Raw genomic sequence first — 115,343 nt, 5'->3', positions numbered from 1 at the left:
GGCCGCGGGTGGCCAGCAGGTCCACGGCGGTGGTGAGGCCGGCGGCGGAGCCGGAGACCTCGAAGGCGACGGCCGGTCCGGCGCCGGCGGTCCAGGCATCCACCTCGGCGGCCACGTCGTCGAGCGCGGGGTCGAGGGCGCGGATGCCGAGCTTCTCGGCGACAGCTCGACGGTGCGGATCCACTTCCAGGACGACAACCTCGGCACCGGCCGCGTCCGCCACCCGGGCGATCAGGATGCCGACCGGGCCGCCGCCGACCACCAGCGCCTGCTCGCCGCGACGCAGGTCGGCGCGGCGTACGTCGTGTACCGCGACCGCGGTGGGTTCGACCAACGCCGCGTGGAGCAGGGAAAGATCCTCGGGCAGGGGGATGACCAGCTCGGCCGGCACGGTCCACTGCTGCTGCATGGCGCCCGGGGAGTCGATGCCGACGAACTCGAGCCGGTGACAGATGTGCTGATGTCCGGCGAGGCAGGCGGGGCAGGAGCCGCACCACCGCAGGGGCATGACGGTGACCGGCATCCCGACCCGGAGGCCGTCGACCCCCGGGCCGAGGGCGGCGACGCGGCCGGACATCTCGTGCCCGATCGGCTGGGGGAGCTGTACCCGGTGGTCCATCGCGCCGTGCAGGATGTGCAGGTCGGTACCGCAGATGCCGGTGTACGCGACGTCGATCTGCACCTGACCGGTGCCGGGAGGGATGGCGGGCCGGTCCTCGACCACGATCGTCGAGTTGCCCGCGTACAGAGCTGAACGCATGGGAGTCCTTCCCTGTTGTCCGGTGGTCGCGGCCGCCGCGGTCACGCCCTTACCGCTCTTCGGCCAGGTGACGGCGCAGCCAGCTTTCCGTGGTGATGACGTGCATCAGGGCGGCCGCCTGTGCCTGGATCGCGTCACCGGCGGCGAGCGCCAGGTAGATCGCTTCGTGCTCGCGCAGCGTCTGGCCGGCCGCGTCGGCGTCGACCAGCCCGCGCCAGACGCGGGCCCGCACCGTCCGGCTGGAGATGCCCTCCAGCACCGTGGACAGCGTCTCGTTGCCGGTGGCGGCGACGACCGCGCGGTGGAACGCGGCGTCATGCTGGTTGAGCAGTTCCACGTCGTCGGCGGCGGCCCGCATCGCCTCCAGGTGCGCCTGGACCACGGCGAGCTGCTCGGGCGTGATGCGGGTGGCGGCCAGGCCGGTGGCGGCGGGTTCGAACAGCCGCCGCACCTCGGTCAGCTCGAGCATCGAGTCACCCTGCAACAGCTCCACCGCGCCGCCGATGCTCTCCAGCAGCAGTCGCGGCTCGAGGCTGGTGACGAAGGTGCCGTTGCCGCGGCGCACCTCCAGCACGCGGGCGGCAACCAGGACGCGTACCGCCTCCCGCATGATGTTGCGTCCCACCCCGAGCTCCGTGGCCAGTTGCTGCTCGGGTGGGAGCCGGGTGCCGGGCGGCAGTTCGCCGGACTGGATCAGCTCACGCAGGCGCGTCATCGCCTTCTCGGTCAGCGACATGTCGGGACCCCTCGGTCGGGTTCCGCTCGCCCAGCGGACAGCAGGTGGTGGCGGGGGCAAACCTAACAGGTGATCCCATGTCTGGGAACACGTGGGACGTCGCCACGCCTCGCGGTATCGGGCAGGATCGCCAGAATTCCCCATGGTTCCCCATGTTCCGGTCGGCGTATAGACGCGGCCCTTGGGACGGGCTTATAAAGACATCCCACGGCACGCGTGTTACCGGCGGATGACGAGACCACCGCCGGCAGGCTCAGCGAATGGACGAGGTGGGGTGCGGTGACCGAGGTGATCAGCGCGATCGAGGCGGTCGATGTCCGGTTTCCCACCTCCCAGGAGCTGGACGGGTCCGACGCGATGAACCCGGAGCCGGACTACTCGGCGACGTACGTGACCCTGCGCACCAGCGCCGGCGCGCAGGGGTTCGCGCTGGCCTTCACGGTGGGGCGGGGCAACGACGTCCAGCAGGCCGCCGTCCAGGCGCTGGCACCGCTGGTGCTCGGACTGCCGGTCGACGAGGTCCTCGGTGACCTCCGGGGCTTCTCGGCCAGGATGACCGGGGACAGCCAGATGCGCTGGCTCGGCCCGCACAAGGGCGTCATCCACATGGCCGCCGGGGCGATCGTGAACGCGGCCTGGGATCTGTACGCGCGCCGGGAGGGCAAACCGCTGTGGCGGTTGCTGGCCGAGATGCCGCCGGCGCAGCTGGTGAGCATGATCGACTTCAGGTACCTGCGCGACGCGCTCACCCCGGACGAGGCGCTGGACATCCTGCATCATGCCCAGGCCGGCCGAGCCGAGCGGCAGCAGCGGTTGCTCGCCGAGGGCTATCCGGCCTACACCACCACGCCGGGCTGGCTCGGCTACACCGACGAGAAGCTGGTGCGGCTGGCCACGGAAGCGGTGGCCGACGGGTTCCACCTGATCAAGCTGAAGGTCGGCGCGGACAACGCCGCCGACGTCCGGCGGATGGGACTGGCCCGCGACGCCGTGGGCCCGGCGGTGCGGATCGCCGTCGACGCCAATCAGGCCTGGGGAGTCGATCAGGCGATCGACTGGTTGAGATCCCTCGCGTCCTACGACCCGTACTGGATCGAGGAACCGACCTCACCCGACGACATCCTGGGCCACGCCACGATCCGGCGGGCGGTGGCGCCGATCAAGGTGGCCACCGGCGAGCACTGCCACAACCAGGTCATGTTCAAGCAGTTGCTGCAGGCGCAGGCGATCGATGTGCTGCAACTGGACGCGACCCGGGTGGCCGGCGTCAACGAGAACATCGCGATCCTGCTGCTGGCGGCCAAGTACGGCGTGCCCGTGTGTCCGCACGCCGGTGGGGTGGGCCTGTGCGAGATGGTCCAGCATCTGGCGATGTTCGACTACGTCGCCGTCAGTGGCAGCACCGATGACCGGTTCATCGAGTATGTCGACCACCTGCACCAGCACTTCGTCGACCCGGTGACCGTCCGCGCGGGGCGCTATCTCGCGCCGCGGGCACCCGGTATGGGTGCCCAGATGCACCCGGAGTCGGTCACCGCGTACCGCTACCCGAACGGCCCGCGCTGGAACCGCGCGGGATCCGAGCACCTCCACGTCCCTCTTCGAAGGCCGTCCGAACAGGAGCCGCGATGAAACCGAGAAGGACCGCCTCAGCCGCCGCCCTCGTCATGTCCGCGGCGCTGCTGCTGACCGCGTGTGGCGGCGACAAACCATCCACCGGGAGCGGCGGCGCCGCAGTCGTCGGCGTCGACTACCCGCGTTCGGACACCGACTTCTGGAACTCCTACATCAAGTACGTACCGCAGTCCGGCCAGGAGCTGGGCCTGGAGCTGAAGACGACCAACTCCCAGAACGACGTGGCGAAGCTGGCCTCCAACGTCCAGTCGCTGATCAGCCAGGGGGTCAAGGGCATCGCCATGGCGCCCCAGGACACGGCCGCGATCGCGCCCACCCTGCAGAGCCTGGCCAGTAAGAAGATCCCCGTCGTCACCGTCGACACCCGCCCTGACCAGGGAGACGTGTTCATGGTCGTGCGGGCGGACAACCGCGCCTACGGTGAGAAGGCGTGCCACTTCCTCGGTACCAAGCTCAAGGGCACCGGCAAGGTGGTCATGTTGCAGGGCGACCTGGCCTCCATCAACGGGCGGGACCGCACCGAGGCGTTCAACGAGTGCATGAAGCAGAACTACCCCGGCATCACCGTCTTCGGCGAGGCCACCAACTGGGACGGGGCGCTCGCCTCCCAGAAGCTGCAGATCCGGCTGACCGAGCACCCGGACATCAAGGGCGTCTACATGCAGTCCAGCTTTGCCCTGGCCGGGACCCTGCAACTGCTCAAGCAGCGCAACCGGCTCACCCCGCCGGACGACCCCAAGCACATCTTCGTGGTCTCCAACGACGGCATCCCCAAGGAGCTGCAGGACATCACCGCCGGGAACATCGACGCCACCGTCTCCCAGCCCGCGGACCTGTACGCCAAGTACGCCCTGTACTACCTCAAGGCAGCCATCGACGGCAAAACCTTCCAGGCCGGTGCCACCGACCACGACAGCAAGATCGTCCAGGTCCGCCCGGGCCTGCTGGAGGACCAGCTCTCGGCGCCGCTGGTCACGCTCGACGGCGGCACGTACGGCGGCGTGGCCAGCCTCAAGCCCGACGACAAGTCCCTCTGGGGCAACAACATCGGCTGACTTCGGCTCCGAAGGAGACATCCGCCCATGAACGGTAGCGGGCAGTCCTCCCCACGCTCGTCACCGGCCCGCAATGGCGACGGGCGGGCCCGGTCGGGCCCGCCCGTGGCGGAGGCGATCGACATCAGCAAGCGGTACGGCTCGACGGTGGCGCTCGACCAGGCCCGGATCAGCGTGCTCAGCGGCGAGACCCACGCGCTGGTGGGCCGCAACGGCGCGGGAAAGTCGACCCTGGTGTCGATCCTGACCGGTCTGCAGGCAGCGGACGCGGGTCAGATCCGGTTCGCCGGGGCGGACGCACCGCGGCTGTCCGACCGCGACGCGTGGCGGCAGCGGGTCGCCTGCGTCTACCAGAAGTCCACCATCATTCCCGAGCTGACGGTGGCGGAGAACCTCCTGCTGAACCGGTACGACCGCGGCCGCAGTGGGTTGATCAACTGGCGTGCCCTGCGTCAGCGCGCCCGAGAGCTGCTGGCCCTGTGGTCCGTTGACGTCGATGTCGACAGCCGAGCCGGCGACCTCAGCGTCGAGCAGCGACAGTTCGTGGAGATCGCCCGGGCGTTGTCGTTCGGTGCCCGGTTCATCGTGCTGGACGAGCCCACCGCCCAACTCGACGCGGCCGCGATCGCCCGCCTGTTCGACCACATCCGGGACCTGCAGCAGCAGGGCGTCACGTTCCTGTTCATCAGCCATCACCTGCAGGAGATCTACGAGATCTGCGACGTGGTGACGGTCTTCCGCGACGCCCGGCACATCATCACCGCTCCGGTCGCCGGCCTGCCCCGCAACGACCTGGTTGCCGCGATGACCGGCGAAGCCGCGGCGCTGCGAGCGGCACCCACCCGCACCGCGCCGGCCGGACCTGTCGAGGTGGTCCTCGAGGTTTCCCAGCTGGGGATGAACGGCAGCTACGCGGACGTGTCGTTCCAGGTCCGGTCGGGCGAGATCGTCGGCCTGGCCGGCGCCGGTGGCAGCGGCAGGACAGCGGTCGCCGAATCGGTCGTCGGACTTCGCGCCCCCGACACGGGCACGGTCACCGTCGGCGGTCACCGACCCCGCCCTGGTGACGTCAGCGCCGCCCTGGCGGCGGGCGTCGGATTCGTGCCGCAGGACCGGCACCACCAGGGCCTGGTGCCGGGTATGTCGATCGCGGACAACGCCACCCTGACCATCCCGGACCGGCTCGGCCGGGCCGGTTTCCTGAGCGCCCACCGCCGGGACGCGGTCGCCAACCGCCTGATCGACGATCTGGCCATCAAGACCCCTGGCCCGGACCTGCAGGTGTCCGGGCTCTCCGGCGGCAACCAGCAGAAGGTCGTGATGGCTCGTGCCCTGGCCAACGACCCTCGCGTACTGGTGCTCGTCACGCCGACGGCGGGTGTCGACGTGCGCTCCAAAGAGTTCCTCCTCAACAAGGTCGACGAGGTGGCTGATGCCGGCACCGGTGTCCTGGTCGCCTCCGACGAACTCGACGACCTACGGATCTGCGACCGCGTCCTGGTGATGTTCCAGGGCCGCATCGTCGCGGAGATGCCCACGGGCTGGCGTGACCACGACCTCGTAGCCGCCATGGAAGGACTGACCGTCGATGCCTGAGACCATGACGAGCGCGAATGCGGCCGCCGGCGGCGAGGCCGTGGCGGCCGGCCCACCGTCCGGTCGGCGGGTCGGCAAGCTCGCCATCGCGCGGCTGCGAGACCTCGCCCTGGTTCCCGCGATCGTGCTCATCGCGATTGTCGGCCAGATCATCAACTCGGTCTTCCTGCAACCGGACAACCTCATCAACATCGCGCAGACCATGTCGGAGATCGCGCTGCTGGTGCTGGCCCAGACGATCGTCCTGGTGGCCGGCAAGATGGACCTGTCGCTGGAGTCGACGTTCGGCCTGGCTCCGGGCGTCGCAGCCTGGTTGACCGTCGCGGTCGGAGCCGGCCATGGGACAGGGCTGCTCTCCGGCGCCTGGTCGATCCCGATCACCCTGCTGGTGGGCGCGCTCATCGGGATCGCCAACGCCGCGCTGATCGTCCGGTTCGGGCTGCACGGGTTCATCGTCACCCTGGGCATGCTCATCGTCCTACGCGGCCTGCTGACCGGGATCTCCGGCGGCCAGACCTTCTTCAACCTGCCCGAGTCGATGATGTATCTCGGTACCGCCGTCTGGCTCGGAGTTCCGGCGTCCATCTGGATCTGCCTCGCCCTCTTCGCCGCCGGGATCGTGCTGCTCGGCTACACCGGCTTCGGTCGTTCGCTGTACGCGATCGGCGGCAACGTCGACGCCGCGAAGGCCGCCGGTATCCGCACCGACCGCGTGCTGTGGGCCGCGCTGATCATCGCCAGTGTCCTGGCCGCGCTGGGCGGTCTCCTGCTCTCCGGCCGCCTCGCCTCCGTCGCGGCCTCCCAAGGCAACGGCGCCATCTTCACCGTCTTCGCCGCCGCGGTCATCGGCGGCGTCAGCCTCAACGGTGGCAAAGGCACCATGTTCGGCGCGTTCACCGGCATCCTGCTGCTGTTCATGATCCAGAACGTGTTGACCCTCGCCGGCGTGCCGGCGCAGTGGATCGGCGCCCTGAACGGCGCCATCATCCTGGTCGCGCTGGTCGTTTCCCGCATAACCGGTGGCAAGGCCCACGAGTAGCCGTCCCGAGCCCGCGCACCACCAGCCAGGATCCCGATGACGAGGGAGGCGACGTGGAAACTGACATCGTCGATGCCCACCACCACCTGTGGGACCGGAGCCGCCACCCGCAGCCCTGGATAGACCCGCATTCGATGAGCGCCATCGACGCCGACTTCGGCCCGGCCGACCTCGCCGCGGCCGCCCGGGCCACCGGTGTCACCCAGACGGTGGTGGTCCAGGCCATCCACTCCGCGGCCGAGACGGCCGACCTGCTGGACACGGCCGCCGCCAGCGACCTCATCGTCGGTGTCGTCGGCTGGCTCGACATCACCGCGGACGACGCGCCCCAGGCCATCCAGAAGATGACAGCCGGCGGCAGCCTCGTCGGCGTCCGACACCTGGTCCAGGGCGAATCCGACCCGGCCTTCCTCGACCGGACCGCCATCCGGCGAGCCATCGCCGCGACCGCCGACGCGGGAATCGTGTTCGACCTGGTGATCCGGCATCACCAGCTCCCGGCGGCGACCCGCCTCGCCGCCGACCTGCCACAGGTGTCCTTCGTGCTGGACCATCTCGGCAAACCGCCACTGGCCGACGGGGATCTGCACGACTGGGCCCGCGACCTGCGGACCATGGCCGGGCTGCCGAATGTGACGGCCAAGCTGTCCGGCCTGGTCACCGAGGCGGACTGGCGCACCTGGACCCGCCGGGACGTCGAGCCCGCCGTCGCGCACGCCCTGGAGGTCTTCGGCCCCGACCGGTTGATGTTCGGCTCCGACTGGCCGGTCTGCCTGCTCGCCACCACCTACCAGCGCTGGATCGACCTGGTCGCCGAGCTGCTTACCGGTTGTAGCGAGAGCGAACGACGGGCGATCTGGCACCAGACCGCGCGGCGCATCTATCGGCTGCCACCCCCACCGCCGCAATCGTGACCCGACCACTTCCGCCCCGCCCGGTGAGCCTCGGAGCGCGCCCTTGAGTACGTATCGACAGACCGACCCGGAAGGCCGTGGGGTGCAGCGCTACGGCTCCGTCATCCGGCTGCGCCCCGAACATCGGGACAGCTACCTGCGGCTGCACGCCGCGGTATGGCCAGAGGTGGAACAGGCGCTGTTGGCCGCCAACATCCGCAACTACACGATCTTCCTGCACGGCGATCTGCTGTTCGGCTACTACGAGTACGTCGGTGACGACCATGACGCCGATCAGGCCCGGATCGCGGCCGACCCGCACACCCAGCAATGGTGGGAACTGACCGATCCCTGCCAGCAGTCGCTGGCCGATCCCGAATCCGGGCAGTGGTGGGCTTCGATGCAGCAGGTGTGGCACCTCACCGAGCCCGCACCGCCCACCGGACCGAACCTGACACCCGGCACCGGGCTGAGCCAACCGCCGACCGTCGGTGCTCCTCCGGCCCACCCCTGACGCCCCCAAGGAGATGCCATGCGGCTCGCACGCCTCGGACCGGCGAGCAGAGAAGTCCCCACCGTCGTCCTCGACGGCAAACGCCTGGATCTGCGCCCGATCACCGAGGACATCGGCCCCGCCTTCTTCACCTCCGGTGGCCTCGAACGGACCGCCGAGGCCGTGGCCGCCAGCTCGCTCCAGCCTCTCGACGGCGCGGCGGACCTCCGTGTCGGCGCGCCGATCTCCCGGCCTGGCAAGATCGTCTGTATCGGGCTCAACTACCGCGACCACGCCGCCGAGACCGGCGCCGCGATCCCCACCGAGCCGGTCGTCTTCCTGAAGGATCCCGCGACGGTCGTCGGTCCGTTCGACACCGTGCTGATTCCACGCGGGTCGACCAAGACCGACTGGGAGGTGGAACTCGGCGTCGTCATCGGCCGCCGGGCGCGCTATCTCGACACGCCCGATGACGCCCTCGCGCACGTCGCGGGTTATCTGATCTCGCACGACGTGTCGGAGCGCGAGTTCCAGCTCGAACGCGGCGGCCAGTGGGACAAGGGAAAGAGCTGCGAGACCTTCAACCCGCTGGGCCCCGAGTTCGTGACCGCCGACGAGGTGGGCGATCCGCAGGATCTGCGGCTGAGCCTGTCGGTGAACGGCGTGCAACGTCAGGACGGCACGACCGCCGACATGGTCTTCCCCGTCAACCAGCTGATCTGGTACCTCAGCCAGTTCATGATCCTCGAACCCGGCGACCTGATCAACACCGGCACTCCCGCCGGCGTCGCGCTGGGTCTGCCCGACCAGCCCTATCTGCGCGCGGGCGATGTGGTCGAACTCGGGATCACCGGCCTGGGCTCGGCTCGGCAGCCGTTCGAGCAGGCGTGATGGGTGAGTTCAGCGGCCTGGTCGCCGCCGTCACCGGGGGAGCGGCCGGCATCGGCCGCGCGACGGCCGAGCTGCTCGCCGCGCGGGGCGCCCGGGTGGTGGCGCTGGACCTCGCACCTGACGACGTACCGGCGGGGATCACCGGCATCGGCTGTGACGTCGCCGACCGCGCCTCCGTACGCGCGGCGATGGCGACGATTCAGCAGACCCATGGCGGTCTTGATGTCCTGGTCAACAATGCGGGCGTCAGCGCGGTGGGCACCGTGGAGGACAACGGCGACGAAGAATGGCACCGGGTCCTCGACGTGAATGTCGTGGGAATGGCACGAGCGACCGCCGAGGCGCTGCCGATGCTCCGCGCGTCCGAGCACGCCGCCGTCGTCAACGTCTGCTCGATCGCCGCGCTCAACGGTCTGCCCCAGCGGGCGCTCTACAGCGCCAGCAAGGGCGCGGTGCTGGCGTTGACCTTCGCCATGGCCACGGACCACGTCCGCGAGGGCATCCGGGTCAACTGCGTGTGCCCCGGCACCGTCCACACCGGCTTCGTGGACCGGATGCTGCAGAAGTTCGCTGACCCGGTGGCCGAGAAGGCGGCGCTGGACAGCCGGCAGGCGACCGGACGCATGGTCGACCCGGCGGAGGTCGCGGCGGCGATCGCCTATCTCGCCGGACCGCTGGCGGTCTCGACGACCGGTACCGCGCTCGACGTGGACGGCGGCGTCACGCACCTGCGGCTGCGCCCGGCCCCGTCGTGACCGGCCGCCTAGCGACGCAGCCGAGTCGGGTCGCCCGGTCCACGGCGGCGCACCACCCATGCCTCGGTGATGTGGGTGAACATCGCCTCCGCCGCGCCGTCCGGATCGCGCGCGGCGATCCGCTCGTAGACGCGGCGGTGGCCGGCGTTGGAGGCCACGCACAGGGCGCGTTCGGTGCGACCCATGTAGCGGGCGGTGTTGACCACCTGGCTCTCCAGGGCGCGTACGACGGCCCGGGCGATGCGGTTGCCCGATGCCTGCATGACGGTGTCGTGGAAGGCGCGATCGTGCTGGTGGTAGGCGACGTGGTCGTCGACCAGCTCGTCCATCCGGTCGACCAGGATGCGTAGCTGGTCGATGGCCGCGTCGTCGGCGAGTCGGGCGGCGACGTTGGCCATGTCCGACTCCAACAGTCGGCGGGTCACGACCAGGTCGTCGAGGACACCAAGGCTCTCGTCCTCGGCGATGGTGGCGCCCAGGATGAGTTCGTCGAGCATGTTCCACATGGCCGGTGGGGTGACCGTGGTGCCGGCGCCTTGGCGGACCTGCACCAGTCCCTTCTCCTGGAGGATCTTCACCGCCTCGCGGACGACGGTGCGGCTGACCGAGAAGGTCTCGCAGAGCACCGGCTCGGGCGGTAGTGGCGAACCCGACGGGTGGACGCCGCGGACGATCCGTTCCACCAGTTCCGCCGTGACCGCCGCGGCGAGGTTGGCCGGCCGCCGAGTCCAGGCCGGGGCTGCTGTCGAGACGCCCTCGTCCGACTGCGCTGATGCCGTCATATCACCCTCCGCGACCCGTGAGCGGGCCCGGACCCGCCCACGCACTATATGTCGTTCCATTGACATCATACGTCATACGAGTTATGTTCCTGCCGATCCTCCACCACCGGCCGGCCCGCCGGCCCCTCGGGAGAGTGAGCAGCAATGAAGCAGCGGAAACTCTGGTCGGCGGTCCTGGTTGTCGGGCTGGCCCTGGCCGGCTGCGGAAGCGCCTCTGACTCGGACTCCTCGTCCGGCGGATCGGACGGCAAGCTCGTCGTGTGGGACTGGAAGTCGGGCGACGCGACTGCGGCCTCATACATCCAGAAGGCGAAGGCCGACTTCGCCAAGAAGCACCGCAACGTGACGGTCGAGTTCGTCGCACAGCCCTTCGACCAGTACTACACCCTGCTGGGCGCCGCCATCCAGGCCGGCAAGGGACCGGACGTCATGCTCTTCAACGGCGGCGGGCAGATCCGCGACCGGGTGGACGCACTCCTACCCCTGGACCAGTACGTCGGCGAAGACAAGCAACGCCTCGCGGGCTGGGACGCCTTCACCAAGGACAGCAAGACCTACGCCGCCCCGGTGACCCTGCAGGGCCACCCCATCTACTACAACAAGTCGCTCTACAAGAAGGCGGGACTCGACCCGGATCGCCCCGCCACCTCCTGGAGCGAGTTCGTCGCCAACTGCCAGACCATCGCCAAGGCGACCGGCGTCAGATGCTTCGCGGAGGGCAACAAGGAGGGCTACGGCATCCAGTTCTTCCTGTCCGGCCTCGGTTCCGGCATCCTCACCCCGCAGGAGTACGACGACTGGATCGCCGGCAAGCGCAACTGGACCTCGCCGAACGTCAAGCAGATCTTCGCGCTCTGGAAAGAGGTCAACGACAAGGGCTTGAACAACGCCGGCCCCAACTCCACCGCGATGTTCAACGACGCGTTCGCGTTGTTCCAGTCAGGCAAGGCCTCGCATGTCATCGGACTGATGTCGGACATCGGGCACTGGAAGGACTTCGCCGAGTTCCTCGACGCCGGCAACGTCGGCGTGATGAAGGCGCCGGTCGTTACCGCCGGGACCACCCCGGGCCTGCCGTACGACGGCGGCATCGGTTACGCGGTCGCGAAGTGGACCAAGGACCCGAAGATCGCCGCCGACCTGGTGCGGTCCCTGACGTCGAGCGACGCGCTGAAGGCGTTCTACGCCGACGCGGGGGCGATCGCTTCGGACACCACGATCGACGTGTCCGGCGCGGGCCCCGCGGTCGGGACGATCGTGTCCGAGATCAAGGATGGCAAACCCGCTCTGCACGTGGCCCTGTCGTCCAAGACCCTGGACCTGATGGGGCGGCTGTCCCAGCAGTTGCTCAGCGGCTCGGTCACGGTCGACAAGGCGGTGGACCAGCTGGCCAAGTCCGATCAGGCCGGCTGAGCTCGTGCCACCGCCCGGTACGTCGTCGGTCCGCCCTGTCGAATCGGGGCGGACCGGCGGGACCCCGCCCGGTCCGCCGGTGGCGGGCCCCGCGACACGCTCCCGTCGGGTCCGGGATGGGCGGCGCTCCGAACGCCTCGCCCCCTACGTCCTGGTAGCGCCCGCTGTCCTGATCATCGTGGTGCTGCGGCTGTGGCCGCTGCTGCTCGGCCTCAACTTCTCGTTCACCGGTGACGGTGACCGCAACGGCACCGCGGTCGGCCTGGACAACTATCGCGAACTGCTTGACGATCCGTTGTTCCGGACCGCCCTGCGCAACGTGGGACTGCTGGTCCTGCTGCTACCGGTCGCGGTCGCGATCCCCGGGCTGCTGGCGACGTTCATCTACCTGCGCGTACCCGGTCACCGGGTCTTCCGCAGCGTCTACTTCTTCCCGGCGGTGCTCTCGCCGGTGATCGTCGGCGCGATCTTCAACCTGCTGCTGGCCTTCGACGGCCCGCTGAACGCCGTTCTCGGCGGCCTCGGCATCGGCCCGGTCGACTGGCTCGGCGACCCCGACGTGGCCATCTTCGCGGTCGTCGGGGTGCACGTCTGGGCGACGTTCGGGATGGCGCTGGTGGTGTTCCTGGCCGGGTTCGCGACCCTGGACTCCGCGCTGTTGGATGCTGCCCGGGTCGATGGCGCCTCCCTCCCGCAGACCATCCGGCATGTCGTCATCCCCGGCCTGTCCCGCACCATCCAGTTCGTTTTCGTCACCACCATGATCGGGATGCTCACCTCCATGTTCGGCCTGCTCTACGTGATGACCAGTGGAGGCCCGGAAGGGTCGACCTACCTGCCCGAGTACTACATCTGGGTCCAGCAGGGACGGATGAACCGCCCGGCACTCGCCTCAGCCGCCTCCACGGCGCTGTTCGTGATCATGCTGGTGGTGGGCCTGCTCCAGGTCAGCCTGCTGCGCCGCGCGGGAAGGGAGGACTGATGTCCCGCATCCGGCTCGGCAGGTGGCTTGTCGCGCTGCCGATGGCGGCCCTCGCCCTGGCGGCGGTCTACCCGCTGCTGTTCACCATCAACGTCGCGATGAAGACCCGCCGCGACTACATCCTGGATCGGTTCTCCCCGACGCGCACGCTGCACTGGGACAACCTCACCGCCGCCTGGGACACCGCCGGCATGGCCCGATACTTCGTCAACTCGGTCATCGTGGTGACCTTCGCCGTAGCGCTGCTGCTGCTCATCGGGTCAATGGCCGGCTTCGCGCTGAGCCAGCTGCGGTTCCGTGGCTCACATGCGCTGTTCCTGGTCTGCCTCGCGGCGCTGTTCATCCCGTTCCAGGTGATCATGGTGCCGCTGGCCAGGATCATGGCCGACGGCCGGCTGATCGACACGTACCCGGGCCTGATCCTCGCCTACGTCGCGCAGTTCCTGCCCTTCACCGTCTTCCTGATGACCAGCTACTACCGCGCCGTGCCGACCGAGATCATGGACGCGGCACGGATCGACGGGAACAGCCTGTACGGGGTGTACCGGCGGATCATGCTGCCGATGGGCACTCCGGCGCTGCTGTCGGTCGGCATCCTCAACGCGTTGTTCTGCTGGAACGACGTGCTCATCTCCCTGCTCATGATGCCGTCCGCCGACCGTCGCACCCTCATGGTCGGCGTCACCTCGCTGCGCGGCCAGTACTCCGACAACATTCCCACCTTCGCCGCCGGGGTGCTGATCGCCGCGGTACCCGTGCTGGTGACCTACCTGTTCCTGCAACGCCAGATTGCCGACGGGGTGACCGCCGGTGCGACGAAGGGCTGACATGCGCATCACCGGATACCGGACCCTGACGACGGTTCAGCGATGGGGCCGTGCTGTCGGCGATGCCAACGGTGTCCACACCGACGGCATCGTGCCGGTTTCCGTCATCCTCGTCGACACCGACGAGGGGATCACCGGCGTCGGCCTGGGGCCGCACGTGGCCGCCGAGGCCATCTTCGCCGCGATCGACGGAGAGGATCCGCGATCGGTCGCCGCCCTCTACGACCGCATGCTGCGACAGACCTTCAAGGCCGGCCACGCCGGCGCGGTGTTCGGCACGATCGGAGCGTTCGACACCGCGCTGTGGGACATCAAGGCGCAGGCCGCCGGCGAGCCCTTGTGGCGGCTGCTCGGCGGCCGGGACCGCACGGTCCCCGCGTACGCCTCCGGCCTGGACATCGGTCTCACGGACGGCGAGCTCGTCGCCACCTACGAGAGCTACGCCGAACGAGGGCTGCGGGCGGCGAAACTCAAGGGCGGCCTGGACGTCGAGCGGGACCGGCACCGGCTGACGCTCGTGCGCGAGGTGTTGACCGAGGCGGCGCGGGGGATGCGGCCGGGCCTGATGCTGGACGCGAACGAGTGCTGGAGCCGCAAGCAGGCGGTCCGCCATGTCGCTGAACTCGAACGCACCCTGGACCTGACCTGGATCGAGGAGCCGGTCCGGCGCTGGGACGCCGATGGTCTCGCCGCCGTCAGCCGTGGCGTCCGCGCAGCGGTCGCCACCGGGGAGAACCTGACCGGGCTCGAGCAGTTCCGTCCGCTCCTCGCCGCCGGCGGCGTGGACATCGTCCAGACGGCCGCCGTGTGGGGAGTGAGCCACTTCCTGCGGGTGGCGGCGCTGGCGCACGCCCATGACCTGCCGGTCAGCCCGATCGGCAACACCCCGGTCGCACTCCTGCACGCCGCGACCTCCGTCCCCAACCACCTGGCCAGCGAACTCCAGGACCTCCAACCGCCGGTCGGCATCGCGGTGGACCTGCACGTGGCGGACGGCGCCTTCGTGCTGGGCGACGCCCCCGGTCTGGGTATCCGGGTCGACGAAGGCGCCGTCGCGTCGGCGTACCGGGGAGACGGGCCGGCGCCCAGCGGCCCGCAGGTACGGCCGGAGCTGGCCGGCCGGCGACTGCTCCCGGGCGCTGTGTACCGGTGACCGGTCCGGAACCTGCCCTCCGCGCTGGACGTGCCTAGCGGCTCATCCCCACGGACAGCAGCTGTTGAAGCCGGGCGAGCACCTCGTCGGTCTCGGTCGGGTTGCCGTCGCCGTAGCGTTCGAGTGCCTGACGCCACGCCTCCTCGGCGGCCCCGTGGTCACCCAGCGCACGGTAGGTGTCGCCCACGTGGGTCAGCGTCTCGGCCTCGGTGTAGTGGTCGCCCGCGTCCCGATAGATGCCGAGCGCTCGCTGGAAGGATGCCAGTGCCTGCTGGTGTTGGCCGAGGCGAGAGTGGGCGTACCCGAGACTGTCCCAGGCACGCGCGGCACCCGTGGCATTGCCGAGGCGGTCGTGCAGCTCGAGCGCCTGCTCGCAGTAGTGGATCGCCTGTTCGTGGTCGCCGAGTTGCGCATGGTCCCAGCCGACCGCGTTGAGCGCCTTGGCCTGGCCAACCTCGTGGCCGGCGGTCTGGAACATCGCCAGGGCCTGCTGGTCGTAGCGGAGCGCGTCCTGCTGCTGCCCGTGTCGCTCGCAGATCCAGCCGAGGGTCAGCAGGGTGTGCGCCTGCCCCGGGAGGTCGCCGAGCTCGCCGAAGAGCGCGGCTGCCCGTTTCAGGTCAGGGACCGCGTCGGTGCGGTGACCCAGTTGGTTGCGCGCGAGAGCCCGGTCGCGGTGGGCGTGGGCCTGTCCGAGGAGATCGCCGGCGCGGGTGGCGGCGTCGAGGGCGACCTGTTGCGCCGTGGCGAGCTCCGACCAGTGGGATCCCCGGCTGAGGAAGGTCGTGAGCGTCCAGGCCAACCGCCACGCGTGTCCGTCGCAGCCGGCGCGGAAGGCATGGTCGATCGCGGCCAGCAGCACCGGGCGTTCGGTGGTGAGCCAGCGGCGCGCCTGCCCCGCTGCGGCCAGTCCTTCCGGCACCACACCGGGCGCTGCCGGTGCGAGGTTGAGGGCTTCGCGATGCGGCTCGATCACCAGCGCCGCGGCGTGCGCGGTGTGCAGGTAGTGGTCGAACATCCGGGACAGTGCCGCCCTTGCCTCAGCGTCGCCGACCAGCTCGTCGGCGTACGCCCGGAGCAGGTCGTGCATGGTGAAACGATCCCGGGAGGTCATCGTGACCAGATGAGCCCGTGCCAGTTCGTCGAGCAGGCCGCGCGCCTCGGGGAGCGGGATGCCGGCCAGGCTCGCGGCCGCGGCCGTCGCGATGTCCGGGCCGGTCGGCAGGCCCAGTAGTCGGAACATGCGCGCCGCCGGCGGGCTCAGGGTGCGGTACGACCAGGAGAAGACGGCCCGCACGTCGGAGACCTGGTCGTTGCCGGCGAAGACGTTCAGCCGGTCGCGGTCGGCGGCCAGGTCGTCGGCGAGTGCCCGGAGTGTGACGGCCGGGCTCATCCCGGCCCGGGCGGCTACGACAGCCAGGGCCAGGGGCAGACCCGCGGCGGCCGTGACGATCGCGGCCAGGGCATCCCCGTTCGCTGCCGCCCGCTCCTCGCCGATCCGCACGGCGAGCAGGTGCCGCGCCTCGTCCGGGGAGAGCAGGTCGACGGCCAGGTGGCGGGCACCTTCGGTGGTGACGAGCCCGGGCATCTGCTGTCGGCTGGTGATGATCACGGTGCAGTGGGGTGAGCCGGGCAGCAGCGGACGTACCTGATCGGCATCCTGCGCGTTGTCGAGCAGGACGAGCATGCGACGGTTGGAGACCAGGCTGCGAAAGAGTGCGGCCTGGGCGTCTGTTTCGGCCGGTGCCATGCCCGGCGGCACACCGAGGGCCGCCAGCATGGCGTTGAGTGCGGCGCCGGTGGCCGTCGGCCGACCGACGGGATCGAAGCCGCGCAGGTTGAGGTACAGCTGCCCGTCCGGAAACCGGGACAGGTGGTCATGGGCCCACCGCAGAGCCAGCCAGGTCTTGCCGATGCCGCCACTGCCACCGATCACCGTGATGGCCATCCGGCCCTGGGCACCAGCCTGGTCGACCGTCGAGCTGATCTCGGCCAGTTCCCGGCTGCGGCCGACGAAGAGTGGCGGGGCGGCCGGTAGTTGGCGCGGGATCGGAAGTGCCGTAACCGGTGGAGGAGCCGCCGGCGCCGGTCCGGCCACCGGCCCGATCGCCCCGGCGGCCATCATCTGTTGATGAAGTGCCTGGAGGCCGGGACTGGGATCGGTGCCCAGCTCGTCGGCCAGGAGGCGACGGGCCCGCTCGTAACAGGCGAGCGCGTCGGCCCGGCGGCCGGACTGGTAGAGCGCGAGGATGAGCTGTCCGATGATGCGCTCGTCGAACGGATGCTCTGCGGCGCTGGTGAGAAGCTCGGGCAGGAGGCGCGCGTGCTGCCCATGCCGCAGTGCCAGGTCGTTGCGGTCCAGCTCGGCCCCGAGCCGCTCCTGGTGGAGCCGTTCGCGCAACTCGTCGAGCCAGGGGCTGGTCAGGTCCGCCAGCGCATCACCCTGCCACTGATCGAGCGCTTCGTCGAAGAGCGACAACGCGCGCTCCTCCGTCACTGCCCGGGCCCGGCGGGCCAGACTCCGGAATCGCAACAGGTCCACCCTGGCCGGATCCACGGACAGGACATACCCCGCTGATCTGCGGTCGAGCGCGACATCGGGGAGGGCGGCGAACACTCGTCGGAGTCGCGACAGGTATCCGTAGAGGGAGTCGCGGACGCGTGCGGGGGGATTCTCCGCCCAGACCCGGTCGACGAGCTGGTCGACCGACACCGCGATATTGGCATCGACGAGCAGCGCCACCAGTACGGCTCGCTGCCGGGCGTGACCCAGGTTGACCGGTTGGCCGGCCGACTCCGCCGCGACGGCGCCCAGCAGGCGAAATTCCACTGCCAATACAGGTACTCCCGTTCCGAGGACGTACCTGCATCTTCCAGCCCGTCGGCAGCGCTCTCAAGGTTCGTCCCAGGAACTCTCAGGAATCGCCGCAGCGCCGTTCCAGGTGGCTTTCACATCATCATCCAGCGGTGAAATAAGGCTGGCGGGTCTCCCGGCGCGGCCGTGATTCCGGCGACACCGAAGTCGTCGGCAATGCCAGCAGATGTCGATACTCAAATAGAAACGGGTGCTTTGACATTGGTGATGCGGATTCGATTGCTCGGGTCGTTCGAGGCCCGGCAGGATGATGTGCTGCTGCCGCCTCCGGTCGGCAAGCAGCGCACATTGTTCGCGCTGCTCCTGCTCGCCCACGAACAGACGGTCACGCGTGCCCGCATCGTCGGGGAGCTGTGGACCGGCGCACCCCCGTCATCGGCGGACGCCAACGTACGCACGTACGTCTCGGGCCTGCGGGGCTGGCTGGATCGCCACCTGACCGACAGCCCGGTGGCGCGGTTGCCGCTCACCGGGCGCGGTTGGTCCCTGGCGCTGCCCGGCACCGAGGTGGACGTGCTTGCGTTCGAGACGGAACTGGCGGCGGGGCGGCGCGCCGGCCGGGCTGGCGACTGGACGGGTGCGGCAGCACACCTGCGCAGGTGCGTCGACCTGTTCCGGGGCCCGGCCTTGGCCGACGTGCCGCAGGGCTCGGTCCTCGCCGCCCGCGCGGCCGTCCTCAACGCCCAGTGGCTCTCCGCCGTGGAGGAGTACGCGCAACTCCTTCTCCGGCTCGGTCGGCATACCCAGGCGCGCGAGGTGCTGCTGCGTTTCCTGTCCGACCAGCCCGGCCGGGAGCGCGCGTGGGGGCAGCTCATGCTCGCCTGCTACCGGGACGGCGACCTGCCCGGCGCGCTGGAGGCGTACCGCACCGCGCGGGCGTCCCTGGCCGAGCGGCTCGGTGTCGAGCCCGGGGCCGAGCTGGCCGACCTGCACCGGGCCATCCTGCGCCGGCAGTCGGACGGCCTGCTGGACGGACCGGCCACCAGCCGGCCCGGCCGCCGGGTCGTGGTGCGTCGCACGCTGCGGAAGATCCGCGGCCGATGAGCGGTCACCGCCGCTGTGCGCAGCGCTGTGCGCTCCCCTGTACGACGGCCATCGATGATCTCCGCATTGGCATCGGTCACGCCGTTGGAGGCTGCCATGGTTGGCCACCTGTCCGTCCGCCGCTCCTCATCCGGGTCGATCCTCCGCTGGTTGGTGACGGTGTCCGTCACCGCGCTGGCCGCGACGTCGATCGGCGCCGCCCCCGCCCAGGCGGCCCGTCCCGACGAGGCGCCGTCGCATGCCGCAGCCGCACGTCCCCACTCGACCGACGGGACGCCGGCCCGCGTCCGGTCCCGAGCGGCCGACACCGACGCCGCGGTCGCCGTGCGGACACCACCGGCGGTCCGGTGGCCGGCCCCCGGTACCGCCGAGGTGACGACGCCGAGCGCGGCGGACCGGACCCCCGCGCTCGTGCGGGCCGGGAAGCTACCGGTACGCGTCGGTGCGGTCGCATCGGCGGCACGGGGCGCGGCCGTGGCGAGTCCGGTCCGGGTCCAGATGTTCGGCCGAGCGGAGGCGGTCCGAGCAGGCGTCAGCGGGGTGGTGCTCCGGGTGGCCCACCCGGACGGCGTCGACCGCCCGAGCACCCTCGAGGTGGACTACTCCGGCTTCCGGCACGCGTACGGCGGAGACTACGCGGCCCGGCTGGTCCTGGTTCGGCTGCCCGAGAACGCGCTGGCCGCGGCCGGTAACGGGTCGGCCGGGCGGAGCGTGGTGCCCGCGACGAACGACGCCGCGGCGGGGCGGCTGACGGCGCGGGTGACCGACGGCCTGTACGCGGTCACCGCCGATGGTGCTGGCAGCACCGGCAGCTTCAAGCCCACCTCCCTGTCGCCGTCCGCCACCTGGCAGGTCGGCCTGCAGTCGGGCGACTTCGCCTGGTCGTACCCGATGGAGGCCCCGGCGACGCCTGGCCCGGAGCCGGAGGTCGGGCTCTCCTACTCGTCCGGCTCCGTGGACGGTCGGGTCGCCGGTACGAACAACCAGCCGTCCTGGATCGGCGAGGGGTTCGACTACCAGCCGGGATTCATCGAGCGCTCGTACCGGTCCTGCGCCGAGGACGGCCAGGCCGCGACGGTGCAGGACCTCTGCTGGGCCAGCAACAACGCCGTCCTGTCGCTGCCCGGGGCGTCCGGGCCGCTCGTCCGCGACGACGCGACCGGCGTGTGGCGCGTCGGCGACGACGAGGGCTGGCGGGTCGAGCTGCGGACCGGGGCGACCAACGGGGACAACGACGGTGAGCACTGGCGGCTCACCTCGCCGGACGGCACGCAGTACTTCTTCGGTCTCAACCGGCTGCCCGGCTGGCAGGCGGGCAACCCGGAGACCAACTCCGCGTGGACCGTGCCGGTCTTCGGCAACCAGTCGGGGGAGCCCTGCAACACCGGCACGTTCGTCACCTCCTGGTGCCAGCAGGGCTACCGGTGGGCGCTGGACCACGTGGTGGATCCGCACGGGGACGCCATGTCGCTCTACTACAACCAGGAAATCAACTACTACGCCCGCGGCGGCATCACGCCCACCCCGTACGTCCGTGGCGGCTCGCTCAAGCGCATCGAGTACGGGCAGCGGGCCGACGCCCTGTTCAGCACGCCGGCCTCCGCGCAGGTGCTGTTCACCGTGGCCGACCGGTGCATTCCCGGCACCGCCTGCGTGCAGTCGCAGCCGCAGGACTGGCCGGACACCCCGTGGGACCAGTGGTGCGGGGCGGCGTCCTGCACGGTGCCCGCGCCGTCGTTCTGGACCACCAAGCGGTTGGCGCAGGTGACCACCCAGGTGCGTTCGGGTGGGGCGGCGCAGGATGTCGAGTCCTGGACGCTGACCCATTCCTACCCGAGATCGACCGACCCGAGCGATCCGACCGACCCGACGCTGTGGCTCGACGCGGTCGTGCACACCGGATACGTCAACGGCACCCAGAGCCTGCCCGCGGTGACCTTCGACGGCACGACCCGCCCCAACCGGGTCGACGCGGGCAACGACGGGCGTCCGCAGTTCCACAAGCGGCGGCTGCAGGCCATCTACACCGAGTCGGGCGCACGGATCAATGTCAGCTACCGGTTGGCGGAATGCCTGCCCACCTCGCTGCCCCCGGTCGACAACAACGACAAGCGCTGCTTCCCGGCGAAATGGGGCACGGGCACCAGCATCAATCAGGAGTTCTTCCACAAGTACGTGGTCGACCAGGTGACCGAGTCGGATCTGGTGGGCGGCAGCCCGGACGTGGTCACCTCGTATGAGTACGTCATGGGCGGGCACGCCTGGCGGCACGACGACGCCGAACTGGTACCCGAGGCGCGCAAGTCGTGGGGCCAGTGGCGCGGCTACCAGACCGTTCGGGTGCGGACCGGCCCGGTCGGCGGGCAGCGGACGCTGACCGAGCACGTCTTCCTCCGCGGCATGGACGGGGACGTGAACCTCTCCGGGCCGCCGGACAGCGGGGTGAAGGTCGACGGCATCGACGACCGGCCGCAGTGGGCGGGCTTCGCGCGGATGACCACCGAGTACGACGGTGACGGCGGCCCGTGGCTGGAGAGGACCATCTCGACGCCGGACGACCTGCGCCGCACCGCCCGCCGGGCGCTGCCCAACGGGCAGGCGATCGAGGCGTACCTGACGGTGGAGAAGTCCGAGCGACAGCTCACCGCGCTGGCCGACGGCACCACGCGCACCACTGAGACGGTGGTCGAGTACGACGGCACGTACGGCACCGTCACGAGGATCGACGACCAGGGCGATCTGGCCACCACCGCCGACGACACCTGCACGCGCTACACCTACACCCGCAACGACGCGGCCTGGATCGTCGACACCGAGTCGCGGGAGGAGGTGGTCTCGGTCGGCTGCGCGGCCACCGCCGGGTACCCCGACGACCTGATCTCCGACGAGCGCTACTTCTACGACGGGCAGAGCGCCTGGGGCGCCCCCCCGAAGGCCGGCGACGTCACCCGGACCCAGGAGGTGGCCTCCTGGTCCGGTGGCCCGGTCTACGTCGACGCCGGACGGCTGGAACTGGACCGGCACGGCCGGGTCACCGCCGAGGTCGACGCGCTCGGCAACCGGCAGACCACCAGCTACACCCCCGCCGTGGGCGGGCCGGTGACCTCGGTGTCCATGACCAACGCGCTGGGGCACACCGCCACCACCACCGTGGACCCGCTGCTCGGCGTGCCGGTCAAGGTCACCGACGCGAACAACCGGGTCACCGAGATGAGCTACGACGCACTGGGCCGGCTGGTGAAGGGCTGGGCCCCGGGGCGCAGCAAGGCGACCCAGTCGCCCACCGTCCAGTTCAGCTATCTGGTCCGCAACGACGGCCCGTCCTCGATGACCGCGCAGACGCTGCTCGGCAACGGCTCGAGCTACCTGTCCAGCTACACCATTCTCGACGGGTTCCTGCGGGAGCGGCAGACGCAGGCGCCCTCACCGGCCGGCGGCCGGGTGCTCACCGACACCCGCTACGACGCCTACGGGCAGGTGGACCGGGTCAGCGACTCGTACTGGAACGGGCAGGCCGGGCCCGGGACCGCCCTGGTGGACGTGCCCGACGCCAGCATCCCGGCGCTGACCAGATACGTCTACGACGGCGCCGGGCGCGAGATCGCGGAGATCTTCCTCGCCGCCGGGGCGGAGAAGTGGCGCACCACCACCTCGTACGGCGGCAACTGGGTCGCCGAGGATCCACCGGCCGGCGACACCGCCACGATGACGGTCTTCGACGCCGACGGCCGGACCGTGGAGCTGCGCCAGTTCACCGGCGGCGCACCGACCGGCGGCTACGACGCCACCCGCTACACCTACACCCGGGCCGGGCAACTCGCGACGGTCACCGACCCGGCCGGCAACGTCTGGCGGCACAGCTACGACCTGCGTGGCCGGGAGACCCGCACCGAGGACCCGGACACCGGCACCCGGCTGACCACGTTCGACGACGGTGACCGGGTGCTCAGCACCACCGACTCGCGCGGCCGCACCCTCGCCTACACCTACGACGAGCTCGACCGGAAGACGGCGATGTTCGACGGTTCCACCGCCGGCACCAAGCTCGCCGAGTGGACCTACGACACCCTCGCCGGTGGCAAGGGCCTGCCGACCGGCTCGACCCGGTACGCCGCCGGGCGGGCGTACCAGAACGAGGTGTACGGCTACGACGCGGCGGGCCGGCCGACCGGCAGCACGATCACCATTCCCAGCGAGGAGACCGGCCTGGGCGGCACGTACCGGACCCGGGTCACCTACAACGCCGCCGACCAGGTCACCGCGATGCTGCTGCCGAAGGTCGGCGACATCCCCAGCGAAACCCTCCAGTACGGCTACGACACCGGCCTCGGGCTGGCCACCACGCTACGCACCGCGACGGCCTGGTACGTCGCCGCGTCCGCCTACACCGAGCTGTCGGAGACCCGGTCGTACTCGCTGGGCGCGTCCGGTAGCCAGGTGGTGCGCGACTTCACCTACGAACTGGGCACCCGGCGGCTGGCCAGCGCGGTCACCCGGACCAGGACCACCAGCGAGACCGTGCAGAGCGACGTCCGCTACACCTACGACCCGGCCGGCAACGTCACCAGGATCGCCGACCAGGCCACCGGGGACCGGCAGTGCTTCACCAGCGACTACCTGCGCCGCCTCACCGAGGCGTGGACCCCTTCCGGCGACGACTGCGCCACCGCGCCGGCCACGACCGGGCTCGGCGGCCCCGCCCCCTACTGGCACTCGTACCGCTACGACAAGGTCGGCAACCGGCTCTCGGAGGTGCAGCACGCCGCCGGCGGCGACATCACCCGCGGCTACGCCTACCCGGCCGCCGGCTCCGACCAACCGCACACGCTGCGGTCGGTGACCACCACGGGGCCGGGCGGGTCGCGGACCGACAGCTACGGCTACGACAGCGACGGCAACACCACCACCCGGACGGTGGCGGGCGCCGGCCAAACCCTGACCTGGGACGCCGAAGGGCGCCTGGCGTCGGTCACCGAGGGCGGCCGGACCACCTCGTACCTCTACGACGCCGACGGAAACCGGCTGATCCGCCGGGACCCGACCGGCACCACCGTCTACCTGGGCACCGACGAGTTGCGCCAGCCGGCCGGCGGCGGCGCGGCGGTGGGCACCCGCTACTACACCCACGCCGGCGACACGATGGCCGTGCGGACCGGTGGCCAGCTCACCTGGCTGGTACCCGATCACCACGGCACCGGCCAACTCGCCGTCAACGCGGTCAGCCTCGCAATCACCCGCCGCTACCAGCTGCCGTTCGGCGCCGAGCGTGGCGCCGCACCGGCCGGCTGGCCGGGGGAGAAGGGCTTCGTCGGCGGCACGATCGACGCGAGCAGCGGCCTCACCCACCTCGGTGCCCGCGAGTACGATCCGGGCACCGGCCGGTTCATCTCCGTCGACCCGATCATCGACGTCAACGATCCGCAGCAGATGCACGGGTACGCCTACGGCAACAACAACCCGGCGACGCTCAGCGATCCCGACGGTCTCAAGGCGAAGTGCTCGAACCCCCGGCAGTGCGACGGCAGCAACGCAAAGATCGTCGCGGACGCGAAGAAGGCCAAGGCCAAGGTGGCCAAGGCGAAGCCGAAGGCGCTGACCGGGCACCCGACGACCCGCGTGAAGCCGAAACCGAAGCCGAAGCCGAAGCTGACCGGGCACCCGACGACGCGGGTCAAGCCGAAGGCCAAGGCGAAGGCCACCTGTGACTCGCGGTGCCAAAAGAACCGCTCGACGGCGAAGGAGCACCTCAAGCACGTGGAGGCAGCGGGCAAGGCATCTGCCAAGAAGGCGGCGACGACGAAGAACCCCTGCCTGCAGACGATCCTGCTGTGTACCGGCACGAACACGAACAAGCGGACGAATCCGGCCAGCGAGTCGACCGGAAAGAAGTCAAGCACGTCGCTTGGCGGTATCTGCTCCGCGGGTGGCATCTTCATCGTCTGCGCCGGAGGCGGTAGCAGCTCAGGGGGCTCGAACAAGAGCTACGGCGGGGGCGACGACCTCCGGGAGATCCTGAAAGCGGCGAATGCCGGTAGCAGCGGAGCCCGGAGTGAGCTGGAACGGCGGCTCGGCTCGAGGTACTACAGCTCCGCTGACACGAACAGCTTCGCGAGCATGCCCAGGGATCCGTCCGAGCTTTTCGAAGGCGGTTCTCCCTACCAGCCGCCCAGATCCGTGACGCCGCCCCGTGGGAAGAAGGCCGGAGCACTGGAGGCATTCCTGCGGGCCCTGGGAAACATCGTCGGATCCGGCGGCTCGTAGCCGCAACCGGAGGCAAGCCTGCCGTTGGGCCCGTTGCCCACTGACGTTGCTGGTTCTTCGATCCGTCCTGACCGCCGGGACGGTCGGCTACTAGGGAAATGGCCGGGAGGTCGTGATGGTTGGTCGTCGCGTTCGGACGTACGCGTCGATGATGGTCGCCGCCGGCCTCGTCGCGGCGCAGCTGTGGGCGCCGCCGGCGCTGGCCCGCCCGGCGGGGCCCGCCGCGGCGCCCCGGGCTCCGCAGGCCGCGGTCCCGGCCGCCCGGCCCCGCGCGGCCGACGCGGAGGCGGCGCGCTCGCTGCGCGGCTCCCCGGCGGTGAGCTGGCCGGCCCCCGGTACCGCCGAGGTGACGGTGCCGGGGAGATCGCAGGGCCTGACCGTTGAGGACCCGGCGTTGACCCGGGCCGGCACGTTGCCGGTGTGGCTCGGGCACAGCGGCTCGGCCGCCGCCCGGACCAGGGTTGAGGTGCTCGGCCGCGCCGAGACCGCCAAGGCCGGGGTGCGTGGGCTGCTGCTGCGCGTCGCGCACCTGGCCGGCGGCCGGCGCGGCACGGTGGAGGTCGACTATTCCGGCTTCCGGCACGCCTACGGCGGCGACTACGGCTCCCGGCTCGCCCTGATGCGCGTCGACGGCCGCCGGCTCACCCCGGTCGGCTCCCGCAACGACTCCCGGGCCGGCCGGGTCAGCGCCCAGGTCGGCGACGGGCTGTACGCGGTGACCGCCGCCCCGGGCGGCAGCGCCGGCAGCTTCCAGCCCACCTCGCTGGCTCCCTCGGCGACCTGGCAGGTGGGCCTGCAGTCCGGTGACTTCACCTGGTCGTACCCGATCCAGCTGCCGGCGGCGCCCGGACCGACACCGGAGATCGAGCTGTCGTACTCGTCCGGGACCGTGGACGGCCGGGTGGCCTCGACCAACAACCAGCCCTCCTGGGTGGGGGAGGGGTTCGACTACCAGCCGGGGTTCATCGAGCGGTCGTACCGACCGTGTGCCGAGGACGGGCAGGCCGGGGTGAACGACCTGTGCTGGGCTGGCGACAACGCCATGGTGGTGCTGCCCGGGCTGACCGGTGAGCTGGTGCGGGACGCCGCCACGGGGGTGTGGCGGATGGAGCGCGACAACGGCTGGCGGGTCGAGCTGCTCACCGGCGCGGTCAACGGGGACAACGACGGCGAACACTGGCGGTTGACGTCGCCGGACGGCACCCAGTACTTCTTCGGCCGTAACCGGCTGCCGGAGTGGACCGCCGGGAACCCGGAGACCAATTCGACCTGGACGGTGCCCGTCTTCGGCAACCAGTCGGGGGAGCCCTGCCACACCGGCACGTTCGCCACCTCATGGTGCCAGCAGGCGTACCGCTGGCAGCTCGACTTCGTCATCGACGGGCACGACGACGTGGCGTCGTACTTCTACGACCGGGAGACCAACCACTACGCGTTGACCGGCACCACACCCACCCCGTACGTCCGCGACGGGGTGCTGGCCCGGGTCGAGTACGGGCAGCGGATCGGCTCCCTCTACCGCGCGGCGGCCCCGCGCCGGGTGGTGTTCACCGTCGGCGACCGGTGCGTCCCCGGCACCGCCTGCGCCCGTTCAGCACCACAGAACTGGCCGGACGTGCCCTGGGACCAGTGGTGCGACGCCTCCTCCTGCGCGGTGCCCACGCCGACCTTCTGGTCCACCAGGCGGCTGGTACGGATCACCACCCAGTCGTACACGGCCGGCGGGTACGCCGACGTCGACTCGTGGGAGCTGGTCCACTCGTACCCGAGTGTCACCGGCACCAGCGCGGCGTTGTGGCTGAACTCGATCACCCGCTCGGGGCACACCGGGGGCACCGTGACCATGCCCGCGGTCAGCTTCGACGGCACCATCGGGCAGAACCGGGTGGACGCCGCGGAAGGCCTGCCGCAGATGTACAAGCTGCGGATCAACAGGATCTCCACCGAGACCGGCGGTGAGATCGCGGTGTCGTACGCCGTACAGGAGTGCGTGCCCGGCATGTCCCTGACCCTCGACGCCAACGAGCGCCGGTGCTTCCCCGTCTACTGGGGGCCGGCCCGACAGCTGGACGTGTTCCACAAGTACGTCGTCGCGCAGGTCACCGAGACCGACCGGGTGGGTGGCAATCCGTCGAGAACCACCTCGTACGAGTACCTGATGGACGGGCCGGGTTGGCACTACGACGAGAACGAGCTGGTGCCCGAGGCGCGCAAGACGTGGGGCCAGTTTCGCGGCTTCCAGCGGGTGCGGGTCCGCAGCGGCGGCGCCGGGGAACGGCAGACCCTGACCGAGCACCTGTTCCTGCGCGGCATGGACGGCGACAAGACCGTCACCGGCAGCCGCAGCGCCACCGTCGACGGGGTGCCGGACCGGGCGTCCTGGCGCGGCTTCGCCCGGATGACCACCGTCTACGACGGTGACGGCGGCCCCGTGATCAACCGTACCGTCTCCCAGCCGACCGAGATCGGCTCGCCGACCGCCCGCCGCCCCCGCGCGTGGGGCTGGCTGGAGGCCCGGCTGACGGACGTCGAGTGGGAGCGGACCGTGACCACTCTCGCCGGCGGCGGTTCGCGGACCACCGAGGTGAGCTACCGGTACGACCCCGGATACGGCACGCTGCAGCAGATCCACGACCACGGCGACGTCAGCCGCTCCGACGACGACACCTGCACCGACCTCAGCTACGCCCGCAACACCGGCGACTGGATCGTCGACGCGGTGTCCCGCGAGCTCACCGTCGGGGTCGCCTGCGGCGTCACCCCCGGCTACCCGCAGGATCTGCTCGCCGACCGCCGCTACTACCACGACGACGCGACCACCTGGGGCACCGCACCGACCGTGGGAGACGTGACCCGGCAGGAGGAGGCCGACTCGTGGTCGACGGGGCCGGTCTACGCCACGGTGGCCCGGACCGTGCGGGACGCGCACGGCCGCCCGACCGCGGAGTACGACGCCGCGGGCGCGGTGACCCGCACCGCGTACACACCGGCCACCGGCCCGGCCGCCCAAACCGTGGTCACCGATCCGAAGGGCTTCACCACGACGACGACCTACGAGGCGCTGCGCGGGGACGCCGTGGCGACGGTCGATGCCAACGGCGGCGTGACCAGTTCCGGATACGACGCGCTGGGCCGGCTGGTCAGGGTGTGGCTGCCCGGCCGGGCCACGACCTCGTCACCGAGCACCGAGTTCGGCTACACCGTCCGGGACTACGCGCCGAGCGTGCTGACCACCCGGCGGCTACTGGCCGGCAGCACCTACCTGACCAGCTACGAGCTGTTCGACGGCTTCCTGCGATCCCGGCAGACGCAGCAGGCGGCGCCCGGCGGCGGGCGGATCGTCACCGACGACCTCTATGACTCCCACGGCTGGCTGGAGCGCAGCTACGGGCGGCGGTACGAGGCCGGACCGGCGGGCCCTTCGCTGGCCGGCGGTACCGTGCCCAGCCAGACCCGGTACGAGTACGACGGCGCCGGGCGGCAGACGGCCGAGATCTTCCTGGTCGGCACGACCGAACGGTGGCGGAGCACCACCGGGTACGGCGGGTCCTGGACGACGGTGGACCCGCCGGACGGCGGCACCGCCACGACCCGGATCCTCGACGCCCGGGACCGGGTGGTCGAGCTGCGCCAGCATCAGGGTGGGACACCGGCCGGTGGCTACGACACCACCCGCTACACCTACACCAGGGCCGGGCAGCTCGCCACGGTGACCGACCCGACCGGCAACGTCTGGCGCTACAGCTACGACCTGCGGGGCCGGCGTACCCGGGCGGAGGCGCCGGACACCGGGACCACCTCGTACTCGTACGACACGGCGGGGCGGCTGTCGGCGACCACGGACGCCCGGGGCAGGACGCTCGCCTACACCTACGACGAGCTGGGCCGGCGGACCGGGATGTTCGACGGCTCCACCGCGGGCGGCAAGCTGGCGGAGTGGACCTACGACACCGCGGTCCTCGGCAAGGGACTGCCGGCGGGCAGCATCCGCTACGCCGGCGGCAACGCGTACACCAGCGCGGTGACCCGCTACGACAACCGTGCCCGGCCGACCGCGGTCGCCGTGACCGTGCCCGCGGTGGAGAACCAGCTGGCCGGCTCCTACACCACCCAGTTCGCCTACAACGAGCTGGACCTCGTCACCGCCGCCCAGCTGCCGACCGGCGGTGGGTTGCCCGCCGAGACGCTGCAGTACGGCTACGACAGCCTCGGCCTGCCGACCACCCTGCGCAGCTCGGCCGCGACCTACGTGGCCGCCTCCACCTACACCGACCTCGCCGAACCGGCCAGCTACACGCTGGGCGCGGTGGGTGCGCAGGTGGTCCGGGACTTCTCCTACGAGTACGGGACGCGCCGGCCGAGCGGCGCCGCCGCCCGGCTGGGCAGCGGAACGAAGCTCGCCGACATCTCCTACAGCTACGACCCGGCCGGCAACATGACCGCGACGAGGGACGTGCTGACCGGCGACAACCAGTGCTTCCGGTACGACCACCTGCGGCGGCTGCTGGACGCCTGGACCACGGGCGACTGCACGGCCGCTCCGGCCACCGGCGCCCTCGCCGGCCCCGCACCCTACTGGCAGACGTACAGCTACGACGCGACCGGCAACCGGCGCTCCCAGGTGCGGCACGCGGCCGGCGGCGACACCACGTGGAGCTACTCCTATCCGGCCGCCGGGGCGGTGCAGCCGCACACCGTGCGCGCGGTCACCGGAACGGGGCCTGCGGCCGGCGTGAGCACCTCGTACACCTACGACCCGGCTGGCAACCTGACCGGCCGGACCGCCGGCGCCACCCGGCAGGACCTCACCTGGAACACCGAGGGACGGCTGGAGTCGGTCACCGGCGCCGGTGTCACCACCTCCTACCTGTACGACGCCGACGGCAACCGGTTGATCCGCCGCGACCCGGCCGGAACGACGCTCTACCTGGGCGACACCGAACTGCGGCTCGCCTCCGGCAGCGTCACCGGCACCCGCCACTACCGGCACGGCGACAGCACCGTCGCCGTCCGCGCCGCCGGGTCGGTCAGCTGGCTCGTCACCGACCACCACGACACGGCGACCCTGGCGGTCGCCGCGGGCAGCCTCACCGCGACACGCCGGCCGGTCTCGCCATTCGGTGATCCGCGGGGCGCGGCGCCCGCCGGGTGGCCCGGCGAGCGCGGCTTCGTCGGCGGCACCACCGACCCCTCGACCGGCCTGGTCCACCTCGGCGCCCGCGAGTACGACCCGGACACCGGCCGGTTCGTCTCCGCCGACCCGATCGTCGACCACGACGACCCGCAGCAGGTGAACGGGTTCGCGTACGCCAACAACAGCCCGCTGACCTACGCCGACCCGGACGGGTTGCGGGCCACGGCGGTGAAGACCCCGACGGCCGGGATCGGCACGGTCACCGGGTCGCTGACGACCATGGTCCGGGACCAGAGCGCCGTGGACGGGTCGGACTACGTCGTCGAGGTGTGGCCCGACTGGAGCGCCTACGACGACCTGGCCTACTACGAGGGCGGATCCGACGACGGCTGGGACGACGGCGACTGGGCCGACGACAGCGGCGGCGGGCCGACCTACTACTACGAGCAGCGGCCCTGCGCCGGCTGGAACCAGTGCCTGCGGCAGCGGCCGTCCGAGTGGCAGGCCGACGACGGGTCGATCGCTGCCGCGTCCGTGGTCGGCCTGCTCGCCGCCGGGCCCGGAGCGGAGCCGTGGCCGCCGCACCGGACGGACAGGCCGTGGCCGGACAAGCCGTGGCCGCACAAGGCCTGGCCGCACAAGCCCTGGCCACACAAGCCCTGGCCACACAAGGCGGTCCCGCGCTGGCCCTGGCCGTTCCCGTGGCCGACCACGGACAAGCCGCACCGGCCGCACAAGCCGTGGTGGCCGCCGGCGGGATGGCCGCCCAGAAAGTCCGACGTCTGCGTCCAGAGCTACCCGTCGCCATGCTGATCGTGCCCACCGTGCCGCCGGCCGCCGGCCGCCAGCGGCTCACCCGACTGACCGCGCCGCTCGGTGCCGCGCTTCTGCTCGCGGCAGCCGGGTGGGTGGTGTGGCAGGGGCCGGCGTCCGCACCCGCGCCGGCCCCACCCACCGCGGTCGCCGACCCGACGTCGGCCGTGGCCACCGCCCGACGGCTCGGCCGGCCGGTGGAGATACCCGACCTCGGCTCCCCGACGACCGAGGTGTTCGCCAACCCGACCGGGACGCTGCGCGCCCGCATCCACACCGAGCCGGTTCGGGTACGTCGGGGCAGCGGCTGGGTGCCGGTCGATCCGACGCTCGTCACCCGGCCGGACGGCGCCGTGGCGCCGGCCGCCGCCGCCGTGGACCTCGCGTTCTCCGGCGGCGGCGACACGCCGCTGGCCTCGATCGGCGTGGACGGCAAGCGGCTGGCCCTACGCTGGCCCCGCCCCCTGCCCCGGCCGCGGCTGGCCGCGAACACCGCCACCTACCCGGACGTGCTGCCCGAGGTGGATCTCGTGGTACACGCCACCGCCACCGGCTTCTCCGAGGTGCTGGTGGTCAGGACGGCGCGGGCAGCGCGCCAGCCGGCACTGACCCGGCTGGCATTCGACGTCGACACCACCGGGCTCACGGTGCGCCGGGACCCCGGATCCGGGGTCCCGATCGTGACGGACGGCCGGGGGCGAACGGTGTTGACGCTGGGACGGGCCTGGATGTGGGACTCGGCCGGCGGCAACCGGGCCGTCGCCGCTCCGACGCCGTCCCGCGCCCAGGGGCCCGCCCGCGGTGACCGGATCGCCCCCATGACTGTCGATCTGACGTCCGGCCGGCTCGTGGTCGTCCCGGACCGGCGGATGCTGGCCGATCCGCGGCTGACCTTTCCGATCTACCTTGACCCGTCGCTGGCTGCCCGCCGTCAGCACTGGGTGATGGTGCAGAAGGACCTGCCCACCTTCTCCTGGTGGGACTCGAGCTACGACGCCCGGGTCGGCCGGGACCCCGCCGACTCGACGACTGACCGGTTCCGCTCCTACTTCGAGTTCGACACCACGGCGTTCGCCGGCAAGCTCATCAAGAGCGCGGTGGTCAACTACGAGGAGAAGTGGCGGTACTCGTGCACACCGGAGCCCGTGCACCTCTACTGGACGGCGGTCGTCAACCCTGCCACGACGTGGAGCAACGCACCCGCCCTGCAACCCGGCGCGCGGCTCGGCAGCGTGACCACCCCGAAGGACGCCGCCAGCTGTTCGGTGTTCACCACCGTCGACTTCGACATCACCTCCCTGATGACCCAGATCGCCACCGGGGGCGCCCCCCATCTCACCGTCGCGCTCGCCTCCGACGAGTCCAGCGGCGCCAACGGGGGGAAGGTGTTCGGTAACGTGCCCGTCCTCGACGTCGAGTACAACACCGTTCCCCGGGCCCCCACCCAGCTGAGCACCGCCGGCGTCGGCGGCTGCTCCTCGAGCACCGACGCGTACGTGAACACCAGGCGGCCGGCATTCAAGGTGCGCCTGGAGGACGACGACGCCGACCAGAGCATCCGGGGGACCGTCGAATGGCGGAAGACCGGGGCCACCAGCGGCAGCACCCTGGACACCGGGCCCGTACCCCGGGGTGGGGAGCCGACGGCCACCGTGCCGGAGGCCGCCGCGCTGGTCGACGGCCAGCGCTACGAGTGGCGGGCCCGGGCCTACAACGAGTTTCCGGGCGGCGGCGTCGACGTCGGCCCGTGGAGTGACTGGTGCCGGTTCGTGGTGGACACGGTGCCGCCGGCGACCCGGCCGGGCATCACGGTCGATCCCGGCGACGGCTGGCTGGAGGACCGCCCGGTCGCGGTCACCTTCGACACCGGCGGCGACGCGGACACCGTCGAGTTCCAGTACGGGTTGAACGCGAGCACGCTGACCACGGTTGCGGCGGTGAACGGTCGGGCGACGGTCCGCCTCGCGCCCACCGCCCGGGACAACACCCTGATCGTCAAAGCCGTCGACCGGGCCGGCAACGTGTCCGCCCAGGCGACGCAGTACCAGTTCCAGGCGGAGGTGCTGCCGGACCCGGTGGCGCACTGGCCGATGGACGACTGGTTCGGCGACCTGGCGATGGACTGGGCGGGGTCGAACCCGTTGTCGCTCACCGGCGGGTACGAGTGGACGGACGGCGAGGACGGCGGCGCGCTGCGGCTCGACGGCAGCTCCGAGACCGGGGGCGGCTCGGACGGACCGGTGGTGCGCACCGACGGCAGCTTCACGGTGATGGCCTGGGTCCGCCTGACCGACACGGCGGAGTCCCGTACCGCGGTGAGCCAGGCGGGGACCAGACACCAGGGCTTTCAGCTGCGCTACGACTCCTACACCAACCGCTGGGCGTTCGTCATGCGATCCGCTGACAGCGACGATGCGGCCGAGACGCTCGCGCTGTCGCGGGGCGCTCCGCTACCCGGGGTGTGGACCCACCTGGCCGGCGTGTACGACGACGAGGCCGGCCAGCTACGGCTGTATGTCAACGGCCGGCTCAACGGCACGGCAGCGCACCACAGCGCCTGGAACGCCGAGGGCCCCTTCGGCGTCGGCTACGCCAACTGGTACGGGTTCCGGCCCACCCGTTGGGTCGGCGACATCGACAACGTGAAGGTGTTCCCGTTCGCTGCCACGGCCCGCAAGATCCGCCTCGAGGTGCCCAGCAACCGGTGGGGCACCCAGGCCAGATGGGAGCTGGACGAGGGGACGGGCACGGTCGCGCAGGACTCGACCGGTGAGCAGCACACGGTGGCGCTGACGGCGGGCGCGTCCTGGCTGCCCGGGCCCGGGCGGCAGGGCGGCAGTGGCCTGCACCTGGACGGAGTGGGCGGCCAGGCGTTCACCGCCGGGCCGGTGGCGGACACCGCCGCCAGCTTCACGGTCGCCGCCTGGGTGCGCCTCGACCGCGCCGACTCCTGGTTCACCGCGGTGAGCCAGGACGGCGACCACGACAGCGGCTTCAAGCTGCAGTACTCCGCCTACCCGCGGGGCTGGATGTTCGCCGTGAACACCGACGACGTCGCCGGCGCCAACCCCACCCCGGTCCGGTACGCGCTGTCGGACAACCGCCCCCAGCTGGGCGTCTGGACCCACCTCGCCGGCGTCTACGACCATCAGCGCAAACAGTTGCAGCTCTATGTGAACGGGCGGCTCGCCGCCACCGCCTCCTTCGACAGTGCCCGCCGCTTCGAGGGCCCGCTGCGGATCGGCCGGGCCGCGAACGACGGCTGGCCGATCGAATGGTGGCCCGGAGACGTCGACGACGTCCGGGTCGCGGCCGAGGCCATGACGCCGGCCGGCATCACGCAGTGGATGTCCAGCAGCGACGCGTACGGACCGACCGGCCGGTGGAGTTTCGATGAGCCCTCCGGCATCGTCGCCGCCGACAGCGTCCCCCGCAACGGCAACACCATGTCGCTGGCCGGACCGGTCAGCCGGATCGCTGGCAAGCGCGGCAACGCCCTGCACCTCGCCGGTAGGAGCGGCGCCGACGAGGGTGGCTCCGCGTACACGGCGGCGTCCGTGGTCCGGACCGACCACAGCTTCACCGTCTCGGCCTGGGTCCGGCTCGACCGGCTGGACACCTCGATGACCGCCGTCAGCCAGGACGGCCGCTACGACAGTGGCTTCACGCTGGGCTACGCGGTCGCGACGAAGAACTGGGTCTTCGTCATGAGCAAGGCGGACGGCCCGGACAACGACCCGATCGCCCTGGTCGCCTCGGCGGTCGTTCCCCGTGTCGGGGTGTGGACGCACCTCGCCGGCACCTACGACGTGCTGGCCGGCCAACTCAAGCTGTACGTCAACGGCGCGCTCGCCGGCACCACGCTGTACGACAGCCACCGGCAGGCGGGCGGGGCACTGCAGGTCGGCCGCGGCCAGTGGAACGGCCTCCCGACCGACTGGTGGGCCGGTGACATCGATGAGGTCGCTGTCGACGACCGGCCGCTGACCGCCGAGCAGGTACGCGACCTGCTGCTGACCAGCCCGATGGGACCGGGGGCCTGGTGGCGGCTCGACGAAGCAGCCGGCGGAGAGGTCGGCGACTCGTCCGGCAACGGACACCAGCTCGTCCTCGGTGGCAACGCCAGCTGGCTGCCGGTCGGTCGCTGCGGCGGGGCGCTGCGGCTGGGCGGCGCCGGACGGGCCGCCGCTCCCCAGTCGATCCTGCGCACCGACACCAGCTTCACGGTCGCCACCTGGGTACGCCTGGACTCCGCCACCGCCGACGCCACCGCGGTGAGCCAGGACGGCACGGTCGCCAGCGGCTTCCAGCTCGGCTACCAGTCGACGCAGAACAGATGGCGCATCCTGCTTCCGGCCGCCGACACCACCAGCCCGGCCACCGTTTCGGCGGTCTCCACCTCGGCTGCCGCCGCCGGCGGCTGGGTGCATCTGGCCGGCGTGTACGACCGTTCGGCCGGCCAGCTACGGCTGTACGTGAACGGCCGGCTGGAGGCGACCAGCGCCGTGGCCGCGACCTGGCAGGCCGACGGTGTCCTGCAGCTCGGTCGGGCCCGCGTCAACGGAAAGCCGGCCCAAGGGTGGTCGGGCGCCCTCGACGAGGTGAGGGTGCTGCAACGCGCCGCCACCGCGGCCGAGGTCCAGGAGATGGTTGACGCCTGCGACGACATCGGGCCGCCGCCGGTGCCGCAGGAAGCCGGCCCGATCCAGGTCCGCGCCCTGCACAGCGGCCTGTGTCTGGCCGAGAGCGCCACCTCCGGCAGCGGCTACCTCTACCAGCAGGCGTCCTGTTCGGCCCAGTCCCCGCCGCTGACGCTGGAACCGGTTGGCGACGGCACCTACCGCCTCACCTCGACCCACCCGACGCGCGGCACCGGCTGCCTGGGGGTCGAGTACGGCTCGACCAGTTCCGGAGCGGCGGTCCTGGTCAGCACCTGTGGACCCGGCCGGGGACAGATCTTCGACGTCGAGCGGGTCAGCGAGCCACTGCGGGGCTACCGGCTACGTCCCATCCACAGCGGCCTGTGCGTGGGCATCGCGAACAATGCCACCGCGCCCGGTGCCCAGGCCATTCAGGTCACCTGCAACGCGTCGGCCGCGGGCCAGGTCCTGGCCATCGATCCGAAGCCGGCTCCCACCTCGTACCCGAACCGCACCTATGTCCAGATCCGCGACCAGGCGACCGTCGAGAGCCCCACCTCGGTGACCGGCTGGTCCGGCGTCGCCTCCGGGATCATCCAGGTGGACGTGGTCATCCGGCATACCTACCGGGGTGACCTGGTGCTCGACCTGGTCGCGCCGAGTGGGCGTGAGTTTCGGCTGAAGAACTCCGGTGACGGGTCCGATGACGACGTGGTGGCGTCCTACCTCGTCGACGCCACCGGCGAGGCGTTCAACGGCACGTGGCGGTTGCGCGTGCAGGACCTGTACGCCGGTGACACCGGCTACCTGGACTCATGGACGTTGGTCCTGGTGACCGACCCGACGCTGAGCTACCTGGTCACCGTCCGAGGCAGCCTGTCGGCGGGCAGCAGCGGCTATCAGCCCGGCGGCGACGGCTTCTACGCCCCGGCGGGCACCCGCCGCGGCAGCCTGATCGGCCCGAGTGGCACCGACTTCGACCTGTATCTGCAGAGGTGGGATGGCAGCACCTGGACAACCGTCGCCTCCAGCACGTCTGGCGGCCCCGACGAGACGATCAGCTACCCCGGTGCGGCCGGCTACTACCGCTTCCGGGTCCAGGCGTATTCCGGGTCGGGCAGCTACCTTCTCGGCTACGACCCGTCCTAGGGTCGGGACAGTGGATGATCCCCGCTCGCCTCCAGAGCGGTGAGTTCCTCACTGCTCCTGCTCCGACGCGTCCGCCTCGTCGAGCAGTCCGTGCTGGTGGAGGAAGGCCTGCCACCGGTCGTCGGCGGCCACCAGCTCCGGATATCCGGGACCGAGCAGGTAGTAGTGCACGAAGGAGGCCAGGTCCGGGGCGATTTCCGCGAACGTGTCAGCCGTGAACCATGCCGCGCCTGGCGCGGGGAAGTACCAGATCGCACCGGTGTCGCGTGCCATGAAGATCGGCTCGTCGCCGCGGGTGCCGATCACCAGCCAGCCTGCCGGGTTCCGGGTGATCGGCGCGAAGTCGGGCGCGTAGTGCAGGTAATACTGGATGTCGCTGAGCCTGCGGGTCGAGGTCAGCTCGAAGGAGCCGGCGCGCAGACCGTCGACGACCAGCAGGAACTCGCGCAGGCCGGCTGGCAGATTGGCCGGCACGTCGTCCTCGGATCCCGGGTCGCCGAACTGCGCGTACGCCAGGCTGGCCGGCCGGTCCTCGGCCAGGTCGGCCCGCAACTCCTCGAGAAGCCGCGCAAGGTCGAGGTTCAATCCACTACCTCTATGGGGACGGTCACGCACGGGTTGCTCGTGCCGACGCGGGGCGGTTGACCAGCGCGAGCCGGTCGCGTCCGTCGGCGCGCCCGGGCAGGCGGCACAGTACCAGGGGCACCGCCCGGTCTGGCCCCGGGTGGACACGCGGAGATGCCGGCGGTGGGGCACCGCCGGCGTCCGCGCGCTGATCACGACTGCGGCGTACCCGGCTCGTCCGTGACCGCGATGATCGTCTTGCCCGGTGTGCGGCGGCCGCGGGTGAACGCGGAGGCCGCTTCCGACAGCGGGCGCACCGCGCCGACGAGGGGCTTGAGCCGTCCGGTCAGGACCCGCTGGGCGAGGTCGGCGAGCCGGACGCGATCCGGCTCGACGACGAAGAAGACGGCTCGCCCGCCCACCGGCTGTACGGTGGGCGGCGCGGCGATGGTGACGACGGTGCCGCCCGGCCGTACCAGTTCGGTCGAGCGCGCGAGGATGTCGCCGCCGATGACGTCGAGCACCAGGTCCACCTCGCCGGCGTGTCGCAGCTCGTCGGCGTCCAGGTCGAGGAAGGTGTGCGCGCCGAGGTCGAGCGCCACGTCACGGTCGCCGGCCCGGCCGGTGCCGATCACGCGGGCGCCCGCCTCCCGGGCGAGCTGGACGGCGAGCGAGCCGACCCCGCCCGCGGCGCCGTGGATGAGGACGGTCTGGCCGGTCGTGAGGTGGCCGTGGTCGAACAGGCCCTGCCACGCGGTCAGTCCGGAGATGGGCAACGCGGCGGCCACGGCGTGGTCGATGTCGGCCGCGAGGGGAGCGAGGTTGCGCGCCTCCACCGCGGTGTATTCGGCCAGCGATCCGTCCCGGGCCCAGTCGGTCAGTCCGAACACCCGCTGGCCGACGCTGAGGCCGGTGGTCCCGAAGCCGAGCTCGACCACCACTCCGGACAGCTCGTGTCCGGGGATGCTGGGCGTCCGGTCGCGACCGGCGCGGTCGGTCCAGGTCGCCGGCCAGTCGAGCTCGCCGGGGGTGAAGCCGGCGGCGTGTACGCGCACGATGACGTCGTTCTCGGCGGCGTGCGGGTAGGGCATGTCGGTCAGCGTGAGTCCGCCGACGCCCGCCGCACGGTCCCGTACGGTGATCGCTCGCATGCTCGAATCCTCTCCAGGGCGTTCGTCGTTCGGATCGGTCGTGGGTCCGGTCAGCTCGGCCAGGGCGAACCGAGCATCCGGTCCACCGTCGTCACCCGGCGGAAGCCGGGAATGAAGTGTTCGAGCACGTCGGAGTTCACCGTGCCGTTCGTGGTCTCGGGCCGGTTCTTCAGCCCTTCGACGTAGGCCCGCAGGAACTCGTTCTTGAAGTCGCCGCGCGGGTGGACGGCGACGATCTCGTCCAGCTGATCGCGGTCCAGTTCGTCGAGGCCGAGGCCGAGCACGTCGGTCAGCACACCGAGGTAGGTGGTCGCGATCTCCGGGGCCATCCGGTCGGGGATGCCCGGCGTGGTGTGCAGCGCGATCGCCGTCCAGACGGTCTGCGCGGCGGCTGTCGGGAAACCCCGGTCCAGGAGGAACGCGCGCGCGTGGTCGGCCCCGTCGACTTCGAAGCGCTGCTCGACGTCGGAGAAGGGCGTCAGGAGGCCGGTGTCGTGGAACATGGCCGCCAGGTAGAGCAGCTCCGGGTCCGGTTTCACGCCGAGCCGCTCTGCGTGGATCAGGCCGAAGAGGAAGACCCGCCGGGAGTGGTGGTAGATGAGCGGGCTGGTGGTGTCCTGGATGCGCCTGGTCGCCTCGGCGACGGCCGCCGTCTCCGGAATCTCCAACCCCGCGATGACCTCTGGCATGTTCTCTGACCTTCCCGGACATGTCCGCGTGCGCTGTCTCCGTTCTCCATGCTGCCCACCGATCGTCGTACGGCGCCGCCTCCGTCGGGCCAGGAATCCCTCATATCCGGACAGGGCGCGACCGGCCCGAGAGCACGGAGCGCCCGGGTCACCTGAACGTCGTACCGTGAGCGATCTTGACCACGGAGAGCCCGCCGCCTCCGCTGGCGGCGTGCTACCAATGAGCGGTGTCCGAGCCCTCTGCTGCGCCGACCCGCCGGCGTCCGGCCGCCCGCAACGCGGATCCGGCTCCGAAGGGACCCCGGCGGTGAGCGCCGGCACCCACCGCGTGGCGATCCTCGTCTACGACGGGGTGACGCTGCTGGACGTCGCCGGTCCCGCGGAGGTGTTCCGGGAGGCGAACCGGTTCGGCGCCGACTACGGCATCGTGTTGCTGTCGCCGACCGGTGCGGACGTCACGACGAATCTCGGCGTCCGGGTCGCGGCCGACGGCGCCCTCCCGCCGGCGCCGGCCGTCGACACGTTACTGGTGGCCGGGTCCGACCGGTTCCCGCGCAGCCGTGTTCCCGCCGACCTGGCGGACGCCGTACGGGCCCCGGCGGCGGCGGCCTGCCGGGTCGCGTCGATCTGCACCGGGGCTTTCGTCCTCGCCGCCGCCGGCCTCCTCGACGGCAAGCGCGCGACCACGCACTGGAAGGTCGCGCACGAGCTGGCCGCCCGGTATCCGACGTCGCGCGTCGAGCCCGATGCGATCTACGTCCGGGACGGCACGACGTACACGTCGGCAGGGGTGACGGCCGGGATCGATCTGGCGCTGGCCCTCGTCGAGGAGGATCACGGGCCGGACGTGGCGCGCGACGTCGCCCGCGCCCTCGTGGTGTACATGCAGCGGGCGGGCGGCCAGTCCCAGTTCTCGGCACCGCTGCAGGGACCGCCGCCCCGGTCGCCGGCGCTCCGCACGATCACCGATCTGGTGACGGCGAACCCGCGCGGGGACCACTCGCTCGGTGAGCTCGCGAAACACCTCAACGTGAGTACCCGGCACCTGACCCGGCTCTTCCACGACGAACTGTCGACCACACCGGCTCGTTACGTGGAGAACATCCGGTTCGACCTGGCCCGGGCGCTGCTCGACCAGGGGCACAGCGCGACGCAGGCCGCGACCCTCGCCGGGTTCCCCAGTTACGAGAGCATGCGGCGGGTCTTCGCCCGGAAACTGTCGATCAGCCCCGCCGCCTACCAGCGCCGGTTCAGCACGACGCGCCGCAGCGGCGCGGGTTAGTGCGCCTCACCCGGTCTGGCTGCGCCGGCCGGGGTCGACGGGGGTGAGCAGGGCGTCGATCAGTGCGGCCGCGGTGGCCCGGAGGCGCTCGGGGTCCTGGTAGACGCGTTCCATGACGACGATCCCCCGGGTCATCGTGATCAGCACCCGCGCCGCCTCGGCCGGGGGGATGGCGAGTCGGGAACGGGCCTCGCCGGTGGAGAGCCGCTCGTGCACGAGCCGCTCCATCTTGTCGAGCAGGTCGCGCAGTGCGGCGCGGATGCGTTCCCCGTCGGCTTTGGTGTCGATTGCCGTCTTGGTCGTCAGGCAGCCGCGGGTGGGCACCCCCGTGGTCATGGAGGTGATGGTGAAGTCGAAGAAGGCCCGGAGGGCCTGGTCGACGACCGGTTGGGCGAGCGCCTGGGCGGCATCGGCCAGGAACTGCTCGGCGTAGTCGTCGAAGACCCGCAGGAACAGGGTTTCCTTGTCGCGGTAGGCGTTGTAGAGCGATCCGCGCAGGACGCCGGACGCCGAGGCGAGGTCCTGCATCGAGGTCGCGCCGTAGCCCTTGAGCCAGAAGACCTCCCGGGCGCGGTCCAGGGTGCGCCGTTCGTCGAATTGCCGCTGTCCGACCATCTCCCGAGCCTACGTCATGTTTGACACCACCGTCAAGCTTGACTACAGTGTCAAACATTGCCGGGGCGTCCATCACGCCCCTCCTCCTCAGCCTGAGATCTCCTCGATCCGGAAGGAGCCTTCGATGAGTTCTTCCCACCTTGACCTGCGCGGACGCCGCACCCTCATTACCGGGGCGGGCAGCGGGATCGGTCGCGCCCTGGCCCTGGAGCTGGCCTCCCGGCACGGCACGCTGGCCCTGGCCGGCCGACGCCCCGAACCGCTGGCCGAGACCGCGGCACTGGTCACCGAGCGCGGCGGCACCGCCCACACGATCATCACCGACCTCACCGCCGACGGGGAACCCGAACGCGTGGTCGCGGAGACCGCCACCGTGCTCGGCGGTCTCGACATCTTGATCAACAACGCCGGAAACGTGCGGGCCGCGGCGCTCGAGGACATCGACGTGGCCGAGATCCACGCCATGATCCGGCTCAACCTGCTCGCACCCGTCCTCGCGACCCGAGCGGCGCTGCCGTACCTGCGCGCCGCCGGCGGCCAACACGGACACGCCGCCCTGGTCGGCATCGCCTCGGCCTCCGCCCTGGTCGGCACGCCCTACTACGCCACCTACGCGGCCACCAAGGCCGGCCTCGCCCGCTTCGACGAAGCCCTGCGCCGCGAGCTGTACGGCAGCGGCATCCACGTCGCCACGGTCTTTCCCGGCCCGGTCGACACGCCGATGATGGCCACGACCAAGGCCGGCCCCGACCTGGGCTACGGACGGCGTCCCGTCGACGAGGTGGTCGCCGAGATCGTGGCCGGCCTCGAGGACCGCCAGATCGACATCAACACCCAACTGCCCGAGCGCCGCGCGATGGAGGAACTCAACGCACGGGACCCGCTCGCCGTCGACGCCGCCCTCGCGCCGAAGCTCGCCGAACTCCGCGCCGCCGTCAGCGGACACCGCAGCATCTGACCCGTACGGCGGCGGCCGGGCCGACATCGTCGGCCGGTGGGTGCTGTCGTCGGTCGTGTCCGGGCCGACACCACCTCCGCTGCACGCCACCCGCCGCCCGAGGGCCCGCGGAACATGATCGACCCGCCGTCGTACGAGAGCGGTCGCGGGCCCGCGTTACCGCGAGGGTCGGTGACTCTTTGAACACACCGCTGGGCCCTGCTCGACTGAGCGTCATCGGGTTCATGGTCGAGGGTCGTTGAGCCGGTATCGATTCCGGCGCGCGCCGGCGGAGTTCGTCATCTGCCATCGGCATCTGCATTGGGGTGCCCTGGAGCGAACGGAGAATGGTGTGCAACCGGCGTGGCTCGTTGTGCTTGCGTGGGCTTCGCTCTTCGTGGGGTTGGTCAGCACCGCCGTTGTCTTTGTCGACCAGTTTGTTCTTGGATATCGTCAGCCGGTCAAGGTCATGGAGGTAGTCTGGCCGGCAACCGCCCTCTACCTCGGCCCGGCAGCAGTCCTGAGCTACCGGAGGTGGGGCAGGCCCCAGTCTCCCCGGTGGCTGGACCGGCACGGCACCGCGCCGAGGACGTCGCGACACGCTCCCACGATCATCCAGACCTATCACTGTGCGACGCACTGCACCCTGGGGGTCATCATTGCCACGCCGGTCGTCTACGGCGTCGGCATCGAGATATTCGGCAGCACGGTGTGGCCCGAAGTCGTCGGCGACTATGTGGGCGCAGTGGCCATCGGCGTCGCGTTCCGGTACTTCGCCGAGGATCCCTCGGGTGGTCGGAGAACATGGGCCGCGGTGCGGAAATTTTTCCGGGCGGACCTGCTGACCGTCACCGTCTTCGAGCTCGCCCTGCTGGGTTGGCTGGCGACAATGCACTTTCTGGTCTTCCATGAGACCCTGCGACCGGGTGGTCCGGTGTTCTGGTTCGTCATCCAGGTCGGGCTGATCATCGGCTTCTTCGCCGCGTGGCCGCCAACCATGTGGCTGATCCGCAGCGGCGTCAAATCAGAACTGCTGGGCACGCCGCGATAGGTGGCTGTGCGACGCCGTGGGGCGGAGGCGCGCACGTCGAGTTCGGTGTCCCGTGCCGCGCCGACCCGACCTACAGCGCACCCCGCCCGGGCATCCTGGACGGTGCGACGACCGGCGGGGCCGGGCTGGTCCAGCAGTCCTGCGATCTGCCGGCCCGCGGCCAGGCGTTCGAGTTCCGCCCACCCGGCACGCTCGCACCGTCAGGGAGCGGCCGGCGCGCCTCTTCCATCACCGCGATGCGGGTGACCGTGGTAGCCGCGCGCGCACAGTGAAAGGCCTCCCGCAGCGCGTCGGCGTCCGTCGCCTCGGCGAGGACGGCGACAGCGTCCAGCAGGGCCACGCACGCATGGCGGCGACTGTCACTCAACTCGGCGCGGGCCAGCTCGCTGGACAATTGGTCGAGCAGCTCGGCCAGCTGAGGATTCATAGCGATTCGTCGAGCGACTTGTCCAGGAAGTCGACTATCGCCTGATTGATCGTGTCCGGATCCTCCAGAAAACCGAAGTGGCCCAATCCCTCGAACTCCACATACGTCGCTGACGGGATCGCCTCGTGCACCTCAAGGCAGGCAGCCGGTGGCGTGATGAGGTCAGCCGAGAACGCCATGACCAGGCAGGGCCGGGTCAGGCCGGTGAGCGCGGCCCGCCGATCGACGATGACGCTCGCGTCGTACTGCGCGGCGGGTCCGGGGCCGGTGACCGGAAAGCGACGGCGAAGCTCGAGCCAGTCCGACATCGTGTGGTCGTCGGCCAGCGTCCGGGGCCCGAACAGCTGAGCGAGATGCATGAGAGCGTCGAGCTCCGTCACCGGCCCCGGGGTGCGCGCCTGTGCCGCGAGCGCTCGCGCGAGGAGCCGGCGGTACGCGTCGGTACGGGCGCGGGTGCCGATGAGGACCGCTGACCGCACCAGGTCCGGGCGTACGAGCGCCACCTCCTGCGCCACGAACGCGCCGAGCGACGCGCCGATCAGATGCACCGGACCGGCGCCGAGCACCTCCACGAGAGCGACAACGTCCGCGACGAGTTGCCTCATCGAGTACGGGCCGGGTGGGACCGGGGACGGCGGGGTACCGCGATGGTTCACCGTGACGACCCGGTACCCGGCGTTCACCAACGCAGGTACCTGGTGTGCGTGCCATACCTCCCGCGAGGTCGCCGCGGGCGGCAGCATTACCACCGGTACGCCGTCGCCCTGCGCCTGCCACGCAAGTTCGACGGACTGGTCGTCCACCATTGGCCGAGCACACAGCGCTCCGCGGGATGCCGTCAAGGCGTTGACGACAAGTCGCCAACGCGCTCTGGTCCGAGTGCGTGGCAGCGCGAAATGCCGTAGAAAGATCCCATCTTGCGTGGACGCGACCGCCGGGCGAAGGATCGATGGATGGCTAACTCCCCTGCCGTGCGCGTGCGCGGCCTGACCAAACGGTATGGCGACAAGGTCGCGGTGGACGCCATCGACCTCGACATCCCGAGTGGTCAGGTCTTCGCCTTGCTCGGGCCCAACGGCGCGGGCAAGACAACGACGGTGGAGATCCTCGAGGGCTATCGGGACCGCGACGGCGGTGAGGTCTCGGTGCTCGGCGAGGACCCGCAGCGGGCGGGCCGCCGCTGGCGCTACGGGATCGGCATCGTGCTGCAGGAGGCATCGGACCTGAGCGAACTCACCGTCCTGGAAACGGTACGGCATTTCGCCCGCTACTATCCCGATCCCCGGAACCCGGCGGAGGTCATCGCCGACGTGGGCCTGACCGAGCAGGCCAGGTCCCGGGTACGCGCGCTCTCCGGCGGTCAGCGACGCCGCCTCGACGTCGCCGTCGGCATCGTCGGCAACCCCAGGCTGCTGTTCCTCGACGAGCCGACCACCGGTTTCGATCCACAGGCACGCCGGCAATTCTGGGAGCTGATCCGATCGGTCGTGCAGGAGCGCGGCACCACCGTCCTGCTCACCACCCACTACCTCGAAGAGGCCGAGGCCCTCGCCGACCGGATCGCCATCCTGGTCCGCGGAAAGATCGTCGCCGACAGCACCCCCGCCTCGCTGGGTGGCCGCGCCGAGGCGAAGGCGGTGGTGTCCTGGTCGGACAACGGCGAGGAACGCTCACTCGAGTCGGACGACCCGGGAGCGGTGATAGCCGATCTGACCGCCCGCTACGGGGGCACCGTGCCAGGGCTGAAGGTGACCCGGCCCAGTCTCGAAGACGTCTACCTCAAACTGATCGGGAGCGAAGGGCCGTGAGCACAGTAGATTCTCCCCGCCAGCCCGCGCCACTCAAGGACCCGTCGGCGACGGTGCTCGGCCTGCATCGAGGTGTCCTCGAGCTCAAGTCGTTCTTCCGCGAGTGGGACCAGGTCGTCTTCACGTTCGCGCTGCCTATCGTGCTGCTGGCGCTGCTCGGTTCGCTGTTCCAAGGCGTCTACGAGGGCAGCACCGTCACCGCGGCCCAGTACCTGGTCCCCAGCATGATCGCCGCCGGGGTCGCCTCGGCGACCTTCGTCAACCTCGGCATCGGCATCGGCCTCGACCGGGACGACGGCACCCTCAAGCGTCTGCGCGGCACGCCCATGCCCAGGTCCGCGTACTTCCTCGGCAAGGTCGTCATGGTTCTGGTCATCAGCATCGCGGAGGTCGTCGGCATCCTTGCCCTCGGCGTGCTGCTGTTCGACGTCACGCTGCCCACCGACGCCACCCGCTGGGTCACCTTCAGCTGGGTGTTCCTGCTGGGCGTGGTCGCCTGCTCCTTCCTCGGCATCGCCGCGAGCAGCCTCGCCCGGACCGGACGCAGCGTGTCCGCGGTGATGAACCTGCCCTATGTCGTGCTGGCGTTCGTGTCAGGCATCTTCTACACACCCGTCAGCGCACTACCCGAACCGCTCGCGCGACTCGGGGCGGTCTTTCCACTCAAGTGGATGGCGCAGGGCTTCCGGTCGGTGTTCCTGCCGGACACGATCCTGCCTCAGGAGATCGTCTCCACGTCATGGGAACACGGTCGGACCGCGTTGGTGCTCGGCGCGTGGTGCGTCGGCGGCCTGATCCTCTGCCTGGCGACCTTCCGATGGCGGGGCCGACGGGAGCGGTGAGGGGACCGGCCTCCGGTCGACCCGGCCGCGACGCAATCCTACGGCGCATACCGCGGCGAGCGATGTCCCGGAAACACACGACAGGAACTGCCGCCCGGCGTGCGATTGACTGAACCACCGGGTACCGCGAGAGAGGTCAGCTGCTCATGTCAAGCGTCGACGCCTGGTTCCCGTACCGTGCTGGTACCAGCGACTTTCAGGTTTTCGCGTTTCCCCACGCCGGGGCCGGATCCATCGCTTTCAGTGGCTTGCGCCAGGCGCTGTCGGGCACCGGAGTGGCGCTGGTTCCGGCCGTGCTGCCGGGACGGGAACGCCGGCTACGCGAGGCGCCGCACCGGGACATGGACGCGTTGCTGGCCGAATTCGAGCAGATGGCGGCGCAGGACGGGTTCGCCGCGTTCCAGGGCGACTACGCGCTCCTCGGCCACTGCTCGGGGGCGCTGATCGCCTTCGAGATCGCCCGGATCCTGGAACGGTCACCATGTCGCAATCCGCAGCTCCTGGTCTCCTGTAGCTGCCTGCCGCCGCCACTGGTCCGCGACACCGGGATGAGCCGCCTGCCGACGCCGGAGTTGTTCGCCCAGACGGCTTCGAGCGGCGGCACTCCCGACGCGATTCTCGGCGACCCGGGCCTCGTGGCGATGCTGGAGCGGCCACTGCGGACCGACTTCGTGCTCTTCGACGGGTACGCATACCGTCCCGGCGAAAAGCTGACGACCCCCATCCTGGCCACCCGCGGACCGGACGACGACGACCTGTCGACCGCGGAACTGGACCGGTGGCGGGATGAGACGAGCGGTGATTTCTCGACCATGGAGCTCGGGTCCGGGCACTGGGCGTTGACCGAGGAGGGCATCGCGCTCCTCGCCAAGGCGGTTCCCGCGGCGCTGTACGACGGCCGCCGAGGATCATCGCCCCACTGAACCGGAACCGATCCGACGGTGACCGATGGACCTCGACGTGGTGGAACGAGAGTGAGGGTGCGTGAACACGTCCGTACAGCAGGCCCCGGCCGGTGACGACTTCGGCCTGCCGGCACCGGTGACCCCGCCACGGCCGCTCGGCCCCCGGCAGTACGCCTTCTGGATCCTGCAGCAGCTCGCGCCGGAGTCCGCGGTGTCCAACCTCAGCATCGTGCTGCGCACCGAACGTCAGCTGCGCTGGTGGCCCCTGCACGCGGCGGTCAACCACATGCTGGCCCGCCACTCCGCACTGCGTACCCGGATTCCGTCCGCTGCCGGTGTCCCGGTACGGCACGTCAGCTCCGCCGATGACGTCCAGCTCACCGTCGAGGCGGTCACGGTCACCGAGGCGGACCTGATGCACCGCCTGCACGAGGCGGCGCGCGAACCGTTCGACCTCGGTTCCGAGCTGCCCGTGCGGGTCCGCCTGTACCAGATCGCCGGCGATGGCAGCGCGGTTCTTCTCCTCGTGCACCACGTGATCAGTGACGCCATGTCCCTGTCACTGCTCACCGACGAACTGGCCCGCGCCTACGACGGCATCGCCGCCGGCGCGGGAATTCCCGCCGAGTTGCAGGGCGAGGCGCACGACGTCGCCGAGCCGGTGAGCCGTCCCGAGGACCTCGAGTACTGGGCCGGGCACCTCGACGGCGCCGACCCCGCGACGATGGCGATGCCGTGGGCGCGGCCCAGCCCGGCGCGGCCCACGTTCGCCGGCGGCACCCTCATCAGCTCACTGTCACCACCGGCCGAGTCCGCGCTGGCGTCGCTGCGCAGGTCGTTGAACAGCACGGAGAACCTCGTGCTCCTGACCGCGTTCTACCTGACCCTGTTCCGGCACGGTGCCGGGCCCGACATGGTGGTGGGCGTACCGGTCACCAGCCGCGGCGGGAACGTGGCGACCGGCATCGGGTTCCAGGTCAGTACCCTGCCGCTGCGGGTGGTGCTGGATCCGCGGGCGAGCTTCGCCGAGCTGAACCGTCAGGTACGCGATGTCTTCCTCAACGGCGCACAGCACGCATCGATGTCGGTCGAGGAAGTCCTCACCGGGCTCGGCCACCACTCACCGGACTGGCGCACACCGCTCTTCCGGCACCTCTACAACTACCGCCCCTGGGACGAGAGCGACATCAGTATCGGCGGGGAACGGCCGACGTCGCCGATCATTCCACGCGACGAAAGCCGCCTCGACATCCAGCTCTCCGTCATCGGCGGCCAGCAGCCCCTGGAACTGATCACCAACTACAGCGCCGAGATCCACGACGAAGCCGACATCCTCGCGTTCCTCGGCCGGATGGAACTCCTGCTGGCCGCCGCCGCCGAGGATCCGCACCGGCCCGTCGCGGAACTCGACATGACGAGCAGGTCCGAACGGCAGGTCCTCCGCGACGTCAACGACACCGTGCGCGCGGGCTACCCGGACCGGACGGTTCTCGAGCGATTCCTCGCCCACGTCGAATCCCGTCCCGACGCGACCGCCGTCGTCGAAGCGGGCAACAGCTTCTCGTACGCCGACGTCGCGGCGACGGCGCGGAACGTCGCCGCACGGCTCAGGGCCGACGGAATCGGCGACGGCGACATCGTCGCGCTGGCCCTGCCCCGCTCGGCGGCGATGACCGCCGCGGTGTTGGGTGTCTGGCTGGCCGGTGGCTGCTACCTGCCGCTGGACGTCGGGCATCCGGCACAGCGGCTGGCACTGCAGCTGACCGACGCGCGCGCGAAAGTCATCATGGCGCGGTCCCGGGCCGACATCCGGGACGACGCCGGGATACCCGTGATCGCCTGGGACGAGCTGGCCGACGGAACGGACCTCGCCGGTGACCGACGCGTCGCTGACCCGCCCGACGCCGCCTACGTGATCTACACGTCCGGGTCGACGGGAACCCCCCGCGGCGTCGTCGTCAGTCACGCAAACCTGGCGAACGTGGTGCACGACTTCGCCGATCGGCTTGGACTGACCGCCCAGGACGGCGTGCTGTGGTCGACCACCACGGCCTTCGACATCTCGGCGCTGGAACTGTGTCTACCGCTGATCACCGGGGGCACCCTGGTCATCGCGCCGGCACAGGCCCAGGTCCAGCCCCGGGAACTGCTCGATCTGGTGGTCAAGCACGACGTCTCCGTCGTACAGGCCACGCCCACGTTCTGGCGGCTGGCGGTTGGCACGATCGACAACGAACTGCGCGGCAGGACGGTCCTGTGCGGAGGGGAGCCCATGACGGCCGGGCTGGCCCGTGATCTCTTCGCCTCCGGATGCCGGTTGTTCAATGTGTACGGGCCCACCGAGACCACCATCTGGTCGACTGTCGCCGAGCTGTCCGGCGACGTCACCGATCCCGTCCCGATCGGTCACCCCATCGCCAACACCACCGTCTTCGTCACCGATGAACACGGCGCGCGGCAGCCTCCGGGACTGCTCGGTGAACTGTGCATCGGCGGCACCGGGGTGAGCCTCGGCTACCTGAATCGGCCCGAGCTGACCGCCGAACGGTTCCCCACCGGAGCCGACGGTCGCTACTACCGCACCGGAGATCTCGCCCGCTGGCGCCCGGACGGAACGCTGGAGTTGTTCGGCCGCAACGATCGCCAGGTGAAGCTGCGCGGGCACCGCATCGAGCTGCCCGAGGTCGAGGCGGCGCTGCGGTCCCACCCGGCTGTTGCCGAGGCCGCCGCCGTCATCGTCGGAGACCCACAGGGCGACGCGGAACTCCGTGCCTTCGTCACGCTGGCGCAGGCATCGGCCGCCGCGTCGGTTTCGGAAGCGCTCTGGCCATACCTCAGCGAGCGCCTGCCGTCGTACGCGCTGCCGTCCCGGCTCAGCGTGCTGGACGAGTTCCCGGTCAGCCCGAACGGGAAGACGGACCACGGTGCGCTGAGGGCGCTCGATGTCGCATCGACCGCCGGGGGGCAGCAGCAGGCCGAGGACGGACCCGATCCGGATCCGGAGCTGACCCGGCGGCTCCTCGCGTTGTGGCGCACCACCCTGGGCCGCCCCGACCTGGGCGCGCGCGACCACTTCTTCCTCAACGGTGGGCATTCGCTTCTGGCCGCCCAACTCGCCGCGCGGATCGCGGAGACCTGCGGCACACCGGTGCCCCTGCGGGCGATCTTCGACCATCCGACGGCCGTTCAGATGTCGGCCCACCTGAGCGAGGAGCGCTGAGTGCAAGCACCCTGGTTCGTCCGCGTGGAACGGCGCGCGCAGGCGCGTGCCCGGCTGTACGTGTTTCCCCACGCCGGCGGCGGGCCGGGGGCGGTCGGGGCACTCGCGGCGGCGCTGCCGGACACGATCGAGCCGTGGGCGCTGAATCTGCCCGGCCGGCAAGCCCGGCTCGCGGAGGCGCCGCGCACCGAACTCGAGCCGCTCATCGCGGAGCTCGCCGCGGAACTGTCCCACGACGACACCGGTCCGCCGGAACGCGGCTACTTCGGCTACTGCGGCGGCGCGCTGCTGGCGTACCTGACGGCCCGGCTGGTCACCCCGGACCACCTGTTCATCGGCTCGTTCGCGGCGCCGGACGTCGTACTCGTGCCCCGGCACCTGCACCTGCTGCCCGGCGCCGCGTTCTGGGAGACGGTGCTGGCGGAGGGCGGTGTCCCAGCGGAGCTCGCCCGCGACGAGCTGCGCCCGATCTTCGAGGGCGCGCTACGTGCCGACTTCGGGCTCTACGCCCAGTTCCACAGCCGCCCGACCGAGCCCCTGGACACCCCGGTCAGCGTGCTGTATGGCCGGGACGACCCGGATCAGAGCCGCGGAGGCCTGCTGGGCTGGCGACGGTTCAGCACGTCACGTCCGGACCTGTGCGAGCTGAAGGCCGGACATTGGCTCGTCGACGAGAACCCGGCCGAAGTGGCGTCGTGCATAGCCGAACGGATCGGCCGTGACTGATCTGCCCGGACCCGCCGGGCGTACCGCCGCGCCGGGCGACGTCCCCGCCCGGCCCGGCCCGCAGGCGGAGGCGGAACGGGCCCTCCAGGCCGTGGAGTCGACGATCCGGGCGGTGCTCGGCCGGTCGATCGGCCCGACCGAGAACTTCTTCGAAGCCGGCCTCACCTCGGCGGTCCTCGTGCACCTGCACGAGGTGGCTCGTCGCGAGTTGTCCACCGACCTGCCCGTCACCGTGCTGTTCGCCCACCCGAATCTGCGTGCGCTGCGCCGCTACCTGACCGGTGGGCACGCGCCCGTGATCGCACCGGGCAGCCGTGCCGCCGACGCGGGTGACCTGCGCCGCCTCGGCAGCGCGCGGCGCGATCTGCGCAGGCGAATCCGATCCGAGAGCGAGCCCCAATGAGCGAGTTTTTCGACCCGATCGCGATCGTCGGGATTGCCGCGCGGCTGCCCGGCGCCCGCGACACCGGCGAGTACTGGCGAAATCTCGCCGCCGGGCGGGAGTCCATCACCGCGTTGAGCGACGACGAACTCCTCGCCGCCGGGGTGCCGCGCGCCGCCATCGACGATCCGGCGTACGTGAAGATGGCCGGGCTGGCTCCGCACGTGGACGGCTTCGATGCCGGGTTCTTCCGGATGACCTCGCGGGAGGCCGAGATCTGCGACCCGCAGCTGCGGCTGTTCCTGGAGGTCGCGCACGAGGCGGTCGAAGACGCCGGGTACGACCCGACGCGGATCAGCCGCGACGTCGCCGTCTACGGCGCCTGCGGGCCGAACCGGTACGGCGATCTGCACGTCATGCAGAACCCGAAGTACAGCGGCTCGTCGGACCTGGACATCATGGTGCTGACCAGCGTCGACTACCTGGCCACGCTGGCGTCGTACAAGCTCAACTTCCGCGGCCCGAGCATGTCGGTGCTGACCGCGTGCTCCAGTTCGCTCACCGCGGTTCACCTGGCCTGCCAGGCCCTTCAACTCGGCGACTGCGACGCCGCGATCGCCGCGGCGGCGAACGTCGAGATCCCCTACCGCACCGGATACCGGTGGGTGCCCGGAGGCGTGCGCTCCGCCGACGGACGGTGCCGGCCCTTCGACGCCTCCGGCACCGGCACGATCTTCACCAGCGGCGCCGGCGCCGTGCTGCTGAAAAGGGCGGCCGACGCGATCGCTGACGGCGACCACATCTGGGGAGTCATCCACGGCATCGGGATCAACAACGACGGCTCGGACAAGGTCAGCTTCAGCGCGCCGAGCGTCACCGGCCAGTCAACGGCGATCGTGGACGCGATGGCGATGGCCGGGTTCGACCCGCTGGACATCGGCTGCGTGGAGATGCATGCCACCGGAACACCCCTGGGTGACCCGATCGAGATGAGCGCACTGGCCGAGGCGTACCGGCGCCTCGCCGGCGGACCCCTGCCGGCCGGGCGGATCCCGGTGGGGTCGGTGAAGGGAAACATCGGCCACACCAACCCGGTGGCCGGGATCGCGGGCCTGCTCAAAATGGTGCTCTCGCTCGAGCACGAGCAGATTCCGCCGACCATCAACGTCACGACCACCAACCCGAAGCTGGAGTTGGAGAACACGCCGTTCTTCGTCAACAGCGGGTTGCGCCCCTGGCCGAGGGGGGAGCGGGTCACCCGCCGAGGCGCGCTGAGTTCCCTGGGCATCGGCGGAACCAACGTCCACCTGGTCGTGGAGGAAGCCCCGGTAGGCGTGCGGACGCCGGGATCCGAACGTCCCCGGATCGTGGTGTGGTCCGGGCGCGACGCGGCGGCCGCGACTGCCAACCAGGCCGCTCTGGCCGAGTACTTCGCCGGTGCCGACGAGGCGGAATTCGCCGGCGCGACCAGCACCTTGCAGCGGGGGCGCACCGAGCACCCGGTACGCGCGGCCACGGTGGTCACCAGCGCCGCGGAGGCGGCGCGGGCCCTCGCCGGGCATGGTTCCCTGCTCACCGGCAGTCCGGTGGGCGACGCGGCGCCGGCGGTCCTGTTCGCGTTTCCCGGCCAGGGCGCGCAGTACCCGCGAATGGCGGCCGACCTCTACGGAACCCAGCGGACCTTTACCGAGACCGTTGACCTGTGCCTGGACGGCGTCGCCAAGCACGGCACCGACCTGTACCCGGTGTGGCTCGCCGAGACCCCCGGCGACGCGCTGAACGAAACCGCCGCCGCACAGCCGCTGTTGTTCGCCGTCGAGTACGCGTTGGCGCGGCAGTGGATGGAATGGGGAATCACACCGACGGCGGTGCTGGGGCACAGCGTCGGTGAGTTGGTCGCGGCCACGGTCGCCGGCGTCGTCGAGCTGGACGACGCGCTGCGGCTGGTGGCCTTGCGGGGGCAGACCATGCAGCGCCAGCCGCGTGGGGCGATGCTCGTCGCCGCGACCGGCCCGGATCAGGTGCCCACCCTGCCGGCGGATTGCGCGATCGCGGCGGCGAACGCCGCCGACCAGACCGTCCTCGCCGGGCCGGCCGGATCACTCGCCACCGTGGCCGAGGCGCTCGCCGCGGCCGGAGTCGCCGTCCGCACCCTCAACACCTCACATGGCTTCCACAGCCCGGCGATGCGTCCGGCGGTCGCGGAGTTCCAGGCGGGATTCGACGGCGTCACGCTCTCCGCGCCACACATTCCGATGTACTCGGCCGCGACGGGCAGGCTGTTGACCGCCGACGAGGCGACGGATCCGGGGTTCTGGGCCCGGCAGCTGGCCGACCCGGTCCTCTTCGCGAACGCCGTGGACTCGGCGTTCGCGGCCGGGACCGGCATCCTGCTCGAAGTGGGTCCCGGGACGGCTCTGACCAAACTGGCGCGCCGGCATCCCATGGTCGCGGGGGAGCGGTGGCGGGCTCTGCCGTCGCTGCCGCGGTCGCACGGCGACGAGGGACGGGCGGTGCTTGCCACGCTGGCCGAACTGTGGCTCGCCGGCTGCCCGGTGAACTGGTCCGGCCTCGACCCGGACGAGCGCCCCCAGCGCGTGTCGCTGCCCGGCTATCGATTCCAGCGTGCCCGGCACTGGGTGGATCCGGTGCCCGGTCCGGCAACGCCGGAGACGGACGCACCGCCGCCCGGCCCGGCGCTCGCGCCGGAGGGTGCGCCGGACCCCGGACCGTTCACGACACCCGGTTGGACCGAGGCGGCACGGTCGGCCACGGGTCTGTCCGCCCCCGGGGTCGCGCTCGCGCTCGTACCGGCCGGCGACGTGACGATCGTCAACGCGCTGCAGCAGGCGGGGCACGAGGTGATCCGGCTGCGCCCGGGCACCGCGTTCGGCGAGCGGGCGGGTGAGTACACCGTGCGGCCCGGGCACCTGGCTGAGGATCTGGACTCGGTCCTGCGCGGATCGGCGAGACCGTCGCTGCTGGTGCACGCCTGGGCGACCGGTGCCGCGGCGGACACCGCCGAAGAGTTCGACCGCACCTTCTACGCGCTGCTGCATCTGGTGCAGCGGGCCGGCGGCGGGATGCCGTCGCTGCTCGTCCTCACCAGCGGAGCCGTGGACGTCTCGGGCGGCGAGGCTGTCGAACCGGCGCGCGCGGCGCTGATCGCCGCGGTTCGCGCCTTCCGCCAGGAGTCGCCGGACGCGGAGTGCCGGGTCATCGACGTGGGTGCGGTGACCGCCGAGGACCAGCTCGTCGCGGAGCTGTCCGCGGCCGCCGGTGAGCCCGTGGTGGCACTGCGCGGCACTCGCCGGTGGGTGGCACACGACCTGCCGTGGCAGCCTCCCGCGGAGAGCACCGGACCAGGGATCCGCCGCAACGGGGTCTACGTGCTCACCGGCGGGCTCGGCGGGCTGGGCCTCGCCGTGGCGAAGGGACTCGCCGCGACCGGGCGCCGCCCGAACCTGGCCCTGCTGGGACGGACCGTCCGGGACGTTGACCTGGCCGAGATCGAGTCGATGGGTGCCACGGTCCGGGTGTTCGCCTGCGACGTGGCCGATCCGGCACAGCTGGAGGGTGTACTCGATCAGCTGGGTGTGATCAACGGGGTCTTCCACCTGGCGGGCCTGCCCGGCGACGGCATGCTGCAGCTGCGCAGGCGGGAAGATGCCGAGCGGGTACTGCGACCCAAGGTGGCCGGGACGATCGCGCTGGACGCCGCGCTGGCCAAGCGGCCACCGGTCGACTTCGTGATCTGCTTCTCCAGCCAGGCGGCACTGACCGGCATGATCGGTGGCGCCGACTATTCGGCAGCCAACGCGTTCATGGACGCGTACGCGGCTGCCCGGCCGGGCTGGCTGAGCATCAACTGGCCGGGCTGGTCGACCGTCGGTATGGCCCGCGGCGGCGTCCTGGCGAAGCTGTCGGCCGCGGTGCGCGAGGCCCGGACCGCGGGGCCGCACTACGAAACGGTGCTGTCCGCGGCGACCCACTGGGAGCTCGACGAACACCGGATCGGCGGCATCGCCGTCCTGCCCGGGACCGGCATGATCGACCTGATCCTCCGCGCGTACCTGGAGACCGTCCCGGACGCGGCAGCCCCGGTGACCCTGCGGGACGTGGTGTTCCTGCGGCCCCTGGCGGGCGAGGCGGCGCTGCGCGCCAGGGTGGTCTTCGAGCGCGACGGCGACGCGTGGCGGGTGCGCCTGCAGACCCGCCCCGACGCCACCCCGGATCAGGCTTGGCAGGTGCACGCCGAGGCCGTCCTGGCGCCCGGAGGGCCGGCGCCGCGGACGGTGCCGGTTGCCGAACTGACGCGTGGTCTGGCTCCGGCAGCTTCCTCGCCGCCGTCCGCCACCGACGCCTTCGCGTTCGGCCCGCGCTGGCAGTGCCTCGAGCAGATCTGGGAATCCGGCGACACCACCGTCGTGAGACTCGAGTTGCCCGCCGGACTCGCCGCCGAGGCGGCCGATCGGGCCGCTCATCCGGCCCTGATGGACACCGGCTCCGGGCTCGTGCGCCGCCATCGCCGCGGTGAGTTGCTGGTGCCCTTCACCTACAGCCGCATGACCTGGTACGCGCCGTTGCCGGGGCGGATGTTCAGCCGGTTGCGATCTCTCGCCGGCGACGACCCGTCGGCGGACGTGGAATTCATCACCGACGAGGGAACGGTCGTCCTGACGATCGACGGGCTGCGCATGCGCCCGGCCCGGGTCGCCGACTTCAGCGGCCGGACCGAGTCCACCGCGGACGACCCGGAGGCGGACGGGCTCTCGCCCCAGGAAGGGGTGGGACTGCTGCTGCGGCTGCTGAATTCCCGTACCCCGGCACAGGTGAGCGTGCGGGAACCCGGCGGCCAGCCCTCGCCGGAGGCGCCGGCGCCGGCTCGGATCATGCCCGCGCGGCCGGCGTCGTCACCGGCGGCGACGGCGGCGGGATCCGTGCAGGACCGGCTTGCCGACATCTGGCGCCTGGTGCTCGGCCGCGACCGGATCGAGCCGGAGGACGACTTCTTCGAGCTCGGCGGCGACTCGCTGATGGGGGTGGCGCTGACGGGACGAATCCGGGACGCGTTCGGCGTGAACATGAGCATCGGATCGCTGTTCGACTATCCCAATCTGGCGGCGCTCGCCAGCGCCCTCCGCGAACAGGGGGCACGGTGAGCCTCGATGCACCGACTCCGTCCGTGGCCTGCGGTCGGACCGCCCGGTGCCGCTGCCACCCCGGGCCGACGTCAACGGTCCGGGCCGCGGGATCGGCAGGACAAGCCTGTTCTCAGCCGCTTCGCCGACGCGACTGTCGACCATCCCGCCGAGCAGGGCGGCCCGCGTGAGTTCGGCCTTGTTGCCGGCGCGGAGCTTCACCCGGATCCGCGTCACGTACGTGTCGACGGTGTGCCGACTGATGCCGAGCCGGGTGGCGATCTGACCGTGGGTCAACCCGGATGAGACGTGACGCAGCACCTGCTCTTCCCGCCCGGACAACCGTCGGGCCGAGCGCTCCGAGCGATTGGTGCGGCTCGGCGTGCTGGCTCGGGCACGACCGGCGGGCGGCCCGGAGGCGGCGGCGCGGATCGCCGTGACCAGTCCTTCGGCGGAGGTGCGCTTGCTGACCACACCGGCTGCTCCCGCCCGCAGGAAGCCCGCCACGGCGTCGGCCCTGCTGTCCAGCACGAGGACCGCCGCGCTCGCGGCAGCGACAGCGACCTGGTCCAGCTCCCGGGACGGGGTCAACGCGTCGACGTCGACGACGGTGACCTCGGCGAGCGGGGCAGGATCCTCGTCCGGTGTCGCCCGCACGGAGACGACCGTGAGCCCCGCACTCCTGAGGATCTCGACGAGACCGGCGTGGATGATGGGCGAGCTGACAACGGAGAAATCCACCGAGCCGCCCGGCAGGGCGCCGATCCTGTGGCAAGCCACGATAGCCTCGTGGAAAGCACCCATCACTGGTCAAGGGACTGACGACTTCTCGCCAACGTTCCCGACGGGCATTGATGGCTGGTGGTGAGCACGGAAGTCTCGGATCCGTGCGACACCTAACCTCGGTCGACGGCCTGAGTGATGCCGAGTTGCACCACCTGGTGCAACGGTCCGCCTGGTATGCGGGCCCAGGAGCGGCCGGAGTGCGCCCGCTGGAAGGCTGCGTGGTGGGCAGCTTCTTCAGGACCACGTCGACCCGTACGCGGAGCGCCTTCGCCACCGCCGCGCTGCGCCTCGGCGCGGGGCACGTGGCCTACGGCCCCCACGACCTCCAGCTCAACACCGGGGAGTCGATGGAGGACACCGCGCGCGTGCTCGGCTCGATGCTCGACGCTCTGGTCGTGCGTACCGCTGCCGACCCGGCCGAACTGCGGGCCCTGCTCGCGCAGAACAGAATGGCGGTCATCAATGCGATGACCGCCGACGAGCATCCCACGCAGGCGATCGCGGACCTGTCGACGATCGAGCTTCACTTCGGCAAGATCGCCGGACTCCGGGTTCTCTACATCGGCGAGGGAAACAACACCGCCTCGGCTCTTGCGCTGGCCCTTTCCCGCTATGCGAATGTCGAGTTCTGCCTCGCGACACCGCCCGGATACGGGCTGGACAGTTCATTCCTGGAGCGCGCGCGGACGCAGGCGGCGCAGCGCGGCGCGCAGGTCGACGAGGTCCACGACGTCACCGAGGCGATGGAAGACGCCGACGTCGTCTACACCACCCGATGGCAGACGACCGGCACCTCCAAGGCGGACCCCGACTGGCGCACGAGCTTCCTCCCGTTCCAGGTGAACGACGCGTTGATGCACCGGAACCCGAGAGCGGTCTTCATGCATGACCTGCCGGCACATCGCGGCGAGGAGGTGACCCCGGAGATCCTCGACGGGGTGTCCAGCATCGCCTTCCGCCAGGCGGAGCAGAAAATGCACAGCGCCAAGGCCGTGCTGGAGTGGTGCGTGCGCGGACGGCCCGCGTGACCGACTCCTGCCACGACGGCTTCGCGGACATCGTCGCAGCGGCGCCGGATGCGGCTGCCGTGCTCGACCGCGGCGTCATCACCACCTATGCCGAGCTTGATCGACGGTCCGACGAGATCGCCGGCTGGCTGTGCGCGCGAGGAGTCGGGGTCGAGGACATCGTCGCGATCGCCGTCGACCGCACCGTCGACCTCGCCGCGGCTGTCCTCGGCGTGTGGAAGGCCGGCGCCGCCTACCTCGCGCTGGATCCCCAGGCACCGCGTGAACGCTGGCAGTCGATCCTGGCGCAGGTACGCCCGGCCGCGGCGTTGACCCAGGCCGGCCTCCGACGGCGGATGGCCGGCCTCGACGCACCGATCGGCCTGGTGGACCGGCCGCTCGCCGGCGGTCGGCGCACCCCGAACCCGACCCGCGCCGGCAATCTCGCCTACGTCATCCACACCTCAGGCTCGACCGGCACGCCGAAGGCCGTGGCGATCAGCCACGGCGCCCTGCTGGCCCTCGTCGGGTCGTACCGGCGTCTCTACGGCATGGGCGACGAGGTGCGGACGGTGCTGCAACTCGCGGGCTTCGGATTCGACGTGGCGACCGGCGACCTGGCCCGCACGCTGCTCACCGGCGGATGCCTCGTGATGTGCCCGGAACAGACGCTGACCAGCCCACCCGACCTGGTGAGACTGATCCGCGACTCGGCGACGGAGTACCTGGAGCTGACCCCCTCGCTGCTGCGCCCGCTGGTGAGTCACCTCGCGGCGACCGGTGCACGGGTCGAGTCCCTCCGCTTCGTCATCGTGGGCGGTGAGCTGTGGTCCGTCGCCGAGTATCAGGCGGCGCGTGCGGCGTTCGGGCCCGACGTGCACCTCTTCAACACGTACGGGCTGACCGAGGCCACCATCGACAACACCTACTTCCGGACCGACCCGCTCGCCTCGTACTCCGAGGGCAGCGTGCCCATCGGCACCAGCTTCGATTCCACCGAGCTGGCGGTCCTCGACGGCGAGCTGCGGGCGAGCGGCGAGGGCGAGCTCTATCTGGGTGGCGTGCAGTTGGCCCGGGGCTACCTCGGCGACCCGGCCGCCACCGCGGCCCGGTTCGTGCCGGGTCCCGACGGGACACGCCGGTACCGGACAGGTGATCTCGTGCGTTACGACCCGCACGGAGACCTGGTCCACCTCGGCCGGGCCGACGACGTGGTGAAGATCCACGGGGTGCGACTGAGCCTGACCGAGGTCCAGGTCGTCCTGGCCGCCTGCCCGGGGATCACCGCCGCGGCGGTCGCGGTGGAGGACGTCGACGGCCGACCGGAACTCGCCGCCTACCTCAGCGGGGCACCGGACCTCGAGCCGGCACAGGTACGCCGATTCGTGGCGGGCCGGCTGCCCCGGGCGATGGTGCCGGCCGTCATCAACGTGGTGCCGACCTTCCCGGTCACGGCCAACGGAAAGGTCGACATGACGGCGCTGCGGCGCCGGCACGGCAGGTCGAACGGCGTCGCGGCGGGTCCTGTGGCCGACGGGGGCGCCGAGGCCGCGATGAGTCGGATCTGGGCCGGGGTGCTCGGCGCCGCCGAGCCCGCACCCGACGACGACTTCTTCGAACACGGTGGCGACTCCTTGCGGGCCGCCGCGTTGGTCGCGGCGATCCGGACCGAGCTCGGTGTCGAGCTTCCGGCCGGGGCGCTGCTCGAATGGCCGACCCTCGGCGAGGTGACCGCCGCGGTCGGCCGGGCCACCGCGGCATCGGCGATCGTCGCCGATCCGAGCCGGAGCAGTGGACCCCTCGCGCCGGGTCAGCAACGGCTCTGGTTGCTCAGCCAGCTCGAAGGCCGCCTGACGGCGTACAACATCCCGGTCGTGCTGGGACTCGCCGGCGACGTCGTCCCGGCGGCCGTCGACGGTGCGCTCCGGCACCTCGTCGCGCGGCATTCGGCGCTGCGCACCGCCATCGTGCCCGGCGCGGACGGGCCCGAGCAGCGGCTCCGCGACGTACCGGCCGAGTTCTCCCTCGTCACGGTGAGCCTTCCGGACGCGGCAGCGGCCGACCAATGGATCTCGGCCGAGGTCCGGCGCCCGTTCGACCTCGGGCGGCCACCGCTCATGAGAGCGGCATTGATCAGCCTGGCGCACGGGGAACACCGGTTGGTGCTGACCCTGCACCACCTGATCTCGGACGGCCAGACGGTACGCGTCCTGCTGGCCGAGTTCGGTGCGGCCTACCGTGCCCTGCACCTCGGCGACGACCCGGCGTCGCCGGAACCGGCGTTGTCGTATCTCGACTACAGCGTCTGGCACGCCGACCGGCTCCGCGCCGGGGCGTACGACGGGCAACTGCAGAGCTGGATGCGACGGCTCGACGGGTGCCCCCCACCGTATCGGTACCCGTTGCCGGTCCGCGCGACCGCCGGGCCCGGGCCGGGAATATGTCGGCGGACGCTCGACCAGGACCTCACCGCCGAGCTTCGCGCGCTGGCGCGGGAGCACCGGACGACCCTGTTCGTTGTCCTGCTCTCCGGCCTGGCCGGCGTGTTACGGCGCTGGGCAGGGGAGGACGACCAGGTGATCGGGGTGCCGTTGGGCACCCGCACCGTACCCGGGACGGAGCATCTGGTCGGCTTCCTCGTGAACACCGCCGCCATCCGGATCACCGCGTCGGCGCAGGCCACGTTCACCGACCTGGTCCGAGCGACCCGCGCCGCGATCACGCATGCCGTCGCGAACCAGGAGGTTCCCTTCGACGTCGTGCATCACCACCTGCGCCGCGCCGGTACCGACGTCTCGTTCAACACCTGGTTCAACTTTCTCGGCGAACCGGACCCGGCGCCGGAGCTGCCGGAGGTGAAGACCTGGGTCGTCGACGAGCCGCCGGTCGGCGCGGTCTTCGATGTCAACGTCTACGTCGCTGACCTCGGTGGTCAGCTCGACCTGACCATCGTCTACGACCACGCCAAGGTGGACGCCCAGATCGCAGCCGAGCTCGCCGACCAGTTCGCGGTCATGCTGTCGGCGGTCGCGGATCGACCGGACCTCGCGGTCGCCACCCGCCCACTCACTGCGGCGCGGGCGCCCGAACTGGCGGAGCCGGACCAGCAGCACCCAACGGTGCTGGACACGTTCGCCGCGAACGTGCGGCGGGCCGGCACGGCGGTCGCCGTCGTCGACCCGGTCGGGGAGATCGGCTACGCACAGCTCGCCGGCTGGGCGTCGGCCGTCCGCGCGGATCTCGCGGCGCACGTAGGCCCGGGCGATCTGGTCGCCGTCCACGCATCCCGGGGCGGGTCCCTGGTCGCCGGCCTGCTCGCCGCCTGGTCCGTCGGTGCCGACATCACGATCCTCGACCCGGCATACCCGGAAGGCAGGCTGCGGGCCCAGCTCGAGGCCGTGGGCGGGGCAAAGGCGATCCTGTTCAGCGGCGCGTCCCCCGCGGCTCTGCAGGCGGGCGCACCGCTGATTCCGATCGATCCGGTGCGGCCCGGCGCGAAGCTCGCTCCACCGTTCACCCCGGCCGGGCATGTCGGGTTCACCTCCGGCACCACCGGGGCACCCAAGCCGGTCCGGGCGAGCGGCGTTCCGCTGGCGCACTTCCTGGCCGAGTACGCCGTCACGTTCCGGCTGACGAGTTCCGACCGGTTCACCATGCTGTCCGGGCTGGCCCACGATCCGCTGCTGCGGGACGTCTTCGCCCCGTTGGCCGTGGGAGCCACGCTCCACATCCCGCCTGACGAGATCATCCGTTCGCCGCGGGACCTGCATGCCTGGCTCGACCGCGAGCAGATCACCGTGGTGCACCTGACCCCCCAACTGCTGCGGTTGATCACAGCGACGCGGCGACCGCTGCCGCGGCTGCGTCTGGTGCTCTGCGGCGGCGACCAACTCTTCGCCGCGGACGCCGCCGCGATCCGGGCCACCGCGCCCGCGGCGACCCTGGTCAACGCGTACGGAACGACGGAGACCCCGCAGGTCGCCGCCTGGTACAGCGTCGCGCCCGGCGACGAGCTGGGCGGCGACGACCGCCGGATACCGATCGGCACCGGAATCAGCGGGACGGACGTGCTGGTGGCCGGCGCTGACGGACAGCCGGCCGCGGTCGGAGAGATCGGCAGGATCGTCGTGCGGAGCCCTTATCTCGCCGACGGGTACGGCCGCCGGTACGTCACCGGCGACCTCGGCCGGTACCTGCCCGGCGGGATCATCGAGTTTCTCGGCCGAGCCGACGAGCAGATCAAGATCGCCGGCTTCCGGGTCGAACCGCAGGAGGTCGACGCCGCCGTTCGCGGCCTCGATTACATCGTCGACTGTCGTACGGTGCTGGCAGCGGACCGGCTCATCGCCTATGTCACACCCGCTGCCGGCGCGGCGGTGAGCGTGGCCGGACTGCGCGCCGACCTGCGGGCCGTCCTGCCGTCCCACCTGGTCCCCGCCGGAGTGGTCCAGGTCGCAGAGATCCCCCTGTCGCGCAACGGAAAGCTCGACCGGGACGCGCTTCCGCCCTGGCGGCCGGACCCCGGGACCGGCGACCGCGTGGCTGAGTTCTCGCAGCTCGAGCGCGAGATCGCCGACGTCTGGCGCGAGGTCCTCGGCTACCCGCCCGACGATCTCAACAGCAACTTCTTCGACCTCGGCGGGAGTTCCCTGCTGATGATCAAAACCCAGGTGGCACTCGAGGAGCGGCTGGGACGCGAGGTGCCGATGCTGACGCTATTCGAACTGCCCACCGTGCGGGCGCTGGCCGCCCGCCTGAGCGGCGCAGCCGCGGTCGTGCCCGCATCCCGCACCACCCGCACACCTGTCGCCGTGGACGCGTCGCGCCGCCAATCGGCTCGGGCAAGGATACGAAGGGAACTGTCGTGAGCGACCGTCATCACATCGCGGTTGTGGGTCTGGCCGGGCGGTTCCCCGGAGCGCCCGACGTCGCCCAGTACTGGGCCAACCTACGCGACGCCGTGGAGAGCATCAGCTTCCCGTCGGACGAGGAGCTACGGCAGTACGGCGTCCCCGAGGCCATGCTGAGCAACCCCGACTACGTCAAGGCGTTCGCGAACGCGCCCGGCATACCGGACTTCGACTCCGCGCTGTTCGGCTACACGCCGCGCGAGGCCGACCACACGGACCCGCAGATCCGCATGTTCCTGGAGAGTGCCCACGCCGCCCTCGAGCACGCCGGCTGCAACCCCCATGCCACCGACGCCACGATCGCGGTGTACGGCGCCGCCGGCGCCAACAGATACCTGGACCTGCACCTCGGCCACACCGGCAATGAGGCGGCCACGACAAGTTTCGCGGTCACCGCGCTCAACAACACGGACTACGTGGCGATCACGGCCGCGTACAAGCTGAACCTTCGGGGCGCGGCGATATCGGTCTCGACCGCCTGTTCCAGCTCTCTGGTCGCGGTGCACCTGGCCGGACAGGCACTGCGCAACGGCGAATGCGATGTCGCCATCGCCGGTGGCGCCGAGGTGGAGATGCCCTTCGGGCACGGGTATCTGTGGGCCGACGGCAGCCCGTTCTCCCGGGACGGCCACGTCCGGCCCTTCGACGTTAAGGCAGACGGCACCCTGTTCTCCAGCGGCGCCGGTGCCGTCGTGCTCAAGCGGCTCGAAGACGCCCTCGCCGACGGCGACACCATCCACGCGGTGCTCCGCGGCAGCGCACTGAACAACGACGGCTCGGCCAAGGCGGGATTCACCGCCCCGTCCATCCAGGGGCAGACGGCCATGCTGGCCGAGGCGTTCGCCATGGCCGACGTCACCGCCACCGACCTGTCCTTCGTGGAGTGCCACGCCACCGGTACCCAGCTCGGAGACCCGATCGAGGTCGCGGCACTGCACCGGGCGCTGCGCGCGGTCGGTGACGTCGGCAACGCCCGGGTGACCCTCGGCTCGGTCAAGGCGAGTGTCGGCCACCTCGGACACGCCTCCGGTATCGCCTCGTTGATCAAAGCGATCCTGGCGCTGCGGCACGGCCGCATCCCGGCCACCGTCAACTTCACCGAACCGAACCCCAAGCTCGACCTCGACAGCACGCCGTTCGTCATCGCCGACCGACTGACGACCATGCCCTCCGGCGCGCCGCGCGTCGGCGGAGTCAGTTCGTTCGGCGTAGGCGGCACCAACGCGCACGTCGTCGTCCAGGAGGCCCCGCCCCGCACCGTGACAGCGGCACCCCGCCGGCCGAGGATCGTCGTCTGGTCGGCGCGGAGCGACGAGGCGGGCCGTCAGTACCAGGAGAACCTGGCCGGATACTTCGCCGACGGGGAGAACGAGCAGGCCTTCGCCGCCGCCGTCCACACCCTGCAACACGGACGCCGGGCGTACCCGCAGCGGTTCGCCGCGATCGCCGCTGACGCCGCCGAAGCCGCGACCGTGCTTCGCGCCGGCAAGAATGTGATCACCACACCCAGCGGTGGACGGCGCGACGTCGTGTTCGCGTTCCCGGGGCAGGGCTCGCAACGCCCCGGCATGGGCGTTGAGGCGTACCACACGGACGCCTCCTTCGCCGCCGCCGCCGACGAGGCCCTCGACCTGCTGGCGCAGCACGAGGTCGACGTACGCGGTGACTGGCTCGCCGGCGATCCGGGACGGCTGACGGGAACCGCGGCGGCCCAGGCGATGTTGTTCGCGGTCGAGTACGCCACGGCGGCGGCACTGCGAGCGCGCGGCGTACGCCCCGGGGCGGTCATCGGTCACAGCGTCGGCGAGATCGCCGCCGCCGTGGTGGCCGGAGTCATTTCGGTGTCCGACGCTGCGAAGCTGGTGGCGGCCCGCGGCCGGGCGATGGAGACCGCCCCGCCCGGCGCCATGCTCGCGGTGGGCATGCCGGCGGACGACCTCGCGGCGATGCTTCCCACCGGAGTCACCCTGGCCGTGGTCAACGGCCCGCAACAGTGCGTGCTCAGCGGCACCAGGGACGACATCGAGGCGATGCAGGCCGTGTTGGCCAGTCGCAAGGTCGCCGCCACACCGCTGAACACGGCGGGCGCTTTCCACAGTCCGCTCATGACGTCCGCGGCCCAGGAGTTCGCGCTGGCCTTCCAGGGCGTGCACCTCCACCCACCGGCGATCCCGTTCTACTCGGCGGCCGCCGGCGGGCTCCTCGACGACAGCCAGGCGACCCACCCGATCTTCTGGGCCGACCAGGTCACCGGGCCGGTGCGGTTCGACCGGGCGCTTGCCGCACTGCTCGAGGGCGGACCCCGACTGGTCCTGGAGACCGGCCCCGACCAGGTCCTCAGCAACCTCGGCAAGCTGGCCGGCGGGAACGGCTCCACGTTCGTTCCGGTGCTGGAGCAGCAGCACGGGCTGCTGGACGCGACGGCCCGGGTCTGGGCCGAGGGGCACGACCTCGACTGGGCCTGCGCCGACGAGGATCTCGGTGAGGTGCGCCGGGTGCCCCTGCCGGGCTACCCGTACCAGCGCCGGCGGCACTGGGTGGATCCGATCGCCCAGCGCGTCCCGACGGCCGGCGAAGCAGCTCCCGCCCACCCGCCCGCCGCGGCCGAGCCCGCCGCGCAAACCCCACTGTCGACCATCGAGTGGGCCCAGGCAGAACCCGCGGTCGAGGGAACCCTGGACGGACACTGCCTGCTGCTGGCACCCGCCGAGGAAGCGGAGAGCCTCCCCCTGGTGCTCGCCCTGCAGCAGGCCGGAGCCACCCTCTCGATCGCCAGGCCGGCGGACAACTACGCGGAGACGACCGGCGAGTTCCGGGTGCGTCCGGGCGAACGAGCCGACCACGCCCGCGTGCTGAGCGAACTGCACCGCCGGGGCACGCCGGCGCGACTGGTCATCCACGCCATGACGACGACGGCCGAGATCTCCGGCGGCACCATCGACCGCGCGGTCGAGCACGCCTTCGGCAGCCTGCTCGCGGTCACCCAGGCGATCGGTGAGGCCGCCTCCGACGCCGCGCCGGGACTCCTCATCGTCACGCACGGCGCGGTCGACGTCACCGGAAGCGAGGCGGTCGATCCGGTGGCCGCGATGCTCGTCGGCTTCGCCCGATCGCTCGCGAAGGAATCACCACAGCTCGGCTGCCGGGTGATCGACGTGTCCGCCGCCCACGAGCGACAGCTCGCTCGCGAGCTGACCTGTTGGGCCGAGCACGACGTCGTTGCGCTACGTGGCGCACGCCGATGGACCGCCGCCGCCCGGCCGTACCACCTGGAACCGGCCGGTACCGCCGCGGCCGCGTCCGTGTTGCGCCGACAGGGCACCTATCTGGTCACCGGGGGCACCGGCGGGCTGGGCATGGCACTGGCGCGCGGGCTGGCCGGCACCGGCCTACGCCCGCGCCTGCTGCTGCTCAGCCGCACCGGCCTGGCCGACGACGCGACCGACGAGCGCTCGCTGCGGCTGCGGGGCCGGATCGCGGAGCTGACCAGGCTCGGGGCACAGGTGCGGGTGCTCACCGGCGACGTGGCCGACCGGCGGGCGCTCCGGCGCGCCCTGGACGCCGCCACCGCCCGTTTCGGCCCGGTCAACGGCGTGTTCCATCTGGCCGGGCTGCCCGGCGACGGACTGGTGCGGTTCCGTGATCCGGCCGACGCCAGGAAGGTCCTGGAGCCGAAGGTGCGGGGCACCGTGCTGCTGGCGGAGGCCCTGCGCACCGGCCCGCAACTCGACTTCTTCGCCTGTTTCTCCAGCCGAGCGGCCACCGACGGGCTGATCGGCAGCGCCGATTACGCGGCGGCGAACGCTTTCCAGGATGCGTTCACGATGCGGCTGCGACACGACGGTGTTCCCGCGGTCTCCATCAACTGGCCGTCCTGGGCCGAGGTCGGGATGGCCGCCGAGTACGGCGTACAGACCTGGTCGATCGACGTCGGACCCGGCACCGATCCGATCATGGACGAACACCGGCTCGCCGGGAAGGCGATCCTGCCCGGCACCGGTCAGCTCGAACTGCTGCTCCGCGGCTACTGCGCGATCACCGGGCGCGACCTGCCGGTCCGCCTCAGCGACGTCGTCTACCACCAGGTGTTGGCGACCGAAACGGTGCGCCGCGTGGAGATCCGGCTCCATCCGGACGGCGTCATCGAAGCGTTGTCGCGGCCGCGGGACGAACCCGACGCCGTCGCGGTCAGGCACGCCAGCGCCAGGGTCGCGCTGGTGGGCGAACTGGGCGAGGCACCGGACCTGCCCGCGTTGCGGAAGACCCACCAGCACCTCATCGCCGAGTCCGACGAGGACGGACCGCGGCTGTTCCAGCTCGGCCGCCGCTGGGACAACGTGGCCGGCGTCCGGTCACGATCCGCGCGGGAAGTCGACGAACTGCTGCTCTCCCTCGAGCTGCCGCAGGAGTTCGCCGGCGACGTGAACCGGTATCTGATCCACCCTTCCCTGATGGACACGGCCTCGACGGCGTTCCGGCGCCCGGAGGACGGCTACCACGTACCCTTCTGCGTCGAGTCCGCGGCCTTCGTGCGGCGCCTTCCGGCTCGGCTGTTCGCCCACGTCCGCCGGCTTCCGGACGGGGCCGGCGTGATCAGGGCGAACCTGGACCTCATCGACCCGGACGGCAACCTTCTCTGCCGTGCCACCGGCTACACCCTGCGCAAGGTGACCGACGGCTGGCAGGTGGGCGGCGACGCGGCAGCGACCGGCGCCGGCAGCAGCGGGACACCCGCCGGGGACGGGATCGACCCGCGCGCCGGAGTCGCGCTCACCCTGAGCATCCTCGGCGCGGAGCATCCCGGTCAGGTGCTGGTCGAGCCGGGGGCGCGGCCGGTCCAGGCGGTGCCGGTGCAACGGGCCGCGAGGCCTCCGGTGGCGCCCCGGCCACCGGCGGTCGTCGCCGACCAGCCGGTCACCGCCGCCGTTGCACCGACGATCGAGCCGGTGGTGGACGCCGAGGCATCCGGTTCCGCGGGGGAGCGCGACCGGATCCAGGCCAGGGTCAAGGCCCTCTGGGTGGACGCGATCGGGGATCCGGGTCTCTCCGTGGACGTCCACTTCTTCGAGGTCGGCGGAAACTCGCTGACCGCGATCACCTTGATCGGGGCCATCCGGGAGACGTTCCAGGTCGAGCTCTCCATCGGCGCGATCTTCGACTACCCCACCGTCGCGGCGATCACCGACCTGCTGTGGGAGCAGGGTGTGCGATGAATGATCTCGTTCGACTGAACGACGACTGGGGGCTGTGGCCGATCGCGCCCGTGCGGGGCGCCGGCATGCCGTTCTCCTGGCTCGCCGGTCTGGCCGGCGACGCCGGACCGGCACTGCGTGACCTGCTCACCGAGCCGGCCTTCCTGGCCGCACTCACGTGGCAGAACCCCGCGGTGGTGGCGAGTTGGGCCGGACGGCCGGAGCCGGCACTCACGTCGTACCGGATCGGCGTGCTCGCGAAGTACGCGCAACGGTACTGCGCGAAGAACGACAGCATCGGCTTCTTCGGCCCGGTCGGCTGGGCGGACCTCACCACCGAGCCGGGTCATCACCTGCGCGTCGCGGGCTCCGGAGCGATCCGTCGGTCGGAGGCGTCCATCGAGCTGTGGGCGGTGCGGGCGCTGGCCGCGGCCATCGCCGCCGACCCGCGGGTAGGACCACACCTGCCGCTGCGCCTGAACCCCGCCGTCCGGGTCGTCGAGGACGAGGTCCGGCGCCCCTACCGCCCCCCGATGCCGCTGAGTTCGGCGCAGCTCGCCGTGCTCCGACGGATCGACGGCACCACGACGGCCGCCCACCTCGCACCGGCCGACCAGGCCCAGCTCACCGCACTCCTCGACGCGGGCGTGATCACCTCCGAGTTCACCGTGCGGCCGGACGCCCACCCCGAGGAATCCCTGCGGGCGCAGATCGCGATGCTTCCCGACACGGCAGGCCGCGACGAGTGGCTCTCCGACGTCGACAAGCTGCTCACCGCCCTTGCCGAGGCGGAGAAGATGGCGACGCGGCCGGCCGAGCTGGCCGGCGCGCTGGCCGAGCTCGATCGCCGGTTCGCGGCGCTGACCGGGGAGGCGGTGACCCGCACCAAGGCCGAGGTCGGCGCCGGGCGAACGCTCGCCTACCTGGACTGCCGCCGCGACCTGGACGTCCGGATTCCGGCGGGGATGACCGAGCGGCTGGCCCAGCCACTGGCGTTGCTGCTGCAATCGGCCCGCTGGCTGACCGCCGAGATCGGCGAAGCCGTCGAGGAACGGCTCCAGCAGGTGTACGCGGACCTGCGCCAGCGACGCGACGCAGTGCTGCTCACGGACCTGTTCCTTGCTGCCGCCGACGTTCTCTCCGGCGCACGGGGCACGCCCGTGCACGACGTCGCGCAGGACTTCACGCTCCGGTGGGCGGAGGTCCTCGCCGACTCGACCGGCGGCAGCGCCGGTCCGGTCCAACTGGCGAGCGCCGACCTGGGCCCCCTGGTCTCCGCCATGTTCCCGGCCCGCGAACCGGGCTGGGCGGCTGCCCGGCATCACAGCCCCGACCTGCTGCTCGCGCACGACGGGCCCGAGTCGTTCTGGGTTCTCGGCGAGCTGCACGTCGGGATGAACACCCTGGAGTCGCGGTTCTTCCACACGCTCGCCGATGAGCCGAGCCGGCTGGACGAGTTGATCGCGGGAGACATGGCGGGCGGGCGGATCGTCCCGTGCTACCCGTACGGCCCACAGATCGATTCGCGCCGGTACCCCCCGCTCGCCATGCATGTGCCCGGCCGCTACCTCTACTGGTCGCACAGCGCTGACCTGGGCACTCCCGACGGCGCACCGGCATGGCCTGCCGCCACCCTGCTGGTGCGGCTCGAGCAGGGCGCGTTGGTCGCCGGCCCGGCTCGGGCGAGCTGGTCACTTCCCGTGCGCGAGTTCTTCGGCGAGTTCCTGTCGGCGCTGGCGGTGAATCTGTTCCGGCTGCCGGCCCCGGGGCCGCGCCTGATCCTGGACAACCTGGTGATCCGGCGAGCGACCTGGACGTTCGAGCTGGACGAGCTGCCCGCCGGGGTACTCACCAGGACCGGCTATCGACCCGAGGTGCTCGGCGGGTGGCTCGCGGAGCGCGGCCTGCCCCGGCACCTGTTCGCGCAACTGCCGTCGGAGCCCAAACCGTTCTACGTGGATCTGGACTCGGCGGTTCTCGTCAGCAACCTGGCCAGATCCTGGCGCCGGGAGACCGCGGGCCCGGTGCGGCTGCAGGAGATGCTGCCGGATCCGGATCAACTCTGGCTCCGCGACGGCGACGGAAACCCGTACACCACCGAGTTCCGGATGGTCGCGGTGGACAGCGCCGCGCGCATCCTGCCGGTCCTCGCCAGCACAGTAGGGCCACCGACATGTTGATTCTCACCCACGGTGATGTGGAAGCCGTCCTGCGCGGGCAGGAACGCGACGTCCTGCAGGCGGTCCAGGACGCCTACGTCGCGCATGCGAACGCCGAATCGTCGCTGCCGCACTCCGTCTTCCTCAGGTTCCCGGACGACCAGCGCAACCGCATCATCGCGCTGCCCGCGTACCTCGGGGGCGCCCGGCCGACGGCCGGAATCAAGTGGATCTCGTCATTCCCCGCGAACATCGAGCACGGCCTCCAGCGGGCCTCCGCCGCCATGATCCTCAACAGCCTCGACACCGGGCATCCGCTGGCGTTCCTCGAAGCCTCCACGATCTCGGCGTGGCGGACCGCGGCCAGCGCCGCCCTGGCGGCCAGGCTGCTTCCCGCGGCCACGGACAGCAACGGGGTGACGGTGATCGGCTGCGGAGTGATCAACTTCGCGGTCCTGCGCTTCCTGCCGCACGTCCTCCCCGGCCTGACCCAGGTCACGGCCTACGACACCCGGGCGGAGCGGGCCGAACTGCTGCGCGAGCGGTGCGCTGCGCAGTTGCCCGAGCTCGACGTGCGCGTGGCACGAGATCTGCCGACCGCGCTGGCGAAAAACACCCTGACCAGCATCGCCACGAACGCCCAACACCCGCACCTCGACACGCGCGGACTCCGACCGGGGACGCTGGTGCTGCACATCTCGTTGCGTGACGTGCTTCCGGAAGCCGTCGTGGCCGCGGACAACGTCGTCGACGACATCGACCACGTATTCCGTGCCGCGACCTCCGTGCACCTCGCCGAACAGCGAGTGGGGCATCGCGAATTCGTGTCCGCGACGATCGGTGAGCTGGCGACGCGGCCGGACGTCACGGATCGCGACCTCTCCCGGGTCACCGTCGTGTCACCGTTCGGGCTGGGCATCCTCGACCTGGCCGTCGCCCGACTGGTCGTCGCCGCCGCCGGGGCACACGGGCTGGGCCTGACCGTCGACAACTTCCTGCCAACCCGGGAGAAGAGCCATGGCTGAGCTGTCGCCACTCAAGCAGCAACTGCTGGCGCAACTTCTCAAGAGAGGCGGCGACGCGGCGCCCGCGAAGGTCGACGTCATTCCGCGATGGAACGGCGAGTTTCCGGCCCGGTTGTCCTATGCGCAGGAGGCGGTGTGGCTGATCGGCGAGCTCGCCGGTGACGTCCCGCTCTTCAATCTGATCGCCGCCGACTGGATCCCCGATGAGGTGTCCGTCGCCGAGCTCCAGGACGAGCTGACCCAGATCGTCGCGCGGCACGACACGATGAGGATGTCCGTGCTCAGCCTCGGCGACGGACCCCGGATGACGGTGCTGCCGTCGGTGCCCGCCAGGCTCGAAGAGATCGCCCTGGACAGCGACGATCCGGCCGTGGCGCACGCCGTGGCCCTGCGCTTCGCCCTCGAGCCGTACCAGCTCGACCACGCACCGCTGTGGCGGGCCGCCGTCCTCGCCACCCCGTCCGGTCGGCGGATGTTCGTGCTCGGCGCACACCACATCGTCATGGACGCCTCCTCGCTGGTCCTGGTCGCGAGTGAGCTCGCGAGGGCGCTGCCGAGGATCTCCATGCCGGTACGGTTCGTCGACTTCGCCGCCTGGCAGCGCGCTCAGGTGACCAGCGGTGCGTTCGCCGGCGATCTGGACTACTGGCGCAACCGGTTGGCTGATCTACCCGGCCCCCTCGACCTGCCGACCGACCACGTCAGACCCGCCGAGCGGAGCCTGGCGGGCGTCACCGTCCAGCGCGATCTCGGCGCGACGGTGATCGAGCGGGTACGCGCACTGACCCGCGCCGAGGGTGCCACCACCTACATGGTGATGCTGGCGGCGTACGCGGTCCTGCTGCGCCGGTACACCGGTGCGGACGACCTGGTGATCGGCTCGACCGTCTCCGGGCGCAACCGGCCGGAGTTGCAGCGCATGGTCGGCATGTTGGTGAACATGGTGGCGATTCGCATCGACACGGCCGGCCGGCTCAGCTTCCGGGACCTGCTCAGGCAGGTACGCGACCGCGTGTCGGAGGCGCTCAAGCACCAGAACGTCCCGTACGACCTGCTGATCCGCGAGGTCCGACCCGGTTATCCGCGCAACCGTGCGCCGCTGGCCCAGGTCGGCTTCAACATGCCGATGGGCGAGAACCGACAGCTCCTGACGTCGACCCCGCTGCCGATCACTCCGCGGGGGTCACAGCTCGACGTGACTCTGCACGTGGTCCCGGTGGTCGGCGGCGGGCTGCGCATCGAACTGGAGTACTCGACGGCGCTGTTCCGCGAGGAGACGGCGTACGCACTGCTGGATCAGTTCACCGCCCTCGTCGACACGCTTGCCGCAGATCCGGCCCTCGACGTCAAGCGGGCCCCGATGGGCGAAGCTGTCGCCCCAGCCGCGGCGCCCGACGAGGTACCGCTGCTGCCCACGCTCTTCCGCGCTCAGGCGGCCCGTACCCCGGACGCGACCGCCCTCGTCGACAAGGGCGAATCGCTGACGTACGCGGAGCTGGAGCGCGCCGTCGAGGCGCTCGCCGCCCGGCTCAGCGGCGAAGGCGTCGGCCCGGAGTCGCGGGTGGGCGTCTACCTGCCTCGCGGCGCGGCCGCGGTGTGCGCCCTCCTCGCCGTGGGCCGGCTGGGCGCCTGCTACGTCACGCTCGACCCGGACCATCCCGCCGCGCGGACCCGGCTGATCATTGACGAGGCCGGCATCCGGACGGTCGTGACGGCCACCGAGCACGCGTCGCGGGTCGCGGCGCTCGGGATCACCCCGCTCTGTGTCGACACCGTCTCGGACGACGGCACGCGGGCCGCGCTCCCCGAGCTGCATGCGGACCTGGCCGCGTACGTGATGTACACCTCCGGATCCACCGGCCGCCCGAAGGGCGTGGTGATCACGTACGGCGGGATCGCCAACCGCGTGCTGTGGCCGGTCCGGCGGCTCGGCCTCGGACCGGCCGACCGGGTGCTGCAGAAGACCGCACTGACCTTCGACGCGGCCGGGTGGGAGATCTTCTCCCCGCTGGTGAGCGGCGGGACGGTGGTCATCGCGCCACCCGGCGTGGAGCGCGATCCGGAGGCGATGGTCCGTGCGGTGGCCAGTGAGGCGGTGACGGTCCTACAGGTGGTTCCGTCGGTGCTGCGACAACTGCTCCTCGCGCCCGGCTGGCAGGAGTGCCGCGCGCTGCGGCTGCTGTTCAGCGCCGGCGAGCCGTTGACCGGGGAACTCTGCTCGCGCGTGCGCGAGCTGGTGGAGGTCGCCATCCACAACACCTATGGGCCGACCGAGTGCTCGATCGACGTCACCGCGTACGAATGGCAGCCGGACCAGACAGCCGGGCCGGTACCCATCGGTGGGCCGCTGGACGGCCTGCGGACGCTGGTCCTCGACCGCGACGGCAACCCCGTGCCACCCGGTGCGATCGGTGAACTCTTCGCCAGCGGGGTCGGGGTCGCCCGGGGCTACCACGGCCGGCCCGGGCACACCGCCGAGCGTTTCGTGCCCGATCCGTTCGGTCCGCCGGGCGCCCGGATGTATCGCACGGGCGACCTCGTCCGCCGTCGTCCCGACGGCGTGCTCGAGTTCCTCGGTCGCCGCGATGACCAGGTGAAGGTCAACGGGGTGAGGATCGAGCCGGCCGAGATAGAGCGGGCGCTGGTCGCCGCGCCGGTCGAGGCCGCCGCGGTGGTCGTGCGTCCCCTTCCCGACGGCGGGCGGCAGTTGGTGGCCTATTTCGTGGCGGACGGTGAACCGGAGGTCGGCGAGCTGCGAGCCCGGCTACGGCAGACCCTGCCCGATCCCATGATCCCGTCGGTGTTCGTCCGGCTCGACGAGCTGCCACAGACCACCAGCGGCAAGATCGATCGCAGCGCGCTCCTCGACCGGGACCTGCCCACCGCCGCACCCGAGGAGAGGGTCGCGCCGAGAGACGTCTTCGAGCTGGGGGTAGCGGCCGAGTGGACGGCGCTGCTGGCGTGCGAGACGGTCGGGGTGCACGACGACTTCTTCGCGCTGGGTGGACAGTCCTTGCAGATCGGCCTGCTCGGAAACCGGCTTCAGAAACGGTTCGGGACGGCCGTCCCGCTGTCCCGGCTCTACGTGGCCACCACGGTGGAGGCGCAGGCCGCGTTGCTGCGGGTACCGGGGCAGGCGCAGCTGACCGCCGACCATGAGGTGGTCCCGGTGCCGCGGGGGCGGCCGCTGCCGCTCTCCGCCGGACAACAGCGCATGTGGATCGCCGAGCAGTTGCGTCCGGGCAGCCCGGAGCAGATGGTTCCGGCGGTGTTCCCGGTCGCCGGCGACGCCACGCTGGCCTCGGTGATCTCTGCCGTGCGGACGGTGATCGACCGACACGAGATCCTGCGTACCCGCTACGTGGTCGTCGACGGGCAGCCGATGCAGGTCGTCGATCCGCACGCCGACCCGGAGATCACCGAGGTCGAGCGGGACGTCGCCGGCCTCGGGGACGACATCCTCGAACTCGCCGGCCGTCCCTTCGATCTGGCCGCCGGCCCCGTGCTGCGCGGTCGGCTGGTCAGTACGGCGGCCGGGCGCCGGTTCCTGGTCCTCATGCTGCACCACATCGCCTGGGACGGCGCGTCCGTCCGGATCTTCGCGCAGGAGCTGCAGGGCGCCGCCGAGACGCACAAGGTGCAGTACGCCGACTACGCCGCCTGGCAGGCGACCTGGCTGGACCGGCACGGCGAGCGGGAACTGGCCCACTGGCGGGAGCGGCTGAACGGCGCGACCGCCACCGAGCTCCCCGGCGACCACCCGCGACCGAAGGTCTGGCAGGGGCGAGGGAAGCTGGTCGCGTTCCGGATCCCGCGGACGGTCTCCGCTGCGGTGGTCCGGATGGGACGGTCGCAGGGGGCGACGCCGTTCATGACCTTCCTCGCCGCGTTCAACTGCCTGCTCGCCGGCGCGGCCGGCACCGACGACGTGGTGATCGGCACTCCGTCGGCCGGGCGCTCGACGCCCGACGTGGAGAACGTGATCGGCTACTTCGCGAACATCCTGGTGCTGCGGACGGCGGTCGAGGCGGGCGACACCTTCCTGGATGTGCTGGCGCGCACCCGGGACACCGCGCGCACGGCATACGCCCATCAGGATCTGCCGTACGACCGGCTGGTGAGCGAGCGGCGGGCGAAACGCGACCGGTCCCGCAACCCGCTGTTCCAGATCATGTTCGAGGTGGGTGCGGAACGGCCGTCCTACCTGCCCGACCTGCCCGACGACGACGAACTCGCGACCGTCCGCATTCCCTGGCCGACCGCGATGTACGACCTGACGGTCACGCTCACCGAAGAGCCGGACGGAAGCTACCTCGGCATCGCCGAGTTCGCGACCGACATCTACCGCCCGGCGACGATCAACCGGCTGATAGGCGAGTACCAGGACATCCTGCGGGCCGCCGTGGCCGACCAGCACACCACCGTCCGAGCGCTCACCGCGGCCACCCTGCCGGAGGTGCTCCTGCGACGCGCGGCGACCGCACCCGACGCGACCGCGATCGAACAGGGCGAGCAGCGGCTGACCTATGCTGAGCTGACCGACCGGGTCGACACCATGGCCGCCGTGCTCCTGGCCGAGGGCGTCGGCCCCGAGACGCCGGTCGCGGTCTGCCTGCCGCGCTCGCCCGACCTGGTCGTCGCAGCGCTGGCCGTCATGCGGGCAGGTGGAGCGTTCGTTCCGCTGGATCCTTCCTCGCCGCGGTCGCGGCTCGCCACCATGCTCGCCGCGATCGGGCCGGCGGTCGTCGTGGCGCCGGCCGGGTTCGCCGACCACCTACCGGCGGACGGGCCGGCCCTCCTGGTGCCCGGCGAGGACATCGCCCGTCGCGACATACCGGGCCGGTCGCGGCGGGACGGTTCGGCACAGGACGGTGAGCCGTCGCCGACCGCACCCGACCAGCTCGCGTACGTCGTGCACACCTCGGGTTCGACGGGTGAACCCAAGGGGGTGATGGTCTCGCACCGTGCCTACCTCAGCCACTGCGAACGGGCCGCCGCCAGGTACGGGCTGACCGCCGCCGACCGCCTCCTGCTCACCAGCCCGCCGTTCGTCGACGTCGTGTGCGAACACATCGGCGCCTCGATCGTCGCGGGGGCGACCCTGGTCCTCGGGCCGGCGCAACCGTGGAGCCCGGCCGATCTTCCCGACTACGTCCAGACCCACCGGGTCACCTTCCTCGATCTGCCGCCGATCGCGTGGCGGGACTTCCTCGACCAGGTGGCGCCCGGCGACCACCGCCTGCGCACCCTGCGCGTGGTCAACATCGGCACCGACGTCGTGCGCGCCGGGGACATCCACCGCTGGTACGCGCTCGGGTTGGCGGGTGACTTCATCGCCTGCTACGGCCCGACCGAGGCCGTGGTCACGGCGACGCTGTTCGACGTCCCGGCCGGCACGGCGGAGCAGCTCGCACCGGAGTCGGTCGTGCCGATCGGCACCGAGGTCGGTGGGCGGGTCGGCCATGTCCTCGACGAGAACCTCCGGGAAGTTCCGGCCGGAACTCGGGGAGAGCTCTACCTCGGCGGGCCGAACCTCGCCCGCGGTTACCTGGGCCAGCCGGCGCTGACCGCCGAGCGGTTTCTGCCCGACCCGTTCGCGGAGACTCCCGGGTCCCGGATGTACCGCACCGGTGACCTCGTCAGCAGAGCCGACCACGGGGTGCTGGACTTCCACGGCCGGGCCGACCGCCAGGTCAAGGTGAGCGGGTTCCGGATCGAACTCGCCGAGGTCGAAGCGGCGCTGTTGACCCATGCCGGGATACGCGCCGCAGTGGTGGTGGCGGTCGAGCCGCACGGAACACCCGAGCTCGCCGCGTACGTCGTGCCCGCCGGGTCAACCGCTCCGACCAGCAACGAGGTGCGCGCCCACCTGCGCGAACGGCTCCCCGCCCACATGGTGCCGCGGCACGTCGCGGCGCTCACCGAGATCCCGCTGACCGCGAGCGGAAAGCCCGACTGGCGCCGGCTGCCGGCCGTCACCACCGCCGGGACCGGGGGCGACGAGGGTGCGCGGGCCCCGGACTCCGGCGCGGAGCGCACCACCGAGGAGCTGATCCGGGGGATCTGGCGCGAGGTTCTCGACCTCACCGAGATCCACGACGATGCCGATTTCTTCGAGCTGGGTGGCAACTCGCTGATGGCCACCCGGGTCCACACCCGGTTGCAGGACCTGTTCGGCGTCACGGTGCCGCTCGGCGAGATCTTCGACGCCGCCACCGTCGACCTGCAAACCGAGATGATCACGAATGCGGTGATCGCCGAGGTCGGCCAATTGTCCGATGACGATGTCGCGGCACTCCTGCGGGACGGCCACGACGATTTCGGGGAAGACGATGAACGAGCTTAGCCAGCCTGCCACGGCCGCCGACCGAGCCGCCGAGCTACGACGTCGTCTCGTCCGGCAGCGCCTGGCCGGCATGGGCGTCCGGGGTGAGCGGCCCACCGCGGCCGGGACCGCGCCCGACGGGCCCGCCCCCCTGTCGTCGACGCAGCGGCGGATGTGGTTTCTGGAGCAACTCAACCCGGGCGGCACCGAGTATCTGGTACCGCTGGTGCTTCGGCTTCGCGGGCACCTCGACGTCCCCGCTCTGGGCCGGGCGCTCACCGACCTGGCCGCCCGGCACCACATCCTCCGTACCAGGTATGAGGTCCGCGACGGCGAGCCGGTCCAGGTCGTCGACCCGCCCGCCGCGGTGGAGCTCCCGGTGCTCGTGACCGACGACATCGGCCTGCCCACGCTGCTCGATGCCGAGTCCCGTCGCGGGTTCGACCTCGCCGAGGGGCCGGTCTGGCGGGTCAAACTGGCCAAGCTGAGCGACGACGAGCACGTCCTCGTCATGCACGTGCACCATATCGCCTGTGACGGCTGGTCGACCGAACTGCTCTGCGCCGATCTGGCCGGCCTCTACCGCGCGGCCCGGGCCGGGACGCCGGCACCACCGCCACCGGGGGCGCAGTACGGTGACCATGCCCGCCGGGAGCGGCAGTTTCTCGACGGCGACCAGGCCAAGGCGGAGGTCGAGTGGTGGCGGGCCACCCTCGCCGGGCTGGATGAACTCGAGCTGCCGACTGACCGGCCGCGCCGCGTCCCGCGCGACCCTGCCGGAGCCCGGGCTCTGTTCCGCGTCCCAGCCGACGTGGGGCAGGGCGTGGCCAGCTTCGCGCGGCAACACCGGACCACCGAGTTCGTCGTGCTGCTCGCCGGATTCGCCAGCCTGCTCTCTCGGGTGACCCGGCAGACCGACATCGCGGTCGGCTCCCCGGTCAGTGGCCGCACCAGGCCGGGCAGCGCCGACGTCGTCGGGCCGTTCATCAACACCCTGGTCCTGCGGATCGACTGCGCCGGCGACCCGTCCTTCGCCGAGCTGGTCGGCCGGACGCGGCAGGTGGTCCGTGCCGGTCTGATCCATCAGGAGCTGCCCTTCGACCGCGTGGTGGACGCGGTCCAGCCGGATCGCGACCTTTCCCGCAACCCACTGGTGTCCGCGCTCCTGCTGGTCGAGGAGGAGAGCATCGGTACGAGGCCGGACTTCGGTGACGTGGAGCTGATCGAGGAGGCCGTGGCACCGACTTCGGTCAAGCTCGACCTCAGCCTGGGTCTGCGCCGCGGCCCCGACGGCGATCTGTACGGTGCGCTGGACTACGCCACCGCGCTGTTCGATCGGGAGAGCGTGGACGCCCTCGCCGCCCGATTCGTGCGGTTGCTGCGGCACGCCGTGGCTCGACCCGAGGCGCCCATCACCCGTCTGCCGTGGCTGAGCGACGACGAACGGGCCTGGCTGCGCCGGCACTCGACGGGCGAGGCCCGGCCGGTGAGCAACGCCGCGCTGCACGAGCTGATCCGGGTACGGGCGTCCAGCGACGCGGTCGCCGTTCGCGCCGGCGGCCGACAACTGTCCTACCGCGACCTGGACGAGCGCTCCGACGCGCTGGCGAAGCTGCTTCGCAGCCTGGGCGTGCGCCGTGGTGACGTGGTCGGTGTGTGCCAGCCGCGGAGCCTGGAACTGGTCTGCACCCTGCTCGCCATCCTCAAGGCCGGCGCCGGCTACCTTCCGCTCGATCCGGAGGACCCGCCGGGCAGGCTGCGGTCCCTCATCGCCGATGCGGGCGCGTCGATCGTGGTGGCCTGGCCCGACGAGGCCGGACCGTTCGCGGGTGCGGCGCGGGTCGTCGCGCCGGACGGAGTCGGGCCCGAGGAGGTCGAGCTGCCGGCGGTCGGCCCACTCGACCTGGCCTACGCGATGTTCACCTCCGGTTCGACCGGTACGCCCAAGGGCGTCATGATCGATCACGCGGGCATCGTCAACCGGCTGGAGTGGATGCAGGCGGCGTACCGCATCGGGCCCGGCGATCGGGTGCTCCAGAAGACGCCGTACACCTTTGACGTCTCGGTGTGGGAGTTCTTCTGGCCGCTGATGTACGGTGCGACGCTCGTGATGGCGCCCCCCGGCGAGCACCGCGACGTGGCGCGGCTCGACGCGACGATCCGCGCCGAGGCGGTGACCCATGTCCACTTCGTGCCGTCCGTCCTGGACGTGTACCTGGACTCCGTCCCCGAGGGTCCGCCGAGCCTCCGGCACGTGTTCTGCAGCGGCGAGGCGCTGCGCACGGTCACCGCCCGGCGTTTTGTCGCCTGGTCGGGCGCGTCCCTGCACAACCTCTACGGGCCGACCGAGGCGTCCGTGGACGTCACCGCATGTGCGGTGCGTCCGGCCGAGCTGGCCGGCATGGTGACGCCCGGAGTCCCGATCGGCACGCCCATCAGCAACATGTCGGCCTACGTCCTGGACCAGCATCTCGCGCCGGTGCCGGCGGGCTGTCCCGGAGAGCTCTACCTGGCCGGGGTGGGCCTGGCCCGGGGCTACCTGCGCCGCCCGGGCATCAGCGCGGAGCGCTTCGTACCGGACCCGTTCGCGGCCGATCCGGGCCGGCGCATGTACCGCACCGGTGATCTCGTCCGCTGGCGGCGGGACGGGACGATCGAGTTCCTCGGCCGCATCGACAACCAGGTCAAGCTGCACGGGATTCGAATCGAACTCGGCGAGATCGAGGCACGGCTGGCCGGGCACCCGCGGGTCGCGGCGGCCGCGGTGGCCGTACACCGCTCCGCGGTCGACCCGCCGCAGCTGGTCGGCTACGTGGTGGGTAGGCGGGACGCCGAGGTCACCGCGGGCGAGCTGCGGTCGTATCTGGCCGGGCTGTTGCCGGCCGCGCTGGTGCCGGCGCGCTACGTGTTTCTCGCCGAGCTTCCCCTGACGAGCAGCGGCAAGGTCAACCAGCGGGCGCTTCCGGCGCCCACCTCCACCCGCGAGGTCGACGCCGACTACGTCGCGCCGGAGACCGCCGACCAGGAGCTCATGGCGTCGGTCTGGGCCGAAATTCTCGGGGTGGACCGGGTGGGGGCCACCGACGACTTCTTCGGCCTCGGTGGCGACTCCATGCGCGCGATCCGCCTGGTCGGCGCACTGCGGGACCGCGGCGTCGGGATCACCGTGCAGGACCTCTTCCAGCACCGCACGGTCGCGGCGCTCACCGCCGTGGCCGCCGCCGCCGGCCCACCGGCCGATGATTCGGCCGCAGCGCCGTTCAGCCAGCTCTCCGCGGCGGACCGTGCCAGCCTGCCCGGGGACGTCGTCGATGCCTATCCCGTGTCGCAGGTGCAGGCCGGCATGCTCTACGAGATGATGTCCGACGCGCGCCGGCTGCCGTATCAGAACGTGACGCTGTACTTCATCGACGACGGCGCGGACCTCTCCGCGGCCGCGTTGCGCGGTGCGGTCCGGGAGGTCGTCGCCCGGCACGAGGTACTGCGTACCTCCTTCGACCTGACGAGCTACGGGGAGCCGCTGCAGCTCGTGCACGCCGACGCCAGGGTCGAGGTGGTGGTCCAGGACCTGGACGGGCTCTCCGACGCGGAACAGACCGACCTGATCCGGGAGGCCGCGCGGGAACAGCGGTTGCGGCCGATGGACATCGGCAAGGCGCCGCTGTGGTGGCTGTACGCCTACCGGACCGCGCCCGCTCGATGGACTCTGGCCTGGGTGGAGTGCCACGTCATTCTCGACGGCTGGAGCCACAATTCGCTGCTCCGCGAGCTGATGGACCGCTACACCGCCATCCGTACCGGCAAGCCGTCCCCGGCGCTGACCGCGCCGACCCGGCGCTGGGCCGACTTCGTCGCCGCCGAACGCGACGCGATCGCCAACCAGACCAGCCGGGACTACTGGGCCGGCGTCCTGGCCGGCGCGCAGACCCTGCGCCTGCCGCAGGAGTGGGGTGGGGGGAGCGGCCCGGCACACACCGTGCTGCGGCCCATCGAAGCCGACGCGACCGGGGTACGTGCCCTGGCCCTGGCGACCGGGGTGCCGGTCAAGAGCATCTTCTTCGCCGCGTTCCTCAAGGTGATGAGCGCGATCACGCCGCTGGACCGATTCCTCTGCGGGCTGGTGTGCAACGGCCGCCCTGAGGTCAGTGGCGGCGACAAGGTGCTCGGCATGTATCTCAACACGGTGCCGGTGCCCGGGGACCGGCCGCGGGGCACCTGGCGGAAGCTCATCCACGCCGCCACGGCGGCGGAGACCGCGCTCCTGCCACACCGACGCTTCGCACTGCCGGCGATGCGGAGCCTCGCCGGCACCACCGAGCCACTGTTCGAGGCGGTCTTCAACTTCCTCGACTTCTACCTGCTGGACGGCAGCGGGGTCGAGGTCACCAGGACCGACGACAACAGCCCGAACGAGTTTCCGCTGTCCGTCACCGTGCTGCCCGGCGCGGTGGCGTTCACCGCGTCGGGGGACCGGATCCGGCCCGAGCGGCTCGCTTGGCTGGCCGAGGCGTACCACCGGGTGCTGGGGCAGATGCTCGCCGATGTCGATGGTCCCGCGAGCGGGCCGGTCCTCTCCGCGGCGGAGTCGAACCATCGGGCTGCGCCCGCCGCGGTGCCGGCCGGGCTGCCGCAGACCACTCTCCACGGACCGTTCTTCGCACAGGCGCGGCGCACCCCGGACGCGGTTGCCGTGCGGGACGACACCGGTGAGCTGACCTATGCGTCCGTCGCCGCCCGCGCTCGGGTGCTGTCCCGTCGCCTGGCCGCAGCGGGGGTGGGCAGGAGCCAGACGGTCGCCGTCTGCATGCGCCGCAGCCTGGCGCTCGTCCCGGTACTGCTCGGCATTCTCGAGGCGGGCGCGGCATACCTGCCCCTGGACCCGAACGATCCACCCGCCCGGTTGCGCGAACGGATCGAGACCGCCGGGGCGATCATGGTGATCGCCGACGACGACCTGCACGATCGGTTCGTCGGTCTCGACCCGATCCTCGTGACGCCCGATGTCGTCGGGCCCGAACAGCCGGCGGCCGAGGCGACCCCTGCGGATGTCGCCTACGTGATGTTCACCTCCGGCTCGACCGGCGGCCCCAAGGGCGTCCTGGTTCCCCACGTCGGGGCGGCGAACTACGCGCACTGGCTCCAGTCGCAGCTGCCCGTGCGGGCCGGCGATCGAGTGATCCAGAAGACCCCCTACACGTTCGACGTGTCGGTACCGGAGTTCTTCTGGCCCCTGATGTACGGCGCCACTGTCGTGGTGCCGCCGCCGGATCTTCATCTGGATCCGGACGGCCTGGCCGCGTTCATCACCAGACATCGGGTCACGCACGCCTCGTTCGTGCCATCCATGCTGGACGTCTTCCTGGACGCGGTCGAGACGGTTCCGGACTGCCTGCGCGACGTGGTGTGTCTCGGCGAGCAGCTGCACCGGTCGACCAGCCAGCGGTTCCGCACCCGCTCGACGGCCCGCATGCACAACCACTACGGCCCGACCGAGGCGTCGATCGTCTGCGTCGGACACGAGGTGCGGCGTGAGCGGCATCCCCATGCCGGCGCCGTGCCCATCGGACAGCCGGTCGGAAACATGCGCGTCCATGTGCTCGACCCGCAGCTCAATCCGGTACCCACCGGCGTGCCCGGGGAGCTCTACCTCGGCGGGATCGGCCTCGCGTACGGCTATGCCGGGCGAGCCGACGCCACGGCGGCGGCCTTCGTGCCCGACCCGTTCGGCCCGCCCGGAGAGCGGCTCTACCGCACCGGCGATCTCGTGTGCTGGCTCGACGGGGACGTGCTGGAGTTCCTCGGCCGGATCGACGATCAGGTGAAGTTCGCCGGGGTGCGGCTCGACCCCGGTGAGATCGAAGAGGTGCTGGCCGACCACCCGTCGGTACGCAGCGCGGTGGTGACCCTGGTCGTGGAGAGCAAGCGACCCTCGTTGGTGGCATACCTCGTCCGGGCGCCCGGTATCACCACGGTCGACGTCGACGAGGTGAGGCGGCTGGCGCGAACCCGGCTACCCGCGCTGCTCGTACCCTCCCACTTCATCGTGCTGGACGCGCTTCCCCTGACGAGCAGCGGGAAGCTGGACCGGCGAGGGCTTCCGCAGCCCGGTCAGCCGTCGACCGGCAAGGTCCGGACGTCGCCCCGAACCGCGCTGGAGGAGACCGTCGCGCGGGTGTGGCAGCGCGAGCTCGACGGTGGCCCGGTCGATGTCGAGCTGGACTTCGCGGATGCGGGCGGGAACTCGCTGGGCGCGATGCGGATCGCGATTCGGCTCAGCCGCCAGCTGGAGATCCCGATCTCGCCGACAGAGGTGCTGCTGCGCCGGACGGTCGCCGGGATGGCAGCCTGGCTCGCCCCGCTCCTGACCAACACCGCGCCGGACAAGGTCCTGGATGCTCCGCCGGCCACGCAACCGCCGAACGTTCTCTCCGTGCTCGACAACGACCCCGGCGCGGACCTGGTGTGGTTCCGGCGCCGAGGCGGCGACGCACCCGTGCTGTACTGCGTGCATCCCGGCGGAGGAAGCGCGCACTGGTATCAGCGGCTCACCCAGCACCTCCCGGACTGGCTCGACGTCGGCGCGTTCCAGCACCCGGGGCTGCGGGATCCGGCCAGGGCCGCGGCGTCCATGGAAGAACTCGCGGCGAGCTACCTGGCCGAGCTGCGGACGTCTCGGCCCACCGGTCCCTACCATCTGTTCGCCTGGTGCGGTGGCGCGCCGATCGGCTGGGAGATGGCACGCAGCCTGGCCGATTCCGGGGCAGACGTGACCTTGCTCTTGCACGACCCGGTGCTGCAGGTCGCCGAGGCCCACGTGGGCGGGGGCGAGAACCTGCGGCAACTGGTCGAGTGCGACGACGCGTACGCGCAGCTCGAGGTGGAAACCGACCCGGGGCAGATCGCGCGGCTGCGCGCGAGGACCGCCGAACTGTTGCCCTCGATCGTGGTGGAGGCCTTCCACGATGCGCTGGACGACCCCGACATGGGGGAGATCTGGCCGATCGCGGTGCGGAGCTGGCGGCGGCAGGTCGAAGCCCGGCTGCCGTACCGGTTCAGTGGCTTCTCCGGTGCTCTTCACCTGCTCGCCTGCGACGAACTGGCCGGCGGCACCCACGACAGCCTCGCGGGGCTGAGCTTCGGTGAGTACCTGAGGCACTGGGAGAAACTCGCTCAAGGGGTGACGGTGCACCGGATCGGCGGTGGAAACGTCACCTCGATGTTGCCGCCGCACGTGGCCGGGCTCGGCTCGGTCGTCGCCGAGGTGCTGCGTCCGGCGGTTCCGGAGTGACGACGCGACGCCGGTGCGGCCGGGCCTTACCGTGCGGCGATCCGCTACAGCTGCGGCTCCGTCGATTTGAACGCCAGGCCCTCGGCCCGCCACCGCCGCATGGTGGCGTCGACGGCGTCGAGCAGCGTTGACCGTTCCAGCCATGCGTCGCTGTAGATCGAGTCGTGGTACTTGGTCGCGTCGTCCGCGGCCAGACAGAGCGCGCGCGCCGGCGGCTCAGGGGACATCAGATCGGTGACGCAGGCGCTCAGGACGCACCCGGCGGATCCGCCGACTCCGATGTCGGTGTCCTGGCGCAACATCCGGCACATCGCGATCGCATCGCTGTCCCGTACCGTGCGCCGCACGTCGAAGCTGCCCGGGGTCAGAAAGGACGAGCGCCGGCTGGCGCCGATTCCCGGCAACAGCCGGGCGCCGGCCCCGGTCGCCGCGCCCGCGGCCGGACCGCTGGCAATGGAGGCGAACGCGTCGACCGCCACGAGTCGCACCGCGCGACCGGTATCCCGGACGTGTCTGGAGATCCCCTCCAGCGTGCCGCCCGTCGACACGGCGACATAGATCGCATCCAGCGCCGCGCCGCCCTGGCGGAGGATTTCCGGCCCGGTGGTCTGTTCGTGGATCTCGGGATTGGCGTCGCTGTCGTACTGGTTGGTCCAGCGATAGTCCGGGTTGGCCGCGAGCAGCTCGCGCACGGTGGCGAGGCGGGTCAGCAGGTAGCCTCCCTGCCCGTCGTGCTCGTCGACCATGTGCAGCGTGGCACCGGCGGCGGTCAGCAGTTCCCGGGTGGCGGCGGGAGTCTTCGGGTCGATGACGGCGATCAGCCTGCCGCCGAGGCGGGCGAGCTGACGGGCCAGCGCGATGCCCAGGTTTCCCGACGTGGATTCGACGAGGACCGTACCGGGTGTCAACGGCCGCTGCCGGTCGAGCGCCCGCAGCAGCCCGACAGCCGTACGTTCCTTCACTGATCCCGACGGAAGATAGCTCTCGTGCTTGACCAGGATCCGATGATGCGCCCCTGCACATGTCACCAGAATTTCTGATACCGGAGTCGGCGTCGGCGGGTCAAGCCACATCGGCAAAGAATGCACGCGCGTCCAATGCACTAGGAAGCCGCTGGCGAGTTGTCGCCAGGAGCGGCTTCCAGTCTTGGCAGCCGGCCCGCCTCGACCCAGCATGACTCGCATGGCTCTTCAACCAGGTGCTGCGCAGGCACAGATCAGCCGGCAGCCGGGACAGCCCGTTGCGATCATCGGTATGGCGGCACGCTTCCCCGGCGCCGACTCTATTGCGGAGTTCCGCGAGAACCTGCTGGCCGGGGTGGAGTCCATCTCCTTTTTCGATGACGACCAACTGCTGGCCAACGGTGCGACGGAGGCGGATCTGGCGGATCCCGCCTACGTCCGCGCGGCGCCGATCCTCGGCGACGTGGACAAGTTCGACGCCGAGCTGTTCGGCTTGAGCGCGCGTGAGGCGCAGCTGCTCGACCCGCAGTTCCGCGTGTTCCTGGAGGCCTGCCACGTGGCGCTGGAAAACGGCGGCGTCGTCCCGGGGCAGACCGAGGACCGCGTCGGCGTCTACGCCGGCTCCAAGGACAACGCCTACCTCGAGGAAAATGTCTTCCAGAACGGCGCCGTCATGCGCGGCACCGGATCGCTCATGGCGATGATCAACAATCACACCGACTACCTCGCCACCAGCGTCGCCTTCCGATTGGGCCTGACCGGCCCGGCGATAAGCATGGTGACGGCCTGCTCGACGTCCCTGGTCGCGATCCACACCGCGGTGCGGGCGCTGCGCGCCGGAGAGTGCGAGGTCGCGCTCGCCGGCGGCGTCGAGATCGGCCTTCCGGAGGTAGCCGGCTACCGCTACAGCGAGGGCGGAATCTACTCGCCCGACGGCCGGATCCGCCCCTTCGACGCCAAGGCCCGGGGCACGGTGTTCGGCAACGGCGTCGGCGTCGTCCTGCTCAAGCCCCTGGCCGCCGCGGTCGCCGATCGCAACCCGATTCACGCGATCATCCGGGGTTCGGCGATCAACAACGACGGCAACAACAAGAGCGGCTTCTTCGCGCCGAGCAAGCACGGCCAGGTGGCGGTGGTCCGAGCGGCGCTGAGCGACGCGGACGTGGACCCGGAGACGATCGGCTACGTCGAGGCGCACGGCACCGGCACGCTGGTCGGCGATCCGATCGAGGTCGGCGCGCTGAGCACCGCCTACGGGGAGCGGACCGACCGCACCGGCTACTGCGCGATCGCCTCGGTCAAGGCGAACGTCGGCCACCTCGGCGCGGCGGCCGGCGTGGCTGGGATGATCAACGCAGTGTGCAGCGTCCAGGACGGACAGCTGGCGCCCGTGATCAACTTCGATGAGCCGAATCCGCGGATCGACTTCGAGCACAGCCCGTTCTACGTCAACCGCAAGCGCGCCAGTTGGCAGAGCAATGGAACGCCGCGCCGGGCGGCGATCAGTTCCTTCGGTATCGGCGGCACGAACGCCAATGTGATCATCGAGCAGGCTCCGCAGCGCCCCGCGGCCCGGCCGGCCCGTCGACCCGTGCAACTGGTCGCACTCACCGCGCACGTCGAGGAAGCGCTCGATGCGCTGACCCTGTCGCTGGCTAAGCACCTCGGCGCCGCCGGCGACGAGCTCGCCGACGCCTGCTACACGCTGAACGTCGGCCGCGGGCCGCTGGCGCTGCGCCGGTACGCGGTCGTCACCGATGGCGCCCAGGCAACCGAGCGGCTCACCGTTGACCTGCCCACCTTCCACCCGAAGCCCGGGCGTACCGCGACCTTCCTGTTCCCCGGGCAGGGTGCGCAGTATCCGGCGATGGCGGCGGAGCTCTATCACACGGAGCCGCTGTTCCGGTCCGAGATCAACGCCTGCGCCGCCGTGCTGCGCGACTCGCACGGCCTGGATCTGCTGCATCTGATCTTCCACGCGGACGCGGAAGAGCAGAACCTGACCTGCCACACCCAGCCGATCCTGTTCGCCGTCGAGTACGCGCTGGCCAAGACCCTGCAGGGCATGGGCATCACGCCAACCGCGATGGCCGGACACAGCGTCGGTGAATACGTCGCGGCGGCCCTGGCCGGCGTGTTCAGCCGCGATGACGCGCTGCGGCTGGTAGCCGAGCGCGGCGCCCTCATGCAGACGGTCGAGAGCGGCGCCATGCTGGCGGTCACTCTCTCGGAAGAGCTGCTGACGCCGATGCTCGACGCGTCGCTGGACATCGCGGCGCTCAACTCTCCCGGGGTCTGTGTCGTCGCGGGGACCCACGACGACATCGCCCGGTTCGAGGAGGAGTTGATGCTGCAGGGCGTGAGCAGCCGCCCCCTGCACACGTCCCACGCGTTCCACTCCCGGATGATGGACGACATCCTCGACCGGTTCGCGGAGGCGGTACGCCGGACCCCGTTGAACCCGCCCAGGATCCCGTTTGTGGCCAACTCGACCGGCACCTGGATCGCCGACGACGAGGCGACCGACCCGATGTACTGGGTGCGGCACCTGCGCGGCCGCGTGCGTTTCTCCGAGTCGTTGCGGCTGCTGACCTCCGACGGCGACCGCGCCTTCATCGAGGTCGGCCCTGGCCGCACCCTGACGGGTTACGTCGCCGCACATGACCGCGCGGCCGTTGCCGTGCCGACGATGCGGCACGCGAAGCAGCGGCAGTCCGATGCGGAGGTCCTGCTGAACGCGGTGGGCCGGGCCTGGGCGGAGGGCGTCGAGGTCGACTGGTCGCAGTTCTGGGGCGACGAGCAACGCAGCCTTGTCCCGCTGCCGGAATACCCGTACCAGCGCCGCCGCCACTGGATCGAACCCGACGCTCCCGAAGAGGCCGCGGCGGAAGGCGGGACAGCGGGAACGCCGGTGCAGGTCGGCGCCTACACCGCACCGGTGTGGCTGGAGAGCGTCCCGCCGGCCGCCGGCTCGGCGTCCGGAGTCTGGATCGTGCTCGCCCGCCCCGGCGACGCGGTGCTGTCCAGGCTCGCCGAACTCGCCGCGGCGGACGGCGCCAGAGTGATCGTCGCCGCCACCGAGGACGAGCTGATCACCGCCATCTCCGCTCGTGATCTGCGGGAGCACGGAACGGTGACTCTGGTGCACGGGCTCTGCCTCGGCGAGCGGCCCGCCGGGGTGACCGAGGCGGATTACGCGAGCGGGTGGCTCCGAGACGGCTACCACAGCGGCCTGACCATGCTCCAGGAGACCGCGCGGCAGCTCCCTGGAACGCCGGTCGAGATCGTCTTCGTGTCCAGCCAGATGCAGGACGTCATCGGCGACGGCCTGATCGAGCCGGCTAAGTCCGCCCTGCTCGGCCTGGTGAAGCTGGCGCCGAAGGAACTCGAGTCGATCGGCTGCCGCAGCATCGACTTCGGCGCGGACCTCGCCGTGGAGCGGGTCGCGGGTCAACTGTTCGCCGAGATCACCGCCGGGGTCACCGACCAGCAGGTCGCCTATCGCGGACGCAAGCGCTGGACCTGGTCGTACGCGTCGACCCCGCTGAAGGCGCCGGACGGAGTGCCGGTCCTGCTCCGGCCAGGCGGTGTCTACCTCCTGACCGGCGGCCTCGGCGGCCTCGGCCTGGTGCTGGCGCGCCAGCTCGCCGCGCAGGTCCAGGCGAAGCTGGTGCTGCTCGGTCGCAGCGGGTTGCCGGATCGAGAGCAGTGGGCGGAGATCCTGTCCACCACACCCGACAGCCCGCAGGCCCGCCGCATCCGGTCGATCCGCGAGATCGAGGCCGCTGGCGGCCAGGTGCTGGTGCTGGCCGCCGACGTCACCGATGCCGACGTGATGCGCGCGGTGAACGAGCGGGTTCAGGCCGAGTTCGGTGCGGTCGACGGCGTCTTCCATCTCGCCGCGGTCGCGGGCGGAGGAATGCTGGAGACCCGATCCCACCAGGACGCGGCCGCGGTGCTCGCGCCGAAGGTGCAGGGCACCTACCTGCTCGAGGAGATCTTCCACCCGCCCCTGATGGTGCTGTACTCGTCGATCGCGGTTCTCTCCGCCGACTTCGGGCTCGGCGACTACGTCGGGGCGAACTGCGTCCTGGACGCCTTCGCCCAGTCCCGCTGGGCGCGTGGGCAGCACACCGTCTCGATCAACTGGCCGCCCTTCGCCGAGGTCGGCATGGCCAGCGAGATCCTGGCGCCGGCGGTGTTCGACCACATCGCCGGCGGTGGCCAGCTGGAGGACGCGCCGCGCACCGCGGTCCGGCATCCGATGCTGCAGGGCAAGTCCGAGATCGACGCCGTCACCACGGAGTTCGGCATCAACCTGTCGCATTCCCTCTGGGTGCTCGCCGAGCACAGGTTGAACGGCGTTCCGACCATGCCGGGAACCGGCATCATCGAGCTGATCCGCGCCGCGTTCGCCGAGCTGACCGGTAGTGAGAACGCGGAGATCACCGGCCTGACGCTGGTGCAGCCCCTGGTGGCTCACCCCGGCCTGCGCTGCCACCTGGCCATGCGCCGCAACGACGACGGCAGCTTCGACGCGGTGATCCGGGCGCAGGACGGCAACGAGTACGCAAAGGGGCGGGTCGGCCTCCCGGCTGCCAGCGAGCCCGTCAAGCGGGACCTGTCGCAGCTGCGCGGGACATCGCAAGAGGTTGACGTCCTCGATGCGGCGGACTGGGACGGCCCGCTGACGTTCGGCCCACGATGGGGCGGAATCCGGAGCGTCCGCTCCGCAGACGCGACGGAACTCGTCACGGTGGAACTCGGCGATCGCTTCCGCGCCGACGAGGATTCCTACTACCTCCACCCGGCGGTACTCGACTGCGCCATCGGCCTCGGTCAGATCATCCACGGCACCGGCCAGTACCTGCCGTTCAGCTACGGTCGCGTGTCGATCCGAGGGCCACTGGTCGGGCGCGTACACAGCGTCATCCGGCATCTGGATGACACCCGGGGCGAGGTGAGCAGCACGGACGTCTCCGTTGTCGACGCCGACGGGAACGAACTCGTGGCGGTGGACCGCTTCATGCTCTTCCGCATGCCGGAGCACCTGCCGGGGAGCGTGAGAGCCGAATCGAACATCGACGACGCGCTCGACGAGGTCCTTCCGCAGCAGGGCGAGGAGGCGTTGCGCGTCATCCTCGGCTCGGGCGCGGGACCACAGGTCATCTGGTGCCCGGAAGGCCTGGACGTCCGGTTGCGTCGTACGTCGAAGGTCAACCGCGAGGCGGTCACCGAGCAGTTGACCGCACAGTCGGGGACAGTCGGTGCCCCGCGAACTCTGACCACCCCGTACGTCGCGCCGGACAGCGACATCGAGCGGATTCTCGCCGAGCTCTGGTCCGAGACCGTGGGCGTGGAGCGGATCGGTGTCGATGACGACTTCTTCGACCTGGGCGGCAACTCGCTGTTCGCGGTCCAGCTGGTGGCTCGGATCAGCCACCGGTTCTCGGTCGACGTCTCGGCGGCGCTGCTGTTCGATTCCCGCAACGTGCGTATGCTCGCCTCCGCGATCGAGGCGGCGCTGATCGAGAAGGTGTCGACGCTCTCCGAGGACGAGGCGCGGCGTGCCCTCGAGGCGATGGGGGCGGCCACGAATGCCGGCTGATCGGATTCGCGTCGGCGCCGTCGTCGACAGCGGCGGAATTCCGCCGTCGGCACTGCTCGGGATCGTCGGTCACGCCGAGGACATCGGCATGGACTCCATCTGGCTTCCGCAGCTGCCGAACCAGCTCGATGTCGCGACAGTTCTCGCGGCGTTGTCGGTGCACACCAAGCGGGTGACGCTCGCGTCCGCGGTGCTGCCGATGTACTCCCGGCCGCCGGTCGTGATGGCACAGTCGGCATTGACCGCCGACGCCATCTCCGGCGGGCGGGTCGGGCTCGGGCTCGGGCTCGGGCACCGCGGTGTGGGGGACTGGATGGTCGGCGGACAGCCGGCTCCGGCCCTGGCGGCGACCCGGGAGTACCTCACCGTGGTGACCTCGATGATCCACGACGGCGATGTGAACTTCGACGGCACGTGGTACAGCGGTCATGCCGCCTACATCGGCGAGCGCCGCGAGGACCTCCCGGTCTACCTGGGGACATTCGGGCCGAAGATGCTGGAGCTCGCCGGTGAGCTCGCCGACGGCGTGATCCTCTGGATGTGTACGACGGACTACCTGACCCAGCACGCGATGCCCGCCTTGAGACGTGGATGGGCCAGGCGGGGAGGGCGCCCGGACGGCTTCAAGATCGTCGCGATGATGCACGCCGGCGTGACCGGAGCACCCGAGGCCGACCGGGACCTCTTCGCCCGCACGCTGGCCGCGTACCTGCGCGTGGCGACCTATCGGTCGCTCTTCGAACGGAGCGGGTTTGCGGCCTCGATCGGCGCGAACATGGCGGACGACGGGATGATCCGGGCACTTGGCGCGTTCACCGAGGATGAGGTGGCACAGCGGATCAGCGGGTACCGCCGGTGCGGCGTGGACGAGATCGGTGTCGCCCCCGCCGGGTCCGCCAAGCGGTCGTACGACCTCTGCCTGAAGACGCTGACCAGGGTGTACGAGATTGCCGACGAGGTATGACCCCAGATCACCTGGTCCCCATCGGCGGCGGGGAGTTCTCCCTCTGGAGGTCGGTCTGCGTCCGCTCCGCCGGACTGCCGTTCGACTGGGTCAGTGATCCGGAGACCATCCGGCGGGGGCCGTTCCTCGAAGCGCTGGCCTGGCAGCACCCGCTGGTCGGCAAACGAGCCCGGCGGGCCGGCGAGGCCGGCGGGAAGACAGCGCGCGACCTGGGCCGGACGCTCGCCAGCTACCGCGCCCGGTACTGCGCGAAGAACGACTCGATCGGCTTCTTCGGCCCGGTCGCCTGGGGAAACTGGCACGACGGAGAAACCAAGATTGGTGACCTGACCTCGCCGCAGCGGGGCCAGCTGTTCTTCGAGATGTGGGCGATCCAGGCGCTCGGTGAGGCGCTCGCGGAGCGGTACGCGCTCGACGAATGGACCGTGCCGCACCGGTGCGCCGCCGTCGCCGTCGCGCCAGAAGGGGTCCACCTGGCCAACGGCTCCTTCCTGCGGCTGTCCCCGTTGCAGCGGCGGATCCTGGAGAACGTCGACGGGTTCCAGACCGTGACGGACGTCGCGGCGGCGTGTGCCGAGTTCGGCGGCGCGGACACGATCGCCCGCGAGGTCAAGGTGCTGCGCGCGATGGGCGTCCTCACCCAAGGGTTCTTCATCCCGCAGGCACGGCATCCGGAGCGACACCTCGCCAGCCAGCTCGCCCGGGTCGCCGACCCGATCAGGCGGGAGAGGGCCGAGCGCGACCTGGCAAGCCTGGTCTCCGCGTTGGACGACGTACGTGGCGCGCTGGGCGACCCGGCGGCGGTGGCGGCGCGACTCGACGTGCTTCACCACCGGTTCACCGAGGTCGCGGCGGCGTCATGGCGCCGACGCGATGGTGAGTTCTACGCGGGCCGGTCCGTCGCGTACGAGGACTGCCCGTCGGACTTCGCGCCCGCGCTCGGCACCGACCTGCTGGCAGAGGTGGGGCCGGCGTTGGAGCTGATCCTGCTCAGCGCCAGGTGGTACTCGGTCGAGATCGCGCGTCGCTACCATGCCGCATGCCGCGAGACGCTCGCGCGCGAGCCCCACCCGGACGGTTATCCGTTGGCGAAGCTGCTGACCGGACTGGCGTCCAGCATCCGCGACGGCGCCGCCGGGCTGGTCGGCGCGGCCACCGCCGAGCTGCGCCGGAAGTGGACCGAACTGCTGTCGCCGGGGACGGGATCCGACGTCGTCGTGCATCGCTCAGCGGACCTGCGCGACAAGGTGGTGGCGGCGTTTCCGGCCGCCGCGCCGGGCTGGCCCTCCGCGCGATGGCACGGCCCGGACCTGATGTACGCCGCCGCCAGCGTCGAGGACCTGCAGGAAGGTCGCTTCCTGGCCGTCCTGGGCGAGTTGCATCCCACGATCAACTGCGTCGACCAGCTCTGCTTCTTCTCCGCCCACCCCGACCAGCCCGCGCTGCGGCGGTGGATCGACTCCGACATGCCGGAGCGGATCGTGCCGCTGTACCCGACCACCGACGGGATGGTCAATTCCCGGACTGCTCCCCCCGAGGCCTATCACGCACCGCACTACACCTACCTGGGCGTCGCGACCGAGCCCTCCTACGCGCCGCGTCGGGCGAAGGTCGTCGCGGTGGGCGGGTTACGGGTACACGACGAGAACGGCCGGCTGGTGGTCCGGTCCATGGTGGACGATTTCCGGGCGGACCTCGCCGAGGTCCTCGACGATTACCTGGCGCTGTCCGCGTACAGCAGGTTCGGTTTCCTCGAAGCGGCGGCACATCACCCGCGCGTGCAGATCGACCGCCTCGTGGTGTCGCGCGAACGCTGGCAGGTGCCGCTGGCCGGGTTTCCCGATCTCCACGGGGCCAAGCTGGACCGGACGGTGGCGCACGTGCGCCGGCTCGCGTCGAGCCACGGCCTGCCGGATGTGGCGTTCTGGGTGATCGCCGGTGAGGCGAAGCCGATCTACGTCGACCTCTCCGACGTGACGCTGGTGGATGCGCTCTGGGCAAAGCTACGCCGCGGCAGGGAAACGAATCCCGCCGGCTGGGTGACGGTTTCGGAGATGCTGCCCGGGCCAGAGCAGCTGTGGCTTCGGGACGCCGATGGCCGCCGCTACACCGCCGAGTTCCGGGTGACCTGCGTCGACAGCCAGCGCTATCGAAAAGGAGCCGAGAATGTTCGATGACGAAGACCACCTGCTCCACGTCGTCGTCAACGACGAGGACCAGTACTCGATCTGGCCAGCCGATCGTCCGGCGCCGACGGGCTGGTCGGCGGTCGGCAAAACCGGTCGCAAGCAGGAGTGTCTCGAGTACATCACCGAGGTGTGGACCGACATGCGTCCGCGCAGCCTCCGGCTGCAGATGGACGGCGAACCCGGATGAGCGTCCGGCAGGCGGCAGTGGGCGGGCAGCCGAGAGCCGCAGGACGGCGAGCGACCCCGGTGCCGTCCCTCGCCGAGGCCCTTGCGGCGAACGGCAGACCCTAGACCCGGTTCTGTGGCGCGATCGATTGGGAGACGAGGCCGAATGTCCGGCGACTCGATTCAGGTAAACGACCTGGTGAAGACCTACCCGAGAAACGTCCGGGCACTGGACGGGCTCACCTTCTCGGTACGGGAGGGGACGGTGTTCGGGCTGCTCGGACCGAACGGCGCGGGCAAGTCCACGGCGGTGCGGATCCTCAGCACCCTTTCGCGCCAGGACTCCGGATCCGCGGTCGTGGCCGGGTATGACGTCGGCCGGCAGCCGGGCAAGGTGCGCGGGCTGATCGGTCTGGTCGGCCAGAAGATCAGCGCCGCGCCGACCGCGACGGTCCGCGAAAACGTGCTGCTCCAGGGCCGGATGTACGGCATCAAGGGCCGTGAGTTGGCCGCCCGCGCCGACGAGGCGATTGCCCGGGTCGGGCTGTCGGACGCGGCGGGACGGCCGGTGGGACTGTGTTCGGGCGGCATGAAGCGGCGGGTGGATATCGCGATGAGCATCGTGCACCGCCCCAAGGTCCTCTTCCTCGACGAGCCGACCACCGGGCTCGATCCGGAGATCCGGTTGCAGCTCTGGGACGATCTGGCCAAGCTGGTCAACGCTGAGGGTCTGACGATCCTGCTGACCACTCATTACCTTGAGGAAGCCGACACGCTCGCCAGCGAAGTGGCCATCGTCGACAAGGGGCGCATCGTCACCTGCGGCAGCCCGTCGTCGCTGAAACAGCAGCTTCGTGGCGACACGCTGGTCGTCGAGCTGGCCACCGACGACGTCGCCATGCGGGCGAGCGGCCTGCTCTCCGGTGTCGGCGAGGTCACGGACGTGAAGGTGGACGGGCGCCTGCTTCATGCCCGTGCCGAGGCCGGCGGCGCCGCCGTGCCGGCGGTACTGGACCGGCTCAGCCAGGCAGGGCTGCACGTGACCTCGGTGACGGTCTCGCAGCCGACGCTCGACGATGTCTATCTCAAACACACCGGACGCCGGCTGGCGGCGGCACAGCAGCGCGAGGCACTCGTACCGGAACGGAGCCAGCCATGAGCGAACTGATCGGCCAGTCTGCGTACGTGGCGAGGCGCCACATCCTGCACTCCTTTCGACAGCCGTGGCTGATCGCCATCAACCTGGTCCAGCCGTTCCTCTGGCTGCTGCTGTTCAGCGCCACGTTCAACCGGATCGCCACGATCCCCGGCTTCGGCGAGAGCAACTACGCGCAGTTCTTCCTGCCCGGGCTGATCGTCATGACGGTCCTCCTGACCGCCGGGTGGAGCGGCATGTCACTGCTGGCCGACATGGAGCGCGGCACCCTCGACCGCATGCTGGCCTCGCCCGCCAGGCCCGCATCGCTGATCATCGGGCCGCTCCTGCAGCAGATCGTCAGCGGCGTGGTGCCGACGGCGATCCTGGTCGCCATCGGTTACGGACTCGGGGTCACATTCCGCGGCGGGCTTGTCGGGGTGCTCGTCGTGGTGCTCGCCCTGGCGGCGATCGCCGCGGCGATCGCCGCACTGTCCAACGCGGTGGCCCTGCTCGTCCGGCGCGAGGAGTCGCTGATCGCGGTGGTGAACTTCGTCATCATGCCGATGACCTTTCTCTCCACCGCGTTCATGCCACGAGGACTCGTGCCGGGCTGGGTGGCGACGGCGGTTGCCGCCAATCCGGTCAACTGGGCGGTCGAACTGAGCCGAGCCGCCTTCAACGGCACGCTCTCGGCCAGACCGGTCCTGATGTACCTGGGCCTGTTGTTCGGCTTGGCCTTCGGCACCGTCCTCCTGGCCCGAGCAGCCCTGGCACACTTCCGGCAGACCGGGTGACCGTCCAGCCCGGGTTCGTGGAGCCCACGCAGGCGCCGGCTCGTTCCCGTCAGCGGGAACCAGCGGTCTGCCGTACGTCGTCAAGTTCGGCCAGCCTGCGGCGAACCTCTCCGGCGCCGGCGACATCACCGAACTGTTGCGAGATGGCGAGCGCGAGGTGAAGGCTGTCGCGCGCGGCATCCAGTCGACCCGTGGTGTGCTGGACCTCCGCCCGCACGATGAGTACCCGCCGCTCCGCCTCGCGGTTACCGGTGGCCCGTAGAGCGGCCAGCGCCCTCTCGAGCCAGGGGTACGCCTGCTGGTACCGACCGTCATGGGCGTAGGCCTGACCCATGGTCAGCATGGTGACCGCGAGGCCGAAATCGTCACCGGACTCTTCGCGCAGCCGCAGGCTCTCCCGCAGGTGCACGAGCGCGGGTTCGGGCTGACCGAGATGCAGCAGGACGTCGGCCAGATTGTTCAACGTGATGCCCATCCGCTGGCGATCGTCGCGCTGACGGTGCATCTGCAGCGCTCGCCTGAACGCCGCCTGGGCTTCCTCGTACCGGTTGGCGGCGCCCAGCATGAGCCCGAGGTGGTCCAGGGTCACCGCCACCGCCTGGGTGTCCCCGTCGGCCTCATTCAGGGCGAGCGCGAGGCGGAGGTTGTCGGCCGCCTGTTCGGTGTCACCGAGCCGGGACTGGGCCATGGCGAGATAGGTCAGCGACAGCGACTCGTCCGGCCGGCTGCCCAGTCGCCGGGCGCACCGGAGCGCGCACTCCGTCACCTCCCGCATGTCGTGGTAGTACCCCCGCATGGGAAGGAACGGGTAGAGCTCCATGCACAGGCGTACCGCGAACTCGTCTCCCTCCGGTGTTTCGTCGCGCGCCGCGCGCCGCGCCGCGGCGACCAGGTTCTCGCGCTCGGTCTCCAACCACCGCAGGGCCTCGCCCTGAGCCGCGAAGGTCACCGTGGGACGTGCCTCGACGAACCTGTCGGGCGGCCGGTTGGTGACGGGCCGGATCTGGTCCCTGGCGCGTCGTGCGGTGGCCAGGAAATAGCAGCGGCTCGCGTGGGTGGCGGCCTGCTCGCCCTCAGGGTCGCGACGGCCGCGCTCCATGGCGTAGATCCGCACGAGATCGTGTAGCCCGTACCGGTCCGTGCCGTACGCCTCGATGAGTCCGGCGTCCGCGAGCCGGTCCAGCAGCGTCCGGGCCTGACGCGCGGACGCACCCGTCAGTACGCTGGCCAGTTCGACGCCGAGCGTGGGAAGTCGCACCCTGCCCCAGCGGCTGAACAGTTCCAGGGCCTCGTGCCCACCGGTTCGTTCGGCGAGGATGTCGCAGGTCACCGCGAGACTCGCCCGCACGGCCAGGTCGTCACAGCTCAGCTCGTCGAGGCGGTGCTGCTCGTCGGTGAGTCGGCTGACCATGTCGGCGAGCGTCCACTCCGGACGGCCGGAGAGGCGGGCGCCGACGATCCGCAGTGCCAGCGGGAGGTGACCACACATCGCCGCCAGGGTCTCGGCGTCTCCGGGCGACCGGTCGAGGCGGTCACTGCCGACGTGCCGGGCGAGCAGCCGGACCGAATCAGCCGGGTCCAGCTCCCCGACGGCCAGGTGCGCGATGTCCAACGTCGGCAGTGCCGCCCGGCTCGTCACGACCACGGTGGCGTTGCCGAGGACGGACAGCAGCCGCCGGACCTGCGCGGCCTCGATCACGTTGTCCAGCACCACCAGCACCCGGCGGGTGCTGAGCCGCGCCCGGAGTTCGGTGGCCTCCGCGCCCAGAGTGGAGCCGGAGGCGGCACCGCCGAGCATCCGGAGCAGACCGGAGATCGCCTCCTCGACCGTCATCGGGGTGAGGCCGGGACTACTGCCGTAGAAGTCGAGGTAGAGCTGACCGCCGGGAGACGCCGCAGCGAGCTGGCTGGCGATCGCGCGGGCGAGCGCCGACTTGCCCACCCCGGCGGGTCCGTGCAGCACGATCGCGCCGGTTGACGTGAGGATGGCCCCGGCCCGGGCCAGCAGGGCTTCGCGACCGACCAGCGCAACGGGCGGTGGGAGTGTCGAGGGGGTCTCCTCGGCGGAGCCGAGATGTTGGCCGGAAGTCCTGCGACGCTCAGCGCCCCGGGGTCCTTCGAGCAGTTCCCGTTGGAAGGACCGGAGAACCCGTCCCAGCCCTCGGTTGTCCTTCGTCCGCAGCGCGGTGTCGGCCGCGGACAGCGCCGCCAAGGCGGCGGCCCGGTCGCCCGACTCGACGAGCGCGTTGACCAGCGCCTCCCAGGCCGACTCACGGGCCGGCTGGTCGCTCACCAGGGCGCGTAGGGCACCAACCGCCTCGGCGTGCCGGTGCCCCTCGACACACGCGGCGGCGTATCGCTCGACCGCCGCCCACCGGCTCTCGTCGAGCGCGTCGAGGCTGCTGCCGAGCAGGCCGTACCGGGGGAGCCCTTCGGCGGCTTCACCGTGCCACCGGCCCAACCCGGCGCCGAGCAGGTCGGCCGCCTGATCGGGATGTCCCGCACGCCACGCCTCGAGGGCCTGCCGGACGTCGTCGTCGAACTGGTCGAGATCCAACTCGCCAGGCTGGAGGGACAGCGCGTAACCGTTGTTCACCCAGGTCAGCCGGTTTCGGTACGGCCCCAGGGCGGCCCGCAGGCGGGTCGCGTAGGTCCGCAGGTTGACCTGCGCCGACGGGGGTGGACTCTCCCACAGGGCGGTCAGCAGACGATCGGTGGAGACCCTTCTCCCGCGTCCCATGAGCAACGCGGCGAGGAGAAGTAGGGGCCGTCCGGCCGGGAGGGCGGCGCGGACGCCGTCGACGTGCAGGGTCACCGGCCCCAGCAGGCTGACCGCGAGTCCCACGGTCCGCGAACCTCCCGTCACCCTCGCAGATTCGAAGCCCTCACCAGTACGGAAGTGGCGATCATCGAGGCTAGTGCCCGGTCCCGGAGCGTTGATCGTGAAAGCCGTCGATTCTTTAGGACTCTCGGTCAGGCCGCTCTCATCGATCAGGGTGGAAGGTGATGGCCGGTGGGCGGAGGGCAGGGGGTGTTCGTCCGGCGCCCTCGAAGCTGCGACCGGGCCGGAAACCGCCGCTGGACTGCCCGCGGACGCCGCCTCGACCAGCCGGGATGATCGGCATGGGTTTGGACCGGCGGCCCGTCCGCTTTACCAGGTACGGCCGCAGTGGCCGGCCGAGGCGAGTGCGAGCCCTGGCCGGCGAGCGTCGGTTGATATTCAGAATCCCGTTCGCTCCTTTTGACGGCGGTCCGGAACTGCGCTTTAGGCGCACGAGGGCTCACGAGTGGTGACGAGAAAACCGCGAAGGGTGATGCGGCTGCGGCGCACCTGCGCCGGCAGCGCTGCGGGCGTGTGAAACGCGGCGGAAAATCCGCCCCGGCCTGCACAGTTATGCGGTCGTCATCGAATCCGAACCCGCGGACGTCTCCGCACATTGTGAGTACATTCAGCGCCCATCTTCCGCATTCGCGTTGACACTCATAACTCCCCTGCTGATAGTTTCGGAGTCGCATTCGAGCCGCTTGACATTTCGGGGGGAGTTGCATGAGGGCATGTTCCTGCGCCGGTCTGCGGTAAATGCTCCCCGCCGCACTCGGCGGATTCGTCGTCCCGGCGGACCGGCGCTGGCGGCACCCGCGTTCAAGGTGTTGCCCCTCAGGCGCACCTCAGCGGGTTCACCGTCTGCATGACACCGCCTTTCGGCGTCGGATGCAAGTTCGCAGTTGATGAGAGCGGAGCTAATTCGCGGGGAGGCCGCCGTCCATGCTCCTGGGCAACACGTCGTACGTCACGAACTCGATTTTCGCTATGAACGAGGATGCTCGGCACCTACATATTTCGATGCTACCGGACTATCTCCGGCCGGTCGTCGTCGCATTGCTGAGCGGAGCGACCGACGTCACCGCGAGTCATCGCCTGAACTGTTCCCCGAGAACGTTCAGCCGGCGCGTCAGCGAGCTGCTCGAACTATTCGAGGTCGAGACGCGCTTTCAGGCCGGCGTCAAACTGGCATTCCTGAGCGTTCGAGAGCTGTCGCCACCAGTGGTCGGCGGGCTCGACGGCCGTGGTCCCGGTCTTCATGAGAGCCGACCTGGACCCTCGACACAATTCTCATCCCAGGCTCTTGTCATGGGACATAGCAATAGATAGGATTCGATCAACTAATAAGGAAAGCAGGAATGGAGGCCAGTATGGCTACGTACATCCGGGCCGTGGGACGTCGCCTACGTAAGGCGAGGGTGAGCGGCGCCTACCTCTACATCCCGAGGATCTGCCGCTGATCCCGATGCCCGGGTGAGCGGTGGCGGCATACCGCCGCCACCGCTCACAGGCAGGAGACGACAATTGGTGCGCACAATTCCCGGTCCACCTGGGCAATGGCTGATCGGCGACGTGACGGCCTATCAGCACGACCGCCTCGGCTGGTTGGCCCGAAATCGGGATCGGTATGGTGACGTCGTTCGCCTGTCCTCCACTGCGGTTGCGGTGCACGATCCAGAACTCGTGCACCAGGTACTGGCCCAGACCAACGGCGCTTACGCCGTGGACAGTGGACTGCGCGCAGGTCGACGTGAGCGGCTGGCCCACGAGGCACAGGTGGCTGAGTGGATGGCGGTCCGCCGCGACATCTGGCACAACGTCGCCGACCAGATCACCCACCTGCATGCCGAGCGGTTCAGTGCGCGAATCGCCGATGAGTTGTCCGGGTTGGCCGGTTCAAGCTTTGACCTGGCCGAAACGTGTCGTCGGCTGCTCGGCCGGGCGTTAACCGACTTCTGTGCCGGAGCCGATGAGGACCCAGGTCGGCTCGAGACACTGGCTGGGGCCGCGGACAGTCTCTTCGGCGCGGCTCTGCATGCCCTCGTCAGCCATGAGGGCCGGGTCGGTTGGTGGCCGCGCCCGCACGCCCGTGAAGCGGTGCGGGCCAACCACCGGCTCCTCGACCTCCTTGAGGACCTCGTCCGGCGCCGCCTGCCGCTGGCCCGACCGGAGCAGCCTCGGGACCTGGTGGACGGGCTGACCGCCGGCATCAAGACCGAGGCCGACGTGCGCCGCGCCGTATCCGTCCTACGGAGCGTCATGTTCGCCTCGCACGGGGTGCCCGGCGCGGCGCAGGCCTGGATTGCGCTCCGGTTGGCCGAGCGTCCCGAGCTCGCGGCGGCCATCGCCGCCGAAACCGATGCCGAGGACCGGTACCTCGGCGCGGTCATCAAGGAAACGCTACGCCTGCACCCGCCGCAGTGGCTCATCACCCGAACCACGGCAGAGCCGGTCGTCATCGGCGGTCACGACATCGGTCGCGGAGTCGAATTCTGCTCTGCCCCTACCTTCTGCACCGCGACCCGCGCTTCTGGCCCGAGCCGGAGCGGTTCGACCCGGACCGCTGGTTGGGGGCCGAGCAACCGCATGCGCGTCATGCCTACCTGCCTTTCGGAGCGGGCCCACGGTTCTGCCCGGGCTACCTGCTGGCGACAGTCCAGCTGACCATCGCCACCCGGGTGCTGGCTCGTGACTACCGACTGGAGCTGCCGCCGCTGTCGGCCGTCGAGGCGTCCACCAACGGGTTGTTGATGCCCAAGTCAGTCGACGCCCACCTGGTGACAGCCGGCCGGCTGCGGGAACCGGAAACCTCGCCGCGGGCCGGCCACTGACCCCACGGGCGAGTTGGAAGCTCGTCCTGGCCGCGATCACCTGATCGCCATGCGTGCCAGGGCACGCTTGTCCGGCTTACCGCTCGGCCCCACCGGCACCCGGTCGATCCACTGGATCGTCCGCGGCGCCGACGGTGCCCCCAGCGCCTCCGCCACCAGGGCGCGCAGGCGTCCCGCATCCGGCACGCATCCGGCGGCCGGCACCACGTAGGCGTGCACCGCTTCCCCGGTGACCTCGTCGGGCCGGCCGACGACGTAGGCCTCGGCGACCGTGGGGTCGGCGGCGAGAATCCGCTCGATCGGGCCGGCGTACACCAGGTTGGCGTGCACGATGATGACGTCCCGGACCCGGCCGAGCAGGTGCAGGTAGCCGTCGCTGTCCCGCCGGGCCAGGTCACGGGTGCGGACCCAGCCGTCCACGAAGACGTCGGCGGTCTCGACCGGATCGCCCCAGTAGGCGGCGGCCTGCGCCGGTGTCCGCACGAAGAGTTCGCCCTCGGTGGCGGGGCGGCCGTCGGCGTCCCGGATGCACAGGTCGGTCACCGGGGGCGGGCGACCGACCGAGGCGAGCGTGGCCGGGGACGCCAGCATCTCGGCCGGCGTCAGCATGGTGATCATGCCGGTCTCGGTCTGGCCGTAGCCGTGGAAGACGACGGGACCGAGCACGTCGAGCGCCTCGGCGAGCCGGCCCGGTGGCAGCGGGCTACCGGAGACCAGCAGGGCGCGCAGGCTGCTCAGGTCGACCGGATCGGTGCGCTGGTCGCGCACGAGCTGGTACAGCTTGCCCACGGTGATCACACTCGCGGTCGCGCGGTGCCGGGCGATCATGCCGGGGAAGCCCGGCGGCCGGGCCGCCACCAGGGTGCCGCCGGCGGCCAGGGTGAGGATGCCGTACTCCAGCATGACCTGGCTGCTCAGCGAGCCGAAGACGAGATAACGCCGGAGTCGGGTGGCGAGGTCGGCGATCGCCGGCGGCCAGCGATCCGGGTACGGCGCCCAGGCCGCGCTGATCGCCGCGTACGTCTGCGCGCAGCCCTTCGGAGTGCCGGTGCTGCCGCTGGTCCAGATGATCCGGGCGACGTCGTCCGGGTGCCCGGCGGCGATCAGCGCCCGCCCGTCGTCGGGGGTGCGCGCCAGCTCGGCGGCCCGGGCGTCGTCGACCAGCAGGGTGTTCCCGCCGAGTTGCCAGGTGCGGTGGGCCGGCGTCAGGTCCGGGCGGATCCCGGAGACCCGGGCGCCGACCGCGAACGCCGCGATGATCGCCGCGAACGCCTCCGCGGTGACGCCGAGCCGCAGGGCCACGCCGACGCCGGGGCCGGCCCCGGCGGCCCGCAGCCCGGCGGCGATGCGGCGGACCAGCCGGGACAACTCGGCGGTGCTGAGGGTCCGGTCGCCGTCCTCGAAGGCCGGCCGGTCGTCACCGGTCGCGAGCAGGTCCAGCACGGGCTGCGGCCAGATCTCAGCCGGCATCGGAGAGGACGCCCTTGACGAAGAGCACGAGCGGCTGGTGGTGCACGTCCGGCAGGTTCCAGTGGTTCTCCAGGTTCTCCGCGAGGTGGTGCGCCGCGACGACCTTCCCACCACGGTGGACCCGGACGACCGGGTGCAGGTAGCTGGCGTCGTGGGCGTGCGCGGCGTCGTTCTCGGCGATCCGGGGCACCGTGATGTCGAAGGGGTCGACCTGGTCGTGGTCCGGCCCGTACTCCAGGGTGATGACGAACGCGAACGGCTCCGGGCCCAGGCCGCCGTCGTGCAGGTACGCCACCGGCACCTCCTCGTGGTAGCGGGCGGTGTCGCCGGAGACGACCACCACGTCGCCGAGGACGGCGAACTGCTGCCACAGCGCCGAGGTGCGGTTGATCCGGGCGATGACCGCGTCGGCGATCGCCTCCGGGGTGGCCTCCAGCGGCGTGGCCGGCCACGGCGTGTCGTGGTGGCGGGCGTTGAGGATCCGGTGCAGGGCCCGCACGCCGTACCGGAAGCCGTGGATGAACCCGTTCGTCGAGCGCTTGAAGTCGCGCTGCTGGGTGAGGGTGCCGGCGAAGTAGAGGCCGGGCACGTTCACCGACTCGTACGCCGAGGTCTGCTCCGGGAAGCGGTCGTCGATGACCAGCCGTGGCCGGGCGGACGGGTCGAAGATGCTCGCGTCGAACCGGAACCCGGTGCAGAGGATGACCCGGTCGTAGTCGATCCGCCGGATCGCCTCGACGGTCCGGGCGTACCGGAAGTCGATCCGGTAGCCGCCGTCGTCGCGCCGGACGATCCGCTCGACGGTGCCGTCGAGGACCGCGTTCTGCGACTTGAGCTGGTACGTGTCGAGGAAGTTGTTGTTCACCGCGCGCAGGTGCCCGACGTAGTGCGACTGCCACGCCAGCTTGATCGAGTGCGGGCCGGCCACGTGGATGACGGCGGCCGTCTCGACGAGCGCGTCCGCCGTCTCGAAGGCCGAGTTGCCCTTGCCGATGATGAGGACGCGCTGGTTGGTGAAGTCCGCCGGGTCGACGCTGACGGTGTCGTACCGTTCGGCGAGGTCGGCGCCCTCGATCGGCGGCACGTACAGCTGGGACACGCCCGTGGCGACGACCACGCGGCGGGCGGTGATGGTGTCGTCGCCGGCGTGCACGGCGAACAGCTCCCCGTCACGGGCGATCCGGGTGACCCGCGTGTCGTACCTGATCCACAGGCCCTGGGCGACGTCGGCGAGGTAGCGCACCAGGTCCGCGGCGTCCGGGAAGTAGCGCCGGCTGTAGTTCTTGAACAGCAGCGCCGGGTCGTCGGTGAGCAGCGAGTTCCAGTCCGAGCGCAGGTTGAACTCGGGGTCGTCGGAGCCGGTCCAGACCTTGTTGATCGAGATCAGCTGCCGGTGTCGGGGATAGCTGGTGAAGAAGGTGCCCGGTGCGGCGCCGGCCTCCAGCACCAGGTAGTCGCGGCCGTCGCGCTCGAGCAGGTGAGCGAGCTGCAGCCCGGCAGGTCCGGCTCCGATGATCAGATAGTCGAGCGTCATGCGGCGCAACGTAGCGAGCCGATCTCAGAGCGTTCTGAGAATTCGTCTCTAGGGTGCGATCGCATGACGACAGAGGTGGACCTCGATGTCCCGCCGCGGCTCGCCGACCTCCGCGCCGCCCGGGACCCGATCAAGGTCGTGGTCGGCCCGCAGGTCCGGGACCGGGTCGCGGCCGCCCGTACCTTCCTGTCCGAGGTCCTCGACGGCAACCGCGCGGTGTACGGCGCCACCACCGGCTTCGGCGCCCTGGTGGGGTACGCGGGCCGCGCCGACCTGCGTGACCAGGCCGACAACACGCTCGCCCACCTGGGCGCGGGCCAGGGCCCCGACCTCGACCCGGAGGTGGTCCGGGCGACCCTGCTGCTGCGGGCCGCCTCGCTGGCCCGTGGCGCGTCGGGGGTCTCCCCGCACGTCATCGACGCGCTCGCGGCGATGCTCGCGACCACCTTCGTCCCGGCGGTGCCCCGGCTCGGCTCGGTCGGTGCCAGCGGTGACCTGATCCCGCTGGGCGCCGCCGCCCAGGCGTTGCGGGGCCGGGGCCACGCCTACCTGGACGGGGTACGGCTGCCCGCCGCCGAGGCGCTGCGGCGGGCCGGCCTGGAACCGCTGCCGCTGGACGGCCGGGACGCCCTCGCACTGGTCAACGGCACCTCGCTGACCACCGCGGCGGCGGCACTGGCGCTGGACGCGGTCCGCGCCGCGCACCGGGCCGTCCAGGTGCTCACCTGCCTGCTCGCCGATCTGCTCGGCAGCGACCCGCAGTTCCTCGACGTCCGGCTGCTGCGCGCGTACGGCCATCCGGGCGCGATCGACGTCGGCGCACGGATGCGCCGGGTCAGCGCCGGGCTCGTCGCCTCCGGGCAACGTCCGTTGCAGGAGCCGTACAGCGTGCGGTGCGCGCCGCAACTGCTCGGCGCCGCCGAGGACGCGCTGCGCTACGTCGACGCCGTCATCGCGGCGGACCTCGCCGGCGTCACCGACAACCCGCTGTTCTTTCCCGACGACGACCTCGTGGTGCACGGCGGCAACTTCTTCGGCCAGCCGGCCGCGTTCGCCGCCGATGTGCTGTCGATGGTCGTGGCGCAGGTCGGCAACCTCGCCGAACGGCAACTGGATCTGCTCGTGGACCCGAACCGCAACGGCGGCCTGCCGCCGATGCTGGCCGCCGGCCCCGGACAGCAGCACGGGTTGCAGGGGGTGCAACTGGCGTCGACCGCGCTGGTCACCGAGATCCGCCGGGACACCATGCCGGCGAGCATGCAGAGCGTGCCGACCAACCTGCACAACCAGGACGTCGTCCCGCTCGGCACCCAGGCCGCGCTGCGGGCACTGGACCAGGCCCGGCTGCTGCACCTCATCGTCGGGTCGCTGGCGCTGGGGCTGCGCCAGGCCGCCCACGTGGGCGCCCGTACGCCGACCGCGGCCGGCTGCGCCGAGGCGCTGGCCGCGGTGGCCGCGGTCGTACCGCCGGTCGACCCGGACCGGCCGCTGGACGGTGACGTGCGGCGCGCGGCCGACGTGATCGCGGAATTCTCCGTTTCTCTTTCCTGAGGGTGGCGCACATGACGCTTGACTACCTGATCGTCGGGGCCGGGCCGGCCGGCCTGCAACTGGCCGCCCTGCTGGAGGCCGACGGCACGCGCGACTATCTGGTCCTGGAACAGGCGGACATCCCGGGGGCGTTCTTCGCCACCCATCCCCGCCACCGGCAGCTGATCTCCATCAACAAGCCGCACACCGGCTCGGACGACCCGGAGCTGAACCTGCGGCTGGACTGGAACTCGCTGCTCAGCGACGACCCGGCGCTGCGGTTCACCAGCTACACCGAGCGGTATTTCCCCGACGCCGACGTGCTGGTCCGCTACCTGGCGGACTTCGCCGCGAAGTCGGGGGCGCGGGTCCGGTACGGCACCCGGGTCACCTCGGTGCGCAAGGCCGACGGGCGGTTCGAGGTCCACGCGGGGGAGGAGGTGTTCCGGGCGCGGCGGCTGATCGTCGCCACCGGGGTCTCCAGGCCGTACCGGCCGCCGATCCCGGGGCTGGAACTGGCCGAACAGTACGCGGAGATGTCCGTCGACCCGCGCGACTACCTCGACCAGAAGGTGCTGATCATCGGCAAGGGCAACTCCGCGTTCGAGACCGCCGACAACCTCATGGAGACCACCACGCTGATCCACATCGCCGGGCCGGGTCCGGTGCGGATGGCGTGGCGCACCCACTACGTGGGGCACCTGCGCGCGGTGAACAACAACTTCCTGGACACCTACCAGCTCAAGTCGGCCAACGCGATCCTGGACGGCGAGGTCAAGCGCATCGAGCGCGACGGCGCCGGCTTCCGGGTGACGTTTGCGTTCTCCCGGGCCAACGAGGTGGTCAAGGAGCTGTGGTACGACCGGGTGCTGGCCTGCACCGGGTTCGCCTTCGACGCGTCGATCTTCGACGACACCTGCCGGCCGGCGCTGACGATCAGGGACCGCTTTCCGGCGCAGACCCCGGAGTGGGAGTCGGTGAACGTGCCCGGGCTCCACTTCGCGGGCACGCTCAGTCAGGAACGGGACTTCAAGCGCTCGACCAGCGGCTTCATCCACGGTTTCCGGTACGCCGTGCGGGCGCTGCACCGGATCCTGGAGCGACGGTACGGGGACACGCCCTGGCCGGCGGAGAAGCTGGACGCCACCCCGGAGCTGATCGCCGACGCCATCATCGCGCGGGTCAACCGCAGCTCCGCGCTGTGGCAGCAGTTCGGCTTCCTCGGGGACGTGGTCACGGTGGCCGGATCCGACGCGCGCTACCACGACGAGGTGCCCGTCGAGTACTTCACCCGCACCGGCCTGCGGAGCGCCGACCACGACTACGGGCACGCCTTCGTCGTCACCCTCGAGTACGGCCCCGAGCACGACCAGGTGGATCCGTTCGACATCACGGTGAGCCGGGTCGCCCAGGACGTGGTGGGCCAGGCCCACGACGCCGCCTACCTGCACCCGGTCGTCCGCCACTACGCCGCCGGCCGGGTCCTCGCCACCCACCACCTGGCGGAGAACCTGGAGAACCGGTGGGACCGTCCGGAGGTCCATGTCGCGCCGCTGGTCGCGTTCCTCGACCGCTGCCTGCGCAGTGTCGAGGGCTGAGATGCGCCCACCGAACGGCGCAACACCGCACGGCCCAGCGTTGGACGGCCCAGTGCTGGACGGTCCAGCGTTGGACGGCCCAGTGCTGGACGGTCCAGCGTTGGACGGTCCAGCGTTGGACGGTCCAGCGTTGGACGGTCCGGCGTTGGACGACACCGGCCCGGACCGCCCGGCGTTGAACCTGGCCGAGGTGGCGGCCGGGGCGCGGCGCCGGCTGGACCCGGCGCACTGGGACTTCTTCGCCGGTGGGGCCGGCGAGGAACGCACGGTCCGCGCCAACGAGGCGGCCTTCACCCGGCGCGTCGTGGTGCCCCGCGTGCTGCGTGACGTGCGCCGGCGCGACCTGCGGGTCTCGCTGCTGGGCAGCCGGATCTCGATGCCGGTGCTGATCGCGCCGACCGCGTTCCACCGGCTGGCCCACCCAGCGGGCGAGGTGGCCACCGCACGCGCCGCCGCCGGGGCGGGCACCATCATGGTGGTCAGCATGGCGGCCACCCGGCCGGTCGAGGAGATCGCCGCCGCCGGCGGCCCGCTCTGGTTCCAGCTCTACCTCCAACCGGACCTCGACTTCACCGCCTCGGTGGTACGCCGGGTCGAGGCCGCCGGCTGCACCGCCCTGGTCGTCACCGTCGACTCGCCGGTGTTCGGCCGGCGCGAACGCGACCTGCGGCACCGGTTCGTCGACCTGCCGCCCGGGCTGGTCTGCGAGAACATGCGCGACGCGAGCGGCCGGGTGCGCGAGATCGGGATGGACGCCGGGCTCGACTGGGCCCGGATCGCCTGGCTGCGCGAGGTCACCACGCTGCCGATCCTGCTCAAGGGGGTGCTCCATCCGGCCGACGCGGCGCTGGCCGTCTCGTACGGCGTCGACGGTCTGCTGGTCTCCAACCACGGCGGTCGGCAGCTCGACGGGGCGATCGCCACCCTGGACGCGTTGCCCGCGGTCGTCGCGGCCGTCGGCGGCCGGCTGCCGGTGCTGCTCGACGGCGGCGTCCGCCGGGGCACCGACGTCCTGGTGGCGCTGGCGCTCGGCGCGAGCGCGGTGCTGGTCGGCCGCCCGGTGCTCTGGGGGCTCGCGGTGGGCGGCGCCGCCGGGGTACGCCACGTGCTCGACCTGCTGCGCGCCGATCTCGACCGGGCGCTGGCGCTGGCCGGCGCCACCGGGCCGGCCGACCTGCACCCTGACCTCGTCGCGACGGTGGCATGCGGATGAGCGTCCTGATCGTCCTGGCCGGGATCGGCGTGGCATGGACCGTCCCGCACTGGCTGCCCCGGACGGTGGTCCGGCTGCGGGAGTGGGTGTTCGTCACCGTCAACGGCGCCGAGGGCGTTCCGGTGCCGGGCCCCACGGTCGGGATGGAGCACTTCGCGCGGGTGTACGCCGATCCGGCCGCGGACGGCCGCAGCCGGGGGGCCGGGCTGTCGGACCTGTTCTGGTACTGGCTGGCGCCCGGACCGCACATGCACCAGGAGCACCTGGAGCCGGGGGAGCGCTACCGGACGGTGGCCGCCACGACCCGGCGGGTGCTCGCGGTACGCCGCGACCGCTGCGACGACCTCGCGACCGCCGCCACCCGGCGGGTGCTCGACCGGCTACCGACCGACCGAACCAGCCACGTGCGGCTGCGCGATCTGATGATGCCGGTCTGGGCCGAGGTCTACTACGAACTCGTCTTCGGCGAGGCGTGCCCACCGCACGCCCGGGCGTTGATCGTCGCCAACGCCGACGACGTGGTCACCGGGCTGAAGTGCACCGGCCTGCGGCACATGCGGCGGCGCGACCGGCTCACCCGGTATCTGCACGACCGGATCCGGGCGGGGACCTGCCCGGTGACGCTGCCGCCGCCGTTCACCGCCCAGGAGACGGCCTGGTACCTGCAGGGCGCCTTCTTCAACACCGCCGTCGTGCAGATGTCCGAGGCGATGGCGCACGTGCTGCTCGCCCTCGCCACGCACCCCGAGGTGCAGCGCGGACTCGACGATGACGACGCGCTGGACCGGGTGATCGACGAGACGCTGCGGGTGCATCCGCTCTTCGGCGTCGCGCACCGGATCACGTCGGCGCCGATCACCCTGCCCAACGGGGTGTGCCTGCCCGCCGGCACGGTGCTGCTCTTCAACTACCTGGCGTTCCAGCGCGGAGGGGCCGCCGGGGACGACCGGTTCGACCCGGACCGGTGGCTGACGCTCAAGCGCGGCGACGTGCACTTCATCCCGTACGGGATCACCGCGAACCGGGCCTGCCCGGCCCGGGGCGTCGCGCCGGTGATGCTGCGCGCCGCGACCCGCGAGGTGCTGCGCCGGTACGCCCTGGCCTCCTCGGCCTCCCATACCCGGTCGCTGCCCAGCCGGGGACCGGCATACCTCACCCCGGTCGGATGCGCCGGTCCGGGCCGGCTACGGCTGGCCGCGATGCGGTCGCGGGACCGGTGGGCCGACGTGGGGCGCAGTCTCCGGCAGTTGGTGTTCGGCACCTGGATGGTCGTCGACGCCCGCCGGCAGCGGTTGTGCACCAACTACTTCGAGAAGGCGGTCCGATGACACCTACGGAGCTGGCACCACGGTTCTTCATCGCGGTCACGGTGATCCTGCTCTTTTGCAAAGGGGTCGCCTGGTTGCTCGGCAGGGCGGGCCAGCCCGCCGTGGTCAGCGAGATGCTCGCCGGCGTGCTGCTCGGCCCGTCGCTGCTCGGGCTCCTGCTGCCGGACGTGCAGAACGCCCTGTTCCCGGCCCCCCTGCTGCCGGTCCTCTACGTGGTGGGTCAGGTCGGCCTGGTGCTGTTCATGTTCCAGGCCGGGTACGCGTTCGGCGCCCACCGGGTCACCGGGCTGGCCGGCACCGCCGGAGTGGTCTCGCTGGCCGGGGTCACCGCGCCGCTCGTGCTGGGCGTGCTGCTGGTCCTGGTGACCGCGGACGCCGTACCGATCCGGGCCGACGGGACCTCACTCGGGGTGTCGGCCGCGTTCGTCGGCGTCGCCCTGGCCATCACCGCGTTCCCGATGCTGGCCCGGATCATCACCGAGCACGGGCACGCCGGCACCCGGCACGGCACCCTTTCCCTGGCCAGTGGCGCGATCGACGACATGGCCGCCTGGATCATGCTGGCCGCGGTCCTGGCCTTCGCCTCCGGGCGGGCCGGTCCCGCGCTCGTCACCGCCGGGGGAGCGGTGCTCTTCGGGTTGCTGCTCTGGTTCGGCGGGCGGGCTGTCACCTCGGCGCTGATGACCCACCGCGGGCTCACCGACCGGGCCCGGCTGCTCGGCACGGTCGCCCTGCTCTTCCTGGTCGCCTGGTACACCGACGAGATCGGCCTGTACGCGGTCTTCGGCGCGTTCGCGGTCGGCGTGGTGATGCCCCGCACCGAGAACACCGACAAGGTGGTGGACACGCTCACCCCGGTCGCCGCGACGCTCTTCCTGCCGTTGTTCTTCACGTACTCGGGTCTGCGTACCGAGTTCGGGCTGCTCAGTTCCCTGCCGGTGCTGCTGTTCGCGCTGGCCTGCGTGACCGCGGCGATCGTCGGCAAGTTCGGTGCCTGCTGGGCGGCGGCCCGGCTGCGCGGGGAGCCGTCGGGGGTCGCGCTGCGGGTCGGCGCGCTGATGAACGCCCGCGGCCTGATGCAGCTCATCGCGCTGAACGTCGGGTTGGAGGCGGGCATCGTGAACCCGTCGCTGTTCACCGTGCTGGTACTGGTCGCGCTGGTCACCACGCTGATGACGACACCGGCACTGCGCTGGATCGAGCGCCGGGAGGCGCACCGGCCCGATACCGCACCCGTACCGGCGCTGGCGGTTTCAGATAGTTGAAGAGACAATTACCGAGGCTTGCATCGATCTTTATCTATGAGATCGTTAACATATGCGGGGTGGAACATCGAACCGGCTGCTGCTGGTCGAGGACGACGCGGACCTGACGGAGCTGCTCACCGAGACGCTGGGCCAGGAAGGCTATCTCGTCGACCGGGCCTTCGACGGCCAGCGGGGACTGCATCTCGGGCTGACCCGATCCTACGAGGTGATGGTCATCGATCGTATGCTGCCCGCACTCGACGGCCTCGACCTGGTCACCCGGCTACGCGCCCGGGCGGTGCCGGCCCGGACGCTGATGCTCACCGCGCTCGGCACGGTCGACGACCGGATCGCCGGCCTGGACGCGGGCGCCGACGACTACCTGGTCAAACCCTTCGACCTGGACGAACTGAGCGCCCGGGTCCGGGCGCTGTGCCGGCGCACACCCGAGTCGACCGACGTGCTGCGGATCGGCGCCGGGCTACTGGACCTGGGACCGCGCGACGCGATCCTGGCCGACGGCACCCGGGTGGCGCTGTCCACCCGCGAGTTCGAGCTGCTGCGGGTGCTGGCGGCCCGGCCGAACGCCGTACATCCACGGGCCGTGCTGCGCCGTAAGGTCTTCGAAGAAGCCGCCGGGGCGTCGATCGTGGACACCTACGTCTACTACCTGCGGCGCAAACTCGGCCGCCCGGTGGTCCGCACCGTCCACGGGCTCGGCTACCGCCTCGGAACGCTCTGATGGAGGCGGCCGAGCAGGCGATCGTGCGGCGGGCCCGACTACGCATCGGCCTGCTCGTCGGGCTGACCATCGGCGGCCTGCTGCTGTTGGCCGGCGGCATCTCGTACGCGGTCCTGGTCCACAGCCAGGAGGCGCAGATCCAGCGTGAGCTGACCTGGGGCACCGAACACGGGACCATCGCCGGTCCGCCCGCGTGCAGTTGGATCTTCCAGTACGACGGCGCCACCGTGTACACGGGCCTGAACCCGCCGCCACCGGGCTTCCCGTTGAGCGACGCGCTGGACACCGTGGCGGCCACCCGGACCACCGAGATCACCACCGTCACGCGTAACGGCACGACCTACCACGTACGCACCGCGGCCCGCGGCGACAACGTGGTCCAGGCGGTGTTCGACGCCCGCTTCCAGCTCTCCGACCGCCGGCACCTCCTGCTCGCGTTCAGCCTCGCGGCCGCGGTCGGACTGCTCGCCGCCATGCTCACCGGTTTGCTCGTCGGCCGTCGGGCCGTCGCACCACTCGCGGAGGCGCTGACCCGGCAGCGCCGCTTCGTCGCGGACGCCAGCCACGAACTGCGAACCCCGATCGCCCAGGTGCACACCCGCGCCCAGCTGATCGCGCGGCGGGCGCGCAACGGCACCGCCACGAACCTGGACGACCTGGAACGGCTGATCGGTACCACCCGCCGCCTCGGCGAGATCGTCGACGACCTGCTGCTCTCGGCCCGGCTCGCCGCCGCTCCCGCCGACCGGAAGCCGGATCCGCCGGTCGATCTCACCTCGCTGACCGGGACGACGGTCGCCGCCGAGACCGAACGCGCCGCCGAACGCCAGGTCACCCTCACCCTGGACGCTCCCGACGACCCCCTGCCCGTGCCGGGCGTCGAATCGGCCCTGCGCCGGGTCGTCGGCGAGCTGCTCGCGAACGCGCTGGCCCACACCCCGGCAGGAGGCCGAATCGACGTGACGCTCCGGGCCGCCGACGCCGTCGCCGAGCTCGTGATCGCCGACACCGGGAACGGTTTCGACCAGGCGGACGCCCGCCGGATCTTCGACCGGTTCCACCGCGGCCCGGGCTCCGGAGACCGCCGCTTCGGCCTGGGGCTGGCCCTGCTCCAGGAGGTGGTCACGAGTCACCACGGCACGATCGAGGCCGAGGGGCAACCGGGGCGGGGAGCCCGCTTCACGGTGCGCCTGCCCATGACGCGATCACCGATCAGCACGGGCCGGGCCGCGCGGGTCCTCCGAGTGCGGCAGTTCGGCGCCGGTACCTGAGCGCCGGACCGCAGCCCCGGAGAGGCCCGGACCGGCGGCCGGTGCCGGCCGCGGGTCCCTCCGGTGTGGCATGGTGGGCGGATGCCCGACACGAGGGCGGCGCTGACGGCGGTGGTCCGGCACGCCGTGGATCTGGAGGACGACTACGACGACGTCGAACCCGTGGTCACGGCGCTGGCCGCGTCCGGGGACACCAGTCTGGTGCCGCACGTGCGGGAGGCGCTGGACCGGTTTCTCGACGCGGGCAACTTCTACGGCCGCGACCTGGTGGCGACCGTGCTGGCCGGCATCGACGGAGTGGCGGCGCTGCCGGTGCTGCTCCGGGCCTCGGCGAGGGACCTGGGCGATGACCAGGACGGCCTGCAGACGGAGATCATCGAGTTGATGCTCACGGATCGGGTGGCCAGCCGGCGCGTCGCGCAGGAGTTCGCCGCCGGCGCCACACCGGAGCTTCGCCGCGTGGGGCGGTGGGCGCTCGGGTTCGTGGCGCCCCGGGACGTCGAGCCGCCCGACCGGCCGGAACCGATCGGTCAGCCCCGGTAGCCGCCCTGGTGGCCCCCGCCCAGCGGCGGCGCGCCCG

The 115,343-nt window shown here is 71.2% G+C and carries 62 protein-coding genes and 3 pseudogenes (1 of these 65 running past the window's edge); 50 read left to right on the top strand and 15 right to left on the bottom strand.

The window, feature by feature from the left end; genetic code table 11:
• Together LQ51_RS16055 and LQ51_RS16050 are read right to left on the bottom strand one after the other, a co-directional pair.
• On the bottom strand, window positions 1-760 hold the 5' portion of the coding sequence (locus LQ51_RS16055; protein WP_046566582.1) for a (R,R)-butanediol dehydrogenase. Its footprint begins 269 nt before the window's first position; the window shows 760 of its 1,029 coding nt (coding positions 1-760); the start codon lies at window positions 758-760; its stop codon lies beyond the left edge, outside the window.
• Between the two features lie 49 nt (window positions 761-809).
• Window positions 810-1,496, bottom strand: coding sequence for a FadR/GntR family transcriptional regulator (locus LQ51_RS16050; protein ID WP_046566579.1), 687 nt, complete (start codon window positions 1,494-1,496; stop codon window positions 810-812).
• Window positions 1,497-1,775: 279 nt separating this feature from the next.
• Here LQ51_RS16050 and LQ51_RS16045 point away from each other — a divergent pair, with 279 nt between their 5' ends.
• From LQ51_RS16045 to LQ51_RS16010, 8 genes are read left to right on the top strand one after another with little or no spacing between them, the layout of a single operon-like run.
• On the top strand, window positions 1,776-3,128 hold the full coding sequence (locus LQ51_RS16045) for an enolase C-terminal domain-like protein (protein ID WP_046566578.1): 1,353 nt from the start codon (window positions 1,776-1,778) through the stop codon (window positions 3,126-3,128).
• Window positions 3,125-4,186, top strand: a complete 1,062-nt coding sequence (locus LQ51_RS16040) for a sugar ABC transporter substrate-binding protein (protein ID WP_046566576.1) — start codon at window positions 3,125-3,127, stop codon at window positions 4,184-4,186. The genes LQ51_RS16045 and LQ51_RS16040 overlap by 4 nt, the downstream gene beginning before the upstream one ends.
• A 27-nt stretch (window positions 4,187-4,213) precedes the next feature.
• A complete protein-coding gene (locus tag LQ51_RS16035) occupies window positions 4,214-5,782 on the top strand; it encodes a sugar ABC transporter ATP-binding protein (protein WP_046566574.1) in 1,569 nt (522 codons plus the stop codon).
• On the top strand, window positions 5,775-6,821 hold the full coding sequence (locus LQ51_RS16030) for an ABC transporter permease (RefSeq protein WP_046566573.1): 1,047 nt from the start codon (window positions 5,775-5,777) through the stop codon (window positions 6,819-6,821). The genes LQ51_RS16035 and LQ51_RS16030 overlap by 8 nt, the downstream gene beginning before the upstream one ends.
• A gap of 53 nt (window positions 6,822-6,874) precedes the next feature.
• Window positions 6,875-7,735 carry an amidohydrolase family protein gene (locus LQ51_RS16025; protein ID WP_046566571.1) on the top strand — a complete coding sequence of 287 codons (861 nt, stop codon included), beginning with the start codon at window positions 6,875-6,877 and terminating at the stop codon, window positions 7,733-7,735.
• Window positions 7,736-7,778: 43 nt separating this feature from the next.
• Window positions 7,779-8,228: an L-rhamnose mutarotase gene (locus tag LQ51_RS16020; protein WP_231605761.1), complete on the top strand. Its 450-nt coding sequence runs from the start codon at window positions 7,779-7,781 to the stop codon at window positions 8,226-8,228.
• Between the two features lie 18 nt (window positions 8,229-8,246).
• Window positions 8,247-9,098 carry a fumarylacetoacetate hydrolase family protein gene (locus LQ51_RS16015; protein WP_046566565.1) on the top strand — a complete coding sequence of 284 codons (852 nt, stop codon included), beginning with the start codon at window positions 8,247-8,249 and terminating at the stop codon, window positions 9,096-9,098.
• A complete protein-coding gene (locus tag LQ51_RS16010) occupies window positions 9,098-9,853 on the top strand; it encodes an SDR family NAD(P)-dependent oxidoreductase (RefSeq protein ID WP_046566564.1) in 756 nt (251 codons plus the stop codon). The genes LQ51_RS16015 and LQ51_RS16010 overlap by 1 nt, the downstream gene beginning before the upstream one ends.
• 8 nt (window positions 9,854-9,861) lie before the next feature.
• Here the strand turns inward: LQ51_RS16010 and LQ51_RS16005 are convergent, their stop codons facing one another.
• The gene (locus LQ51_RS16005; RefSeq protein ID WP_082159455.1) at window positions 9,862-10,635 is read right to left on the bottom strand and encodes a FadR/GntR family transcriptional regulator; all 774 of its coding nucleotides are present in this window, start codon (window positions 10,633-10,635) and stop codon (window positions 9,862-9,864) included.
• Window positions 10,636-10,779: 144 nt separating this feature from the next.
• Between LQ51_RS16005 and LQ51_RS16000 the strand changes: the two genes are divergently transcribed.
• The 4 genes from LQ51_RS16000 to LQ51_RS15985 all read left to right on the top strand — a co-directional run bounded on the left by LQ51_RS16000 (window position 10,780) and on the right by LQ51_RS15985 (window position 15,010).
• The gene (locus LQ51_RS16000) at window positions 10,780-12,048 is read left to right on the top strand and encodes an ABC transporter substrate-binding protein (RefSeq protein WP_046566559.1); all 1,269 of its coding nucleotides are present in this window, start codon (window positions 10,780-10,782) and stop codon (window positions 12,046-12,048) included.
• A gap of 178 nt (window positions 12,049-12,226) precedes the next feature.
• Window positions 12,227-13,030, top strand: a complete 804-nt coding sequence (locus LQ51_RS15995) for a carbohydrate ABC transporter permease (RefSeq protein WP_231605760.1) — start codon at window positions 12,227-12,229, stop codon at window positions 13,028-13,030.
• Window positions 13,030-13,857 (top strand): carbohydrate ABC transporter permease, encoded by an 828-nt coding sequence (locus tag LQ51_RS15990; RefSeq protein ID WP_046566554.1) that lies wholly within the window; start codon window positions 13,030-13,032, stop codon window positions 13,855-13,857. Before LQ51_RS15995 ends, LQ51_RS15990 begins: the two co-directional genes overlap by 1 nt.
• Before the next feature lies 1 nt (window position 13,858).
• Window positions 13,859-15,010 (top strand): mandelate racemase/muconate lactonizing enzyme family protein, encoded by a 1,152-nt coding sequence (locus LQ51_RS15985; protein WP_046566552.1) that lies wholly within the window; start codon window positions 13,859-13,861, stop codon window positions 15,008-15,010.
• A 34-nt stretch (window positions 15,011-15,044) separates the two neighbouring features.
• Here LQ51_RS15985 and LQ51_RS15980 read toward each other — a convergent pair whose 3' ends face one another.
• Window positions 15,045-17,750 (bottom strand): AfsR/SARP family transcriptional regulator, encoded by a 2,706-nt coding sequence (locus tag LQ51_RS15980; protein ID WP_231605758.1) that lies wholly within the window; start codon window positions 17,748-17,750, stop codon window positions 15,045-15,047.
• A gap of 339 nt (window positions 17,751-18,089) precedes the next feature.
• Between LQ51_RS15980 and LQ51_RS15975 the strand changes: the two genes are divergently transcribed.
• From LQ51_RS15975 to LQ51_RS31290, 4 genes are all read left to right on the top strand, one after another.
• The gene (locus LQ51_RS15975) at window positions 18,090-18,926 is read left to right on the top strand and encodes an AfsR/SARP family transcriptional regulator (protein ID WP_197087769.1); all 837 of its coding nucleotides are present in this window, start codon (window positions 18,090-18,092) and stop codon (window positions 18,924-18,926) included.
• A gap of 153 nt (window positions 18,927-19,079) precedes the next feature.
• Window positions 19,080-25,187 (top strand): RHS repeat-associated core domain-containing protein, encoded by a 6,108-nt coding sequence (locus tag LQ51_RS15970; RefSeq protein WP_052744899.1) that lies wholly within the window; start codon window positions 19,080-19,082, stop codon window positions 25,185-25,187.
• 115 nt (window positions 25,188-25,302) lie between these two features.
• Window positions 25,303-31,134 (top strand): RHS repeat domain-containing protein, encoded by a 5,832-nt coding sequence (locus LQ51_RS15965; RefSeq protein ID WP_156313098.1) that lies wholly within the window; start codon window positions 25,303-25,305, stop codon window positions 31,132-31,134.
• On the top strand, window positions 31,128-36,923 hold the full coding sequence (locus tag LQ51_RS31290; protein ID WP_052744897.1) for a LamG-like jellyroll fold domain-containing protein: 5,796 nt from the start codon (window positions 31,128-31,130) through the stop codon (window positions 36,921-36,923). The genes LQ51_RS15965 and LQ51_RS31290 overlap by 7 nt, the downstream gene beginning before the upstream one ends.
• Before the next feature lie 48 nt (window positions 36,924-36,971).
• Here the strand turns inward: LQ51_RS31290 and LQ51_RS15955 are convergent, their stop codons facing one another.
• The 3 genes from LQ51_RS15955 to LQ51_RS15945 form a co-directional block, all read right to left on the bottom strand.
• On the bottom strand, window positions 36,972-37,508 hold the full coding sequence (locus tag LQ51_RS15955; RefSeq protein ID WP_046566548.1) for an SMI1/KNR4 family protein: 537 nt from the start codon (window positions 37,506-37,508) through the stop codon (window positions 36,972-36,974).
• A gap of 191 nt (window positions 37,509-37,699) precedes the next feature.
• On the bottom strand, window positions 37,700-38,638 hold the full coding sequence (locus LQ51_RS15950; protein ID WP_046566546.1) for an NADP-dependent oxidoreductase: 939 nt from the start codon (window positions 38,636-38,638) through the stop codon (window positions 37,700-37,702).
• A 50-nt stretch (window positions 38,639-38,688) separates the two neighbouring features.
• A complete protein-coding gene (locus LQ51_RS15945; RefSeq protein WP_046566544.1) occupies window positions 38,689-39,327 on the bottom strand; it encodes an HD domain-containing protein in 639 nt (212 codons plus the stop codon).
• A 307-nt stretch (window positions 39,328-39,634) separates the two neighbouring features.
• Between LQ51_RS15945 and LQ51_RS15940 the strand changes: the two genes are divergently transcribed.
• Window positions 39,635-40,609, top strand: coding sequence for a GlxA family transcriptional regulator (locus LQ51_RS15940; RefSeq protein WP_046566542.1), 975 nt, complete (start codon window positions 39,635-39,637; stop codon window positions 40,607-40,609).
• A 6-nt stretch (window positions 40,610-40,615) separates the two neighbouring features.
• On the opposite strand, the gene LQ51_RS15935 is transcribed toward LQ51_RS15940, so the two are convergent.
• Entirely contained in the window at window positions 40,616-41,224 is a 609-nt protein-coding gene (locus LQ51_RS15935; RefSeq protein WP_046566541.1) for a TetR/AcrR family transcriptional regulator, read from the bottom strand.
• Between the two features lie 124 nt (window positions 41,225-41,348).
• On the opposite strand from LQ51_RS15935, the gene LQ51_RS15930 reads away from it, so the two are divergent.
• Both LQ51_RS15930 and LQ51_RS15925 read left to right on the top strand, forming a co-directional pair.
• On the top strand, window positions 41,349-42,182 hold the full coding sequence (locus LQ51_RS15930) for an SDR family NAD(P)-dependent oxidoreductase (RefSeq protein WP_046566538.1): 834 nt from the start codon (window positions 41,349-41,351) through the stop codon (window positions 42,180-42,182).
• A 238-nt stretch (window positions 42,183-42,420) separates the two neighbouring features.
• On the top strand, window positions 42,421-43,212 hold the full coding sequence (locus LQ51_RS15925) for a DUF4396 domain-containing protein (protein WP_156313095.1): 792 nt from the start codon (window positions 42,421-42,423) through the stop codon (window positions 43,210-43,212).
• Window positions 43,213-43,282: 70 nt separating this feature from the next.
• Here LQ51_RS15925 and LQ51_RS15920 read toward each other — a convergent pair whose 3' ends face one another.
• Window positions 43,283-43,639, bottom strand: coding sequence for a hypothetical protein (locus LQ51_RS15920; protein WP_046566535.1), 357 nt, complete (start codon window positions 43,637-43,639; stop codon window positions 43,283-43,285).
• Window positions 43,636-44,445 (bottom strand): alpha/beta fold hydrolase, encoded by an 810-nt coding sequence (locus LQ51_RS15915; protein WP_046566533.1) that lies wholly within the window; start codon window positions 44,443-44,445, stop codon window positions 43,636-43,638. Before LQ51_RS15915 ends, LQ51_RS15920 begins: the two co-directional genes overlap by 4 nt.
• Window positions 44,446-44,592: 147 nt before the next feature.
• On the opposite strand from LQ51_RS15915, the gene LQ51_RS15910 reads away from it, so the two are divergent.
• From LQ51_RS15910 to LQ51_RS15880, 7 genes are all read left to right on the top strand, one after another.
• Window positions 44,593-45,447, top strand: a complete 855-nt coding sequence (locus LQ51_RS15910; RefSeq protein WP_082159452.1) for an ABC transporter ATP-binding protein — start codon at window positions 44,593-44,595, stop codon at window positions 45,445-45,447.
• A complete protein-coding gene (locus tag LQ51_RS15905; protein ID WP_046566529.1) occupies window positions 45,444-46,289 on the top strand; it encodes an ABC transporter permease in 846 nt (281 codons plus the stop codon). The genes LQ51_RS15910 and LQ51_RS15905 overlap by 4 nt, the downstream gene beginning before the upstream one ends.
• A 146-nt stretch (window positions 46,290-46,435) precedes the next feature.
• Window positions 46,436-47,212, top strand: coding sequence for a thioesterase II family protein (locus LQ51_RS15900; RefSeq protein WP_052744895.1), 777 nt, complete (start codon window positions 46,436-46,438; stop codon window positions 47,210-47,212).
• A 61-nt stretch (window positions 47,213-47,273) separates the two neighbouring features.
• The gene (locus tag LQ51_RS31285; protein WP_052744894.1) at window positions 47,274-50,414 is read left to right on the top strand and encodes a non-ribosomal peptide synthetase; all 3,141 of its coding nucleotides are present in this window, start codon (window positions 47,274-47,276) and stop codon (window positions 50,412-50,414) included.
• Window positions 50,415-51,140: a thioesterase II family protein gene (locus tag LQ51_RS15890; RefSeq protein ID WP_082159451.1), complete on the top strand. Its 726-nt coding sequence runs from the start codon at window positions 50,415-50,417 to the stop codon at window positions 51,138-51,140.
• Window positions 51,133-51,543: an acyl carrier protein gene (locus LQ51_RS15885; RefSeq protein ID WP_046566528.1), complete on the top strand. Its 411-nt coding sequence runs from the start codon at window positions 51,133-51,135 to the stop codon at window positions 51,541-51,543. Before LQ51_RS15890 ends, LQ51_RS15885 begins: the two co-directional genes overlap by 8 nt.
• Complete coding sequence (locus LQ51_RS15880; protein WP_046566526.1) at window positions 51,540-56,684, top strand: type I polyketide synthase; 5,145 nt, start codon at window positions 51,540-51,542, stop codon at window positions 56,682-56,684. The genes LQ51_RS15885 and LQ51_RS15880 overlap by 4 nt, the downstream gene beginning before the upstream one ends.
• Before the next feature lie 168 nt (window positions 56,685-56,852).
• Here LQ51_RS15880 and LQ51_RS33965 read toward each other — a convergent pair.
• A pseudogene (locus LQ51_RS33965) lies at window positions 56,853-57,467 on the bottom strand (DNA-binding response regulator); the annotation flags it as partial.
• A 50-nt stretch (window positions 57,468-57,517) separates the two neighbouring features.
• On the opposite strand from LQ51_RS33965, the gene LQ51_RS15870 reads away from it, so the two are divergent.
• From LQ51_RS15870 to LQ51_RS15840, 7 genes are read left to right on the top strand one after another with little or no spacing between them, the layout of a single operon-like run.
• Window positions 57,518-58,477: an ornithine carbamoyltransferase gene (locus LQ51_RS15870; protein ID WP_046566522.1), complete on the top strand. Its 960-nt coding sequence runs from the start codon at window positions 57,518-57,520 to the stop codon at window positions 58,475-58,477.
• On the top strand, window positions 58,474-63,324 hold the full coding sequence (locus LQ51_RS15865) for a non-ribosomal peptide synthetase (protein WP_197087767.1): 4,851 nt from the start codon (window positions 58,474-58,476) through the stop codon (window positions 63,322-63,324). Before LQ51_RS15870 ends, LQ51_RS15865 begins: the two co-directional genes overlap by 4 nt.
• Complete coding sequence (locus tag LQ51_RS15860) at window positions 63,321-68,579, top strand: type I polyketide synthase (RefSeq protein WP_082159450.1); 5,259 nt, start codon at window positions 63,321-63,323, stop codon at window positions 68,577-68,579. Before LQ51_RS15865 ends, LQ51_RS15860 begins: the two co-directional genes overlap by 4 nt.
• Window positions 68,576-70,738 (top strand): lantibiotic dehydratase, encoded by a 2,163-nt coding sequence (locus LQ51_RS15855; RefSeq protein WP_046566516.1) that lies wholly within the window; start codon window positions 68,576-68,578, stop codon window positions 70,736-70,738. The genes LQ51_RS15860 and LQ51_RS15855 overlap by 4 nt, the downstream gene beginning before the upstream one ends.
• Window positions 70,732-71,742 carry a 2,3-diaminopropionate biosynthesis protein SbnB gene (gene sbnB / locus LQ51_RS15850; RefSeq protein WP_046566514.1) on the top strand — a complete coding sequence of 337 codons (1,011 nt, stop codon included), beginning with the start codon at window positions 70,732-70,734 and terminating at the stop codon, window positions 71,740-71,742. The genes LQ51_RS15855 and sbnB overlap by 7 nt, the downstream gene beginning before the upstream one ends.
• On the top strand, window positions 71,735-78,088 hold the full coding sequence (locus LQ51_RS15845; protein ID WP_052744892.1) for a non-ribosomal peptide synthetase: 6,354 nt from the start codon (window positions 71,735-71,737) through the stop codon (window positions 78,086-78,088). Before sbnB ends, LQ51_RS15845 begins: the two co-directional genes overlap by 8 nt.
• A complete protein-coding gene (locus tag LQ51_RS15840; RefSeq protein WP_046566512.1) occupies window positions 78,075-85,355 on the top strand; it encodes a non-ribosomal peptide synthetase in 7,281 nt (2,426 codons plus the stop codon). The genes LQ51_RS15845 and LQ51_RS15840 overlap by 14 nt, the downstream gene beginning before the upstream one ends.
• A 44-nt stretch (window positions 85,356-85,399) precedes the next feature.
• On the opposite strand, the gene LQ51_RS15835 is transcribed toward LQ51_RS15840, so the two are convergent.
• Window positions 85,400-86,428, bottom strand: a complete 1,029-nt coding sequence (locus LQ51_RS15835; protein ID WP_197087765.1) for a cysteine synthase family protein — start codon at window positions 86,426-86,428, stop codon at window positions 85,400-85,402.
• Between the two features lie 100 nt (window positions 86,429-86,528).
• Here LQ51_RS15835 and LQ51_RS34555 point away from each other — a divergent pair.
• The 8 genes and pseudogenes from LQ51_RS34555 to LQ51_RS15805 form a co-directional block, all read left to right on the top strand.
• Window positions 86,529-88,055, top strand: a pseudogene (locus LQ51_RS34555) (beta-ketoacyl synthase N-terminal-like domain-containing protein); the annotation flags it as partial.
• A gap of 739 nt (window positions 88,056-88,794) precedes the next feature.
• Entirely contained in the window at window positions 88,795-88,908 is a 114-nt protein-coding gene (locus LQ51_RS34550) for a 4Fe-4S binding protein (RefSeq protein WP_369799864.1), read from the top strand.
• A gap of 98 nt (window positions 88,909-89,006) precedes the next feature.
• Complete coding sequence (locus LQ51_RS34545) at window positions 89,007-91,925, top strand: SDR family oxidoreductase (RefSeq protein ID WP_369799862.1); 2,919 nt, start codon at window positions 89,007-89,009, stop codon at window positions 91,923-91,925.
• Complete coding sequence (locus LQ51_RS15825) at window positions 91,915-92,889, top strand: LLM class flavin-dependent oxidoreductase (RefSeq protein WP_046566511.1); 975 nt, start codon at window positions 91,915-91,917, stop codon at window positions 92,887-92,889. Before LQ51_RS34545 ends, LQ51_RS15825 begins: the two co-directional genes overlap by 11 nt.
• Window positions 92,886-95,066, top strand: a complete 2,181-nt coding sequence (locus LQ51_RS15820) for a lantibiotic dehydratase (RefSeq protein ID WP_046566509.1) — start codon at window positions 92,886-92,888, stop codon at window positions 95,064-95,066. The genes LQ51_RS15825 and LQ51_RS15820 overlap by 4 nt, the downstream gene beginning before the upstream one ends.
• Window positions 95,056-95,265, top strand: coding sequence for an MbtH family protein (locus LQ51_RS15815; protein ID WP_046566507.1), 210 nt, complete (start codon window positions 95,056-95,058; stop codon window positions 95,263-95,265). Before LQ51_RS15820 ends, LQ51_RS15815 begins: the two co-directional genes overlap by 11 nt.
• A gap of 144 nt (window positions 95,266-95,409) precedes the next feature.
• A complete protein-coding gene (locus tag LQ51_RS15810) occupies window positions 95,410-96,402 on the top strand; it encodes an ATP-binding cassette domain-containing protein (RefSeq protein WP_046566505.1) in 993 nt (330 codons plus the stop codon).
• Window positions 96,399-97,175 carry an ABC transporter permease gene (locus LQ51_RS15805; protein WP_046566504.1) on the top strand — a complete coding sequence of 259 codons (777 nt, stop codon included), beginning with the start codon at window positions 96,399-96,401 and terminating at the stop codon, window positions 97,173-97,175. Before LQ51_RS15810 ends, LQ51_RS15805 begins: the two co-directional genes overlap by 4 nt.
• Before the next feature lie 49 nt (window positions 97,176-97,224).
• Here LQ51_RS15805 and LQ51_RS15800 read toward each other — a convergent pair whose 3' ends face one another.
• Window positions 97,225-100,020, bottom strand: a complete 2,796-nt coding sequence (locus LQ51_RS15800; protein WP_046566502.1) for an AfsR/SARP family transcriptional regulator — start codon at window positions 100,018-100,020, stop codon at window positions 97,225-97,227.
• A gap of 1,452 nt (window positions 100,021-101,472) precedes the next feature.
• On the opposite strand from LQ51_RS15800, the pseudogene LQ51_RS33960 reads away from it, so the two are divergent.
• Window positions 101,473-102,830, top strand: a pseudogene (locus LQ51_RS33960) (cytochrome P450).
• Between the two features lie 36 nt (window positions 102,831-102,866).
• Here LQ51_RS33960 and LQ51_RS15790 read toward each other — a convergent pair.
• Both LQ51_RS15790 and LQ51_RS15785 read right to left on the bottom strand, forming a co-directional pair.
• Window positions 102,867-104,300, bottom strand: coding sequence for a class I adenylate-forming enzyme family protein (locus LQ51_RS15790; RefSeq protein WP_046566498.1), 1,434 nt, complete (start codon window positions 104,298-104,300; stop codon window positions 102,867-102,869).
• On the bottom strand, window positions 104,290-105,834 hold the full coding sequence (locus LQ51_RS15785) for an NAD(P)-binding domain-containing protein (protein WP_046566497.1): 1,545 nt from the start codon (window positions 105,832-105,834) through the stop codon (window positions 104,290-104,292). The genes LQ51_RS15790 and LQ51_RS15785 overlap by 11 nt, the downstream gene beginning before the upstream one ends.
• Window positions 105,835-105,897: 63 nt before the next feature.
• Between LQ51_RS15785 and LQ51_RS15780 the strand changes: the two genes are divergently transcribed.
• From LQ51_RS15780 to LQ51_RS15745, 8 genes are all read left to right on the top strand, one after another.
• Window positions 105,898-107,385: an aromatic amino acid ammonia-lyase gene (locus LQ51_RS15780; protein WP_046566495.1), complete on the top strand. Its 1,488-nt coding sequence runs from the start codon at window positions 105,898-105,900 to the stop codon at window positions 107,383-107,385.
• Between the two features lie 11 nt (window positions 107,386-107,396).
• Window positions 107,397-108,962: an FAD-dependent oxidoreductase gene (locus LQ51_RS15775; RefSeq protein ID WP_046566644.1), complete on the top strand. Its 1,566-nt coding sequence runs from the start codon at window positions 107,397-107,399 to the stop codon at window positions 108,960-108,962.
• A 115-nt stretch (window positions 108,963-109,077) separates the two neighbouring features.
• Window positions 109,078-110,175 carry an alpha-hydroxy acid oxidase gene (locus LQ51_RS15770; RefSeq protein WP_231605757.1) on the top strand — a complete coding sequence of 366 codons (1,098 nt, stop codon included), beginning with the start codon at window positions 109,078-109,080 and terminating at the stop codon, window positions 110,173-110,175.
• Complete coding sequence (locus LQ51_RS15765) at window positions 110,172-111,503, top strand: cytochrome P450 (RefSeq protein ID WP_197087762.1); 1,332 nt, start codon at window positions 110,172-110,174, stop codon at window positions 111,501-111,503. The genes LQ51_RS15770 and LQ51_RS15765 overlap by 4 nt, the downstream gene beginning before the upstream one ends.
• Entirely contained in the window at window positions 111,500-112,768 is a 1,269-nt protein-coding gene (locus LQ51_RS15760; protein ID WP_046566493.1) for a cation:proton antiporter, read from the top strand. The genes LQ51_RS15765 and LQ51_RS15760 overlap by 4 nt, the downstream gene beginning before the upstream one ends.
• 52 nt (window positions 112,769-112,820) lie before the next feature.
• On the top strand, window positions 112,821-113,492 hold the full coding sequence (locus tag LQ51_RS15755; RefSeq protein ID WP_156313094.1) for a response regulator transcription factor: 672 nt from the start codon (window positions 112,821-112,823) through the stop codon (window positions 113,490-113,492).
• Window positions 113,492-114,763, top strand: coding sequence for a sensor histidine kinase (locus LQ51_RS15750; RefSeq protein ID WP_046566491.1), 1,272 nt, complete (start codon window positions 113,492-113,494; stop codon window positions 114,761-114,763). Before LQ51_RS15755 ends, LQ51_RS15750 begins: the two co-directional genes overlap by 1 nt.
• An 81-nt stretch (window positions 114,764-114,844) precedes the next feature.
• Window positions 114,845-115,306 carry a hypothetical protein gene (locus LQ51_RS15745; RefSeq protein ID WP_052744888.1) on the top strand — a complete coding sequence of 154 codons (462 nt, stop codon included), beginning with the start codon at window positions 114,845-114,847 and terminating at the stop codon, window positions 115,304-115,306.
• Window positions 115,307-115,343: the final 37 nt, after the last annotated feature.

The organism is Micromonospora sp. HK10 (assembly GCF_000982955.1).
Lineage (GTDB): Bacteria > Actinomycetota > Actinomycetes > Mycobacteriales > Micromonosporaceae > Micromonospora.
Note: the sequence above shows the minus strand (reverse complement) of the source record. Positions and strands in the feature narration are given on the sequence as shown.

Bases quoted from the DNA above. Each gene is read 5' to 3' on its own strand.
- LQ51_RS16015 (WP_046566565.1), top strand. From the start codon at position 8,247: ATGCGGCTCGCACGCCTCGGACCGGCGAGCAGAGAAGTCCCCACCGTC.
- LQ51_RS15870 (WP_046566522.1), top strand. From the start codon at position 57,518: ATGGCTGGTGGTGAGCACGGAAGTCTCGGATCCGTGCGACACCTAACC.
- LQ51_RS15935 (WP_046566541.1), bottom strand. From the start codon at position 41,224: ATGGTCGGACAGCGGCAATTCGACGAACGGCGCACCCTGGACCGCGCC.
- LQ51_RS15790 (WP_046566498.1), bottom strand. From the start codon at position 104,300: ATGCCGGCTGAGATCTGGCCGCAGCCCGTGCTGGACCTGCTCGCGACC.
- LQ51_RS15990 (WP_046566554.1), top strand. From the start codon at position 13,030: ATGTCCCGCATCCGGCTCGGCAGGTGGCTTGTCGCGCTGCCGATGGCG.
- LQ51_RS15815 (WP_046566507.1), top strand. From the start codon at position 95,056: ATGTTCGATGACGAAGACCACCTGCTCCACGTCGTCGTCAACGACGAG.
- LQ51_RS15805 (WP_046566504.1), top strand. From the start codon at position 96,399: ATGAGCGAACTGATCGGCCAGTCTGCGTACGTGGCGAGGCGCCACATC.
- LQ51_RS15760 (WP_046566493.1), top strand. From the start codon at position 111,500: ATGACACCTACGGAGCTGGCACCACGGTTCTTCATCGCGGTCACGGTG.
- LQ51_RS15750 (WP_046566491.1), top strand. From the start codon at position 113,492: ATGGAGGCGGCCGAGCAGGCGATCGTGCGGCGGGCCCGACTACGCATC.
- LQ51_RS15855 (WP_046566516.1), top strand. From the start codon at position 68,576: ATGAATGATCTCGTTCGACTGAACGACGACTGGGGGCTGTGGCCGATC.
- LQ51_RS15755 (WP_156313094.1), top strand. From the start codon at position 112,821: ATGCGGGGTGGAACATCGAACCGGCTGCTGCTGGTCGAGGACGACGCG.
- sbnB (WP_046566514.1), top strand. From the start codon at position 70,732: ATGTTGATTCTCACCCACGGTGATGTGGAAGCCGTCCTGCGCGGGCAG.
- LQ51_RS16040 (WP_046566576.1), top strand. From the start codon at position 3,125: ATGAAACCGAGAAGGACCGCCTCAGCCGCCGCCCTCGTCATGTCCGCG.
- LQ51_RS16000 (WP_046566559.1), top strand. From the start codon at position 10,780: ATGAAGCAGCGGAAACTCTGGTCGGCGGTCCTGGTTGTCGGGCTGGCC.
- LQ51_RS34545 (WP_369799862.1), top strand. From the start codon at position 89,007: ATGCGGCACGCGAAGCAGCGGCAGTCCGATGCGGAGGTCCTGCTGAAC.
- LQ51_RS15845 (WP_052744892.1), top strand. From the start codon at position 71,735: ATGGCTGAGCTGTCGCCACTCAAGCAGCAACTGCTGGCGCAACTTCTC.
- LQ51_RS15920 (WP_046566535.1), bottom strand. From the start codon at position 43,639: ATGAATCCTCAGCTGGCCGAGCTGCTCGACCAATTGTCCAGCGAGCTG.
- LQ51_RS15915 (WP_046566533.1), bottom strand. From the start codon at position 44,445: ATGGTGGACGACCAGTCCGTCGAACTTGCGTGGCAGGCGCAGGGCGAC.
- LQ51_RS31290 (WP_052744897.1), top strand. From the start codon at position 31,128: ATGCTGATCGTGCCCACCGTGCCGCCGGCCGCCGGCCGCCAGCGGCTC.
- LQ51_RS15950 (WP_046566546.1), bottom strand. From the start codon at position 38,638: ATGCGAGCGATCACCGTACGGGACCGTGCGGCGGGCGTCGGCGGACTC.
- LQ51_RS15945 (WP_046566544.1), bottom strand. From the start codon at position 39,327: ATGCCAGAGGTCATCGCGGGGTTGGAGATTCCGGAGACGGCGGCCGTC.
- LQ51_RS15835 (WP_197087765.1), bottom strand. From the start codon at position 86,428: ATGTGGCTTGACCCGCCGACGCCGACTCCGGTATCAGAAATTCTGGTG.
- LQ51_RS15910 (WP_082159452.1), top strand. From the start codon at position 44,593: ATGGCTAACTCCCCTGCCGTGCGCGTGCGCGGCCTGACCAAACGGTAT.
- LQ51_RS15880 (WP_046566526.1), top strand. From the start codon at position 51,540: ATGAGCGAGTTTTTCGACCCGATCGCGATCGTCGGGATTGCCGCGCGG.
- LQ51_RS15825 (WP_046566511.1), top strand. From the start codon at position 91,915: ATGCCGGCTGATCGGATTCGCGTCGGCGCCGTCGTCGACAGCGGCGGA.
- LQ51_RS15930 (WP_046566538.1), top strand. From the start codon at position 41,349: ATGAGTTCTTCCCACCTTGACCTGCGCGGACGCCGCACCCTCATTACC.
- LQ51_RS15820 (WP_046566509.1), top strand. From the start codon at position 92,886: ATGACCCCAGATCACCTGGTCCCCATCGGCGGCGGGGAGTTCTCCCTC.
- LQ51_RS15840 (WP_046566512.1), top strand. From the start codon at position 78,075: ATGAACGAGCTTAGCCAGCCTGCCACGGCCGCCGACCGAGCCGCCGAG.
- LQ51_RS15900 (WP_052744895.1), top strand. From the start codon at position 46,436: ATGTCAAGCGTCGACGCCTGGTTCCCGTACCGTGCTGGTACCAGCGAC.
- LQ51_RS15810 (WP_046566505.1), top strand. From the start codon at position 95,410: ATGTCCGGCGACTCGATTCAGGTAAACGACCTGGTGAAGACCTACCCG.
- LQ51_RS15765 (WP_197087762.1), top strand. From the start codon at position 110,172: ATGAGCGTCCTGATCGTCCTGGCCGGGATCGGCGTGGCATGGACCGTC.
- LQ51_RS16050 (WP_046566579.1), bottom strand. From the start codon at position 1,496: ATGTCGCTGACCGAGAAGGCGATGACGCGCCTGCGTGAGCTGATCCAG.
- LQ51_RS15965 (WP_156313098.1), top strand. From the start codon at position 25,303: ATGGTTGGTCGTCGCGTTCGGACGTACGCGTCGATGATGGTCGCCGCC.
- LQ51_RS16010 (WP_046566564.1), top strand. From the start codon at position 9,098: ATGGGTGAGTTCAGCGGCCTGGTCGCCGCCGTCACCGGGGGAGCGGCC.
- LQ51_RS15975 (WP_197087769.1), top strand. From the start codon at position 18,090: ATGCGGATTCGATTGCTCGGGTCGTTCGAGGCCCGGCAGGATGATGTG.
- LQ51_RS15785 (WP_046566497.1), bottom strand. From the start codon at position 105,834: ATGACGCTCGACTATCTGATCATCGGAGCCGGACCTGCCGGGCTGCAG.
- LQ51_RS16030 (WP_046566573.1), top strand. From the start codon at position 5,775: ATGCCTGAGACCATGACGAGCGCGAATGCGGCCGCCGGCGGCGAGGCC.
- LQ51_RS15775 (WP_046566644.1), top strand. From the start codon at position 107,397: ATGACGCTTGACTACCTGATCGTCGGGGCCGGGCCGGCCGGCCTGCAA.
- LQ51_RS16005 (WP_082159455.1), bottom strand. From the start codon at position 10,635: ATGACGGCATCAGCGCAGTCGGACGAGGGCGTCTCGACAGCAGCCCCG.
- LQ51_RS15985 (WP_046566552.1), top strand. From the start codon at position 13,859: ATGCGCATCACCGGATACCGGACCCTGACGACGGTTCAGCGATGGGGC.
- LQ51_RS15745 (WP_052744888.1), top strand. From the start codon at position 114,845: ATGCCCGACACGAGGGCGGCGCTGACGGCGGTGGTCCGGCACGCCGTG.
- LQ51_RS16035 (WP_046566574.1), top strand. From the start codon at position 4,214: ATGAACGGTAGCGGGCAGTCCTCCCCACGCTCGTCACCGGCCCGCAAT.
- LQ51_RS15780 (WP_046566495.1), top strand. From the start codon at position 105,898: ATGACGACAGAGGTGGACCTCGATGTCCCGCCGCGGCTCGCCGACCTC.